Here is a 114,591-nt window from a genome sequence, read left to right as displayed (position 1 = left end):
GAGCCCGGCCGGCGCCGGCTCCCACGGAAGGAGCGCCACCGCTTCCTCGACGTCTGGGAACGCTTCCTGCTCTCGCTGCTCGACCCGTCGGCCGGATGCGACATCGGCACCACGCTCACCGAACTCGCCGGCCACGCCCGCGACGGCCGACTCACCGCGGCGCTGCGCTCGGAGTCCGTGGTGCGTTCCCTGATGTGGATCTGGACCATGCCGCATCTGGAGATATCCGCGGCCCGGCCCACCGTGCACGACGCACTGACCGCCACCGACCTGCTGGAGCACGCGCTGCGGCCGCTCGCGGTGCGGATCCCCGACGACTCGATCGCGCACGCCGTCAGTTCCGGACTCGCCACCCTTCCGGCGCTCGCCGCCCAGCACTTCGAGGGTGTGCCGTTCCTGCTCACCGAGCACGGCATCTATCTGCGCGAGCGCTACCTCGGCTACCGCGCCCAGGCGCAGCGCGCACCGGTGAAGACCCTGATGCTGAGCTTCTACCGGGAACTGAACTCGCTCGGCTACCGGCGGGCGGACCTCATCACCCCGTGCAACCAGTACAACCGGCGGTGGGAGGAACGGGGCGGCGCGCCCGCGGAGCGTATCCGCACCGTCTACAACGGTGTCGACCCGCACGCCTTCCCCGACACCGGACCGGAACCGGATGTGCCCACCATCTCCTGGGCCGGCCGCATCGACCCGATCAAGGACCTCGAGACCCTGATCCGCGCCTATGCCATGGTCCGCGCCGAACTGCCCGCCGTGCGGCTGCGGTTGTTCGGGGGTGTGCCGGAAGGCGGCGAGGCGTACCGCACCCGGCTGGAGAAACTGGCCGCCGAGCTCGGCGTCGTGGACGGCATCAGCTGGGAGGGCAGGATCAGCGAGGTGGCGCGCGCGTACGCCGCGGGCAGCGTGGTGCTGCTCTCCTCGATCAGCGAAGGGTTCCCCTTCTCCCTGATCGAGGCGATGTCGTGCGGCCGGGCGACCGTGTCCACGAACGTCGGCGGGGTGCGGGAGGCCGTCGGTGACACCGGGCTCGTCGTACCGCCGCGGGAACCGGCGCTGATGGCCGAGGCCACCGTCGCACTGCTGCGGGACGACGGGCGCCGGGCGGAGCTGGGCCGGCAGGCACGGCAGCGGGTCGTCGACCGGTTCACACTGACGCGTTCGGTGGACGGCTTCCGGCGTATCTACCGGGAACTCGCCGGGTTCCCGGAGCCCGTGGCCGAGCCCCGGCTCGCCGAGGCGGTGGCGGGGTGAGCGGACCGCTGTGGCAGGGGCCGGGGGAACGCGTCGACACTCTGCCCGGGCTGCCCCGGCAGCGCGGCGGCGCGGCCGCCGACCCGATGGACGCCCTGGCCGACCGACTGCACGAGGTGATCTCCGCGGCCGTCCACCCCGACGAGGTCGCGGCGATCCTCGAGTCGGACGGCATGACGGACGACCACATCCGTCTCACCTACGGCCGTGCGGACTCCTTCGCCCTGGCGGAGGAGCTCTACGCCAAGGTCCCGCGCACCCACCCCGAACCTCCCGGCCCGCCGGCCGATCCCTGGCAGGTGGGCCTGCTCGGCTGTCTGCTGCGCGGACTGGTCTTCGCCCTGCCGGGCCTGGCGTACGTCGTCGGCGCCCCGCTGCTCGCGGGAGCGGCCCTGCCGCCGCTGCTTGCGGGTGCGCTGACCGGCTGGATGTGGAACCAGGCGTTGTCCCACCGGGCGTACTCCTGGCTGGGTCTGGGCGACCGGGCGGCGGCGGCCCGCTGTCTGATGCGGGGCGCCCCGGCGGGCGCCCTGCTCGGCACGGCGGCGGCGATCGCGGCCACGGGCCCGGGTCAGTGGCCGTCGACGGTCTTCGCTGCCACCCAGTCGGTCTATCTCGCCGCGGCGACGGCACTGCTGGTCCTGGACCGCGAACGGGCCCTGCTGTGCTGCCTGGTGCCGCTGCCGGCGGGTGCGCTGCTGGTGCTGCTCACGGAGGGCGTCCCGCAGTGGGCGCGGACCGTCCTGCTGCTGGCGTCCCTGACGGCGACGGTGCTCACCGCGACGGTGACGTTGCGGTCGACGGCACCGGACGCGCCGCGCGCCGGACGTGCGGAGGGAATCGGTTCGGCGGCCCGGTGGTACGGACGACGGCACCTTGACCCGATGGCGTCCCGGCGTGCAGGCGCGCCGCGCAGCGAGTCCGACACCGCCCGGCCGGGAGCGGGCGGCCGCCCCGACCGGGGCGGGGCGGCGGACGGGGCCGCCGGGCAACGCCCCGCGCTCTTCGTGGCCCCGGAGCCGCCCGTCCGCCGGCGCACGGCCGCGCCCTCCGCGTCGCCCGCCTCGCCACGGCTCGCCGCGTGCGTGCCGCACGGGCTGTTCGGGCTCGGCGTCGGGGTGCTCGTCCTCTACACCGCCCTCGGCGACGTGCTCGCCGGGCCTGCAGGGGCCGTGGTCGCCGCGCCGTCCGCCGTGGCGCTCACGCTGAGCATGGGCCCCGCCGAATGGCTGCTGCACCGCTTCCGCGGCGAGAGCCTGGCCGGTCTGCGGGCCAGCACCACGGCCCGCGCCTTCTGGCGCACCGCCGCCGCCGTGCTCGCCGAGTGCCTCGCCGGATATCTCGTGGTCCTGTTCACGCTGGCGCTCGCCGGGACCCTCCTCTGGCCGGGTGCACCTCCGCTCGGCGGCGTACGTCTGGCCACGCTGCTCCTGATCGGGACCGCACTGTGGACAGGGCTGCTGCTGCAGTCCTTCGGGGCCGTCAACGCCGCAGCCGGTGTGTGCTGCGCCGCGGCGCTCGTGCACACCGCCGCGCTCGTCACCGGCACCGGCACGCCCCGCATCACGGGCCTCGCCGTTGCCGCCGGGGCGGCCGCCGTGCTCGCCGGGATCGTCTGCTCCCTGCTGGGCCGAGCGACGGCGCACCGGGTATGAGGCGCCTGCTGGTGCCGTACTACGAGCACCCCGCCGACCGGCCCGCCGACTGGGACGTCCTGGTCGCGGCCGCCCCGCGGCTGTACGGGGTGGTCCTCAACCCCGCCAGCGGGCCGGGCGCCGCGTCGGACCCCGGTTTCGTGGCGGTCGCCGATCGGCTGCGCGGCGCCGGGGTGCGGACCATCGGCTACGTGGACACGGACTACGGCCACCGCCCGCACGCCGATGTCGTGGGCGAGATGATCCGCCACCGCGACTGGTACGGGGTGGACGGCGTCTTTCTCGACCAGGTCTCCTCGGGCCGGGACTCCCTGCCCCATTACGGGCGGCTGACGTTGGCCGCCCGGGCCGCGGGCGCGACGACCGTCGTACTCAACCACGGCGTTCATCCCGATCCCGGTTACGCCGAACTCGCTGATCTGCTGGTCACGTTCGAGGGGACTTGGGACGCGTACCGGACGGCGGGCGTCCCGTCGTGGACGGCGGCGCACCCACCGGAGCGCTTCTGTCACCTCGTCTACGCGGCGCCGCCCCACGCCCACGCGGGCGCCGCGGTCCACTGCGTCGTCCCGGGCGCCGGTGCCCACCCCTGGGGCACCCTGCCGCACGAGCTGGCGGACGACGTGGCCACCCCGTAGGTCCTGTCCGGCCGCCGGACAGGACCCCGGCGGCCGGCTGTCAGCCGAGGACCAGCACCACCAGCGCCGTCGTTCCCGCCGTCTCCGCCAGCGCGCCGAACACGTCGCCCGTCACCCCGCCGAACCGGCGCACGCAGTGCCCCAGCAGCAGCTGCGCCGCAACCAGGCCCGCGAGGACCGCGAGTGCCGCGCGGGCCGCCCCGTAGGGGCCGGACAACGCGCCCGCACCCGCCGCGCACAGCGTCACCGCAACGGCGGCCGCCAGGGCGAGGCGTACGGGGACGACCTCCGCGACCGCAGCGCCGAGGCCCTCCGGGCGTGCCGCGGGGATGCCCGTGCGGGAGGCGAGGGTCAGGGCTAGGCGCGCGGTGACAGCCGAGACGGCCGCGCCGACCGCGCCCGGCGCCCACCCCTGCGCGTACAGCTCGGTCAGCGCGGCGACCTGCGCCAGAAGCACGAACAGCAGCGTGATGACACCGAACGGCCCGATGTCCGACTGCTTCATGATGCGCAGCGCGTCCTGAGCGGGCTTTCCGCTGCCGAGGCCGTCGGCGGTGTCGGCCAGCCCGTCCAGGTGGAGTCCGCGGGTGAGCGCCGCGGGCACCGCGGCCGTGGCGACCGCGGCGAGCAGCGGCCCCGCGCCCAGCAGCACCAGGGCGCCGCCGAGCGCCGCGGCGAACAGGCCGACGACCAGACCGGCGAGCGGCGCGCACAGCATCCCGGCACGCGCTGCCTCGCGGTCCCAGCGGGTCACCCGCACGGGGAGGACGGTCAGGGTGCCGAACGCGAAACGAACGCCATGCAGAGCAGTCACCGCGCGAGGGTAGCCCGCCGCCCCGGACGGTAAATTGCGCATAACGCGCGAATCGGGAGCATCTGGCATGGGTGACTGGTGGTATCGCAACATCATGGAGCCGGGCAAGCTCCCCATGCTCCTGGCGCTGGCCTCGTTCGTCCTCACGTTCCTGCTCACCCGCACCATCACCAGGATGATCAGGGCGGGCCGCGGGCCGTTCGGGAACATCACGCCCGGCGGGGTCCACGTCCACCATGTGGTGCCCGGCGTCATCCTCACCGTGATCGGCGGGTTCGGGGCGGTCGGCAGCGGCCGGCACGGTGTCACCGCCGCGGTCTGCGCCGTCGTCTTCGGTGTCGGCGCGGGCCTGGTGCTCGACGAGTTCGCCCTGATCCTGCACCTCGACGACGTCTACTGGACCGAGCAGGGCCGCAAGAGCGTCGAGATCGTCGTGCTCGCCGCCGCCCTCGCGCTGCTGGTGCTCAGTGGCTCGGCCCCGCTCGGCGTCAACGAACTCACCGCCGACGAACGGCAGAACCGCCTCACGGTGATCCTCACGATCCTCGGCAATTTCCTCTTCGTGCTGGTCGCCCTCTTCAAGGGCAAGTTCCGCATGGGGCTCATCGGGACCCTCGTTCCCCTCGTCGCGCTGTTCGGCGCCGCGCGGCTCGCCCGGCCCGGTTCTCCGTGGGACCGCCGCTTCTACCGCAACCGGCCCAAGGCCCGGGGGAGGGCCGAGCAGCGCCGCATCCGCCACGACCGGCGCTGGGGCCGGCCCCGCCGCGCGTTTCAGAACCTGATCGGCGGCGCCCCCGACCTGCCGGACGGCAAGGAATGACGCCGGCGCAGCAGGGCATCGGCGGCACACAGCACCAGCACCGCCCCGATCGCTGCCAGATGCTCCTTGCCCGCCAGGTTCGGCTTCACGACGACCTCGACGATCATCGCGGCGAGCACCAGCCCTGCCGTGACCCACGCCCGGTAGCGGTAGCAGACGTACACCGCGAGTCCGACGACCGCCGCCGACGGGCCGGTGTCCACGATCCGCGCGTCCGACGCGGGCAGCCCGAACGGCCCCTCCGGACCCACCGCGACACCGATCCGCGCGTACGTCGTCCCGGCGAGCGTCGACAGATACGCGACGACCAGCGTGCGCTTCCACCCGAGCGCGAGCTCCGCGATGCCGAAAACCAGCAGGATCTGCACCAGCGCACCCCACACCGGCAGATCGAGCGCCGGGACGAACAAGGACATCGGCGTGCGCAGCAGCGCGAGCCACAGCTCGTCCTGCGCCCGCACGAAGCCGATGTCGTGAACGAACCGCAGACCCCAGGAGGCGTGCTGCAGTGCGTAGAAGAGGGCGGTGAGGGCGACGGAGACGAAGGTGAGAGGCACCGCGCGCCATCGCTTCGCCACGAGTGGCGCATGGACAGCGGCGTACAGGGGCCCCCACTCGCGCCGCGCGAACGCGGACGCCGTGTTCACCGACTGCGCTCCAGATGCCGGCGATGCATCCACTTGGGCAGGCCGGGGGCCTCCAAGAACCCCTCGGCGCGGCCCGCGGCCACGCCGATGCGCAACAGGTCGGCACTCTTCTCGAAGAGCATGAATCGCGGCTCCCAGATCGGTCGGTACTTGGCGTTGGCCCGGTAGAGGGACTCGATCTGCCACCAGCGCGAGAAGAAGCTGAGCAGTGAACGCCACAGACGCAGCACGGGCCCCGCGCCGAGTTTCGAGCCCCGTTCGAAGACCGACCTGAACATCGCGAAGTTGAGTGAGACCTGAGTGATCCCGATCTCCTGGGCGCGCTGGAGGAGTTCGATGACCATGAACTCCATCAGTCCGTTCTCGGCATCCCGGTCGCGCCGCATCAGATCCAGCGACAGGCCCTCGGGCCCCCACGGCACAAAGCTGAGCACCGCCTTCCGGTCGCCGTCGCCGTCGGTGCACTCCAGCATCACGCAGCGCCCGTCCGCCGGATCGCCGAGGCGTCCCAGCGCCATGGAGAAGCCGCGCTCCGTGGTGCCGTCGCGCCAGTCGTCGGCACGCTGCAGCAGGGCGTCCATCTCCTTCGCCGGGATGTCCTCGTGGCGTCGGATACGCACCTCGTACCCGGCACGCTTCACCCGGTTGTACGCCTGGCGCACCGTCCGCATCGCGCGCCCCTCCAGCGTGAACTCGCCCGTGTCGACGATCGCTTCGTCGCCGAGCTCCAGCGCGTCCAGGCCGTGCCGGGCGTAAACGGTGCCCGCCTCCTCGCCCGCACCCATCACCGCCGGGATCCAGCCGTGCTCGCGGGCCTGGGCGATCCAGGGCTCGATCGCGCCGGGCCATGCCTCCGGGTCGCCGATCGGATCGCCGGAGGCGAGCGAGACCCCGCCGACCACGCGGTACGCCACGGCGGCCTTGCCGGACGACGACCACACCACGCTCTTCTCGCGGCGCAGCGCGAAGTAGCCGAGCGAGTCCCGGTCGCCGTGGCGCTCCAGCAGGGCGCGCAGTTTCGTCTCGTCCTCCTCGGTGAGCGGGTCGACGGCACGGCGGGAGCGGAACGCCGCGTACAGCACGGCGAGCAGCAGCAGGGTCGACATGACGTTGATGACGATGTCCACCCAGTCCGGGGTGGTGATCTCGGGGAAGCGGGAGTCGTCGACGGCGATGGACACCAGCCGCATGGCGCCGTAGCGCCAGCGCTCCAGGAAGGTCGAGCTGTCCGGGGAGGTGTTGGTGACGGTGACGAGGCCGGTGGCGAGCAGCGAGGTGACGAGAACCCCGCCGACGGCGACGGCGGCGGCCAGTTTGGGGTTGGAGCGGTCGCCCTTGGCGTAGAACTCGCGGCGGCCGAGCAGCAGAGCGGCGACGAAGGCCGCGGTCAGCACGAACGAGATCCAGTTCTGGGCGTGCTGCCGGATCTCCGGGAAGACCATCGCGAAGGCGAAGAGCAGCAGGAACAGGCCGCTGAGCACCATGTTGAGGATCCATGCCGCGCGCTTGCGGCGGCGCATGGTGATCGCGAGGAAGAGGGTGAACACACCGGACGCGAAGCCCGCGGTCAGCAGGTAGGGGGTGAAGTAGTTGTCGGTGTTGTGCCGACGCAGATCCTGACCGAACGAGACCCAGATCGCGCTCAGGAAATTGAGGAACGTCACGACGCGGAGGTACCAGACGGCGAACGCCGCGCTGCGACGCGAGCGGTCGGTGCTCCGGCCCGCCTCTTCACTGGACAAACGGACTTCTCCCATGAAACGCGATCATATGGGGCATCGCGTGTCAATGACGGAGCTCCGCTGCGGCCGCCGCCCGGTCGGCGGGCGGCTACAGCGTGACGGTCGCGTCAGTCCGTACCGCTCTCGTCGGCGTCGTCCTCGGCGTCCTCGGCCACGTCCTTGCCGACGCCCTCGGTCCGCTCGGGCAGCTCCGCCGCGAGTGCGGCCGCCGCCCGGACGAGGGGGAGCGCGAGCAGCGCCCCCGTTCCTTCGCCCACAGTGACGCCATGGTCGAGCAGCGGGTTGAGCGCCATGCGGTCCAGCGCCTTCGCCTGCGCCGGCTCACCGCTCAGATGGCCCGCAAGCCACCAGTCCGGCGACCGGAACGCCGCGCGCTGCCCCACCAGCCCGCACGCCGCGGCCACCACTCCGTCGAGGATCACCGGCGTCCGGCGTACCGCGCACTGCAACAGGAACCCGGTCATCGCGGCCAGATCGGCGCCGCCCACCGTCGCCAGCAGCTCCAACTGGTCGCCCAGCACCGGCCGGGCGCGGCGCAGCGCGTCCCGGATCGCCGCACACTTGCGCATCCAGGCCAGGTCGTCGATCCCGGCGCCGCCGCGGCCGGTGACCACCGACGCGTCCGTGCCGCACAGGGCGGCGATCAGCGTCGCGGCGGCGGTGGTGCCGCCGACGCTGAGGTCGCCGAGGACCACGAGGTCCGTGCCGGCGTCCGCCTCCTCGTCGGCGATCGCCATACCGAGCCGTACGGCCTGTTCGGCCTCCTCGACGCTCAGCGCGTCCTCGATGTCGATACGCCCGCTGCCGCGCCGCACCCGGTGCCGTACGACGTCCTCTGGCAACAGGCCGGGGTCGCAGTCCAGGCCCGCGTCGACGATCCGCACCGGCACGCCCGAGCGCCGGGCCAGCACGGAGACCGGACTCGCCCCTTCCAGCACGGCCCGCACCAGCTCGTGCGCCGTCCCGGACTCCCGCCCGGACACACCCAGTTCGGCGACCCCGTGGTCACCGGCGAACAACACGACGCGCGGCCGGTCGATCGCCCTGGCGGGCACGGCGGCCTGAGCGGCCGACAGCCACTCGCCCAGCTCGTCGAGACGGCCCAGCGCACCGGCCGGCACGATCAGCCGCTCCCGCCGGTCCTCGGCGTCGCGCCGGATGCCGCTGTCGGGGCGCTCGATCAGATCGGAGAAGTCGTCGAGATTCAGCCTGCTCATTCGCCGAACAGTACCGGCCCCCGCCACGAGCCCCTACGGCGCCGCCGCTTCCCGTCCACGGGAGCCTCCGGGCTCCCCTGCCGCCCTTCGCGCGGCTCTTCCAGGCCCTGGCGGCATGGGGCGGGGGCGCTCCCACCGCTCAGCCGCGCAGCGTCAGCGCCTGGCCCGCCACCACCAGCAGGACGTGCTCGCACTCCGCCGCGAACGCCGCGTTCAGACGCCCCAGTTCGTCCCGGAAGCGGCGCCCCGACGCCGTGGCGGGGACCACGCCCGAGCCGACCTCGTTCGTCACCGCCACCACCGTGCGGCCCGTCTCCCGCACCGCCGCGACCAGTTCGGCCACCTGCGCGCGCAGCTCACGTTCGCCCCCGGCCGGCCAGCGCTCGTCGTCCCAGGCCCCGGCCCTGTCCATCGCATCCGTCAGCCACAGCGACAGGCAGTCGATCAGTATCGGCGGGCCCTCCTCGGCGAGCAGCGGCGCCAGGTCGCAGGTCTCCGCCGTGCGCCACGCGCCGGGCCGCCGCTCACGGTGCGCCGCCACCCGCGCCGCCCATTCCGCGTCCCCGTTGCGCGTCCCGCCGGTCGCCACGTACAGCACGTCGGGGAACGCCTCCAGCCGCCGCTCGGCCTCCAGCGACTTGCCCGAACGCGCCCCGCCCGTCACCAGGGTGCGCCGCGGCACGTCCGGCACCGCGTGGTACTCGCCGACGATCAGTGTCGTCCCGTCCGGGACGGCTCGGGCCCCGGCGGCGGCCAGCCGCCGGTCCAGCTCCGGGCCGCCGGGCACGTCGTGGCCGAGGTGCACCGCGATCACATCGGTCGTGGCGCCGATCGCCCCGGCCGCCCGCATCCGCGCGATGGCGTCCGGCCGTCCGACCACATCGGCGAGGACCATCTCGTACGCCGCGAGTCCCTCCGCGAGACCGGCCGGTGATGCGCCCGGCGGCAGATAGAGCAGCCGCTCGCCCTCGGGCGACGTCACCTCGTATGCCGTGCCGGGATGGTCCACCGGCACGGCTCGCACCCGGTGCCCGCTGATCAGCGTCAACTCCCGCCCGTCGGGCACCCGGCCGGCCGTCGGCAGTCCCGCGGGCAGATCGACGGCGGGACCGTCGTGCGGATGGGTCAGCAGCACCTGCCGCACGCCGACCAGCGAATGCCCTGCCCGCGCGGCCGCCAGCGCGGCGCCGGGCGTGAGGTCGAGCAGCAGCGCCCCGTCCACCAGCAGTGCGGTCGCGGCCCGCGCTTCGGCGCCGCGTGCGGTCGCGCACACGGCGCAGGGGCAGTCGGGTCGGGGGAGTCCGGAGGGCGCGCCGGTGCCGAGCAGAGTCAGTTCCACGCCCCTGATCCTCCCGCGTCGCCGCAGCGGGTGCGCGCCCGGCTACGCTGCGGGCAGCAAACTGATCAGCGGCCGGGCACCCGGGAGGCGCATATGGCGTGGACGTGGCGGTTCGAGAAGTCCGACGGGACGGAGGTCCAGCCGGCGGTGGAGCCGGAGGAGTTCACCACCCAGGGCGACGCCGAGTCCTGGATCGGTGAGTACTGGAAGCAGCTCCAGGAGGGCGGCGCGGACCAGGTGGTGCTGTCGGAGGACGGGGCGAAGATCTACGGCCCGATGAGCCTCCACGCGGAAGCGGAGGCCTGACGGCCCCGGGAACCGCAGTCCCCGTGCCGGGCCCGGCACGGTCGGCACCGCGCCTCGTGCGCGGGGCCACCGGAACCGGCCCGGCACAGGGGCACCCCGCGCCGCCGATCAGGGGGCGAGTGACGACCGTGCATGCAAGCGCCGTCAGGCGCGCCGCACACCGCACAGATGCAGCAGGGCAGCCACCCGGCGGTACGGGTCGGTGCGGCCGGCCCGGTCCTCCGCGGCCAGCAGCTGCTGCAGTTCCTCGGCCGCGGGCAGCTCCACCTCGTTGCCGACGTTGTCCGTGAACACCCGCACCCCGTACCAGGCGTGCAGCGGTGCGTTGATCCCCTCCAGCGTCGCCGTCAGGGCGTGCAGCCGGTCCGCCCGCACGGTGAGCCCGAGCCGGTTGGTGTAGGTCCGGGCGTCGAACGCCTCCTGCGCCGCGGCCCAGTCGCCTTCCAGCGCGGGCCGCATGGCCAGAGCGTCCGCATTGCGCACGAGCAGCGACAGCAGACCGCCGGGAGCCAGCATCCTCGCGAGGCCCGCGAGCATCGCGTCGGCCTCGGCGACATACATCAGGACGCCGTGGCAGAGCACCACGTCGAAGCTGCCGGGCAGGAAGTGCACACCGGTGTCGCGGCCGTCGCCCTCGATCAGGCGGACCCGCTCGCGGATCCCGGCCGGCTCACCGGCCAGCGCCTCGCGGGCCGCCTTCAGCATGATCGGGTCGGACTCCAGCCCGGTGACGGTGTGCCCGCCCCGAGCCAGTCGCAGCGCCTGCGTGCCCTGCCCCATGCCGACGTCGAGCACCCTCAGCCGCTGCCCCACGGGGTAGCGCGCCGTGATCTGCTCCTCCAGCTGGCGGGCGACGAGCTCCTGGCGGACGGTGTTGCGCAGCCCGCCGGCCCCGGCCAGCCACTCGGCGGACGCTCCGGCGAAACCGGAGGGTTCGGGGGAGTGGGCGCTCAGGGCCGCTCTCCGCGCTTGACCCGCGGCTTGGGCAGGCGCAGGCGGCGCATCTGCAGCGTGCGCATCAGGCCGTAGGCGACCGCTCCGCGCTTCGACTCGTTCGGGAAGCGCTCCTTGAGCTGCTTCTTCATGCGGAGTGTCAGACCGATGGAGTCGACGATGATCAGCACGATCACGCCGAGCCACAGCAGCAGGGCGATGTTCTGCAGGTTGCCGACCCGCACCATGCTCAGCACGAGGATCACCACCGCGAGCGGCAGGAAGAACTCGGCGATGCAGAAGCGGGAGTCGACGAAGTCACGCACGAACCGCCGTACCGGACCCTTGTCACGGGCCGGCAGATAACGCTCGTCACCACTGGCGAGCGCTTCGCGCTGCTTGGCCAGGTCCGCACGGCGGGCCTCGCGCTGGCGCTTCATGGCCTCCTTGCGGTCCGTCGGCGCACCGGAGGAGGCACGACGGCGCTGGCCCTGAGCCTCACTGCGCTTCGGCGTCGGGCGGCCCTTGGGGGCCTCGGGGTCGCGGGGCTGCTTGGAGAGGTCCGCCGTCACCTTGTCGGTGGGGGCCTTCTCGTCCTTGGAACGGCTACGGAACACAAAACCCAAGGGTACGGGGTGGAATCCCCAGACCCCACCCCGGTGGGGAACGATCCCGCAACGGCAGGCGTCCGTATAGGACACAAGCACCACAGAGCGGACGCCTCGTGGACGGGTCCCTGACGTTCACCTACTCCCTGGGCCGGATCGGAGCAGTTCGCAGTCGTCCTTGGGGAGGAGCGCATCCGCTCCCGAACAGTGCGGTAATGGATGCAGGGCCCGTACTGTGGGTTCTGTTGGAGTGCTGGAAGCTGAGTCCGTCAGAAGGGGGCGCGCGAAGCCCATGAGCGGTGTCATGAAGCGTATGGGGATGATCTTCCGCGCGAAGGCAAACAAGGCCCTTGACCGGGCCGAGGATCCGCGCGAGACCCTCGATTACTCGTATCAGAAGCAGCTGGAGCTGCTGCAGAAGGTGCGCCGCGGAGTCGCCGACGTGGCGACCTCCCGCAAGCGCCTCGAGCTTCAGCTCAACCAGCTGCAGGGACAGTCCTCCAAGCTGGAGGACCAGGGCCGCAAGGCGCTCGCCCTCGGCCGCGAGGACCTGGCGCGCGAGGCGCTCTCCCGCCGCGCCGCGCTCCAGCAGCAGGTCACGGACCTCGAGACGCAGCACCAGACCCTGCAGGGCGAGGAGGAGAAGCTCACGCTCGCCGCGCAGCGCCTGCAGGCCAAGGTCGACGCCTTCCGTACGAAGAAGGAGACGATCAAGGCGACGTACACCGCTGCCCAGGCGCAGACCCGAATCGCGGAGTCGTTCTCCGGCATCTCGGAGGAGATGAGCGACGTCGGCGTCGCCATCCAGCGCGCCGAGGACAAGACCGCTCAGCTCCAGGCACGGGCCGGCGCGATCGACGAGCTCCTCGCCTCCGGCGCGCTCGACGACCAGTCGGGCCTCGCGAAGGACGACATCCAGGCCGAGCTGGACCGGCTGTCCGGCGGCACGGACGTCGAGCTGGAGCTCCAGCGCATGAAGGCGGAGCTGGCCGGCGGCCCGGCGCCGCAGCAGGCGATCGAGGGCAGCGAGGGCCGGCAGGACGCGGCGCCGCAGCAGCAGAGCACCCCGAAGTTCGACAAGCAGTAGCCGTAAACGGCAGTGGTCAGACAGGCTCCGACACGCAGTGAGGACTCGTCATGATCGTACGGATCATGGGGGAGGGTCAGGTGGAGGTGGCGGTGAGCCACCTCCCCGAGCTCAACAAGCTCGACGACGAACTGCTGGGCGAGATGGAGAGAGGCGACGGCGAGGGCTTCCGCCGGACCTTGCAGGCGCTGTTGGCAAAGGTCCGCGAACTGGGTGAACCGCTTCCCGACGACTCCCTGGAGCCGTCCGAGCTGATCCTCCCGGCGTCCGAGGCGACGCTGGAGGAGGTCCGCGACCTGCTCGGCGAGGACGGCCTGATCCCTGACGCGCCGAGCTTCTCGGACATCGCCGGCGTCCCCGACACCTCGGGCAGCCCGGAGCCCCCGGACTGAGCGCCCGTCCGCTCCGACGGTGGTGTGCGGGGCCGCCCGCAGATCCGCACAGCACACCACCGTCGGCGCCGTAACGTTGCCTGACGTGACCTCTCTCGCCGACCGCCGCGCCCGGGCCCACGGCTGGCTCCGCGCACACCCGCTGGCGTTCGACGCGGCGCTCGCCCTCGCCGTGCTCGCCTGCATGGTCATCGGCTCGTTCGCCGAGCCGAACGGCCCGCACGGGCCCACCTTCGGCACCCGCACGCCCGAGATCCGCAGCGCCCTGCTGATGGTCGTCGCCGCGGGCGCGCTCGTCTTCCGGCGGCGCAATCCGATGCCCGTCCTCGCCGTCACCGGACTGGTCTCCGTCGTCGAACTCGTCGTCGGAGATCCCGCAGCGCCCGTCGCCATGAGCGCCGTGATCGCCCTCTACACCGTCGCGTCGCGCACCGACCGGCCCACCACCCGGCGGGTCGGCCTGCTCACGATGGCGGTGCTGACGGGCGCGGCGATGTCGTTCGGATCGACACCCTGGTACACCCAGGAGAACCTCGGCATCTTCGCCTGGACCGGAATGGCGGCCGCCGCCGGTGACGCGGTCCGCAGTCGCCGCGCGTTCGTCGACGCCATCCGGGAACGGGCCGAGCGCGCCGAGCGGACCCGCGAGGAGGAGGCCGGTCGCCGCGTCGCCGAGGAGCGGCTGCGGATCGCCCGCGATCTGCACGATGTGGTCGCCCACCACATCGCCCTCGTCAATGTGCAGGCCGGAGTCGCCGCCCACGTCATGGACAAGCGCCCCGACCAGGCCAAGGAAGCCCTCGCCCATGTCCGCGAGGCCAGCCGGTCCGCGTTGAACGAACTGCGCGCCACCGTCGGTCTGTTGCGTCAGTCCGGCGACCCGGAGGCTCCCACGGAACCGGCGCCCGGCCTCGCCGTCCTCGGAGAGCTCGTCACCACGTTCCGCCAGGCCGGCCTCCCCGTCGACGTCGCCCGTGCCGACGACGGCGTCACGGCACCCGCCGCCGTCGATCTCGCCGCGTACCGGATCGTCCAGGAGTCGCTGACCAATGTGCGCAAGCACGCGGGCGCGGGCGCGAAGGCGGAGGTCAGCGTGGTGCGGGTCGGTTCCACGCTGGAGGTCACCGTCCTCGACAACGGCGCTGTACCCGACGCCCCCGCGGACGGCGGCGGCCACGGTCTGATCGGCATGCGCGAACGGGTCACCGCACTCGGCGGCACCCTCACCGCGGGCCCCCGCTACGGCGGCGGGTTCCGCGTGCAGGCGATACTGCCGCTGACCAACCGCACACAGTCCGGGCCGCGGTCCCGCACGGGGGAGAACGCATGACGATCAGGGTGCTGCTCGCCGACGACCAGACGCTGCTGCGCAGCGCGTTCAAGGTGCTGGTGGACTCCGAACCGGACATGGAGGTCGTGGCCGAGGCCGCCGACGGTGCCGAGGCCGTCGCCCTGACCCGTTCCGCCCGCGCCGATGTCGTCCTCATGGACATCCGGATGCCCGGCACGGACGGTCTGACAGCCACCCGCATGATCAGTGCGGACCCCGAGCTGTCCCACGTACGGGTGGTCATGCTGACGACCTTCGAGGTGGACGAGTACGTCGTGCAGTCGCTGCGCGCCGGGGCGTCCGGCTTCCTCGGCAAGGGCGCCGAGCCCGAGGAGCTCCTCAACGCCATCCGTATCGCCGCCGCGGGCGAGGCGCTGCTGTCGCCGGTCGCCACCAAAGGACTGATCGCCAAGTTCCTCGCGCAGGGCGGCACTTCGGGGGACGGCGAGGAGACCCCGGCGTACGCGGAGCGGCTGTCGGCGCTGACCGTCCGCGAGCGGGAGGTCCTCGTGCTCGTCGCCGGCGGGCACTCCAACGACGAGATCGCCGACCGCCTCGAGGTCAGCCCGCTGACCGTCAAGACCCATGTGAACCGGGCCATGGGCAAGCTCGGCGCCCGCGACCGGGCCCAGCTGGTGGTCACCGCGTACGAATCGGGTCTGGTACGTCCAAGGGTGGACTGAGCCCTTCGCGGCGTACTCCAGCTGCGGTATGCGCGAGATAAGGAACGGGACCTGGGGTCTACGGATCCCTGGCTCCGCGTGGCCGAAGGTATAGGCGGGCACCTCACTCTGCCCGTCCCCGCCGAGCACGCCACGCGCGCCCGCCATGCGCGCAGCCACAGAAGAGAGACCCCATGTCCTGGCTGTCGAGATTCAGCCTGTCGCAACGGGCCCTGATAGGGCTGATGTCCATCGTGGCGATCGTCTTCGGGGCGATCGCCATCCCGCAGCTGAAGCAGCAGCTGCTGCCTTCGATCGAGCTCCCGATGGTGTCGGTGCTCGCCCCCTACCAGGGTGCTTCGCCCGACGTGGTCGAGAAGCAGGTCGTCGAACCGCTCGAGTCCACGATCAAGGCCGTCGACGGCATCAAGGGCATCACCTCCACGGCGAGCGAGGGCAACGCCGTGATCATGGCCAGCTTCGACTACGGGGACGGGTCCAAGCAGCTCGTCGCCGATGTCCAGCAGGCCGTCAACCGGGCCCGCACCCAGCTGCCCGACGAGGTCGACCCGCAGGTCGTCGCCGGTTCGACGGACGACATCCCGACCGTCGTGCTCGCGGTCACCTCCGACAAGGACCAGCAGGCGCTGGCCGACCAGCTGGAGCGGACCGTCGTCCCGGCGCTCGAGGACATCGACGGCGTGGGCCAGGTCTCCATCGACGGCGTCCAGGACCTCCAGGTCTCCGTCACCCCCGACGCCAAGAAGCTGGCGGGTGCGGGCCTGAACACCGCGGCGCTCGCCGAGGCGCTCACGTCGGGCGGTGCCACGGTGCCGGCCGGTTCCTTCTCCGAGGACGGCAAGAGCCGTACCGTGCAGGTCGGCGGCGGGTTCACCACCCTGCAGCAGATCGAGGACCTGCGGATCGTGCCGCAGCAGGGCGCCGGCAAGGGCCGGACCAAGCCCGTGCGCCTCGGTGACATCGCCGAGGTCGAGCAGACCGAGTCCACCCGGGTCTCCCTGACCCGCACGAACGGCAAGCCCAGCCTCGCCGTCTTCGCCACCATGGACAACGACGGCAGCGCCGTCGCGATCTCCGAGGCCGTCCAGGACAAGCTCCCCGAGCTGCGCACCGACCTCGGCGCGGGCGCCGAGCTCACCGTCGTCTCCGACCAGGGCCCGGCGGTCTCCAAGTCGATCTCCGGCCTGACCACCGAGGGCGCGCTCGGCCTGCTCTTCGCGGTCATCGTGATCCTGGTCTTCCTCGCCTCGCTGCGCTCCACCCTGGTCACCGCGGTCTCCATCCCGCTGTCCGTGGTCCTCGCACTGATCGTGCTGTGGACCCGTGACCTGTCGCTGAACATGCTCACGCTGGGCGCGCTCACCATTGCCATCGGCCGGGTCGTCGACGACTCGATCGTTGTGCTGGAGAACATCAAGCGGCACCTCGGCTACGGCGAGGAGCGTCAGAGCGCGATCATCACCGCGGTCAAGGAAGTGGCGGGCGCCGTCACGTCCTCCACCCTCACGACCGTGGCCGTGTTCCTGCCGATCGGTCTGGTCGGCGGCATGGTCGGCGAGCTCTTCGGCTCGTTCAGCCTGACCGTCACGGCGGCGCTGCTCGCCTCCCTGCTGGTGTCGCTGACCGTGGTCCCGGTCCTGTCGTACTGGTTCCTGCGCGCACCGAAGGCCGTGCGCGGCATGGACCCGGAGGACGCCCGGCGCAAGGCGGAGGAGAAGGAGGCGAAGAGCCCGCTGCAGCGGATGTACGTCCCCGTGCTGCGCTTCGCGACCCGCCGCCGTGTCACGAGCATCGTCCTCGCGCTCGTCGTCCTCTTCGGCACCTTCGGCATGGCCGGCCTGCTCAAGACCAACTTCTTCGACCAGGGCGAGCAGGAGGTCATGTCCATCAAGCAGGAGCTGGCCCCCGGCACCAGCCTGTCGGCGGCCGACGCCTCGGCGAAGAAGGTCGAGAAGGTCCTCGACGGCCTCGACGAGGTCAAGGACTACCAGGTCACCGTGGGCTCGTCCGGTTTCATGGCGGCCTTCGGCGGCGGCACCGGCGCGAACCAGGCGTCGTACCAGCTCACGCTGAAGGACGCGGCCTCCTACGAGACGGTCCGCGACCGCATCGACGAGGAGCTCGGTAAGCTCGACGGCATCGGCGACACGACGATCGCGGCGGGCGACGGCTTCGGCAGCCAGGACCTGAGCGTGGTGGTGAAGGCGTCCGACGCGGACACGCTGAAGAAGGCGTCCGAGGCGGTTCGCGCGGAGGTCGCGAAGCTCGACGACGTCACCGACGTCCAGAGCGACCTGGCCCAGTCCGTCCCGCGGATCTCGGTCAAGGCCACGGCGAAGGCGGCCGACGCCGGCTTCACCGACACCACACTGGGCATGGCCGTCGGCCAGGCCGTGCGCGGCACCCCGTCGGGCAAGGCGATCCTGGACGACACCGAGCGGGACATCGTCATCACGTCGGCGAAGCCCGCGCGGACGATGGACGAGCTGCGTGACCTGCCGCTCGGACCGGTGAAGCTCGGTGACATCGCCGAGGTCGAGCTGGTCCCCGGCCCGGTCTCCATGACCCGCATCGACGGCTCGCGGGCCGCGACTATCACGGCGAAGCCGACCGGTGACAACACCGGCGCGGTGAGTGCCTCGCTGTCGTCGAAGCTCGCCGCACTCGACCTCCCCGAGGGCGCCACCGCGTCCATCGGCGGTGTGTCCGAGGACCAGGAGGAGGCGTTCCTGAACCTCGGTCTGGCGATGCTGGCGGCGATCGCGATCGTCTTCATGCTCCTGGTCGCGACGTTCCGCTCGCTGATCCAGCCGCTGATCCTGCTGGTCTCCATCCCGTTCGCGGCGACCGGCGCCATCGGCCTGCTGGTCGCGACGGGTACGCCGATGGGTGTGCCGGCGATGATCGGCATGCTGATGCTCATCGGCATCGTGGTCACCAACGCGATCGTGCTGATCGACCTGATCAACCAGCACCGGGCGCAGGGCCTGGGCGTGGTCGAAGCGGTGATCGAGGGCGGCCGCCACCGGCTGCGCCCGATCCTGATGACGGCTCTGGCGACCATCTTCGCCCTGCTCCCGATGGCGCTGGGCGTCACGGGTGAGGGCGGCTTCATCGCCAAGCCGCTGGCGGTGGTGGTGATCGGCGGTCTGATCACGTCGACGCTGCTGACGCTGCTGCTGGTGCCGACGCTCTACGCGGTGGTGGAGCTCCGCAAGGAGCGCCGCCGCGCGAAGCGCGAGGCGAAGCGCGCGCCGGAGTCGCCGGCGGAGCCGACGGAGTCGGCCGCGGAACCGGCGAACGCGTAGGCGGTGTCCGTCGGACCGTGGCCCGGCCACGGTCCGACGGGCCCCGACCCGGCCGGTCCGCCGCCGGGACGCAGGATGCAACGAGGGGCGCCCCGCCTTCGGGCGGGGCGCCCCTCGTTCGCGTACGGGACGGCTACGGCAGCGCCAGCATCCGCTCCAGCGCCAGCTTCGCGAAGCTCTCCGTCTCCTTGTCGACCTCGATGCGGTTGACCAGGTTCCCCTCGGCCAGCGATTCCAGCGTCCACACCAGGTGCGGCAGGTCGATGCGGTTCATCGTCGAGCAGAAGCAGACCGTCTTGTCGAGGAAGACGATCTCCTTGCCCTCGTCCGCGAAACGGTTCGCCAGGCGCCGGACCAGATTCAGCTCCGTGCCGATCGCCCACTTCGAGCCGGCCGGGGCAGCCTCGAGCATCTTGATGATGTACTCCGTCGAGCCGACGTAGTCCGCGGCCGCCACGACCTCGTGCTTGCACTCCGGGTGCACCAGGACGTTCACGCCCGGGATCCGCTCCCGCACATCGGCCACCGAGTCCAGTGAGAACCGGCCGTGCACCGAACAGTGGCCACGCCACAGGATCATCTTGGCCGCACGCAGCTCCTCGGCGGTCAGTCCGCCGTTCGGCTTGTGCGGGTTGTAGAGCACGCAGTCGTCCAGGGACATCCCCATGTCGCGGACGGCGGTGTTGCGGCCGAGGTGCTGGTCCGGCAGGAAGAGCACCTTCTCGCCCTGCTCGAAGGCCCAGTCCAGCGCCCGCTTCGCGTTCGAGGACGTGCAGATCGTGCCGCCGTGCTTGCCGGTGAAGGCCTTGATGTCGGCGGAGGAGTTCATGTACGACACGGGCACGACCTGCTCGGCGATGCCCGCCTCCGTCAGCACGTCCCAGCACTCCGCCACCTGCTCGGCGGTGGCCATGTCGGCCATGGAACAGCCGGCCGCCAGGTCGGGCAGGACGACCTTCTGGTCGTCGGAGGTCAGGATGTCCGCGGACTCGGCCATGAAGTGCACGCCGCAGAAGACGATGTACTCGGCCTCCGGCCGCGCCGCCGCGTCCTTCGCCAGCTTGAACGAGTCGCCGGTGACGTCCGCGAACTGGATGACCTCGTCACGTTGGTAGTGATGGCCCAGGACGAAGACCTTGCTGCCGAGCTTCTCCTTGGCGGCGCGGGCGCGCTCCACCAGGTCCGGGTCGGACGGGGAGGGCAGATCGCCGGGGCACTCGACACCGCGCTCACTCCTGGGGTCGGCCTCACGGCCGAGGAGCAGCAGGGCGAGCGGCGTCGGCTGGACGTCGAGCTCGGGGCGGACTTGGGCGGTGGTCACGACACACACCCTTTCTTCGTCTGGCAGAAGACCTTCTCGTCTATTTGACGCTATCTATCATAACCGCTTCACGTCACTTTGACGATGTCCATAGCGTCGATGTGACGCACCCCCCGTCCGCAGGTCGGTACCTTGCGCCGGACCAGTGTGCGAGCATGAAAGGGAAAGACGAGCCCGGCCCTGGAATGAATCCGCGGCCACGCCGGTTGGAACCGGTCGGCAAGCAGTCTCCGTACTACCCGGGAGAGAAGCAGATGTCCGTATCGGACGAGACCACCACCGTGAGCGACGGCATCCTCCTGTCCGACGCCGCCGCGGCCAAGGTCAAGGCCCTGCTGGACCAGGAAGGCCGCGACGACCTGGCCCTGCGCGTCGCCGTTCAGCCCGGTGGCTGCTCCGGCCTGCGTTACCAGCTGTTCTTCGACGAGCGCTCGCTCGACGGCGACGTCGTGAAGGACTTCGGCGGCGTCAAGGTCGTCACCGACCGGATGAGCGCTCCGTACCTGGGTGGTGCGTCGATCGACTTCGTCGACACCATCGAGAAGCAGGGCTTCACCATCGACAACCCGAACGCGACGGGTTCCTGCGCCTGCGGCGACTCCTTCAGCTGACCGCGGCCCCGCGCCTCGCACGTCGAAAGGCGGCGGTCCCTCACGGGACCGCCGCCTTCGGCATGAGCGGATGCGCCGCATCACGACGGCGGCCGGCCCGCTCCGGTCAGAGCGGGGCGCCGCCGTAGCCGATCTCGTTCCCGTCGGGGTCCCGGTAGACGGCCTTGCGTACGCCGTTCGCGTACGTCTCCCGCTGCACGGGTTCGAGACCCCGGTCGGCGATCCGGGCGACGACGGCATCGAAGTCGTCGACGAAGACGGTGTGCATGGCGTGACCGGCATGCTCGGGCCGGTGCTCGACGGCCACCGAACGGTGTTCCGCGATCTCCCACACGGCTTCGGTGGCGCTCGCCACGAACGTCGGCGGTGAGCCGAAGAGCCGTTCGTACCATGCGAGCGCCACCGCGTAGTCGCCGACGGGGATTCCTGCGTACAGGTCCACAGCCATGCCGTCATGCCAGGGCGGCGCGTCCTAGCCCTTGCGCGGCAGCGCCTTGTCCGTACCCGCATCAACGACCTTCCGGCCGTCCAGCGGCTTGTCCAGCGTCACCGACACCGACATTTCCTTGGCCATGGCGATGCACACCCGCTTCGGGTCCGGGTCCGAATCGACCACCCTGACCTCCACACGGTCGGCGCTCTCGGTCGCCTTCGCCTCGTACTTGCTGCACACCCCGCCCCAGAACGTGATGGTCAGCGTCTTGCCGTCGGCGCTGTACGACGTCGCGGGCAGGGACGGCACCTCCGGCGGCTCGGTCGGGGTGATGTCCTTCTGCGGCGGTTCCGCGGCCTTGAGGAACGCGGGTTCCACCGCCGGATGCGTGACGGTGAACGGCTGGGCCTGGCCCTTCGCCTTCACCTGGAACAGCCACGACGGCATCAGCGACTGCTGTCCGTCCACATACTGTGCGGCCAATCCGAAGGCGGCCTTGTCGATCGTCACCCGCTCCCGTGCCGGGCTGCTACTGGCCGGCTCGCAGGGCTTCTGCTCGCCCTCCACGTCGCCCTCGTTCTTGTGGGGCATCGTGGTCGCGCAGCCGCCGATACCGATCGTGCCGCTCCCGGCGCCGTCGTTCAGCGCCTTCACCGCCTCGTCGGCGGAGATCACCGGATAGCTGTGGATCTTCACCGGCTCCTTCAACTGGCCGCTGCCGCCGACCACTTGACCGTCCGATCCGACCTGGATCCCGGTCGTCCAGCCGTACGTCGGCAGGCCGCCGACCAGCGGGTCGGCATTGACCACCCGCACCGCGCCCATCAGCTGACGTGCGCTGAGCTTCGCGTCGCCCTGGCCGACCGCCTCCAGGACCGGCTTCGCCGCCTTCTTGGCCGCCGCCTCGCTCACCGTGGGGCCGGGCTCGTCCTTGGCGCCCGAGCTGCCCGAGGGGCACTCCTTGGCCTTCAGGCAGTTGTCGCCGCCCGGTGCCGCGCCGAACCGGGCGAACGTCCACGTCCCCGGCGCGTCCTTGTTCACCTGGAGCATCGGGCCCGAACTGTCCTTGTCGGCGCCGATCTTCCAGGCGGCCCCCACGAGCCGCGGCGATCCGTCGATCCCGAGCGCCTTCGCCAGCCGCGTGACCTCCGCCTGTGTCACGGAGCCCTTCGCCCGGTACAGACCGGCCCGCTCCGGGCCCTCGGGCAGATCGCCCGCGGCCTTGTAGACGACGCCGCCGCCGTTCGGGTCCGGCTCGCCCGGCGCGATGGAGCCCTTCCCGTCGCCATCCTTCGACACGTCCAGGGAGAGCAGCGGAGCAGGGTCGTCCCCGCGGCTGCCGCTCTTCGCGTCCGAGCCGCCGTCGAAGCCGGCCGTCGCGAAATACGCCCCTCCGCCACCGGCGACCAGCACCGCCGCCGCCACCGAGGCGACGGCGAGCGGGGAACGCCGGCGACGGGGGCTTTCGTGCGTGTTCTCCGTGCTGCTCACCGCATCGCTCCTTGTCTCGTGTCCTCCTGCTTCGGACGACACGGATGGGACGGAGCCGGGGAGCGCGCGGTTCCCTTGCGCCCTGCCGAGTCGCCGGTTCTCAGTCGCCGTAGTCGGACATCGCGTCCACGAGCCGGGCGGACGCGGGCGGCACCACGACACCGTGGATGAGAGAAGGATGCACCGGCGCGGGCGTCACGGCCGCCGGAACCACCCAATGCGGTGCCATACGCACACAGTCACCGCGCAGCTGGGCCAGACTCATCTCGGACTCGCGCGGCTCGCGCGCGGCGATCTGCTTAGTCATAGCCGCACCGTACGCACCTGGGACTCCACGAAAAAAGACCTACTATCGGGTAGTTTCCCTGCTCGGCGGGGTGGCGGAACCCGGTAGCGTGGACTGTCACTGCCAACCCGCCCCAGGAGCGCCTCACCGTGCGTATCGCAGTCACCGGCTCCATCGCCACCGACCACCTCATGACCTTCCCCGGCCGCTTCGCCGACCAGTTGGTCGCGGACCAGTTGCACACGGTCTCCCTGTCCTTCCTCGTCGACAACCTCGATGTGCGCAGGGGTGGTGTCGGGGCGAACATCTGCTTCGGCATGGGCCAGCTGGGCACCGGACCGATCCTGGTCGGCGCGGCCGGCTCCGACTTCGACGAGTACCGCGCCTGGCTCGACCGCCACGGCGTGGACACCGGGTCCGTCCGTATCTCCGAGGTCCTGCACACGGCCCGCTTCGTGTGCACGACGGACGCCGACCACAATCAGATCGGCTCCTTCTACACCGGAGCGATGAGCGAGGCCCGCCAGATCGAGCTCAAGTCCGTCGCCGACCGGGTCGGCGGCCTGGACCTCGTACTCATCGGAGCCGACGACCCCGAGGCGATGCTGCGCCACACCGAGGAGTGCCGCACGCGGGGCATTCCGTTCGCCGCGGACTTCTCGCAGCAGATCGCGCGCATGAACGGCGACGAGATCCGGATACTGCTGGACGGCGCCGCGTACCTGTTCTCCAACGAGTACGAGAAGGGCCTCATCGAGTCCAAGACCGGCTGGAGCGACGAGGAGATCCTCGGCAAGGTCGGCCGCCGGGTCACCACCCTCGGCTCCCGCGGGGTGCGCATCGAGGCCGCCGGCGAGGAGCCGATCGAGGTCGGCTGCCCGGAGGAGGACGCCAAGGTCGACCCGACGGGCGTCGGCGACGCGTTCCGCGCGGGCTTCCTGTCCGGCCTGTCGTGGGGCGTGGGCCACGAGCGTGCGGCGCAGGTGGGCTGCATGCTGGCGACGCTGGTGATCGAGACGCTGGGTACGCAGGAGTACACACTGCGGCGGGCGCACTTCATGGACCGCTTCACGAAGGCGTACGGCCACGAGGCGGCGTCGGAAGTCCGCGTCCACCTGTCCTGACCCGGGACACGAACGGCGGACGGATCGACGGAGTCGATCCGTCCGCCGTTCGTTGACACCGAGGGGACGGGCGTCACCGCACCCGCCGCACCACGTACACACCCTTCTCCCTCTCCCCCGCGTACTCCTGCCCCGTCATGTCGCACCACGCCGGGATGTCCAGCCGCGCCGCCTCGTCGTCCGACAGCACCGTCACCGTCCCGCCCACAGGGACATCACCGATCACCTTCGCCAGCTCGATCACCGGGATCGGACACCGTTTCCCCAGCGCGTCCACGACGAGCGATGTGCCCGAGCCGGGCGCCGACGTCCCGCCGGCCGGCGCACCCAGGCGCTCGCGCACCTGCGCCACCACCCCCGGCAGCACCTCCAGGAACCGGTCCACATCGGACGCCTGCGTGCCCAGGGGGAGCGACACCCGGACGTTCCCCTCGGACAGCACCCCCATCGCCCGCAGCACATGGCTCGGCGTCAGCGTGCTGCTCGTGCACGAGGAGCCGGACGACACCGAGAAGCCTGCCCGGTCCAGTTCGTGCAGCAGTGTCTCTCCGTCGACATAGAGACAGGAGAAGGTCACCAGATGGGGGAGGCGCCGTTCCGGGTCACCCACCACCTCCACATCGGGGACCAGCTCGGGCACCCGCGTACGGATCCTGTCCACGAGGCCCCGCAGCGCCGCGGCCCCCTCGGCGGCCTCCGCCCGCACCGCCCGCAGGGACGCCGCCGCCGCCACCACCGCCGGGAGGTTCTGGAAGCCCGGTGACCGCCCCGACTCCCGCTCGTCCGCCGGACCTTGCGGGGCGAACCGCACCCCCTTGCGCACGGCCAGCAGCCCGACGCCCGCCGGCCCACCCCACTTGTGCGCACTCGCGGCCAGCAGCGACCAGCCACCCTCCACCGGACCCCACGCCAGCGACTGCGCCGCGTCGACGAGCAGCGGCACCCCCGCGTCCCGGCACGCCTCCCCGACCGCGCCCACCGGCTGCTCGGTGCCCACCTCGTGGTTCGCGGACTGGAGGCACGCCAGCGCGGTGTCCGGACCGAGCGCGCCGGCGAACTCCGCGGCGGACACCGCCCCGAGCCGGTCCACCCCCACCTCTGTCACCGTCCCGCCGGCCGCTTCCCATGCGGCCGCCGAATGCAGTACGGCGGAGTGTTCGACGGCCGAGACCACCAGACCGCGGCCGACACGCCGACGTCCCGCGAGTGCGCCGGAGATCCCGGAGTGCAGTGCGTGCGTCCCCGAAGGAGTGAAGACGAGTTCGTCGGGGCGGCAGCCGACGGCCTCCGCGGCGGCCTCCCTGGCGGCGTCCAGCAGCAGCCGGGCGCGCCGCCCCTCGCGGTAGAGGCGGGCCGGGTCGGCCCAGCCCTCGTCGAGCGCGGCCTGCAGGGCCTGACGTGCGACCGGGTGCAGGGGAGCGGAGGATGCGGTGTCGAAGTAGGGCACGCCTCCACGCTAGCGCCGGGCAGGAGAGGGTGCGTCAGATGGCCCCGGAGCGGGGTATTCCGGACCTCCCGGAGGTGTCCTCCGAAGGGCACGGCACTCCTTCAGGGGGTCGGACGGCGCGTTGGGCACCCTCCCCGCGCGACCCCAAATAGCGTCCAGTAGGGTTTGGTCCGCATAAACATCCAAACCCCTGCCCGCGTCAGGGCCGGCGACCGACCAGCGAGACGGCCGCAGCCGGCCGCGCGGGCCGAGACTCTCGGGAAGGCGCTACGTGAGTCCCAACGGCTCCGACCGCTCGTCGCGGCGCCCGATGCGGCGGAAGCTGCCGCAGGTGCTGACTGCGGGCCTGATCCTGGCTACCGCCTCCGGTTGCTCATACAACTGGGAGGATTTCCCCCGCCTCGGAATGCCCACCCCGGTCACGGAGGAGGCGCCACGGATCCTCTCCCTCTGGCAGGGCTCGTGGGCGGCAGCGCTCGTCACGGGCGTGCTGGTGTGGGGCCTGATCCTGTGGAGCATCATCTTCCACCGGCGTACCCGCACCAAGGTGGAGGTCCCTCCGCAGACCCGGTACAACATGCCCATCGAGGCCCTGTACACCGTGGTCCCGATCATCATCGTTTCGGTGTTCTTCTACTTCACCGCGCGTGATGAGTCGAAGCTCCTCGCGCTCTCCGAAAAGCCCGCACACACCATCAATGTGGTCGGCTACCAGTGGAGCTGGGGCTTCAACTACCTCGAGGACGTGGACGGCAACCCCGCCACCGGTGACGCTCAGGTCCAGAAGGAACTGAACGCGATTCCGGACAAGTACAACAATGACTTCCCCAAGGGTGCCGAGGGCGTCTACGAGGCAGGCATCCCCGGAGACCGGAACCCCCAGACGGGCAACCCGGGTCCGACTCTGGTGCTGCCGAAGGGCGAGAAGGTCCGGTTCATCCTGACCTCCCGTGACGTCATCCACTCCTTCTGGGTGGTCCCCTTCCTGTTCAAGCAGGACGTCATCCCCGGTCACACCAATGTCTTCGAGGTGACGCCGAACCGGGAGGGCACCTTCTTCGGGAAGTGCGCCGAGCTCTGCGGTGTCGACCACTCCCGGATGCTCTTCAACGTCAAGGTGGTCTCCCCGGAGCGCTACCAGCAGTACCTGAAGGAGCTTGCCGAGAAGGGGCAGACCGGCTTCATCCCGTCGGGCATTGAGCAGACGGACCCGGCCAGGAATGCGGAGAAGAACCAACTGTGAGCATCCTCAACGAACCCCAGGGTGCCGCCGCAGCAGCTGACGACTCGTACGAGAACGAGCTGCCGGTACGGCGCAAGCAGCCCGGCACTGTCGTGGTGAAGTGGCTTACCACCACCGACCACAAGACCATCGGTACGCTCTACCTGGTCACGTCGTTCTTCTTCTTCTGCATCGGCGGACTGATGGCGCTCTTCATGCGCGCCGAACTGGCCCGTCCCGGCACGCAGATCATGTCGAACGAGCAGTTCAACCAGGCGTTCACGATGCACGGCACGATCATGCTGCTGATGTTCGCGACGCCGCTGTTCGCCGGTTTCGCGAACTGGATCATGCCGCTGCAGATCGGCGCGCCCGACGTGGCGTTCCCGCGGCTGAACATGTTCGCGTACTGGCTGTACCTCTTCGGCTCGCTGATCGCGGTGGCCGGCTTCCTCACCCCGAACGGTGCGGCCGACTTCGGCTGGTTCGCCTACTCCCCGCTGTCGGACGCGGTCCGCTCGCCGGGCGTCGGCGCCGACATGTGGATCATGGGTCTGGCCTTCTCCGGCTTCGGCACGATCCTCGGCTCGGTCAACTTCATCACCACGATCATCTGCATGCGCGCTCCCGGCATGACGATGTTCCGGATGCCGATCTTCGTCTGGAACGTGCTGCTGACCGGTGTGCTGGTCCTGCTGGCCTTCCCGGTCCTGGCCGCCGCGCTCTTCGCGCTGGAGGCCGACCGCAAGTTCGGGGCGCACATCTTCGACGCCTCCAACGGCGGCGCGTTGCTGTGGCAACACCTCTTCTGGTTCTTCGGCCATCCAGAGGTGTACATCATCGCCCTGCCGTTCTTCGGCATCGTCTCGGAGATCATTCCGGTCTTCTCCCGCAAGCCGATGTTCGGTTACATCGGTCTGGTGGGCGCGACCATCGCGATCGCCGGCCTGTCCGTGACGGTGTGGGCCCACCACATGTACGTCACAGGCGGCGTGCTGTTGCCGTTCTTCTCGTTCATGACCTTCCTGATCGCGGTACCGACCGGTGTGAAGTTCTTCAACTGGATCGGCACCATGTGGAAGGGATCACTGTCCTTCGAGACACCGATGCTCTGGACGATCGGCTTCCTGGTCACCTTCACCTTCGGTGGTCTGACGGGCGTCATCCTGGCCTCGCCGCCGCTGGACTTCCACGTCTCCGACTCGTACTTCGTCGTCGCGCACTTCCACTACGTCGTCTTCGGCACCGTGGTCTTCGCGATGTTCGCCGGATTCCACTTCTGGTGGCCGAAGTTCACGGGCAAGATGCTGGACGAGCGGCTCGGCAAGATCACGTTCTGGACGCTGTTCATCGGCTTCCACGGCACATTCCTGGTGCAGCACTGGCTGGGTGCCGAGGGCATGCCGCGCCGGTACGCGGACTACCTCGCGGCCGACGGCTTCACCGCGCTGAACACGATCTCGACGATCAGCTCGTTCCTGCTCGGTATGTCGGTCCTGCCGTTCATGTACAACGTCTGGAAGACGGCGAAGTACGGCAAGAAGATCGAGGTCGACGACCCGTGGGGCTACGGCCGTTCGCTCGAATGGGCTACGTCCTGCCCGCCGCCCCGGCACAACTTCCTCACCCTGCCCCGGATCCGCAGTGAATCTCCCGCGTTCGATCTGCACCACCCGGAGATCGCGGCTCTCGACCAGCTCGAGCACGGCGGCATTCCTGCCGGTGTGACGGCCGGTGGCAAGGAGGAGAGCAAGTGAAGATCCAGGGCAAGATGTTCCTCTGGCTGAGCGTCTTCATCCTGGCCATGGCCGTCCTGTACGGCGTGTGGTCGAAGGAGCCGGCCGGTACCACCGCGCTCTTCCTGGCCTTCGGCCTGAGCATCATGATCGGCTACTACCTGGCCTTCACGGCCAGGCGGGTGGACGCCATGGCCCAGGACGACAAGCAGGCCGACGTGGCCGACGAGGCCGGCGAGGTGGGCTTCTTCTCCCCGCACAGCTGGCAGCCGCTGTCCCTGGCGATCGGTGGCGGACTCGCCTTCCTCGGTATCGCGATCGGTTGGTGGCTGCTGTACTTCTCGATCCCGGTGATCCTGATCGGCCTCTTCGGCTGGGTGTTCGAGTACTACCGCGGTGAGGGTCAGAACCAATAACACCACTGCACAGCAGAGCGGGCCGGGCCCGGATCCCCTTCACTCCAAGAAGGTGGATCCGGGCCCCTCGTTTGGAGTCTTTCAGCGCGCCGCGGCTGACAAGCCTTCATAGCGTGTGCTTATGAACCACACGCCGCACTTCCGTACCGTCTTCAGCTGCATTCTGCTGGTCGTGACCCTCGGCGCGGTCGCGACGGCGTGCGGCGAACCCGACGCCCACCCCCTGTCCGCGCAGCCCTACGACGCCGCGCGGCAGATCAGTTTCAACACCGAGGCCGGCAGCAGCAAGGTCGACCCGGACAAGCCGCTCGAGGTCACGACCAAGCGTGACAGCGGCCGCATCACGGACGTCACCGTCACCGACGACGCCGGGCACTACCTCGCCGGTGAACTCGCCGCGGACGGCGTCCGGTGGCGCTCCACCGCCCCCCTCGCGGCCGGTGCCCGCTACACCCTGCGGGTCTCCACGGAGGACGAGGACGGCGCCCCCGGTATCCGTGTCCTCAACTTCGACACGACACCGGCCAAACGGTTCCTGACCGCCGAGTTCGGCCCGGAGGCGGGCACGTACGGCGTCGGGCAGCCGGTCACGGCGAAGCTCAGCATGGCCGTCAAGGACAAGAAGGCCCGGCGCGTCGTCGAACGCGCGCTGAAGGTCAACTCCAAGCCCTCGGTGGAGGGCTCCTGGTACTGGGTGGACGACAAGACGCTCCACTACCGCCCGATGGAGTACTGGCCCGCCGGGGCGAGAGTCAGCGCCAGCAGCAACCTGCAGGGCGTCAAGGTCGCCGGAAAGCTCTACGGCGGCCGCTCCAAGCCGCTGAAGCTGTCCATCGGCGACCGCATCGAGGCGATCACCGACGCCGGCGCGCACTCCATGGTCGTCATGCGCAACGGAGAAGTGATCAACACCATTCCGGTGACCACCGGCAAGCCCGGCTTCGACACTCGCAACGGCATCAAGGTCGTACTCGCCAAGGAGTCGTTCGTGCGCATGCGAGGCACGAGCATCGGCATCGCCGAGGGCAGCTCCGAGTCCTACGACCTGCCGGTCTACTGGGCCACGCGCGTCACCTGGAGTGGCGAATACGTGCACGCGGCCCCTTGGTCCGTGGGCTCGCAGGGAGCGGCGAACGTCAGCCACGGCTGCACCGGGATGTCCACGGACAACGCCGCGTGGTTCTTCAAGACCGTCCAGCAGGGCGACATCGTCAAGGTCGTCAACAGCTACGGCGACATGATGACGCCGTTCGGCAACGGCTTCGGCGACTGGAACCTGTCCTGGGACAAGTGGCGCAAGGGCAGCGCGCTCGCCGACGGCCCGGCCGAGGACAGCGGCGCCATCGCCGTGGCCGCCCGGCTCCGGCCGCAGGTCTGAGGCCCGGTCCTCCCCCCGGGGGCGTGCCTCCGGGGGAGGAGGCCTCCGCGGCGCGCCCGGGACGCCCGGCGACTTCCCCGGGGGCCGTTACGCGTCGATGGAGAGCCTGCCGCGCAGGAGGGCGGCCAGGGCCTCGGCGAACTCCACCGGCTCCACCGGCAGCGTCACCGCCGACTCGGCGCGGCTCCAGGTGGCGAGCCAGGCGTCCTGCGGGCGGCCCATGAGCAGCAGGACGGGCGGGCAGTCGAAGATCTCGTCCTTGATCTGCCGGCACACGCCCATACCGCCCGCCGGCACGGTCTCCCCGTCCAGCACGCAGACGTCGATCCCGCCCTCGTCAAGGGCCTTGAGTACGGCGGGCAGCGTCGCGCACTCCAGGAACCGCACCGGCGGGACGTCCGCGGCCGGCCTGCGACCCGTTGCCAACCTGACCTGCTCGCGGGTATTGGCATCGTCGCTGTAGACCAGGACCGTGGCGCTCGACTGCATGGTTCCTCCGCCTCGTACGAACAGAGCTTGTGGCGCGGATGCTACTCCTCCCGACTGGCTGTCAACACCGGTTCGGACAGGCCTTCGATGGGCCGTTCGGGCTGGACAGGAGCTGCTGACACACCGAACGGCACCCCCCGGAGTGAGGGCGGGATAAGCGACCGACATAATGTCGGTCGTGGCGACAGCAACGACAGTAGAAACCGGGCACGCGCACCCGTCGGTCAATCGGCCGAACCTCACCAGCGTCGGAACCATCATCTGGTTGAGTTCCGAGCTGATGTTCTTCGCGGCCCTCTTCGCGATGTACTTCACCCTGCGATCGGTGACGGGTCCCGATTTCTGGCAGGAGCAAGCCGATACGCTGAACTTCCCGTTCTCGGCGACGAACACCACGATCCTGGTGCTCTCCTCCCTCACCTGCCAGCTCGGCGTCTTCGCCGCCGAGCGGGGCGATGTGAAGAAGCTCCGCTCGTGGTTCATCATCACGTTCGTGATGGGTGCGATCTTCATCGGTGGCCAGGTCTTCGAGTACACCGAGCTGGTCAAGCACGAGGGGCTCTCCCTCTCGTCGAACCCGTACGGCTCGGTGTTCTACCTGACCACCGGCTTCCACGGTCTGCACGTGACGGGCGGTCTCATCGCCTTCCTGCTGGTTCTCGGCAGGACGTACGCGGCCAAGAGATTCACCCACGAGCAGGCAACCGCCGCCATCGTCGTGTCCTACTACTGGCACTTCGTCGATGTCGTCTGGATCGGCCTCTTCGCCACGATCTACATGATCAAGTAACCGGCGCGGGCGGCCCGCAGCGAGCGGGAGCCGCCTGAAGCAGACATAGTCCAGAAGCACCGACGCAGAAGATCCTGACACCGGGGTAATCCGTGAAAAAGCTCTCCGCACGACGACGCCATCCGCTGGCGGCGGTCGTCGTCCTACTCCTCGCGCTGGCGGCCACTGGGGGGCTGTACGCCGCGTTCGCACCCGCGGACAAGGCGCAGGCCGATGAAACCGCCCAGTCCCTCGCCATCAAGGAGGGGCAGAAGCTCTACACCGTGGGCTGCGCAAGCTGCCACGGAACCGGCGGTCAGGGCACCTCCGACGGCCCCTCCCTGGTCGGCGTCGGCTCCGCCGCGGTCGACTTCCAGGTCGGCACCGGACGTATGCCGGCCCAGCAGCCCGGCGCCCAGGTGCCGAAGAAGAAGGTCATCTACTCCCAGAAGGAGATCGACCAGCTCGCGGCGTACGTCGCCTCCCTCGGTGCCGGTCCGATCGTTCCGACCGAGGAGCAGTTCGACCCGGCCGAGGCGGACATCGCCAAGGGTGGCGACCTGTTCCGCACCAACTGCGCCCAGTGCCACAACTTCACCGGTGAGGGCGGCGCCCTGACCGACGGCAAGTACGCACCGAGCCTGGACGGCGTGAGCGCGAAGCATCTCTACGAGGCCATGCAGACCGGCCCGCAGAACATGCCGTCGTTCCCCGACTCCACGCTGCCCGAGCAGCAGAAGCGGGACATCATCGCGTACGTCAAGTCCGTGAACAGCGACGAGACGCCCACTCCCGGCGGGTTCGCCCTCGGCGGCCTCGGCCCCGTGAGTGAGGGTCTGTTCGGCTGGATCTTCGGTCTGGGCTCGCTGATCGCTGTTGCCGTCTGGGTTGCGGCCCACACCGCTAAGGCCAAGAAGTCATGAGTAGCCAAGAGAATTCAGAAGAGAACCTGCCGGTAGAGCAGGGCACCGCGCATGACGCGGCTCACGGCGGCGGCACTGCTGTCGCACAGCGTGACGAGGACCCGCTCGCCGATCCGGGACTGCCGGCCCACAAGCCGCGCGTCCAGGACATCGACGAGCGTGCGGCCAGGCGCTCCGAGCGCACCGTCGCCTTCCTGTTCACGCTGTCGATGCTGGCCACGGTCGGCTTCATCGCCTCGTTCGTGATCTTCGATGTCAGCAAGATCATCTACGTCTGGCCGCTCGGTCACATCAGCGCGCTCAACTTCTCGCTGGGTCTGACCCTGGGTATCGCGCTCTTCTGCATCGGCGCGGGCGCCGTCCACTGGGCGCGCACCCTGATGTCCGATGTCGAGGTCGCCGACGACCGGCACCCGATCCAGGCGGAGCCCGAGGTCAAGGCCAAGGTCATGGCCGACTTCGCGGACGGTGCGCGGGAGTCCGCCATCGGCCGGCGCAAGCTCATCCGCAACACGATGTTCGGCGCGCTGGCCATGGTGCCGCTCTCCGGCGTCGTGCTGCTGCGCGAGCTGGGCCCGCTGCCCGAGGACAAGCTCCGCCACACCCTGTGGTCCAAGGGCAAGCAGCTCATCAACATGAACACGAATGAGCCGCTGCGTCCCGAGGACATCGCGGTCGGGTCGCTGACCTTCGCCATGCCCGAGGGCCTGGAGGAGAGCAACCACGAGTTCAACAACGAGATCGCCAAGGCCGCCCTGATGATCGTCCGCATCCAGCCGGAGGACATCAAGGACAAGCGCGAGCTCGAGTGGTCGGTCGACGGAATCGTCGCCTACTCGAAGATCTGCACCCACGTCGGCTGCCCGATCAGCCTGTACGAGCAGCAGACGCACCACGTCCTCTGCCCGTGCCACCAGTCCACCTTCGACCTCTCCGACGGCGCCCGCGTCATCTTCGGCCCGGCCGGTCACCCGCTTCCGCAGCTGCAGATCGGTGTGAACGCCGAGGGCAATCTCGAAGCGCTCGGCGACTTCCAAGAGCCTGTCGGTCCTGCCTTCTGGGAGCGCGGATGAGTACCACGGCAACAGACGCCAAGAAGAAGGCACCCGCCGGCGAGAAAGTCGCCGACTGGGCCGACGGCCGGCTCGGGATCTACTCCCTGGCCAAGGCCAACATGCGGAAGATCTTCCCGGACCACTGGTCCTTCATGCTGGGCGAGATCTGCCTCTACAGCTTCATCATCATCATCCTCACGGGTGTGTATCTGACGCTGTTCTTCCAGCCCAGCATGGCCGAGATCGAGTACCACGGCTCGTACGTGCCGATGCAGGGCATCCGTATGACCCAGGCGTACGCCTCGACCCTGGACATCAGCTTCGACGTCCGCGGTGGTCTGCTCATCCGGCAGATCCACCACTGGGCCGCGCTGATCTTCCTCGCGGGCATGTTCGTGCACATGATGCGCGTGTTCTTCACGGGCGCGTTCCGCAAGCCGCGTGAGATCAACTGGCTGTTCGGCTTCCTGCTGTTCGTCCTCGGCATGTTCACCGGGTTCACCGGTTACTCGCTCCCGGACGACCTGCTCTCCGGCACCGGTGTCCGCTTCACGCAGGGCGCGATCCTGTCCACGCCGATCGTCGGCACGTACATCTCGATGTTCCTGTTCGGCGGGGAGTTCCCCGGCCACGACATGGTGGCCCGGTTCTACTCGATCCACATCCTGCTGCTGCCGGGCATCATGCTCGGTCTCGTGGTGGCCCACCTGATCCTGGTCTTCTACCACAAGCACACGCAGTTCGCGGGCCCCGGCAAGACGAACAAGAACGTCGTCGGCATGCCGCTGCTGCCGGTGTACATGGCCAAGGCCGGAGGCTTCTTCTTCCTGGTCTTCGGTGTCATCGCGATCATCGCCGGCCTGTTCACGATCAACCCGGTGTGGGCGCTCGGTCCCTACCGACCGGACCAGGTGTCCACCGGCGCCCAGCCCGACTGGTACATGGGCTTCGCCGAGGGTCTGATCCGTGTGATGCCGGGCTGGGAGATCAACCTGTGGGGTCACACGCTCGTCCTGGGTGTGTTCATCCCGCTGGTCATCTTCGGTGTGGTCCTCGCGGCGATCGCCGTCTACCCGTTCATCGAGTCCTGGATCACCGGCGACAAGCGCGAGCACCACATCCTGGACCGCCCGCGCAACGCGCCGACGCGTACCGCGCTGGGTGTCGCCTGGGTCGTTGGCTACGTGATCATGCTGCTCGGTGGCGGAAACGACATCTTCGCGACGCACTTCCACCTGTCGATCAATGCGATCACCTGGTTCGTCCGCATCACGTACTTCGTCGGACCGGTCCTCGCGTTCATCATCACCAAGCGGATCTGCCTGGGTCTGCAGCGTCGCGACAAGGAGAAGGTGCTGCACGGGCGGGAGTCCGGCATCATCAAGCGCCTGCCGCACGGTGAGTTCGTCGAGATCCACGAGCCGCTCTCGCAGGCCGACCGGTACAAGCTCACCGCACACGAGCAGTACACGCCGGCCGAGATCGGCCCGGCGGTCGACGAGAACGGTGTCCGCCGCAAGATCGGCCGCATGGAGAAGCTGCGCGTCAAGCTCAACAAGGGCTACTACGGCGAGGACAACCAGATCGCCAAGCCCACCACCGAGGAGTACAAGGAGATCACCAGCGGCCACGGCCACCACTGATCGCCTGACCTGAAGGTCGCCACAGCCGAGGGCCCCGTCCATTCGTTGGACGGGGCCCTTCGCCGTAACCGGGGCTGGATAGGGTGGAGACATCTCTGTCGGCACGTGGACCCAGGAGTGGACCATGAACGTTGTGACCCCTGAAGGCGGCGACAGCGTGGCGGCCTACTCCTGGCCGAGCGTGCTGAATTCCCTCCTCGACAACCGTGACCAGAGCGCGGACGCCACCGCGTGGGCCATGGACCGCATCCTCAGCGGCGAAGCGACCCACGCGCAGATCGCCGGCTTCGTGGTCGCGCTGCGTGCCAAGGGCGAGACGGTCGAGGAGATCTCCGGTCTGGTCCGGACGATGTACGCGCACGCCAAGCTGATCGAGGTACCCGGCCCCAGCGTCGACATCGTCGGCACGGGCGGAGACGGGGCCAAGACGGTGAACATCTCCACCATGTCCGCCATCGTCGTGGCGGGTACGGGCGCGAAGGTGGTCAAGCACGGCAACCGCGCCGCGTCCTCCGCGAGCGGTGCGTCCGACGTTCTGGAGAAGCTCGGCGTCAATCTGGAGCTGACCCCGCAGCAGGTGGTACAGGTCGCCGAGCAGGCGGGCATCACCTTCTGCTTCGCGGTCAAGTTCCATCCCGCGCTGCGGCACGTCGCCGTTGCCCGCAAGGAGCTGGGCATCCGCACCGTGTTCAACTTCCTCGGCCCGCTGACCAATCCGGCCAAGGTCAAGGCGCAGGCGACCGGTGTCGCCGACGCGCGGATGGCGCCGATCGTGGCCGGGGTGCTCGCCGAGCGAGGCTCCTCCGCCCTCGTCTTCCGCGGCGACGACGGACTGGACGAACTGACGACCACCGCGACCTCCCGGGTGTGGCGCGTCCGGGACGGGGAGGTGCGCGAGGAGGCGTTCGACCCGCGGGACATCGGCATCGACCTGGTGCCCGTCGAGGCGCTGCGCGGCGCGGACGCCTCGTACAACGCGGACGTCGCGCGCCGGCTGCTGGCCGGCGAGACCGGGCCCGTACGGGACGCGGTTCTCCTCAACTCCGCCGCCGCGCTGGTGGCGCTGGAGCCGACGGACGGCACGCTGAACGAGCAGCTTGCAGCCGGTGTGGCGCGAGCTGCGCAGTCCATCGACTCGGGCGCGGCCCGGGCCGCGCTGGAACGCTGGGTGGCCGCGAGCAACTCGTAGCCGCGGGGCGGGGCGCGGTCCGGATACTGGACCGCGCCCTTGCGCAGTGCGAGACGTATGGCAAGATGCTTCCCAAGGTCATGAGTGACAGCGATTACGGCCCCGGCCCGCTGTCCGGCAACCCTCCGTCCGTGGCGGGGTGCCCCGGGTGAAGACCAGGCCGCAGGCAGCGAGGTCTGTGGCAAGCGCGGACCCCCGCGGCATCGTCGAATGCCGCGTCCCTGGGGTCCTGGTCCTCAAGGGAGCAGTCTCGTGAGCAAGCGAATGCGATAGGGCGTTTCCGCCCCTTCTTCCGTACACCTCCGCGCGGTCACTCCCGTGCGTCGAGGCCTTCCCCGTACCTCCGTTACGGGTTCGTCGAAGCCAACTCGCCTTTTCCTGCCGGGAGATACCGCCATGTCCGTGTGCCCTGACACCACCACTGCCTCCGCCGTCGCCAGCCCGTCCCCCACCGCGGCAGCCACCGCCGCTGTGACTGCCGCCGGCACCGTCGCTGTCGATGGCGAGCCCTGCTGCGCCGCCCCGCTGCCCGTTCTCGGCCGGGACGTCACCGTCCCGCTCGTCACCGGCGGCGAGGTCACCTACGCCGCCCTCGACTACGCGGCCAGCGCCCCGGCCCTGCAGCGCGTCTGGGACGACGTCGCCGCCTACGCGCCGTACTACGGCAGCGTGCACCGCGGTGCCGGCTACCTCTCCCAGCTGTCCACCGACCTGTTCGAGAACAGCCGCGTGGCGGTCCACGAGTTCCTGGACTGCAGGGACGACGACCAGGTCGTCTTCACCCGCTCCACCACCGACTCGCTGAACCTGCTCGCCGCCGCGCTGCCCGCCGAATGCCAGGTCTTCGTCTTCGAGACCGAGCACCACGCCTCGCTGCTGCCGTGGGGCGGCACCCGCGTGACCTACCTCAACGCACCCCGCACCCCCGACGACGCCGTACGGACGCTGGAGCACGCGCTCGCCGGCCGCGAGCCGTACGGACCGGCCCTGGTCTGCGTGACCGGCGCGTCGAACGTCACCGGTGAGCTGTGGCCGGTCAAGGAGTTGGCCGCGGCAGCGCACGCCCACGGTGCCCGCATCGTCCTCGACGCCGCCCAGCTGGCGCCCCACCACCCCGTGTCCGTGAAGGAGTTGGACGTCGACTGGGTCGCCTTCTCGGGGCACAAGCTGTACGCGCCGTTCGGCTCCGGTGTGCTCGCCGGCCGTGCGGACTGGCTGACGGACGCCGAGCCGTACCTCGCGGGCGGCGGCGCCTCGCGCAAGGTCGCACGGCGCGCCGACGGAGGCGTGGACGTCGAATGGCACACCACGGCCGCCCGCCACGAGGCCGGTTCGCCGAACGTCATCGGCGTCTACTCGATCGCGTCGGCGTGCAAGGCGCTGACCGACGCCGGTTTCGACGCGCTGGTCGCCCGCGAGCAGCACCTGATCGCGAAGGTCCGAGAGGGCCTGGCGGCGGTGCCCGAGGTCCGCGTGCTGTCCCTCTTCGGCGACGACGCACCGCGGGTGGGCGTCATCTCCTTCGTGGTGGAGGGCTGGAACAGCTCGCACTTCGCGGCGGCGCTCTCGGCCGAGTACGGGATCGGCGTACGGGACGGTCTGTTCTGCGCGCACCCGCTGGTGCGCACGCTGCTGGGCAGCGACCCGCAGGACGCGGGCGAGTGCGGGGCGCCGGAAGCGGAGCCGGGGGAGCGCTCGCTGAACGCGATCCGCGTCAGCTTCGGGGCGGGTACGCCGGACGAGCACGTGGAGCGCTTCGTGGCGGCGGTGGGGGAGCTGGTGCGGGAGGGCGCGAAGTGGGCGTACCGCACGGAGGACGGCCGCTGCGTCCCTGCGGTGTGACGGGGCTTCGCCCCGTGGGCCCTAGCAGGCTGGCGGCCCCGTGCCCGTGCCCCCCTGCCCAGGGGGTGGTTTGTGCGGGTGCCGGGGCCTCCGGGAGGGGGGTGCCCGGACTGCTTTCCCGTACTTGCCGGTCCCCTGCTCACGACGCCTTACGTCCGGGCACCCCCCTCCTGCGACCCCGTCCCCCTCACGCCGGATTCGACCGTTGCGGCCGGTGGTCGCCCCACGGGCAGGAGTGGCTCCCCGTAGGTGGGTGCGGTGCTCTCCGGGCGGGAGGGAGACGGCCGGGGCCGGGAAGGGGGACGCGCAGGGGCGTGTTCGGGACGTAAGGCGTCGTGAGTCTGGAGTGGCGCAAGTAAGGGAAAGCAGTCCCGGACATGCCCCCGGAGCGGCACCCGGACGCCGAACCACACGAACCCGGCCACGCCCGAGGACCGACGCCGAACGCCCACGGCCCGGGCCACGCTCGGCAGCGTGAACCCGGTCCGCCGCCCGCCCGAGGGCTACGCGTCGAGGCCGATCGCGAACGCCGCCTCCAGGTCGTGCTGCGAGTACGTACGGAACGCGACATGCGTGTCCGTCCCCTCCACGCCCTGGATCTTGCTGATCCGGCCGGGGATCACGTCCGCCAGGTCGTCGTGCTTGGCCACGCGGACCATCGCGATCAGGTCGTAGGTGCCGGTCACGGAGAAGACCTCGCTGACGCTGTCCAGCGCCGCGATCGACTCGGCGATCTCGGGGATGCGGTCCACGCTGGTCTTGATGAGCACGATCGCGGTGATCACGGTTGGCGTTCTCCCTCGGTGGCCGCTGCAGATGCCTTCACTCTAGTCCCACGTCCGAAGCGGCCCCACGCGTAGAGGAAGCCCACCGAGAACCCCGAGAGGTGCGCCAGATAGGCCACGCCCGGACCGCTGTCCGCGTTCCGGGCCGCCAGCCACTGCAGGACGAACCAGAAGATCAGCACCATCCAGGCCGGGAAGCGCAGCGGCAGGAAGAAGAGGAACGGGAACAGGCTGGTGACCCGTGCTCTGGGGAACAGGTACAGGAACGCGCCCAGCACCGCGGAGATCGCCCCCGAGGCGCCGACCAGCGTCTGCCCCGAGGCAGCGTTGGCCACCGCGTATGCGAGAAGGGCCAGGTATCCGGCGCCCAGGTAGAACAGGGCGAACTCCACGCGCCCCATACGCTCTTCGGCCATCGTGCCGAAGACGTAGAGGAAGAGCATGTTCCCCAGCAGATGCAGCCAACTGCCGTGGACGAACAGGGCGGTGAGCGGGGTCAGCAGGGCGCGCGCCGACTTGCCCATGAGTTCGTCGGGGATGACGCCCCAGCGTTCGAAGTAGGCCGTCTGCGCTGCCAGCAGGTCGGGGGCGGGGTTGAGTCCGGAGACGGGGCTGACCACGAAGACCGCACAGCAGAGCGCGATCAGGGTGTAGGTGACCCGCGGTCCCTTCGACGCGCTGTGGACCCTTTTCCTGGCCGTGCTCCACCGACTGATCATGGACAGAGCATGGCGTAGTGGGACCGACCGGTGCAGAGTGCCTCGCCGCGGCCACGCGTACCCGTGAGGCCGTAGGGTTACAGGCAGTACATCCGCAGTTCGACGGCGCACCGCGGCACCCGCATCCCGCACGACGAAAGAGGACGGCACGATGACGACGGTTCCCTCGCCGACCGCCGAGACCAGGTGGCGCTGCACGCTCTGCGGCAACCTCACACGCTTCGACGTCACCCGCTCTTCCAAGGTCGTCGAGTACGTGCATCTGGACCTCGCCGGTGAGCCGAACGTGGAGGAGCGCGAGGTGGTCAGTGAGACCATCGAGTCGGTCCGCTGTCGCTGGTGCAACGCGGTGGACCAGATCGAGCTGGTGGACAGGCCGGGCGCCGGTTCCTGAAGAGAGCGGCCCGCATGGATGGTAGGGGTGACGGATCGTGGAGCAGCCCGCGAGTGGCGCAGAGCCGGCCGGTACGGCCGGTGACGCTGCCGAGGCGCTCGACCGCCCGCTGCCCGAAGGCGTGCGGCGCCGGGTCGTCGCCCTGGTCTCGGATGCGTTCGGCGGCCTGACCGTCGCCGAACTTCCGCCCCAGTTGCGGCAGTACGCCCGTTTCACCCCCAGTCGGCGGGCCAAGTTCGCCGGTAATGCCATGGCCGCGGCGCTGGAAGGCGACCCGGTCTTCCGCCAGCGCATCGGCGAGCGGATCGGCACTGCGCAGCCGGACCTCGCCCGTGCGCTGGAGTCGGGGTCGCCGCCCGCCGCCGCCGACCCGGTGGACGTGGCGGCCGCCGCCTATGTGCTGCGTCCCGCCGGATGGGTGAAACTTGTCGCCGCCGCGGGTGAGGAGGCCCTCCGTGTGGACGCCGAGCGCGCCGACGAGGCGGGCCGGCGCGAGCTGGAGCGGCTGCGCGAGGAGCTTGCCGAGGCGCGTGGTCAGATCAAGGCCGAGACCGAGCGGCTGAGGGTCGAGCTGGACGGTGCCCGCAAGGAGAGCGAGTCGCTCGGCCGCAAGCTGCGCAGCGCCCAGGCCGATGTGAAGCGCGGTGAGGCCGCCCTGCGCCGCACGACGACCGAGATCGACGCGATCAGGGCCCAGGCGGCCGCTCAGGTGTCCGCGGCCGAGAGCGAGAGCCGCCGCCTCAAGGCGCGGCTCGGCGAGGCCGAGGCGGCGGTGGAGGCCGGACGGCGCGCCGCCCGCGAGGGGCGGTCGATCGAGGACATGCGGCTGCGGCTCCTGCTGGACACCGTGCTGGACGCGGCCCAGGGCTTGCGCCGCGAGCTGGCCCTGCCGCCCGCGGGGATCCACCCTGCTGACACGGTCGACGCGGTCGAGCCGGGGCGGATGTCGCCGAAGGACATCGCGGCCCGTGCTCTGTCGGAGACCGACCCGGCGCTGTTGGACCAGCTGCTGGCGCTGCCGCAGGCGCATCTCGTCGTCGACGGCTACAACGTCACCAAGACCGGCTATCCGACGATGCCGCTGGAGAAGCAGCGCCTGCGCCTTCTCGGCGGGCTGTCGATGCTGGCCGCGCAGACCGGTGCCGAGGTCACCTGTGTCTTCGACGGTGCCGAACTGGCCGCGCCCGTGCTGCTGGCGCCGCCGCGCGGGGTGCGGGTGCTGTTCTCCAAGCCCGGTGTGACCGCCGACGAGCTGATCCGTCAGCTGGTGCGTGCGGAGCCCGTGGGCCGCCCGGTGGTGGTCGTCTCGACCGACCGGGAAGTGGCCGACGGGGTGGCGAAGGCGGGTGCCCGCCCGGTCGCGTCCGCCTTGTTGCTGAAGCGGCTTTCGCGCGTCTCGTAACTCCCGCCACAAATGCCCGATTTCGTATCGTCCCGGCTGGGACGGTGCGTCAAGTGGCCATTACTACGTGTGTGATGTGAGTAAAGAATGCGCTCCGCGGGAGAAATTTTTCCGATGAGGATTTGAACTGATCACAAGAAGGTCACTAGGGTCGGGCCTCGAACCTTCGCGCGGTTGATCGCCCATCCGGGGCGACAGCGAAGGAACCGCCGAGTTCGTACAGTTCGACCCTTTTTTCCCCGGGGGACCCGACGTACGGACGCCGGGGATTCAACCCCCCACAGCCCGGTAGGCGGCTCGAGGAAGAAGGAGCTCGCCTTCGTGGCGTCCCACCGTCGTCCCAAGCAGCCGAGCCGCACCCGCGTGACCGTGCTCACCGCGACCGCCGCCGCGGCCGTCGCCCTGACCGCCCAGACCGCTCAGGCCGACCCGAAGCCGAGCAAGAGCGAGGTCAAGGAGAAGGTCGACAAGCTCTACGAAGAGGCGGAACAGGCCACCGAGAAGTACAACGGGGCCAAGGAGAAGCAGGAGAAGCTCGACGACCAGATCGATGCGCTGCAGGACAAGGTGGCGCGCGGTCAGGAAGAGCTCAACACCCTGCGGGACAGCCTCGGTTCGGTCGCCAGCGCCCAGTACCGCTCGGGCGGCATCGACCCCTCGCTGCAGCTCTTCCTCTCGGGCGACCCGGACACCTACCTCGACAAGGCCTCCGCGCTGGACCAGCTCGGTGCCAAGCAGACCGAGGCGATCCAGGACATCCAGGCCAAGCAGCGCACCCTCGCGCAGCAGCGCCAGGAGGCCCAGGGCAAGCTCACCGACCTCGCCGACACGCGCAAGGAGCTGGGCGAGAAGAAGAAGGAAGTCCAGGGCAAGCTCGCCTCCGCGCAGAAGCTGCTGAACTCCCTCACCGCTGCCGAGCGTGCCACGCTCGCCGCCGACGACTCCCGCGCCAACCGCGCCAGTTCGCGCGCGGACCTGGGCAACGCCGTCCCCGCCTCGCAGCGCGCCGCCGCCGCGTTCGCCGCCGCCCAGTCGAAGATCGGCTCGCCGTACGTCTACGGCGCCTCCGGCCCGAGCTCGTTCGACTGCTCCGGCCTCACCTCCTGGGCGTACGCGCAGGCCGGTGTCTCCATCCCGCGCACCTCGCAGTCGCAGGCCAGCGCGGGCACCCGTATCTCCTCGCAGAGCGCGCTCCAGCAGGGCGACCTGGTCATCTTCTACGGCGACATGCACCATGTCGGCTTCTACGCCGGCAACGGTCAGGTGCTGCACGCCCCGAAGCCGGGTGCGAGCGTGCGCTACGAGTCGATCAACAACATGCCGTTCATGTTCGGCGTACGTATCTGACGAATCGTTCGGCGGGCTTTCACACCCGCCCGAACGGGGGAATTCCGTCATATCCCGCTGATGCTGCGCCCCGCCGGTGACCTGTGGTCTCCGGCGGGGCGTCACTTTGTGTGCCCGCAACGGTCGTTGGCCGCTGTGCGGTCGCACGGTTACTCTCTGCCGCGCAACGTCACCAGATCCTCGAATTCTGCGAAGTGTGCGGAAGGGAGCGCGGCACGTGGTGTCCCACCGCCGACCCTCACAACCCGGTCTCACTCAGAGCGCCCGTGTCACCGTCCTCACCGCCGCGGCCGCCACAGCGGCCGCCGCACTGGGCGCGGCACCGGCGAGCGCGGACCCCCGGGACCCCGCGGACTCCACCCGAGCCAAGGTCGACCGTCTCTACGAGGAGGCCGAGCGGGCCACCGAGCGTTTCCACAAGGCGGGTGAGAACGTCGAGCTGCTGCGCGAGCGGGTGGCGAACGCGCAGGACAGCGTCGCCCGCGGGCAGGAACGCATCAACCGGATGCGGGCGGCGCTCGGCACGGTCGCGGGCGCGCAGTACCGCTCCGGTGGCGTGGACCCGGAGCTTGAGTTGTTCCTCTCCGCCGATCCCGACACGTATCTCGAACGGGCCGCCGTCCTCGACCGCATCGGCGAACGCCAGTCGTCGGCGTTGGAGGAGCTGCAGCGCGAGCAGCGCGACATCGGCCAGGAGCGCGCCGAGGCCACCCGTGACCTCACCGAACTGGAGCGCAACCGCTCGGCCGTGGCCCGGCACAAGCGCAGCGTGGAGCGCAAGCTGTCCGAGGCGCGTCGGCTGCTGAACGCCCTGCCGGACGACGAGCGTGCCGCGTACGACCGGGCCTCTCGCTCCGGCCGCGACGGCGCCGTGCCCGACCTGGCCGGCATGGCACAGGGCTCCGCCCACGCGGCAGCGGCAGCCATGGCGGCCCGCGGCGTGGTCGGCCGCCCCTACGTCTGGGGCGCCAACGGGCCGTCCGGCTTCGACTGTTCGGGCCTGGTGCAGTGGTCCTACGCGCAGGCCGGGGTTGGCCTGCCGCGCACCTCGCAGGCCCAGGCGAACGCGGGCCGCCGTATCGCGCTGTCCGAGGCGCGGCCGGGTGACATCGTCACGTACCGGGGCGATGCGAGCCACGTCGGCATGTACATGGGCAACGGCCAGGTGGTCCACGCGCCGTATCCGGGGGCGGCGGTGCGCTACGACCCGGTGGGCATGATGCCGATCCACGCGGTGACGAGGGTCTAGCGTCCGGACAGGAGCTGGTCGCGGGGCGTTCCCGTCCCCGCCCCGGCCCCGTGCGAGGCGCAGTACCGAGCCGCTTCCCGCCACTGTTTCGTACCATCGCGGAGTGGCAGGTCACAGGCGCGCGCAGCGCACGGCGGGGCTCGGGGTCGCCGTGCTGATCGCGGCATCCGGGTGCACGGTCCCCGACAGGGCGGTCGACCCCACCGTGGTGGAGATCCAGCGCATGCTGGACGACCGGGCCGCCGCCGTCGTCGACCACGACCGCGCCGGCTACCTCGCCGCGCTGGAGCCCGGCGCGGCCGGGCTGCGCACACGGCAGGGCAAGGAGTTCGACAACCTCGCCGACGTGCCGTTCGAATCGTGGGAGTACCGCATCAAGGGCGTGCGCCACCGGGGCGCCGAAGCCGTCGCGGACACCGAGCTGCGCTACCGCATCGACGGCTACGACAGTGCCCCGGTGACCGCCTCGCGCACCCTGGAACTCGCCGAGCGGGACGGCCGCTGGTACGTGACCGCCGACCGCGCCGGCACCGGCGCACCTCAGCTGCTGTGGCAGCAGGGCGACGTGACGGCGGTACGGGGCAGCCACAGCCTGGTCCTCGGTGTCGGCCAGGACGGGAAACGGTTGCGCGAGCTCGCGGCCGCCACCGACCGGGCCGTGCCCGCCGTCCTGGACGCCTGGCCGTCGAAGTGGGCCGGCCGCGTGGTCGTCCTGGTGCCGCCGTCCGTGGAGTCCATGGGCCGGCTGCTGGGCGCCCCGGCGGCCGGCTACCGCTCAGTCGCGGCCGTCACGACGGGCGAGACCGGCGGCAAGGGGGACGCGCCCGCGGACCGGGTGATCGTCAACCCCGAGGCGTACGGACTGCTCGGCGCCTTCGGGCAGGAGATCGTGCTGGCGCACGAGACCACTCATGTGGCGACCCGCGCCCACACCTCCGCCGCCACCCCGATGTGGCTCTCCGAGGGGTTCGCCGACTGGGTCGCGTACCGCGGCACGGGCCGCACCGCCGAGGAGACCGCGCCCGAGCTGCGGGACGCCGTCCGCGCCGGTGACGTGCCCGGTGCGCTGCCCGACGACGAGGGCTTCGCCTTCGGAGGGGACGCGGCGGGGCTGGCACGGGCCTACGAGGGCGGCCGGCTGGCGTGCGAGCTGATCGCCGAACGCTGGGGGGAGGACAGTCTCACCGCGTTCTACCGGTCCGTCGGCGAGGGCGAGCACCGCGACGGCGCCGTGGAGCGGGCGCTGGGTGAGGTGCTGGGCATCACTCCGGACGAGTTCACCGCACTGTGGCGGGACCATCTGCACGAACGTCTGGGCTGACGGCCGCGCCCGGGCGGGCCGTCACCGTGCCTCGCCACAGCCGTCGGCAGGCGACGAGGGTCGCGGCGACGAGCAGTCCGTTGCGCAGGACGAGCAGAGCGACACCGAGGCCGTCGCTCGCCACCACATGCGCGAACCACACGGGAAACTCCAGCACGGTGACCGCGGCGGCGCCCAGCGTCAGCAGGGCCGGGCGCACCATCCGGCTGTCCGCGCGCACCAGGCACACCGCGGCTAGTCCCACCAGCCACACCAGGTACTGCGGGCTGATCACCCGGCTCGTGGTGGTGAACAGCAGCACCGCGGCGAACGCCGCGTCCGCGGGGGTACCGGGCCTCGCCGTGCGCGCCCGCAGCCGCCACACCACCAGCCAGCACAGGGCGGCGGCGCTGAGGCCCAGCGACAGCAGGCTGACGAGCCGGACGTACGGGCCGACGAACTCGACCGAGCCGTAGTTCAGCAGCACCTCCCCCCGCCAACCGGCGTGTCGGGCCAGATGGAAGACGAGTGCTCCCAGCGACTCGACCTCCGTGCCGCGGTCGCGCTGGGCGGTGAGGAAGGCCAGGGCGCCCGGCATGGCGGCGGTGAACGCCAGGGTCAGCGCCCCGCACGTGAGCAGGGCCGCGGTCCACGAGCGCCGGGTGGCCCTGCCGCGCGGGACCCCCACGAGCAGCAGCGCCGGCCACACCTTGAGCAGTGCTCCGAACCCCGCGAGCGCGCCCAGGGTGCGCGGGCGGCGGACCCCGGCCAGGAGCGCGGCGACGGCGACAGCGGTCACCATCAGGTCGTAGCGGGCGTAGACCGTGGGGCCGAGCAGCGGCACACCCACGACCCACACCCAGGTGCCGCGCCGTGTGCCGCCGCCCCTCTCCGCGTACCGCAGCAGCCCGAGGACGAGCAGGTCGCAGAGGAGGACGAGGACGAAGAAGGCGGGGGAGTACGCGAGGCCCGGGACCAGGCCGGGGGCGAGGATCGCGAGGGCGGCGGCGGGCGGGTACTGCCAGGTGACGTCGGCCGCCGGATACGTACCGGTGCGGAGCACCTCGTACCAGCCCTGGTAGATCACCGAGACGTCGTTGGTGACATCGGGCCCGGGGAACGTGACGGCCTTGAGGACGCACAGCAGCAGTGCCGCACGGGTCAGGACCCACACGGCGAGGGGCACGGCCGTGCCCCTCGTCACCGCCTGCGGCATCCTGTCCCTTTCGCCGGGGAACCGGGCTGCCCATCATGCCGGGCGGGGCTGTGCGGGACGGGGAAGCGCCGTTCGGTACTGTCGGCGGCGATGCACAAGACGCTGATCGTGACGAACGACTTCCCGCCCAGGCCGGGCGGCATCCAGGCCTTCCTGCACAACATGGCGCTGCGGCTGGACCCGGGGCAGCTCGTCGTCTACGCCTCCACCTGGAAGCGCAGCCGCGAGGGCGTGGAGGCGACCGCGGCGTTCGACGCGGAACAGCCGTTCACCGTCGTGCGCGACCGTACGACGATGCTGCTGCCGACCCCGCGGGTCACCCGGCGCGCCACCGAGCTGCTGCGCGAGCACGGCTGCGAGTCGGTGTGGTTCGGTGCGGCGGCGCCGCTCGGCCTCATGGCCCCCGCTCTGCGCAGGGCGGGCGCGCGGCGGCTGGTGGCCACGACGCACGGTCACGAGGCGGGCTGGGCACAGCTGCCCGCGTCCCGGCAGCTGCTGCGCCGGATCGGCGAGGGCACGGACACGATCACCTATCTGGGCGAATACACGCGATCGCGGATAGCGCAGGCACTCACCCCCGAGGCGGCCGACCGCATGGTCCAGCTGCCACCCGGTGTCGACGAGAAGACGTTCCACCCCGGCTCGGGCGGGGACGCGGTCCGCGAGCGGCTCGGCCTCAGCGACCGGCCCGTGGTCGTCTGCGTCTCGCGGCTGGTGCCCCGCAAGGGCCAGGACACGCTGATCCTCGCGATGCCCGCGATCCTGGCGCAGGTGCCGGACGCGGTACTGCTGATCGTGGGTGGTGGCCCGTACGAGAAGGACCTGCGCAAGCTGGCGGCGGAGACCGGGGTGGCGGACGCGGTGCGGTTCACGGGAGCCGTGCCCTGGTCGGAGCTGCCCGCGCACTACGGGGCGGGCGACGTGTTCGCCATGCCCTGCCGGACGCGGCGGGGCGGCCTGGACGTCGAGGGCCTCGGCATCGTCTATCTGGAGGCGTCGGCGACGGGTCTGCCGGTGGTGGCCGGGGACTCGGGCGGCGCACCGGACGCGGTGCTCGACGGGGAGACCGGCTGGGTGGTCCGCGGCGGGGTGCCGGAGGAGTCGGCCGAGCGGATCGTGGCGCTGCTGGGGGATGCCGAACTGCGGCGGCGGATGGGGGAGCGGGGCCGGGCCTGGGTCGAGGAGAAGTGGCGCTGGGACCTGCTCGCGGAGAAGCTGCGGACGCTGCTGTGACGGTCCGCCGGGTGCTCCGCTGAACACTTCCCCGACCTGCGTCAACACTTTTTGACGGTTCATCAGTTCCGGGCATGTGGAACCACTGTGCGGAATCCGGAATTCCGCACATGCTCCGGACATGACACCACATCTGACGCGTCGTCACCTGTTGGGCATAGGTGCCCTGCAGATGGCCTCCGCGCTCGGCTTCACCCGCATCGGTCTCTCCTCGGCATCCGCCGTGGAGCCCCCCGCCGCCGACCGTGCGCCCGCCGTGGTCGTCGGCTCCGGATACGGCGCCGCCGTCGCCGCGCTCCGCCTCGGCGAGGCCGGCATCGACACCCTCGTCCTGGAGATGGGCCGGCTCTGGAACACCCCGGGCCCCGACGGCAAGGTCTTCTGCAGCACGGCCGCCCCCGACCGGCGTTCCATGTGGTTCCGCACCCGCACCGAGGCGCCGCTCGCGACGTTCCTGTGGCTCGACGTCGTCAACAAGGCCATCAGCCCCTACCCCGGTGTGCTCGACCGGGTGCGGTACGACGGCATGTCGGTGTTCGTCGGGCGGGGCGTCGGTGGCGGTTCCCTGGTCAACGGCGGTATGGCCGTGACGCCTTCACGGGAGTACTTCTCCGAGGTGCTGCCCCGGGTGGACGCCGACGCCATGTACGGGACGTGGTTCCCGATGGCCCGCCGGATGCTCGGCGTCAACAGCGTCGACCCCGCGTGGTTCGAGTCGACCGAGTGGTACCGCTTCGCCCGGATCTCCCGCGCCCATGCCGCGAGGGCAGGGCTGCGGACCGTGTTCGTCCCCAACGTCTACGACTTCGGGTACATGCAGCGCGAGGCGAGTGGCCAGGCCGTGAAGTCCGCACTCGCGGGAGAGGTCATCTACGGCAACAACCACGGCAAGCGGAGCGTCGACAAGACATATCTGGCGGCCGCGATCGGCACCGGAAAGGTCACCGTACGCACCCTCAGCCGGGTGCGTGCCGTGCGCCGCGAACCGGACGGCACGTACGTCCTGACCGTCGACACGCTCGACACCGCCGGGCGGGTCACCGGGACCTCGGAGATCGGCTGCGAACGGCTCTTCCTCGGCGCCGGCAGCCTTGGCACGACGGAGATCCTGCTGCGGGCCCGCGACACCGGCACACTGCCCGACCTCGACCCCGAAGTCGGCGCGGGCTGGGGCCACAACGGCAATGTGATGGTCGCCCGCGCCAACCACATCTGGGACACGGTCGGCGCGAACCAGGCGACGATGCCAGCGCTGGGCATCGACGACTGGTCGAACCCGGTGCACCCCGTCTTCGCGGAGATCGCGCCGCTGCCGATGGGCTTCGAGCACTGGATCAGCCTGTATCTGGCGATCACGAAGAACCCGGAGCGGGGCCGCTTCCGCTACGACGCGGCGACGGACTCGGCCCGGCTGGAGTGGGCCCGTTCCCAGAACGAGCCGTCGGTCGCGGCGGTGAAGGCGCTCTTCGACCGCGTCAACCGCGCCAACGGGACGATCTACCGCTACGACCTGTTCGGCGGGAACAGGGTGTTCGCCGACGACTTCACGTACCACCCGCTGGGCGGCTGCGTGCTGGGCCGGGCGACGGACGACTGGGGGCGGGTGAAGGGGTGCACACGGCTGTACGTGGTCGACGGGGCGCTGGTACCGGGATCGCTGGGGGTGAACCCGTTCGTGACGATCACGGCGCTGGCGGAGCGTTGCGTGTCGCGGGTGCTGGCGGAGGACGGGGGGTAGCGCACAACGCCGATGGGGCTGAAGTCGCCTGCAACTTCAGCCCCGTCGACGACACCTCGTCAGCCGCGGTAGATCGATTCGATCTCGTCCGCGAAGTCCTTCGCCACCACGTTCCGCTTCAGCTTCAGGGACGGGGTGATGTGCCCCGCCTCCTCCGTGAACTGGGACGCGAGGATGCGGAACTTGCGCACCGACTCCGCCTTGGACACCGCCGCGTTGCCGTCGTCCACCGCGCTCTGGATCTCGGCCAGCAGCTCCGGGTCGTCCCGCAGCGCCGCCGCCGTCACGTCCGACGGCTTGCCGTGCTCCTCGGCCCAACGGCCGAGGAACTCCTCGTCGATGGTGACCAGCGCGCCCACGAACGGGCGTCCGTCGCCCACCACCATGCACTCGGCGACCAGCGCGTGCGCGCGGATACGGTCCTCGATCACCGCGGGGGCGACGTTCTTGCCGCCTGCGGTGACCAGGATCTCCTTCTTGCGGCCGGTGATCGCGAGGTAGCCGTCCTCGTCGAGGGTGCCGATGTCACCGGTGTGGAACCAGCCGTCGGCCAGCGCCTCGGCGGTGGCCGCCTCGTTGTTCCAGTAGCCCGCGAAGATGTGCTCACCGTGCAGCAGGACCTCGCCGTCGTCGGCGATCCGCACCACCGAGCCGGGCAGGGGCTGACCCACCGTGCCGATCTTCTGCCGGTCCCACGGGTTGAACGCGGTCGCCGCGCACGACTCGGTCAGGCCGTAGCCCTCCAGCACCGTGAAGCCGATGCCGCGGAAGAAGTGGCCGAGCCGCTCGCCCAGCGGCGCGCCGCCGGAGACCGCGTACTCGCCGCGGCCGCCCAGCACCGCACGGAGCTTGCTGTAGACGAGCCGGTCGAAGACCTTGTGCTTGAGCTTCAGGCCGATCGGTGCGCCCTGCGGGGTGCCGATCGCGCGGCTGTAGGCGATCGCCGTGTTCGCGGCCTTGTCGAAGATCTTGCCCTTGCCGTCCGCCTGGGCCTTCGCCCGCGCCGAGTTGTAGACCTTCTCGAAGACGCGCGGCACACCGAGGATCAGCGTCGGCCGGAAGGAGGCCAGTTCGTCGGTGAGGTTCTTGATGTCCGGCACGCAGCCGAGCTTGATGGGTGCCATCACGGCCGCGATCTCGACCATGCGGCCGAAGACATGCGCGGCGGGGAGGAAGAGCAGCACCGAGCTCTCGCCCGTACGGAACAGCGGCTTGAGGCGCTCGACCAGGTTGCCGCACTCCGCGAAGAAGGCGCGGTGGGTGAGCACACAGCCCTTGGGGCGCCCCGTGGTGCCGGAGGTGTAGACGATGGTCGCGGGGTCGTCGGCCTTCGCCGTCGCACCGCGCTCGTCGACCGTCGCGTCGGAGATCTCCGCGCCGGCGGCGGTCAGTTCCTCGATCGTGCCCTGCTCGATCCGCCACACGTGCTTGACGGCGGGCAGCGTCTCGCGCACCGACTCGACGGCGGCCGCGTGTGCGTCGCCCTCCACGATGACCGCGACCGCGCCCGAGTCGCCGAGGATCCACTGGACCTGTTCGGCCGAGCTGGTCTCGTACACGGGGACGGTGACCGCGCCCGCGCTCCAGATCGCGAAATCGAGCTGCACCCACTCGTAGCGGGTGCGGGACATCAGGCCGACCCGGTCGCCGGGCCGGATACCGGCGGCGATCAGGCCTTTGGCGGCGGCCCGTACCTCGGCCAGGAACTGGGTGGCGGTGACGTCGGCCCACGCACCGGCCACCTTGCGGCCCATGACGGCCACATCCGGATGCTGCGCGGCATTGCGGCGGATGAGATCCGTCAGGTTGCCGTCCGTGGGGACCTCGTACAGGGCCGGAAGGCTGAACTCGCGCAAGACTGCTGCTCCTCATCGGGCGCCGGCGCCACGGCTCTGTGTGATGCACCGGCTGCGGTCCAAGATCGGGCAGGTGCTCAGTGGGGTGAGCACGACTGGACTGCCCGGACGTTACCCACCAGTACTCAGTTCCCGATAGGGGTTACCGGCCAATGTTCCCTGCGTCACACGTCAATGACCGGCCTTGGCGCAGAGTATTCCACCCCGTCCCCGACCCGAAAATAACCGCAGGTCCGCCCCCTCCTACCAGCGCCCCCCACGGCCGTTCTAGGGTGATCGTCATGCGAGGCATGCGAGTCAACGTGGTCAGTGACGTGCACGGCAATGCGAAGGATCTCGCCACCGCGGGCAACGGTGCCGACGCCCTGATCTGCCTCGGCGACCTGGTCCTGTTCCTCGACTACGCCGACCACTCGCGCGGCATCTTCCCCGACCTCTTCGGCGTCGAGAACGCCCATCGCCTCGTCGAACTGCGCACCGCGCGCCGCTTCGACGAGGCCCGCGATCTGGGGCGCAGTCTCTGGGCGGAGATCGGCGTCGACCGCGAGACCGCCATCGAGTCCGCGGTACGCCGCCAGTACGCCGAGATGTTCGCGGCCTTCCCCACCCCGACGTACGCCACCTACGGCAATGTCGACATCCCCACACTGTGGCCCGAGTTCGCCCGGCCCGGTACCACCGTCCTCGACGGCGAGCGGGTCGAGATCGGCGGCCGCGTCTTCGGGTTCGTCGGCGGCGGACTGCGCACACCGATGCGCACCCCCTACGAGATCTCCGACGAGGAGTACGCCGCCAAGGTCGAGTCCCTCGGCGAGGTCGACGTGCTCTGCACGCACATCCCGCCCGAGGTCCCCGAACTGACCTACGACACCGTCGCCCGCCGCTTCGAACGCGGCAGCCGCGCCCTGCTCGCGGCCATCCGGCGCACCCGCCCCCGTTACGCGCTGTTCGGCCATGTCCACCAGCCGCTCGTCCGCCGGATGCGCGTCGGGGCCACCGAGTGCGTGAACGTGGGTCACTTCGCGTCGAGCGGGCGCCCCTGGTCGCTCACCTGGTGAGCGGCGGGTGAACCGAAGGCGCAGGGATCACGCCGCCGTGACCCGGGCCCGCCGCTTTCGTGCCCTGCGCTCGCGGTAGCCTGCACACCACCACACCACCCCGGTGATCACCGCACTGTTGAGGAGCCGCGCGATGGCGGAACACACCAGCTCGAGCATCACGATCGATGCGGCGCCGGCCGATGTCATGGGCGTGATCTCCGACTTCGCGCGCTACCCGGAGTGGACGGGCGAGGTGAAGGAGGCCGAGGTGCTCGCCACCGACTCCCTGGGCCGCGCCGAGCAGGTCCGGCTGGTCCTCGACGCCGGTGCGATCAAGGACGACCACACCCTCGCGTACACGTGGACCGGTGACAACGAGGTCAGCTGGACGCTCGTGAAGTCCCAGATGCTGCGCGCCATCGACGGCTCGTACACGCTCGCCCCCGTCGGCGGCGGGGACCGGACCGAGGTCACCTACCAGCTCACCGTCGACGTCAAGATCCCCATGCTCGGCATGATCAAGCGCAAGGCCGAGAAGGTCATCATCGACCGTGCCCTGGCCGGTCTGAAGAAGCGCGTCGAAAGCACCCCCGCGCTCTGATGCGCAGGGTCCTCGTCACCGGCCTCGGCGGCGCGGGCCGCACCACCGTCGCCGCGGCCACGGCGCTCGCCGCAGCCCGGCGCGGCAGGCGCACGCTGCTGCTCTCCGCCGAAGCGGAGTCCGTCCTCGACACACCGGTCACGTGCCCGCCCGACGCTCCCGGACAGGTCGCGGACGGGCTGTGGGCCGCACGCATCGACTCCGGTGCGGACTTCCGTGCCGAGTTCCTGTCGCTGCAGGAGCGGATCTCGGCGGGCCTCGACCTCCTCGGAGCGGTGCGGTTCGAGGACGAGGAGCTCACCGAACTGCCCGGCAGCGGCCAGTTCGCGCTGCTGCACGCGCTGACCGTCGCCTCCCGCGGCGAGTGGGACGTCCTCGTCGTCGACATGCCCCCGCTGCCGGACACCATCGCGCTGCTCGCCCTCCCCGAGCAGCTGCGCCGCTATCTGCGCAGGCTGCTGCCGCGCGAGCGGCAGGCCGCGCGTGCGCTGCGCCCCATGCTGGCCCAGCTGGCCGGCGTACCGATGCCCGCGCAGTGGCTCTACGAGACCGCTGAGCGCTGGGACACCGAGCTGGCCGCGGTCCAGTGTCTGATCGACTCCACGAACACGACCGTGCGGGTGGTCGCGGAGCCCGGCCCACGTGCCGCGGACGCGCTACGGGCCGCCCGGCCCGGCCTCGCCCTGCACGGCATACACGTCGACACCCTCGTACCGAACCGGATCCTGCCGCCCGAAACGGCCGACCCGTGGCTCGCGGGCCTCCGCGCCCAGCAGGAGAAGTGCCTGCACGAGTGGTACGGCGCCCGGACCCCGCAGTCCACGGTGTGCGAGCTGCCCCATCTCGGCCGCGACCCGCAGGGCATCGGCGATCTCGCCCGGCTCGACGCGGAGGCGTCCTGCACGATCTTCGAGGCCGCCGGCGCAGACGCGGGCCTCTTCGAGGGCGACGGCCCGGCCGCCGAACTCGACCGCGAAGGCCCCCGCGGGGAACCGGGACACGTCGTCCACCCCGGGGCCGACACCGGCAGCGGCACCTACATCTGGCGGCTCGACCTGCCGGACGCCGTCAAGGAGGAGCTCAGCCTTGTACGCCGCGGGGATGAACTCCTGATCACCGTCGGGCCGTTCCGAAGGATCATTGCGCTGCCGTCGGCGCTCCGGCGCTGCACGGTGGCAGGCGCCGGACTCAAGGGCGGCACCCTCTCCGTGCGCTTCACTCCGGACCCCGGCCTGTGGCCGACCCGCTGAACGCCGTACCCCCGTTCGGGTAACGTCGGGAGCACACCCTGCGAAACAGCCCCAGGAGCACGTCATGAGCGAAGCGACAGAGCGCCCCGACGACGACGCCTGGGCGACCGCCTGCGAGGAGGACCTCCAGGAGGAGCGGGCCCGCCGCCGTGCCCAGTACGGGCAGGCGCCCGGCTCCGCAGCCGATGAGCTGCGCAAGCTCTTCGACGTCGTGGCCGAGAAGGTCACGTCCTTCCAGTCCTCTCTGCCGGGCATGGCCGCGCAGAGCGCCGTGCAGCAGTTCGTCAACCAGGCCAAGGCCGCGGTCGAGCCGGTCATCGAGCGGAATCCGCAGGTCTTCGACCATCTCGCGGCCGCCGGAGGCGAACTGCTCGCCGCCTACCGTTCCGCGGTCGAGAACCAGGAAAGCCGCTGGACCCGGCGGACGCACACCGCCGAGGAGCCCGACGACCCGCGCGACGAGGGCCCCGGCCCCAGCGAGCACATCGACCTGGACTGACCAGGCCAGGCCCGCCCTCGGGTACGGTTGGCCGTAGCGGGGCTCGACCGAATACTGAGGGACACATGGGACTCACCATCGGCGTCGACATCGGCGGCACCAAGATCGCGGCGGGCGTGGTCGACGAAGAGGGCACCATTCTCGAGACGCACACGGTGCCCACCCCGTCGACCCCCGAGTCGATCGTCGACGCGATCTGTGCAGCCGTCGCGGGCGCGGGCCAGGGGCACGACATCGAGGCCGTCGGCATCGGCGCCGCCGGATACGTCGACGACAAGCGCGCGACCGTCCTGTTCGCGCCGAACATCGACTGGCGGCACGAGCCGCTCAAGGACAAGGTCGAGCAGCGCGTCGGCCTCCCCGTCGTGGTCGAGAACGACGCCAACGCCGCCGCCTGGGGCGAGTACCGCTTCGGCGCCGGACAGGGCCACGAGGACGTCATCTGCATCACGCTCGGCACCGGCCTCGGTGGCGGCATCATCATCGGCAACAAGCTCCGCCGCGGGCGCTTCGGTGTGGCCGCCGAGTTCGGCCACATCCGGGTCGTCCCCGACGGCCTGCTGTGCGGCTGCGGCAGCCAGGGCTGCTGGGAGCAGTACGCCTCCGGCCGCGCCTTGGTGCGCTACGCCAAGCAGCGCGCCAACGCCACCCCGGAGAACGCGACGATCCTCCTCGGCCTCGGCGACGGCACCATCGGGGGCATCCAGGGCAAGCACATCAGCCAGGCCGCCCGGCTGGGCTGTCCGGTCGCCGTCGACTCTTTCCGCGAGCTGGCGCGCTGGGCGGGAGCGGGCCTGGCGGACCTCGCATCGCTCTTCGACCCGTCGGCGTTCATCGTCGGCGGCGGAGTCTCGGACGAGGGCGACCTGGTCCTCGACCCGATCCGCAAGTCCTTCCGTCGCTGGCTCATCGGCGGCCAGTGGCGTCCGCACGCCCAGGTGCTCGCCGCCCAACTGGGCGGCAAGGCGGGCCTGGTGGGCGCGGCCGACCTGGCTCGCCAGGGCTGAGCCCCGACGCCCCACTGTGCCCGTCGCGTCCTCATGGGATTGCGGCGGGCACCGTCGTATCTTGATCGGCATGGCCATCAGCACGATGCGTACGCTGCCCAACTCCCGCACCGAACCGGACGGTTCGGCCGTGATCCGGGTGCTGACCTACAACATCCGCTCGATGCGTGACGACGAGGACGCACTGGTCCGGGTGATCCGTGCCTGTGAACCGGACCTGGTGTTCGTCCAGGAGGCCCCGCGCTTCTTCCGCTGGCGCAAGCACGCGGCACGCCTCGCAGCCAGGACCGATCTGGTGATGCTCTCCGGCGGCGCGACCGCGGCCGGCCCGCTGCTGCTGTGCTCGCTGCGGGCGACCGTGGAGCGCACGGACGACGTGCTGCTGCCGCTCGCCCCGGGACTGCACCGGCGGGGCTTCGCCACAGCGGTCGTACGGTTCGCGGGCGCGCGGCTCGGCGTGATCAGCTGCCATCTGAGCCTGCAGACGGACGAGCGTCACGCCCAGGCGGGGATGCTGCTGGACCGGCTCGCGGCGATGGGGACCCCGCACGCGGTCGCCGCGGGCGACATCAACGAGCGCCCGGGCGGACGCAGCTTCCGGCGTCTGTCGAGCGCGCTGCAGGACTGCTGGGCGGTGAACGCGTGGGGCGAGGAGTACACGTCGACACCGGCGGACCCGCACCAGCGGATCGACGCGATCTTCGCGACCCCGCGGGTGGAGGTGCTGGGCTGCGGGGTGCCGCGTGGTCTGCCGGGGGTGACGGACGAGGACCTCCGCGCGGCGACGGACCACCTGCCGGTGCTGGCGGCGCTGCGGCTGCCGGCCGGATAGGAGGGAGCGGCGCGGACCTGTCGCGCTGCCCGCCCTTCCTCCACGGCGGCTACCGGACGGGCCGGCACTGCCGGCCCGTCCGTGTCACACCACCGCGCCGCGACCCGGGTTGTCCAGGTCGTCGTCATCGTCGTCCGTCGACATCCGCGCCACCAGCGTCGCGAACCCGCCCAGGAACCCGCCGATGCACACCGTCGTCAGCCACCACGTCATGTCCCACTGCAGCAGCACCGCGACCAGCATCAGCACCGGGCCGCCGATCACCGCGAGCCAGGCGAACTTGGCTGTCACGTCCGCCTCCGGCAGGGGCGGCGGCTCCGGCGGGACGAAGTGACCCTCGTCGGTCTCGTCCAGGTCGTCGTCGCTCGCCTCCGGGACCTGGTAGTCGCGCGGGCCGCCGACACCCGGCGCGAACGTGATGGAGCTGCCCAGCGCGGGCTTGTCCGTGTCGGAGGCGTCGGGCGCGGGCTCGCGCTCCGAGGTCTCGTTCAGCCCGTTCTCGAGCACTGCAAGATCCTCCACCGACTTGAACGGCTTGGCGCCCGGCGGGTCCGCCGGCTCCTCGCCGTACCCCGCGACGATGGCGGCCCAGGCTGCCTCCTCGTCGATCGGCTGCGGCTCACGGTCCGCATCGTGCTGCTCAGCCACCGGTTCTGCTCCCTCCCAAGGACTCCGTCGTGGGGGACCCGCCGGTCCCGGTTTCCGGAGCGAGCCGGCCGATGAACGCGTAACTCTCCTCGAAAATCCGCTCCGCATCGTGGTCCAACGTCGCGACGTGGTAGCTCTGTTCCAGCAGGATCTCCGTGACGTCCGTGGACGAGACCCGGCTCAGGATGCGCGCCGAATCGGCGGGCGGCACCACATGGTCCTCGGGGCTGTGCAGGAGCAGCATCGGCTGGGTCACCTGCGGCAGCTCGCCGTCGACCAGGCGGAAGAACTGCCGCACCGAGTGCGCGGCGTGCAGCGGCACCCGGTCGTACCCCAGCTCCTCGACGCCTTCCTTCGCTATGTCGCTGGTCAGACCCTTGGTGGAGGGGACCAGATGGCGCACGACGGGCAGCAGCGACGCCATGGCGCCGTGCACCTTGTTCGCCGGGTTGACCACGACGATGCCGCGCACCGCGTCCCCGTGCTTGGCCGCCAGGCGCAGCGTGAGCGCGCCGCCCATCGAGAGCCCGAAGACGAAGACCCGGCTGCACCTCTCCCGCAGCGAGCGCAGTTCGCGGTCCACCTCCGCGTACCAGTCCTGCCAGCCGGTCACCTGCATGTCCTGCCAGCGCGTACCGTGACCCGGCAGCAGCGGCAGGGACACCGTGAGCCCGCGCTCCGCCAGGTACTCCGCCCACGGGCGCAGCGACTGCGGGGAACCGGTGAATCCGTGACAGAGAAGGACGCCGACCTCTCCGCCGTCATGGCGGTAGGGCTCGGCTCCAGGAAGGACCGGCACCGGGGTCTCCTGTTCGTGAGATGTACGTGAGGGTCGAGGGTGCCCTTCACGGTACGCGACCGGACCGACACCGACCAGGGCCGCCACCGCAAGGGCCCGGACCCGCGGCGGGGGGAGCGGGCCCACCACGGGTTAAGGTCTGTTCGAGAACACACAGGAGGATTTCGAGTTGATCTACGGTGCCATGAAGTTCTCCCTCGGGGGATCGCTGAAGCTTGCCTTCAGGCCCTGGGTGGAGGGTCTGGAGAACATTCCGGCCGACGGCCCGGCGATCCTCGCGAGCAACCACCTGTCGTTCTCGGACTCCTTCTTCCTGCCGGCCGTGCTCGACCGCAAGGTCACCTTCATCGCCAAGGCGGAGTACTTCACGTCGCCGGGCGTGAAGGGAAAGCTCACCGCCGCGTTCTTCAAGGGTGTCGGTCAGCTCCCGGTGGACCGTTCGGGTGCGCGCGGGGCGGGTGAGGCGGCGATCAAGGCCGGTATCGATGTCATCGAGTCCGGCAGCCTGTTCGGCATCTACCCGGAGGGCACCCGGTCCCCGGACGGCCGCCTCTACCGCGGCAAGCCCGGCGGGCTCGCCCGCGTGGCGCTCGCCACCGGCGCACCCGTGATCCCCGTGGCGATGATCGACACCGAGAAGATCCAGCCGCCCGGGAAGATCGTCCCCAAGCTGATGCGCCCGGGCATCCGGATCGGCAAGCCGCTCGACTTCAGCCGCTACCACGGCATGGGGGGCGACCGTTTCATCCTGCGCTCGGTGACCGACGAGGTCATGTACGAGATCATGAAGCTGTCCGGCCAGGAGTACGTCGACATCTACGCGACGGCTGCCAAGCGCCAGATCGCCGATGCCGAGAAGGCCGAGAAGGCCGCCAGGGCGGAGGCGGAGAAGGCCGCGAAGGCGAAGAAGTCGCAGCGGCCGGCCGCATAGCCGCACACGGCAGACGGTTCGGGGGGGTAGGGAAGTGGCCAGGCGCGAGCGCGTCGTACGGATGTCGGTCGAGCAGCCGCTGTGGCGTGCGCTCACCGGCTACCGCCTGCTGACCATGGTCTACGCGGTGCTGCTGTTCGCCTTCACCCGGGACCAGTTCGAGCGCCCGGGGATCGCGGCCGGCTTCCTCGCGGTGATGGTCGTCTGGACGCTGGCGACGCTCCCCAGGGTCGTCGGCGCCGCACGGTGCACCAAGGGCTTCCTGATCGCCGATCTGACGGTCGCGCTGACGGGCATCCTGCTCACCCCGCTCGCCGACGCCCAGGCGCAGACGCAGGACGGCCCCACGCTCCCGACGATCTGGACCGCGGGCTCCGTGCTCGCCTTCGCCATCAAGGGCGGCTGGCGCTGGGCCGGGTTCGCCTCGTCGCTGGTCGCCGTCGCCAACATCGTCGAGCGCGGCGAGCCGAGCCGGGACACCTTCCACAACGTCCTGCTCGTGTGGGTCGCGTCCATCGCCATCGGCTATGTCGTCGAGGTCGCCCGGGCCTCCGAGCGCACCCTCGCGCGCGCCCTGGAGATCGAGGCGGCGACCCGCGAACGCGAGCGGCTGGCCCGCGACATCCACGACAGCGTGCTGCAGGTGCTCGCGATGGTGCAGCGGCGCGGTACGGCACTGGGCGGCGAGGCCGCCGAACTGGGCCGGATGGCGGGGGAGCAGGAGGTCGCCCTGCGCAGCCTGGTGGCCGGCGGAATCGTGCCCGCCTCCCGTGTCTCCGAGGACGAGTCGCAGGGCGCCGTCGTACGGATCGTCGACGAGCCGGACGACGGCGGCACGCAAGGACCGTGCGATCTGCGTACCCTCCTCACCGCCCACGCCGGTGCACGCGTGACCCTGTCCGAACCGGGCGCCCCCGTGCTGCTGGAGGCGGCCGCCGCGAAGGAGCTTGCCGCCGCCGTCGGCGCCGCTCTGGACAATGTCCGCAGGCACGCCGGCGCGGACGCGCGGGCATGGATCCTGGTGGAGGACTGGCCGGACGAGGTGATCGTCACCGTCAGGGACGACGGGCCCGGCATCCCGGAGGGCCGGCTGGCGCAGGCGCAGGGAGAGGGGCGGATGGGCGTGGCCCTGTCCATCCGCGGCAGGCTGCGGGACCTCGGCGGCACGGCCGAGCTGATCTCGGTCCCCGGCCAGGGCACGGAAGTCGAGTTGAAGGTTCCCCGGGGGAAGGCGGAGAAGAAGAAGTGAGCGAACAGCAGCAGATCAAGGTGATGGTGGTCGACGACCACCCGATGTGGCGGGACGCGGTCGCCCGCGATCTACAAGCCGCCGGCTTCGACGTCGTGGCCACCGCGGGCGACGGCGCGCAGGCCGTGCGCCGAGCCAAGGCCGTCGTCCCGGACGTCCTGGTGCTCGACCTCAATCTGCCCGCGATGCCGGGCGTGCAGGTGTGCAAGGAGCTCGTCGGCACGCTGACCGGGCTGCGCGTCCTGGTCCTGTCCGCGAGCGGCGAGCACGCAGACGTGCTGGAGGCCGTGAAGTCCGGGGCGACCGGCTATCTGCTGAAGTCGGCCAGCACCGAGGAACTGACGGACGCCGTGCGGCGCACCGCCGTCGGCGACCCCGTCTTCACCCCGGGGCTCGCCGGACTGGTCCTCGGCGAGTACCGCCGGCTGGCGTCCGAGCCCGCTCCGGCGGCCGGTGCGGACGACCCCAAGGTGCCGCAGCTCACCGACCGGGAGACCGAGGTGCTGCGGCTGGTTGCCAAGGGGCTGTCGTACAAGCAGATCGCCGAGAGGCTGGTCATCTCCCACCGCACCGTGCAGAACCACGTCCAGAACACTCTCGGCAAGCTTCAGCTGCACAACCGCGTGGAGCTCGTGCGCTACGCCATCGAGGCCGGTCTGGACGACGCCTGACGGGCCGTCGACCCCAGGGTGATCCGGCGTTCTCGTTCGAGTGAATTCCGTACGCTCAACGACCCCGAGAAGCACAGGAATTGACCGTTCGCCCCATCCCTGAGTGACCTGCATCACCATTAGCGTGACGGTCTTAGGGCTCACCAGGCGAAGGGAAGTTTCCATGCGCGTCGGAGTACTGACCGGGGGCGGCGACTGCCCCGGCCTCAACGCGGTCATCCGCGGCCTCGTCCGCAAGGGCGTCCAGGAGTACGCGTACGAGTTCGTCGGCTACCGCGACGGCTGGCGCGGACCGCTCGAAGGCGACCTGATCCCGCTCGACATCCCGGCCGTCCGCGGCATCCTGCCCCGCGGAGGCACCATCCTCGGCTCCTCGCGCACCAATCCGCTCAAGGAGGACTCCGGCATCCGCCGGATCAAGGAGAACCTCGCCAAGCACGAGGTGGACGCGCTCGTGGCGATCGGCGGCGAGGACACCCTCGGAGTCGCGGCGCGGCTCTCGGACGAGTACGGCATCAAGTGCGTCGGCGTGCCGAAGACCATCGACAACGACCTGTCCGCCACGGACTACACCTTCGGGTTCGACACGGCGGTCGGCATCGCCACCGAGGCCATCGACCGGCTGCACACCACCGCCGAATCCCACATGCGGGTCCTGGTCGTCGAGGTGATGGGACGTCACGCCGGGTGGATCGCCCTGCACTCCGGGCTCGCGGGCGGGGCGAACGTCATCCTCATCCCCGAGCAGCGCTTCGACGTCGACCAGGTCTGCGCCTGGGTGACCTCGCGTTTCAAGGCGAGTTACGCACCGATCGTCGTGGTCGCGGAGGGCGCGATGCCCAAGGACGGGGAGGCGGTCCTCAAGGACGGGACGCTGGACTCGTTCGGCCATGTCAGGCTCTCCGGCGTCGGCGAGTGGCTCGCCAAGGAGATCGAGCGCCGTACGGGCAAGGAGGCCCGCACGACCGTTCTCGGTCACGTCCAGCGCGGTGGCACTCCGAGCGCCTTCGACCGCTGGCTCGCCACCCGGTTCGGGCTGCACGCGATCGACGCCGTACGGGACGGGGACTACGGCAAGATGGTCGCGCTGCGCGGCACCGACATCGTGCGGGTGCCGATCGCCGAGGCCACCGCCCGGCTCAAGACGGTCGACCCGGCGCTCTACGAGGAGGTCGGCGTCTTCTTCGGCTGAGCCGGCCGGACGCTTCCGCCTGCGGCGAGCCGTATGTCCGCGACATACGGCTCGCCGCTCGCGTTCCCGGAGGGAAGCGTGGAAGCCCTCGACACCTCTCAGCCGACGAGCACGCCCGCCAGCAACTCGGCCGTCAGCCCCACCCCGTTCATCGTGAGCACCGACTCCGGATGGAACTGCACCCCCGCGAAGCCGGCCCCGCGCAACGCGTGCACGTCCCCGGTCACCGCGTCCCGGCTCAGCTCGACCCGGTGCAGGGCGAGTTCGGCCGCGGCCGCCTCGTCGCAGCGCGCGGTGAAGCTGTTGTAGAAGCCGACCGTCTCCGCGCGCCCGAAGAAGTCGATCCGCTCCTGCGCGCCCTGGTACGGCTCGTCCTTGCGGACGATGTCCAGGCCCAGTTCGGCGGCGATCAGCTCGTGGCCCAGGCAGACACCCAGCAAGGAGGTGCGGCCCGAGGGTTCCCGATGAGGGGTGGTGGCCGGTCGGCGGGCGGGCCCGTGCCGGTGCTCCCGCAACAGGTCGCGCGCCAGCGCCCGCAGCGAGCGCATCCTCGGATCGCTCGTGTCCGCCGGGTCGCCGGGGCCGGGACCGAGCACCACCGGGCCGCGATGGGCGAGCACCCGCTCCCGCAGACCGGCCTCGTCGTAGCGGTGGACCGCGACGTCCAGGCCCGACGAACGCAGCAGATGCGCCAGCATCGCCGTGAAGGTGTCCTCGCCGTCGACGACCAGCGCCTGCCCGGACAGGCGCTGCGCCCCACCCCGAGCTCTTCGAGCAGGGGATACCCCATCCTGCATCCGCAGCCAGAACGGTGCGAGGTCGGCGCGGCGCGCGTCCAGGGCGGCCCGCACCCGCGGGTCGTCGGCGAGATGCGGGACGGGGCCGGCCGACGGGGCACGCCCCGGGCGTACCCCCAGCGCCGTCAGCACCCCTGCGGCCTTCGCGTGCGTCTCCGCCACCTCGGCCATCGGGTCCGAGTGCCGCACCAGCGTGGCACCGACGCCAACCCGCAGCGCACCGGCCGGGTCGATGTCGGCCGTGCGGATCAGGATCGGCGAGTCCAGCGTCTGCGCGCCCGTCGCATCACGGCCGATCAGCGCGAGCGCCCCCGCGTAGTAGCCGCGGCCCCCCACTTCGTGGCGCCGGATGACGCGGCAGGCGTTCTGCACCGGCGAGCCCGTCACCGTCGCCGCGAACATCGTCTCCTTCAGCACATCGCGCACATCGAGCGACGAACGCCCCCGCAACTCGTACTCGGTGTGCGCGAGATGAGCCATCTCCTTCAGCCGGGGCCCGACGACGACACCGCCCATGTCGCCGACGGTGCACATCATCTTCAGCTCCTCGTCGACGACCATCGACAGCTCGTCGCGCTCCTTGCGGTCACCGAGGAAGCCCAGCAGCGCCTCTGCGGTCGGGCCCCCGGCCGGATACCGGAAGGTGCCGCTGATCGGATTCATGACGACCGTGCCTCCGCGCATGCGGACGTGCACCTCGGGGCTCGCGCCGACGAGTGTGCGCTCGCCGGTGTGCACCACGAACGTCCAGTACGCTCCCCGCTCCCCGGCCAGGAGCCGCCGGAACAGGGCCAGCGCGTCGGCGCGGCCGAAACCGGGGATCTGCCCGGTGAAGGTGCGGCGGATGACGAAGTTCGCGCCCTCGCCCTGCCCGATCTCGTCGTCGACGACCCGCCGCACGATCTGCGCGTACTCGTCGTCGGCGACGTCGAACGCGCCGCCCTCGACCTGTACCGCGTGCCGGGGGAGGGCGTCGAGCACCTCGCCGAGGGGGAGTTCATGGCACTCGTCGGCGAGCAGCACCGACAGCGGGGTCCCGTCGTCGGCCACGTCGAAGCCGCGCTCCGCGATCTGGCGGAAGGGGACGAGGGCGAGCGAAGGGCGCTCGCCCACGGGGATGTCGGCCAGTCTCTCGGCCTCGACGACGGGCCCGACCAGCACCTCGACGGTGTCGTGGTCGCGGCCGGGCGTACGCCGGTGCAGCAGGGCGAACGGAGGGCAGTCGTCGTCCAGCAGTCTGCCGATCAGCATGGGTGTTCCTTCCGGGTGGGAGGAACGGCCGCTGGTCCGGGAAACAGTGAAGGCCGCCCCTCGGGCGGCCTTCGCGATCCGGTGCTGCGCGCGATCAGGAGGTGGGCCGCCGAAGTGCGGTCCACCACCAGTTCTTCATCTGCTGCGCGAACATGGCGCCGACCCTAACGCATCCGCCCGCGGTGCCGCGGCACGTCCCACGATGAGGACGGCCGCAGCGCCGCGGGCGGAGTGCCTGCGCGTGGAGCGTCAGATCAGCTGGTTGTAGATCTGCCAGCCGTTGCCCACCTTGGTGCGGGCGGCGAAGGGCGTGGCGGCGTTGCCCGTGCCCTTGTAGAACCACAGGGCACCCGAGGGCTCACGGGCGATCATGTCCGGGATGCCGTCCTGGTTCAGATCGCGGGTGCCGACCAGCGTGTTGAAGATGCCCCAGCCCGGTCCCACCTTGGTGCGGGCGGCGAAGGGCGCGGTGGCGTTGCCGGTGCCCTTGTAGAGCCACAGGACGCCCGAAGTGTCGCGGGCGATCATGTCGGCCTTGCCGTCCTTGGTCAGGTCCCCGGTGCCGACCAGGGTGTTGAAGATGCCCCAGCCCGTACCGATCTTGGTGCGGGCCGCGAACGGGGCGGCCGGGTCACCGGTGCCCTTGTACAGCCACAGGCTGCCGTCGGACTTCACCCGGGCGATCATGTCCGGCTTGCCGTCGCCGGTCAGGTCCCCGGTGCCGAGGAGGACGTTGAACTGTCCCCAGCCCGAGCCCACCTGCAGACGGCCCTTGAACGGCGAGTTCTTGTTGCCGCTCGCCCGGTAGTACCAGAGCACCCCGGAGGTGTCGCGGGCCACCATGTCGCCGGTCCCGTCGGCGCGCAGCGCGCCCAGGTCGGTCAGGGTGTTGTACATCTGCCAGCCGCCGCCGACCCGGTAGCGGGAGTAGAACGGCACCGAGGCGCTGCCCGTGCCCTGGTACTGGTAGAGCGATCCCGAGGAGTCCCGGCCGAGGGCGTTGAAGCGCGTCGTGCCCGGGTCGGACGCGGGGGTCGTCACCGGCACGACGTCCTCGGCCTTCACCCAGCCGATGCGGTGGTTGAACCGGATCGGGATGAACTGGTTGACCGTGCCCTTCACCAGGGTGCGCGAGCCGGGGCCCGTACCGTCGAGCGTGCCGCCGTAGTAGTAGTCACCGGCGACCACACCGCCGGCCTGCACGTACTTCTGGCCGGCCGGGACGCTGTACTTCGTCAGCGACGCCGAGTTCTCGGCCTGCACCTCGACGTCCGTGCCCGCGTAGGCCGCGTCCTCGGGGTAGGCACGCCCGTACACCTTGATCGAGGACACGCCCGCCTTGGGCGTGAGCACGGTCTTGGTGCCCGCGCCGACGGGCACGGTCCACTGGCCGCCCGGATTGCGGAACCATGCCTTCTGGCCGCCGTACCAGATCGCGGTCCAGTCGTTCGTGGACTCCGCGACCACGTACTCGCCGCCCGCGACGAGCTTGTTGGCCCAGTTCGAGCCCTCGGTCGACGTCTGGGTGCCCAGGTACGGGTCGCTCAGCGTCGCCGCGGACGTGGACGGCGAGGTGTAGAGGTAGTTGAAGTTCGCCGGCTTCGGGGAGACCGACAGGCTGCCGTACGTCAGCTTCGGCTGGTTCGCCGAGGTGAACGGCGGCACGTAGCGCACCTGCTGGCCCGCTTTCAGCGGCCCGCCCGCGCCACCTGCGCCGGTCGGAGCGCCGAGCAGCTCCATGTAGTGGTTCCAGTCCCAGAACGGGCCCGGGTCCCAGTGCTGGGCGCGCACCTTGGCATCCAGCACACCGGGGATCTCGTCGTGACCGATGATGTGCTGGCGGTCGAGCGGGATGGCGTACTTGGCCGCCAGGAACTTCACCAGCGCGGCGGACGACTCGTACTGCGGCTCGGTGTACCAGCCCTTGCCGTCCTTCAGCGCGTAGCCCTCGTGCTCCACGCCGATCGCGTGCATGTTGACGGTCTTGTTCGCCGCGTGCCACGCCTCGTTCTTGTTCTCCACCATCTGGGTGACCAGACCGTCGGAGGCGCGGACCATGTAGTGCGCGCTGGCGTACGACTGCGAGTTCTGGAAGACGGCCAGTGAGCCGTCGTAGCTGCCCTCGGTGTCGTGGATGGCGATGTAGCGGATGTCGTAGCCGCCCTCGGGGCGGCTGGCGACGTTGTAGTTGCCGTAGTCGTCCGGGGCGGTGTTCGCCTTGTACGCGGCCGGGATGAAGTTGCAGTTGAGGCCGGAGGGGCACTCGGGCGTCGGCGCCGCGGACGTGCTCGCGTTCGTCGCCAGGGGCACCTTCGACGGCTTCACGGGGCTGACCGAGGGGTCCGCCTGCAACGTGACCTGCTGGCCGTCCGCGGTCAGCCGGCTCTCACCGGTCCTGATCGACTCGAAGACGCGCTTCGCGAAGAGCTCGGCGCCCTTGCTGTCCGGCGACTGGCTGTAGCGCGCCACCGCTGCGTACCACGCGTCGGCCTCGTCGGGCAGGGAGCCCGTGGCCTCCTCCTGGTACTCGGCGAGCAGCGCGGCGCCGGCGCGGATGCTCTCCTCGGCGTCGGTCTTGACGGACTCCTCGGACGAGTCGATCAGCTGGGCCGCCTCGTCCAGGGTGTGCAGCCGGGGATCGTCCGTGTCGACGGTGTCCTTCGGCGTGGTGCGCAGCGCTTCCTCGGCATCGAAGTGCTTCTCGATGTTCGGGTCGCCGCTGCGGTTCATGTGCTCGAGCCGGTGCTCGTCGTCCTGCTCGACGTCGTCCGCGTCGACCTGCGTCAGACCCATCACGTTGTACGCGCCGGTAGTGCTCGGCGTGCCCTCGTGGGTCTCCCAGCGCGTCTGGCGGTACGAGACCGCCATCAGCACGCTCTGCGGGACGGAAAACTCCTCCGCGGCCTCCTGGAACGCGGTCTGCAGCCGGGCTCCCGGTGCCACCGCCTTCGCGTCGTCGCCCGACCCGCCCAGCAGCTCCGGTGACGCCACGGCGACCGTGCCTGCGACGGCGGTCGCCACGACAGCGGCCGCCACCCCGTACAGGATCGATCTCTTCCTACGATTTCTCCGATGCCTCGGATTCACGCCCCACCCCTGTTCAACGCCCACCCCTGCAGGCTCTGGAAGTGACAGCGACCGGGCTCCCCGCCCGGTCGCAAACTGCCTGAGGCTAGCACCGGGACATGACAACGTTCGCTGGGGCCCCGTCTCATCTGCTGAGCGCAGTCATGGACAGGCTCCGCGACCCCGTAATGTTGACGGCGTGACCGTGAACGCTAAGACCACCGCTACCGGTGGCAACACCTGGCGAAACCTGCCCGCGGCGCAGCAGCCCGAGTACCCCGATGCCGAGGCTCTGCGCGATGTGATCGCGGACCTCGAGTCGTATCCGCCGCTCGTCTTCGCGGGCGAGTGCGACCAGCTGCGCGCCCGGATGGGAGCCGTCGCCAAGGGCGAGGCGTTCCTTCTGCAGGGCGGCGACTGCGCCGAGGCCTTCGACGCCGTGTCCGCCGACCACATCCGGAACAAGCTCAAGACCCTGCTCCAGATGGGCGCCGTGCTGACGTACGCCGCGTCCGTGCCGGTCGTCAAGGTCGGCCGGATCGCCGGTCAGTACTCCAAGCCGCGCTCCAAGCCGACCGAGACCCGCGACGGCGTGACGCTCCCGACCTACCGGGGCGACTCCGTCAACGGCTTCGAGTTCACCGAGGCGGACCGCGTCCCGGACCCCGAGCGCCTCAAGCGGATGTACAACGCCTCCGCGTCGACGCTCAACCTGGTGCGCGCCTTCACCACCGGCGGCTACGCCGACCTGCGCCAGGTGCACGCCTGGAACCAGGACTTCGTGAAGTCGTCCCCGTCCGGCCAGCGCTACGAGCAGCTCGCGCGCGAGATCGACAACGCGCTCAACTTCATGAAGGCCTGTGGCACCGACCCGGCGGAATTCCGCACGGTCGAGTTCTACGCCTCCCACGAGGCGCTGCTGCTGGACTACGAGTCGGCGCTGACCCGTACCGACTCCCGCACCGGTCAGCTGTACAACACCTCGGGCCACATGGTCTGGATCGGTGAGCGCACCCGGCAGCTGGACGGGGCGCACATCGAGTTCGCCTCCAAGATCCGCAACCCGATCGGCATCAAGCTCGGTCCGACCACCACGGTCGACGAGGCGCTCACCTACATCGACCGCCTCGACCCCGACCGTGAGCCGGGCAGGCTGACCTTCGTCGTCCGCATGGGCGCCGACAAGGTCCGCGACAAGCTGCCCGAGCTGGTCGAGAAGGTGACCGCGTCCGGTGCCACCGTCGCCTGGGTGACCGACCCGATGCACGGCAACACCTTCGAGGCGGCCTCCGGTCACAAGACCCGCCGCTTCGACGACGTGCTCGACGAGGTCAAGGGCTTCTTCGAGGTCCACAAGGCGCTGGGCACCCACCCGGGCGGCATCCACGTGGAGCTCACCGGCGACGACGTCACGGAGTGCGTGGGCGGCGGCGACGAGATCTTCGTCGACGATCTGCACCAGCGCTACGAGACGGCGTGCGACCCGCGGCTGAACCGCAGCCAGTCGCTGGACCTGGCGTTCCTGGTGGCCGAGATGTACCGCGACCAGTAGTGACGGCGTGATGACGGTGGGGCGCGGATCCATGTGATCCGCGCCCCACGGTCGTATCCGGGGCTTTTGCGAGCTGGAGGTGGCGGGTAAGGTTAGGTTAGCCTCACCGACCAATCGGGACGGCGCCCAATCGATCCCGCCCCATCTTCCGGGAGGTGAACCGCGTGTACGTCTGCTCGTGCTTCGGCATCACGGAGAAGCAGGTCAAGGAGCACGCGGAGGCCGGTGCCTGCACCCCCCGCCAGATCGCGTCGGTGTCCAAGGCCGGCACGGACTGCGGCTCGTGCGTACGCCGCATTCAGGGTCTGCTCGGCCGCGGGGCATGCCCCCGCCGCGAGCTGCTGGAGGCCGGCGAGAACGCCGCCGTCCTGGCGTCCGACCCGACCGCCACGGGCGGCGCGGGGCTGAGCGAAGCCGCCTGAGCGCCCCGCGGGGCCCTCAGCCCTCCGGCTGCTCGATCAGCTGCGCGATGTAGAGCGGCTCACCGAGCTTCTCGATCAGCTCCAGCTGGGTGTCGAGGTAGTCGATGTGGTGCTCCTCGTCCTCGAGGATCGACTCGAAGATGTTCGCCGAGGTGATGTCGCCCTTCGCGCGCATGACCTCGATACCGCGCTTGAGGCGGTCGATCGCCTCCACCTCGACCTGACGGTCGGCCTGGAACATCTCCGTGACCGTCTGCCCGACCCGCACATGGAACAGGCGCTGGTAGTTCGGCAGACCGTCCAGGAACAGGATCCGGTCGGTGAGGACCTCCGCGTGCTTCATCTCGTCGAAGGACTCGGCCCGGGTGTACTTGGCGAGCTTCGTCCAGCCGAAGTTCTCCTGCATCTTGGCATGCAGGAAGTACTGGTTGATCGCGGTCAATTCGGCAGTCAGCTGCTCATTGAGAAACTCGATGACCTCGGGGTCGCCCTGCATCGCAGAGGCTCCTTCCGCGCGTGTGACTGGGCAGGTTCGCGCATCCTCGCACCGTGGCAGGGGGGCGTCCAGTAAGTGCCTCCTTAGTAGGAGTTGCCCGAATCGGCCCAGACCTGGTCATGACCACCCCTCCCGGTCTGTCACCATTGAAGGCATGGGTCAGCCGGAGAGCCGGGATTACCGCGCACCAGAGGAGTCCGAGCTTCCGCCGGGGCAGCGACTGCAGCGTGGCTGGCCGGTCACCCATTACGGGCCCGTTCCCAAGTTCAAGCCGGACCGCTGGGAGTTCAGGGTCTTCGGCGCCACCGCGGACGGCGACAAGCACTGCTGGAACCACGAGGAGTTCTCGGCGCTGCCCTTCTCGACGATCGTCGGCGATCTGCACTGCGTGACGAAGTTCAGCATGCCGGGGGCCGAATGGGGTGGTGTGCCCGCCGGTACGATCCTCGAACTCGCGCCGCCGGCGCCGTCCGTCACGCATGTCATGGTCTGGGCCGAGTACGGCTTCAGCGCCAATCTGCGACTGTCCGACTTCGCCGCGGAGCGCACGATCTTCGCCACCCACAAGGACGGTGAACTGCTCACCGCGGAGCACGGCTTCCCGCTGCGGCTCGTGGTGCCGCATCTTTACGCCTGGAAGGGGCCCAAATGGGTCCGGGGCGTGGAGTACATGACCGCCGACCGCCGCGGCTTCTGGGAGGAGCGCGGCTATCACAACGTCGGCGACCCCTGGAAGGAGCAGCGCTACTCCTACCAGGAGGAACCGGGAGACGGTCCCGAGCTCTAGGGCGTCAGTGGTGGTACCGGTGGACCACCGCGTGGCCCTTGCCGCGGCCGATCATCCACTTGTTCACGGGTGTCGTGACCAGGAAGGCGATGAGGAACGCGAAGGCCAGCGCACCCCAGAACAGTGCGTCGGTCAGATGCGCGTCCATCGCACCCGGGACGAGCAGGAGCACTCCGTTGTCGACGATCTCCATCACCGTGATGGACAGGGTGTCGGCGGCGAGGGCGACGCCGATCGCGGCCCGCAGGCTCAGCCCGGCACGGACGACCGCCCAGAGGGTGAGCGAGTAGCCGAAGACGAACGCCAGGGCGATGGCGAGCGCCATGGTCGGGGCGTTCCCCCAGCCCAGGGCCGTGCCGATGATCATGCCGAGGATCTCGCCGATGGCGCAGCCGGTGAGGCAGTGCAGGGTGGCCTTGGCGGCCATGGACCAGCTGACGGGGCCCGCGCCGTGCCGGGCGTGGTCGTGCGTCTCGTGGTCGTGCCCGGTGTGGTGCGTGTGTGTCCCGTGCGCCTCGTGCTGCATGGTCATGCCCCCAACGTCAGGTAGCGGTTCCTGCCGACAGTAGGAACCATATACCCCCCAGGGGTATTCCTCGACGGGTCGACATCAGCGCAGTTTCTTCAGCAGCGCCACATCCGCCGCGTGCCCTTCCTTGCCGCCCGGCGTCTCGATCACGAGCGGAACACCCTCGGTGGCGGGATGGGCCATCAGTGCACGGAACGCCTCCTCGCCGATGTGTCCCGCGCCAATGTTCGCGTGACGGTCCTTGTGTGCCCCGACCACATCTTTCGAATCATTGGCATGGATCAGCTTCAGCCGCCCCTCGCCGACCGTCTCCACCAGCTCGTCCAGCGTCCGCGCCATGCCGCCGGGAGCGGCGAGATCGTGGCCCGCCGCGAAGATGTGGCAGGTGTCCAGGCAGATGCCGAGCCTGGGATGCGCGTCGAGTGCCTCGAAGTACGGCCCGAAGTCCCAGGTCCGGTAGCAGAGCGAGGAACCCTGCCCCGCGGTCGACTCGAGCAGCAGATACGGGTCGTCCTCGTGCGTCAGCTCGTCCAGCAGCGGCAGCATCCGCTCCCGCACCTGCGCCAGTGCCACCTCGCGGCTGCGCCCGCCGGTCGCCGAACCGGTGTGCACGACCACGCCCGGCGCACCGATCTGCCGGGCCCGGCGCAGCGAATGGCGCAGCGAGAGCACAGACTGATCGACGGTCGCCTCAGTGTGGGAGCCGAAGTTGATCAGATACGGCGCGTGCACCCACGCCGACATACCGTCCGCCTCGCACTCGGCGCGGAACTTCTCGTCCTGCGCCGGATTGCCGGTGGGCGTGGCCCAGCCGCGCGGGTTGGCCACGAAGACCTGCACGGCCTCGGCCTCGAGCTCCCGCGCGTAGGCCAGACCGGTCGTGGCGAGGCCGCCGGCCACGGGAACATGGCCGCCGACAGGGTTGCGCATCAGAACTACAGTCCCTTGACCTTGATGGTGATCGTGCTGCCCTCGGGGGCGTCGTCGCCGCCCTCGACGGACTGGCTCTCGATCTTGTCGCCGAGGAACGGGAAGTTCTTCTCGACCTTCACGAGGAATCCCGCCGCCTCCAGCTCAGCGGTGGCGTCGTCCACGCTGTCGCCGACCACATCCGGGACCTCGATCATCCGCGGTCCCTTGGAGGCCGTGAGCGTGACCGTCTCGCCGGCCGCCAGCTGCCGGCCCTCGGGCACCGACTGCCGGGCGACGGAGCCCGCCTCCTCGGGCGAATGGATTCGCTCCGCGGCGACCTTCACCTCGAGACCGGCCTCTTCCAGTTCGGTGGTGGCATCCGCCACCGACTCACCGGTGACGTCCGGGACGTCGATCGGCGCGCCCTTGCTGACCACGAGGGACACGGCGGTGTCGGGGCTGCGGCTGCTGTCGGCCTCGGGGTCCGTGCTGATCACCGAACCCTGGGCGACGGTTTCGTCGAACTCCCTGGTCACCGCGCCCGGCCGCAGCCCCACCTTGCGCAGCTCGCGCTGCGCATCGGCGAGCGGCCGTTCCACGACGTCCGGGACCTTAACGATCTTCGGGCCGCGCGAGACGATCAGTATGACCGAGCCGTTGCCGCGGATCCGCTCGTTGACACCCGGATCGGTGTTGATCACCGAGCCGCGCGGGACGGTCTCGCTGAAGCTGCGCCGGACCTTGTTCACGTCGAGCCCGGCCTTGTCGAGCCGGCCGCGTGCGTCCGCCTCGGTCTTGCCGATCAGGGCGGGGACCCGGGTGAACTGCCCGGAATTGATGTACCAGACGCCCGCGCCGATCCCGAGCACCGCGACGAGGGCGAGCACCAGCGCCAGCACCCCGCGCCGCGGCAGCGGCCCGCGGGCCGCTCTCCCGCGCCGCTCCGGCGGCCGGGCGGCGGGCGGCATCGAGAGGCGTGCCGTGTGGTGGACCTCGGGCTCCGCAGGCGGAAGGAGCCGCGGGATCACGTCCGTACGGTCGTCGTCGGCTGCGCCCGCAGCGGCTGTGGAGCCGTTCTCGGTGTGCGCCTGCGGCGGGACTGCGTCGAGCTGCTCGTCGCGGAGCGCGGCCCGCGCCTCGCGCGCCTGCGCCAGCAGCGTCACGGCGTCGTGCGGGCGGACCTCCGGATTACGGGCCGTCGCGCTCGCCACCAGCTCGTCGAGCTCGAAGGCGAGGCCGGGCACGAGTGCGGAGGGGGCGGGAACGTCCTCGTTCAGATGCTGGTAGAGCACCTGGGCAGGGGTGTCGCCGGAGTGGGGCTTGCCGCCGGTGAGCATCTCGTACAGCACGACACCGCAGGCGTAGACGTCCGCGCGGGTGTCGGCCGTGCCGTACTCGATCTGTTCGGGGGCGAGGTACGAGACCGTGCCCAGCACGGTGCCGGAGGTGTTGGTGACCGAGCCGACGGTCCTTACGAGACCGAAGTCGGCGACCTTGACCCGGCCGTCGTCCCCTATCAGCACGTTCTCCGGCTTCATATCCCGGTGGACGAACCCGGCCCGGTGCGCGGCGCCGAGCGCGGCGAGCACGGGCTCGAGGATGTCCAGCGCGGCCCGCGGCTGGAGCGCACCGCGCTCGCGCAGAACGTCACGCAGGGTGCATCCGGCGACGTACTCCATCGCCAGATAGACGTACGCGCCCTCGGCGCCCTGGTCGAAGACCCCGACCACATTGGGGTGCGCCAGCCGGGCCACGGACTTGGCCTCCCGGATGAACCGCTCGACGAAGGTCGCGTCCGTGGCGAGCTCGGGATGCATCACCTTGAGGGCGAGGACCCGGTCGAGTCGGGTGTCGACGGCCCGGTAGACCGTGGCCATGCCGCCGACGGCGATGCGCGCGTCGACGCGATAGCGGCCGTCGAGCAGCTGCCCGACGAGGGGGTCCTTGAGGGTCGTGTCCACGGGGAGGAGTCTACGAGGCGGGCGGGTGGTGTTTCACGAGCGTGGGGGGCCTGCAGCCGAGCTGTGACGGGGAGGGGGTCAGGTGGCGCCTCCCCACCCTGTCCGTTCCCAAACCGGGCTCCGCGCGGACCCCTACCGCGCTGCACGCGGTGTTGCGGGGCTCCGCCCAGCGGCTCCGCCCCTACGCCCCGCGGTCGTGGTCGGTGCCTCCAGTGGGTGCCGGCGTGGTGAGCGGGGTTGCGTTGCCGCAGCGGCGATTCCGGCCCGTCCGGTGTTCGAGGACACCGCGCGGAGCGCGGTACGGGTGTGGGGTCCCGCGGCCGCCAGGCCGTAGGGCGAGGGCGGGTAGCGGAACAGGCCGCGCAGCAGCCCCCGGCGGCCCCGACCCGCCCCCTCAGAACGCCGGATGTTCCGGGTCCAGCGCCGCGCGGCCCTCCTGCGGCGACGACGCCTCCGCGAAGTGCCGGCGCGGAATCCGGCCCGCCCGGTACGCGAGCCGCCCCGCCTCCACCGCGTGCCGCATCGCCTCCGCCATCAGCACCGGCTCCTGCGCCCGCGTCACCGCCGACGCCAGCATCACCGCCGCGCACCCCAGCTCCATCGCCAGGGCCGCGTCCGACGCCGTGCCCGCGCCCGCGTCGAGCACCACCGGGACGCCCGCCTGCTCGACGATCAGCTGGAAGTTGTGCGGGTTGCGGATGCCGAGCCCGGATCCGATCGGGGAACCGAGCGGCATGATCGCCGCGCAGCCCACGTCCTCCAGCCTGCGCGCCAGCACCGGGTCGTCGTTCGTGTACGGCAGCACGGTGAAGCCGTCGTCGACCAGGGTCTCCGCCGCCTCCAGCAGCTCCACCCCGTCCGGCAGCAGCGTCCGCTCGTCCGCGACGACCTCGAGCTTGATCCAGTCCGTGCCGAGCGCCTCGCGCGCGAGCCGCGCGGTCAGCACGGCTTCGCCCGCGGTGTAGCAGCCCGCCGTGTTCGGCAGCACCTGGATGCCGAGCCGGGTCAGGACCGAGAGCACCGACCCGTGCACGGTCGGATCGAGGCGGCGCATCGCGACCGTGGTGAGCTCTGTGCCGCTCGCGACCAGTGAGCGTTCCAGGATGTCGAGGCTCGGTGCCCCGCCCGTACCCATGATCAGGCGCGAGGTGAAGGTGGTCCCGCCGAGGGTGAGAAGGTCGTCGGCCATGACTGCTCAGCCTCCCTGCACAGCGGTGAGGATCTCGACACGGTCACCGTCGCCCAGCCGCGTGCCCGCCCACTGGCTGCGCGGGACGACGCTCTCGTTGACGGCGGCGGCAACACCCGACGGTGCGGCGGTGAGCGCAGCGACGACCGTGTCCAGCGTGGTGCTGTCGGCGAGCTCCCTTGCTTCGCCGTTGACGGAGACGTTCATGCGGGCTGCTCCTGACGTGCGAGGGGGAACGCGGGGGAGGGCGCGAAACGCCCGGGGCGGAACGGCCGTGCCACATCCGGCAGTTCGCCGCCGGTCAGTGCCGCCGCCATCACGTCGCCGGTGACGGGCGTGAGCAGTACCCCGTTGCGGTAGTGGCCGGTGGCGAGCAACAGCCCCGGCAGCGCCGTGAATCCCAGGATCGGCGCGTTGTCGGGGGAGCCGGGCCGCAGCCCCGCACGCGTCTCGGTGAGCGGCAGCTCGGTGATGCCCGGCACCAGCTCGTGCGCGTCGCGCAGCAGCTCGTACACGCCGCCCGCGGTGACCGTCGTGTCCCAGCCCAGCTCCTCGCTGGTCGCCCCCACCACCAGTTCGCCGTTCTCGCGCGGCACCAGATACACATGGCTGCCGCGCACCACGGCCCGCACGGTGCGGGACAGGAACGGTGCGTACGGGCGCGGCACGGTCAGCCGCAGCACCTGGCCCTTCACCGGCCGCACCGGCGGAAGCACGTCGTCCGGCACCCCGGCAAGCCGGCCGCTGAGGCTGCCGCCCGCCAGGACCACCTGCCCGGCGGAGAGTTCGGTGCCGTCGGCCAGCACCGCCCCCGCCGCGCGGTCCCCTGCGACCGTGAGCCGCTCCGCCCAGGTGCGACGGAACTCCACCCCTGCCCGTTCGCAGGCGACGACCAGCGCGGCCGCGAGCCGTCGCGGATCGACCTGATGGTCGCCGTCGACACGCAGCCCGCCGCGTACCCCGGGCGCGAGCATCGGCTCGAGCCGGCGGCACTCGCGGCCGGTCAGCCACTCGGACTCCAGGCCCGAACGGCGTTGCAGCGCGTGCAGTTCGCGCAGATGTGCCCGGTCGTCGGCGTCGAGGGCGACCGCGAGCGTGCCGCATGCGCGGTAGCCGACGGACAGCCCGCTCGCCTCCTCCAGTTCGGACACGAAGGCCGGGTAGCGCCGGGCGGATTCGAGGTTGAGGCCGAGCAGTGTCTGCTCGCCGTAGTGGAGTTCGGTGACGGCGGCCAGCATGCCGGCCGCGACCCGTGCGGCTCCGCCGCCGGGCTCCGGGTCGGCGACGGCCACGCGCAGCCCGCGCCGCGCCGCACGCCAGGCCGTGACCAGGCCGATGATGCCGCCCCCGATGACGAGGACGTCGGGTGAACCCGGTGGATTCGGTGTACGAGACATGGGCGTCCAGCCCCTCCCTTCGCCGGCATGACCCGGATCAGGTTCGTACGGTCGGAGGCCGGCCAGCCTCCCTCTCAGCCCGGTGCGTCCGGGCTCCCGCGAGTGCCTTACGGTGGCCACCCTAACCCCAGGGCGCGAGGCGCAGTAAGGGAGCCGCAGCGTGGTGAGATCGCTCGACGGGCTGGTGTTCGCGCCGGTCGCGGACCAGGACCCGGGCCAGGTCGGTACCCGTACCCGGTTCGTCTACCGCGAGGAGAACGGGAGGATCTGGGCCTCGTACGAAGGTGGTGACGTGGTCCACGGCCATCTCGTGGGAACGCGCGACGGGGACCGCCTGGACTTCCGCTATGTGCAGTTGACGACGGACGGCACCACGTCCTCGGGGCACTGCGTCTCCGGCGTCGTCGAGCTGCCGGACCACCGGGTGCGGCTGGAGGAGACCTGGGAGTGGGAGTCCCGGGCGGGCAGCGGGACCAGCGTCGTGGAGCAGCTGCCCGCATCCGATCTCCCTGATGGGGCGTCAGATAGTTAAGGTGGCCGGGTGACCGAGCAGACGCAGGAACAGGACCGGCGCTCAGTCGTCGTGGTCGGCGCCGGAATGGCCGGGGTGCAGACGGCCGTCGCCCTGCGCGAAGGCGGCTTCACCGGGCCGGTCACCCTCATCGGCGCCGAACCGCACCAGCCGTACGACCGGCCCCCGCTCTCCAAGGCGATCCTGCTCGGCAAGGCCGAGGACTCCGCCTTCGACATCGACTTCGAAGCGCTCGACGTCGAACTGCGGCTGGGCTGCGAGGTGACCGGGGTGCGGCCCGCGGACCATCAGGTGGACACCGCCGCCGGAGCCGTCCCGTACGACGTCCTGGTCCTCGCCACCGGGGCCGAGCCCGTCACACTGCCCGGGGCCGTCGGCGTCCCCGGGGTCCATCTGCTGCGCACGCTCGACGACGCGGACCGGCTGCGGCCCGTGCTGGCGAGGCAGCACGACATCGTGGTCGTGGGCGCGGGCTGGATCGGTGCGGAGTTCGCGACCGCAGCCCGTGAGGCGGGCTGCGCCGTGACCGTCGTCGAGGCCGCGGACCGCCCGCTGGCCGGATCGATGCCCGCCGAGATCGCGGCTCCCATGGCCGACTGGTACGCACAGGCGGGCGTCGAACTGCTCACGGGCGAACGCGTCGCAGCCGTCGAGGAGGGCTCCGTCCTGCTCGCCTCGGGACGCCGGCTCGCGGCCGGGGCCGTCGTCGTCGGCATCGGGGCCCGTCCCGCGACCGCCGTGCTCGCGGGCACCGGCATCGCACTGGGCCCGGACGGCGCGATCGTCGCGGACCGCCACCTGCGCACATCCGCACCGGATGTGTACGCGGTCGGCGACTGCGCCTCCTACCCGTCGGGCCGCTACGGCGGGCGCCTTCTGGTGCACCACTGGGACAACGCCCTGCAGGGCCCTCGCACGGTCGCCGCCAACATCATCGGCGGCGCGGGGCTTCAGGCGTACGACCCGGTGCCGTACTTCTGGTCCGAGCAGTTCGGCCGGTTCGTCCAGTACGCGGGACACCATCCGGTGGCGGACACGCTCGTGCGGCGCGGCGACCCGCAGACGGACGCGGACTGGTCGGTGCTCTGGCTGCGAGAGGGGGCGCTCGTCGCGCTGCTCGCCGTCGACAGGCCGCGTGACCTGGCGCAGGGCCGCAAGCTCGTCGCGGCCGGCGCGAGGCTGGATCCGGTCCGTGCCGCCGACCCGTCCGTCCCGCTGAAGGCGGCCACGGAATAGGGCGTACCGCTCGGCGCCTCCGGTCCTGAACCACCCGGCAGCGCCTGCGTTGGCTACCGGCTGTCGGTCCCAGATGGCAGGCTTGTTCCCGTGACCGAGATTGACGCAAAAATTGATGCTCTCGTCCCCGCCTGGCTCTACCTGCCGGACATCGCGGAAATGCTCGATGTCGAGGTGACGCGCGTGCGGCAGCTGGTCAAGGATGGCCAGCTGATCGCCGTTCGCCGTGGTGAGAACCGGGCCCTGCAGGTGCCCGCCGCCTTCATCGACGGCACGAAGGTGGTCAAGGGTCTCTCCGGGACCCTGACGCTCCTGCGGGACGACGGCTTCACCGACGAAGAAATGCTGGAGTGGCTCTTCACTCCGGACCCGACCCTGCCGGGCACACCGGCGCAGGCGCTCAGCGAGAACCGCGGCACGGAGGTGAAGCGCCGGGCGCAGGCGCTCGCCGTCTGACGACCTGCGAGGATCCGTGGGCGTCCGCCTTCCGTGGGCGCCCGCACGTCCCGTGCGAAACCGACAGCGCACGGGTGCGGCGGCGGGGCCTCTCGGCCTCTGCCGCCGTGCCCGGTGCACCAGTACAACCAGCGGGGGGAAGCACCCATGTCCACGGCTCGCGCACGGCTCGATGACGCCAGGCTCTATCTCTGCACCGACGCCCGGAAGCGCCAGGGCGACCTGGCCGAGTTCCTGGACGCCGTGCTCGCCGGCGGTGTCGACATCGTCCAGCTGCGCGACAAGGGGATGGAGGCGGGCGAGGAGCTGGAGCACCTCCAGGTCTTCGCCGATGCCTGCCGCCGTCACGGAAAGCTCCTGGCGGTGAACGACCGCGCGGATGTGGCGCACGCCATCGGATCCGACGTTCTGCACCTGGGCCAGGGCGATCTGCCGGTCCCGGCCGCCCGGGCGATCCTCGGCGAGCAGGTGCTGATCGGCCGTTCCACGCACGCCGAGGCGGAGGTGGACGCGGCAGCCGTGCAGCCCGGCGTCGACTACTTCTGCACCGGCCCCTGCTGGCCCACGCCCACCAAGCCGGGACGCTTCGCCCCGGGCCTCGGCCTCGTGCGCCACGCGGCTTCGCTCGGCACCGACCGCCCCTGGTTCGCGATCGGCGGCATCGACGCGGGCAATCTGGACGAGGTGCTGGACGCAGGCGCGCGCAGGGTCGTCGTCGTACGGGCGATCACCGAAGCCGACGATCCGGGCGCGGCGAGCGCGGATCTGGCCAAGCGGGTCCGGGCGCACGCCGTCTGACCCGGTCCGTCCCGGGCGGTCCGTCACGGGCGGCGCGGCGGCGCTGGATCGACTCCGGGTGTCTCACGGGTGTCCAAGGGGTGGACAGCAGTCGGGCAAAAACCCACAAATTCCCCGGATGCGGTTGGGAGACCCGCGAGGCCTGGCTAACCTGCCGGTATGGCCCTCGGCACTGCTTCCACACGGACGGATCACGCACGCACTGTGCGTGACATGCTCGCGACCGGCGAGACGACGTACTCCTTCGAGTTCTACTCGCCCAAGAGCGACAAGGGCGAGCGCAACCTCTGGAACGCGCTGCGCAGGGTCGAGGCGGTCGCGCCCGACTTCGTCTCCGTGACCTACGGCGCCGGAGGATCCACCCGCGCGGGCACCGTCAAGGCGACCCAGAAGATCGCCGCCGACTCCACCCTCACCCCGGTCGCCCACCTCACCGCGGTCGGCCACTCGGTCGCCGAACTGCGCAACATGATCGGCCAGTATGCGGACGCCGGTATCAGGAACATCCTCGCCCTGCGTGGCGACCCGCCCGGCGACCCGATGGCCGACTGGGTCAAGCACCCCAAGGGTGTGACCTTCGCCGCGGAGCTGGTCCGGCTCATCAAGGAGTCCGGCGACTTCTGTGTCGGCGTCGCGGCCTTCCCCGAGATGCACCCGCGCTCCGCCGACTGGGACACGGACACCCAGCACTTCGTGGACAAATGCCGGGCAGGCGCCGACTACGCGATCACACAGATGTTCTTCAGCCCGGACAGTTATCTGAGGCTGCGCGACCGGGTCGTCGCCGCCGGCTGCGACACCCCGATCATCCCGGAGATCATGCCGCTCACCAGCGTCAGGCAGCTCGAACGGTTCCCTGAGCTGAGCAACGCCGCGATCCCCGGGGAACTGAAAGAGCGCATCCTCTCGGTCAAGGACGACCCGGCCGCTGTACGCTCCATTGGCATCGAGTTCGCGACGGAGTTCTGCGCGAGGTTGCTTGCCGAGGATGTCCCGGGGCTGCACTTCATCACGCTCAACAATTCCACCGCGACGCTCGAAATCTACGAGAATCTCGGACTGCACGAGCAGTCGTGACCGGCCGCACCCGCCCCGCACCGGGGCTGCGGCCGCTGGAGAGGGGCGGGCATGGGCTGGACGGTCCTCTACATCGCGTTCGGCATCGTCGCGCTGTGGCTGCTGGGCGAGGTGCTTCTGCAGTACAAGGCGCGGCTGCGCTGGCGGCTGCTCGCCTTCGGGGGATTCCTGGGTGTCGTCATAGGCGTGCTGCTGCCCTCCGTCGTGGTGATCGCGCTCGGCGCGGCCGCCTTCGCCGTCGGCCAGACGTACGTCACCCTCTCCTTCCGGCGCGGCTTCTCCACGGGCTGGGCGCTCGGCGGCAGCCCGGGCGTCAGCAGGCGCCGCCGGTCCGGCGCCGCAGACGCGGAACGGGAACCGACTCTGGAGGTCACCGACCTCTCCTACGAGTCCTACGAGTCCTACGAGCCGCTCGACAACGAGCGGGGCGAAGCGGCGGACGCCCCCGACCGGCCCGCGGTCTACGAGCCGCAGCCGCTGCCTGACGACACCGGCCAGTACGGCATCTACACCGACGAGACGTACGCGGCGCAGGCGCCCCAGCAGGGGCAGTATCAGGACCAGCAGCAGGAATACGCGGCAGCCCAGTACGGCACGAGCTACGGCGCCTACGACGCATACGCCGACTACGGCCGGCAGCAGCCCGACTACGCGTCCCAGTACGACTACGACGGCGGCCAGCAGCAGTACGCCGCCTACTCGGACCCGTACGTCGGGGGACAGCAGTACGCGACGTACGGAAACTACGACAGCTACGGCGGCCAGCAGCAGTACGCCGACCCCTACGCGCAGCCGTACGGCGAGACGCCTCCCGGTGGCGTCTGGGTCCCCCAGCAGCGCGACGGCGACCAGAACGTCCCGCCGATGCCGCAGGAGCAGCCGTCACCGTACGGCTATGACGCGGAGTACAACGAGCAGCAGTACCGCTTCTGAGTCGCCCCCGGGGCCGCCCGTCGCCCCGCGCGGCGCAGCGGGCTCCGGTGTCGGCCGGTCACCCGTTCACTGCGAGCCCCGGAAATCCGCGCCTTCCACGATCAGCCCCGCCACCAGCGCGCCCGACATGCCCGCATGCGCCAGCCCGCCGCCGGGGTGGGCCCAGCCTCCGGCGAAGTACAGACCGGGCAGCGCCCCGCTGTTGGCCGCGGGGAGGAACGCTCCGTCGGCTCCAGCGAGCGCCGGTGCCGGGACCTCCGCCGAGCCCGTCTCGCGACGGGTGTCGTCCGGGGTGCGCACCTCGCGCCACAGGATCCGCTCGCGCAGTCCGGGCACGGCCGCCTCCGCCGCCGCCACCATGCGGTCCGCCAGAGGGCCGCCGGCATCCGCCCACGTCTCCCCGCCGTCCAGCGCGCCCGCAACGGTGGCGGTCAGCATGATGCCCTCGTGGTCGTCGTCCGGCCGCAGCTGCGGGTCGTCGGGGCGCAGCACGGTCACGGTGGGGCTCGGGCAGGTACGCCCGACGTCGATCGCGTCCCACTCTGCCGCAGGGTCCGCCCCATGCACCACGGTGCGGTGCACCGCGTCCGCCGGGCGCGCGCCGCGCAGCGCCAGCAGCACGCTCACCCGCCCGGTCCGCATCCGCGACGGCCGGTGCGGCGGCTCGTCCCGGCCGTCCCACTCCACGACATGGTCGCGGAAGAGTGCCGGCACCGGAGCCCCGGAGACCACCACGTCCGCCTCGACCGCGCCGCCGTGCTCCAGTTCCAGTCCCGCCGCGCGGCCCTCCTTCTCCAGAACCCGCGTCACGGCGTCGCCGAACACGAACTCCACCTTGCGGGCCAGACACCGCTCGTACAGGGCGTCCGCGAGGGCCCGCAGGCCGCCGACCACGTACCAGGAGCCGAAGGTCTGCTCCATGTACGGCAGGACGGCAGCCGACGGGGGTGCGGTGCGCGGGTCCAGTCCGTACGCCGCGGCATGACTGTCGAGCAGGGCCGCGAGGCGCGGGTCGCGCAGCTCGCGGCTGCCCACCTCGCCGAGCGTGCGGGCCGTGCGCCGCAACAGCCCCTGCCGCAGCGCCGGATACGGGTCCTGGCCGAGGCGGGACCGGTCGGCGGGCAGCGGCTCCTCCAGCAGCGGACGCCGCGAACGCTCCCACGCGTCCCGGGCACGGCCGAGGAACTCGCCCCAGCGCTCACCCGATCCGCGCCCGAGGGCGGCGTCCAGCGCGGAGACGACGCCCGCGCGCGAGGCATTCGGCAAGGACACGGCCGTGCCGTCGGCGAAGATGTGCCGGCTCGCCGGATCCACCTGCGTCATGGTGACGCAACGCTCCAGCGGCTCCTTGCCCGTCTTGACGAACAAGTCACGCCAGACCGCGGGCAGATGGAGCAGACCGGGACCGGTGTCGAAGGCGAAACCGTCGCGCTCGAAGCGGCCCACCGAACCGCCGTGGGTCGCCGAACGCTCGTACACCGTCACCCGGTGGCCCGCCGTGGCCAGCCGGGCAGCAGCCGCCATCGCGCCCATCCCGGCGCCGATCACCGCAATCCGTGCCATGGTGGCGACCTTATCGGCCGCCGCCGACACTCACTCCGGTGGCCTGCGGACAACCCCGGCCGCCGCCAGGCGTTTCTCCTCGCGGCGCAGTGCCCTGCGCCGTCGGAAGCGGCGGATCCGCGTGGCCAGGAAGGCCACTATGACGATCCCGAGCACGAGCAGCGTGCCCGCGATGATCGCCGCGGCGACAGGGTTGAAGATCGCGAAGGTGATGATCCCGGCGACCCCCAGATCCTCCGCGAGGCTCACGGCGACGTTGCTGAACGGCTCCGGCGAGGTGTTGATCGCCATCCGCGTCCCGGCCTTGACCAGATGGCTCATCAGTGCCGTCGAACCGCCGACGGCGGCCGCGGTGAGCTCCGGCAGTGATCCGCTTTCCCCGGCCAGCAGCGCGGCCACCACAGCGCCGGCGACCGGACGGATCACCGTGTGGACGGAGTCCCATATCGAGTCGACGTACGGGACCTTGTCCGCCACCGCCTCGCACAGGAACAGCACGCCCGCGGCGATCAAGACGTCGGTTCGTTGCAGCGACTGCGGCACCTCGTCGGTGAGACCGGTCGCGCCGAAGATGCCGAGCAGCAGGACCACCGCATAGGCGTTGATCCCGCTGGCCCAGCCGCTGGTGAAGACGAGGGGGAGTACGGACACGGACGCGATCGTAACCAGCCGGCGGCAGGGCCCGCTGGGGTTGAGCACGGACAGCTGAGTATCCGTACCTAGTGGCCGAGATGAGTACGCGGGCGGATGGGGTGCCACCTGCGTGAAAGGAAGAGTGGAGACCACGGAAGGGGCGCGGCGCCGGCACCGACGACACGGGGCGGCGGAACGGCGTGGCACCCCTGCCGGAACGGGGAGAACGCCGAAGGGCCCATGACCACGGGGGAACAACGGGGGAAGGGGCTCTTCGGACCACGGGGGAAACGGGGACGGGGGAACGGGGGAAACGGGGACGGGGGAACGGGGGAAACGGGGACGGGGGACACGCGAAGGCCCGGGCCGGAACATCCGGCCCGGGCCCTCGCGTTCGGGGCTCTGCGCTCCGCGCAGGATCAGTCCCGGCGCCCGCTCACCCGGCCGTGCAGCAGCAGCGACAGCGCCCCGTGCACGTCGTCCAGGGACCGTTCGCGCTGGAACGCCTGCCAGTCCAGCGCAGCCACCAGCACCATTCCCACCAGCGCCGCGGCCGTGAGCGGGATGTCGATGTCCTCGCTCAGTTCGCCTGCCTCGACACCCTCGCGCAGCACCGTCTCCACGACCGCCACCGCCTGCTGCCGCACCACGAGCAGCGTCGACTGCCAGGCGCGGTTGGTACGCCACAACTCGGCGACGTACAGCTGGGTGAAGGCCGGATAGCGGTCGATGAACACCAGGCCGGCCCTGATCATGGCGTCCAGCGCCTCGACCCTGGAGCCGCCGCGTCCGGTCGTCTCGTCCGCCGCCTCCTGCAGCGACGCGGTCAGCAGCCCGACGCCGAAGCGGAGCAGCTCCTCGAAGAGCTCGGTCTTGCTCTTGAAGTTGTAGTAGACCGTGCCCTTGGCGACCCCTGCCCGCTCGGCGATCTCGTCCACCGTGGTGGCCGAGAACCCCTGCTCGGCGATGAGGGTCACCGCGGCCTCGTAGAGCTTGGCGCGGGTCGCCCGCCGTCTGGTGCTGCTGCTGTCCATGACATCGATTCTCACAGGTCGCCTCCCGTCACAGCGTCAGCTCGGGGTGCAGCCGGTCCAGTGTCCACACCTGCTTGCGCCGGGCGGACACCGCGGTGAGCGCGAGAGCGCCCGCGGTGAAGGCGAGCAGAACGACGCTCGCTTGCCACACCGGGCCGAGCCCGCCGCCGGTGATCAGCCTGCGCAGCGCCTCCACCACGTAACTCATCGGCAGGAAGGGATGGATGGCGTTGAAGAACGCCGGGCTCGTCTGCACCGGGTACGTACCGCCCGCGGAGGTCAGCTGCAGCATCAGCACCGCGAGTACCAGGATCCGGCCGGCCGCGCCGAAACGGGCGTTCAGCCACTGGATGATCGCCGCGAAGCAGCAGGTCACCAGGGCGAGGAAACCGACCGTGCCCGCGGCCTGCGCCATCTTCAGCCCGAGTCCCCAGTGCAGCACGGACATCAGCGCGGCGACCTGGAGCAGACCGATGGCGGCGACGGGCAGCCAGCCTGCCAGCGCGATGCGCCAGGCGGAAGCGCCCGCGGCGAGAGCACGGCGGTTGAGCGGCTGGATGATCATGTACGCGACCATCGAGCCGACCCAGAGGGACAGCGGGATGAAGTACGGGGCGAAACCGGTGCCGTAGTTGGGCGCCTTGTGCAGGGACTGGGCCGCCAGTTGGACCGGGTCGGCCATCACCTCGGTACGCCGGTCGCGGTCCTTCTTGCCGTAGTCCGGGATCTTGTCGACGCCCTCGTTCAGCCCGCCCGCGAGCTCCTTGGAGCCGCCGGACAGCCTGAACAGCCCGCCGTCCAGATCGCCCGCGCCCTTCTTGAGCCTGCCGACGCCGGAATCCAGGTCGGTGGAGCCGGTCTTCGCGGTGGACAGGCCGGTGTGCAGGGTGTCCGCGCCGCGTGCGACCTTGTGCGCGCCCGTGTTGAGCTCGTTGATCTTTCCGACGGCGTACTCCAGGTCCTCGTCCAGCCGCGGGGAGCGCTCGGCGAGGGCGTCGGCCTGCTTCTCCAGCTTCTTCAGCTGGGTGTTGAGCGTCTTCAGATCGCCGTTGTTGTCCGTGACGAGGGCGTTGACGTCGTCGGCGATCGCGGCGACGTCGGCCGCGGTGACCTTGGCGCGCTGCAGCGCCGGGCAGAACTCCGGATCGGGGAGCAGATTCTCCTCGCAACGGGTGCGGTACAGCTCGCTCAGCTCGTCGGCAGACTTGTGGGCGAGACGGGCCGTGCCCGGGGCGGTCTTCACCAGGATGTCCAGGTTGTGGCGCACGGCCCGCGAGGAGTCGGCCACCAGGCGCGCGGTGTCGCCGATCGTCTTCCCGTTGTCCTTGAGGTACGGACGCACATCTGCGGCGATGCCGTTCACCTTGTCGGCGAGCACCTGCGTTCCGTCGGCGACCTGCCGGGACCCCGTCTCGAGTTCGCCCGCCCCCTTGTTGAGCCTGGTGATGCCTCCGGCCAGCTTCCCGCTGCCGTCCTTCGCGTCCTTGAGCCCGTCGGCGAGGTCCTTCGAGCCCTTCTTCGCCCTGCCGACCCCGTCCTTGAGCTGGTCGGCACCCTTGGCCGCCTTCTCGGTCGCGTCATGGATGTCGGAGAACGAGATGAAGATGCGGTCGAGGAACGAGCGCGAGGCGTTGGTCGACGCCGCGGTGCGCACCTCGGAGAACACCGTCCGGGAGATCTGCCCGACGATGTAGTTGTTGGCGTCGTTCGTACGGACCTGGAGCGCGCCGGTCTCGGGGGAGTCGCCCGAACTGGAGGCGATGCGCTCGCTGAACTCCTCGGGCATGGTCAGCGAGAGGTAGTACGCCCCGTCCTCGACGCCTTTGCGTGCCTCGGCTTCGCTCACCTCGTGCCAGTCGAAGACCTTGCTGTCGCGCAGGCCCTTGGTGATCTCGTCACCCGCGGTGATCTTCTTGCCCGCGGCGGTGGCGCCCTTGTCGTCGTTGACGAGGGCGACGGGGATCTTGTCGAGCTTGCTGTACGGGTCCCAGAAGGAGCACAGGTACAGGGCTCCGTAGAGCAGCGGCAGCAGCAGGACCGCGACCAGCGCGGCGATCGGCAGTTTCCCCCTGCCGAAGCGCTTCAGCTCAAGCGCGGCCAGTTTCGGCGAGCGCATCGGCTGCCCCCTCCTCGGTCGTGTCGGTCTCGTCGTTCGCGGTGTCGGTGTCGGTGTCGGTGTCGGTGTCGGTGTCGGCGGGCGTGGGCTCGTCGGCGTCCGTGTCGGCGTCGGCGGGCGTGGGCTCGTCGGTGACCGTCGCGTCGGCTGCATCGGTGTCCGTGGCCCCGGTGTCCGGGGCCACGGGGGATTCGGCGGTGCCGGCAGGCTCCGTGACGGGCTCGGACGGCCTGTCGGCGTCCGCGCCCTGGGGCGTGTCCGTCGTGCGGACCACCGTCGCGTCCTGCGGAGCCTGGCTGCAGACCGCGATCACGGTCGTGCCGCCCGCTGCCACCGACCTCAGCAGCGCCCATGCCTCGGCGCGTCCGGCGTCGGAGAGCTTGAGATCCATGTCGTCGACCGCGAGCAACCGGGGGCCGCTGATCAGCGCGAGCGCCACGGACAGCCGCAGTTCCTCCAGCCGTTCCAGGTCGCGTACCGCCGTCCGCTCCTGCTTGGGCAGCGAGGCCAGGTCGAGTCCGGCGGTCTCCAGCGCGCCGTCGATACGGCGGCGGGCCTCCGCGGCCCGCTCGGCGCGCGGGCGCAGCAGCGTGCGCAGCGAGCCGTCGAAGTGCCGCTGCAGCAGCGCGCGTTCGCGCAGGTGCTCGGCCACGGTCAGCGCCGGGTCGAGGTCGCTCACGCCCGGGACCGGCCCGAGCCCGCTGATCCGCCGCACCGCGGCCATCTTCCGCGGCAACGGCAGGCCGGCGACCTCGGCCCGGCCCTCGGAGGGGCGCATCCGCCCGGCGAGGGCGAGCAGCAGACAGGTGCGTCCGGACCCCGAAGGCCCTTCGATCGCCACGAGCGAGCCCGGCCCCGCGTCGATGTCCACCGAGCGGAAGACCCAGCCACGCGGGCCCTTCAACCCGAAGCCATCGGCGACGACGGCCGCCCCGTGCGGGCTCTCCATGGACCCCACCCCCTGTTTCCCCACTGCCACCCACCCTTTGAACTGACTGGTCAGTACAGAAAGTACCCCCGAAGGCGTGCGGGAAGCAAAACCGGCTCGGTCGCGCTCAGTTGTGGCGGGGGAGTGCCCAGGTCATCAGGGCCGGCGATCCGGTGATTCCCCGTTCTGCCCGGGGTCGTCGTACGGCCCCACCCGCGGTTCGATCTGCGACACCATCTCCGTGAGCCGGGCACAGAGCCGTTTGATCTGCTCGTGGGTCTCGTTCCGCTCGGTGATGACGGCGGCGAGGAGGAGAGCCGTCAGCGCCGTCGTCCCGTTGAACGCCTGCAGGATGACCATGCTGGAGAACAGCTCCTGACCGGCGAACGGGCCGCTCTCCGCGGCCGCGGCCAGGATTGCCAGAGTCGACACCCCGAGCGCGCACGGTGCGGCGCCTGCCAGGCGGAAGCGGAATGCCGCCCAGATCAGGAACGGGAAGACGAGGAACAGCAGGGAGGTGTTGCCCGTCCGTGTCGCCAGGAGCGTCGCGGACAGCGTCCCGAGCGTCAACGCCACCGCCTCCGCCCAGCGGCCCGGCCCGGCAGCGGCCGGCCATCGAGCCCTGCGCAGAACCAGCAGGAACGGCGTGACCGCGAGAACGCCCATCGCATCACCGGTCCACCACACCGACCACGTCGGCCAGAAATCGGCTGCCGTCAGCGCCCCGGCGAGCACCAGCACGCCGCTGCCCGTCGTCGAACTGATCAGCATCCCGGCGAGCGCGCCGAGGAAGACCAGTGCCAGAACGTCCCGCAGCCGGTCCAGTTCGACACGGAACCCCACCCGTCGCAGCAGGAGGTACGCGCACACCGGGGCCAGGGTGTTCCCGGCGGTGATGGCCAGAACGGCGGGGAACGAAGGCCCCAGCGACACGTTGACGAGGAAGGCGCCCAGCGCGACGCCCGGCCAGACCGGCAGCCCCAGGACGAGCAGACCGGCGAGCGCGACGCCGGTGGGCGGCCACAGGGGGGTGACCTGCCCCCGCACCAGCTGCTGCAGGAGCCCGAGCCGGGCGGCCCCGTAGTAGAGTGCGGCCACGGCGACGATGCGCAGTAGGGCAGGCCCGTAGCGGTGGATCTCTGCAGGGCGCACGTCAGCAGTCTCCGCCCGGAGGGCCACGGGGGCACGTCGGCGGCCGGACCGGCTACTCCTGGTCGACCGGCTCCCGCGGGCCGTCGTAGCGGACGACGAGAACGGCGGCGTCGTCGCTGTGTCCCGTCAGATCGGCGACCTTGACGACGGCGGACGCGAGCACGTCGGGATCGGCGTCCCAGCCCGCGCGCACCAGGCGGGCGACTTCCGTCAGACCGGTCTCCATCGGGTAGTCGGGCCCCTCCACCACCCCGTCCGTGAGCAGCACAAGAACCCCGGCCTCCGTGAGTCGCCGATGGGTCACCGGGTAGATCTCTCCCGGGACGATGCCCAGGGGCGGGCCGCCGTTGTCGAGAGCGATGCCCCCGCGCCCGCTCGAGCTGGCCCAGACCATGGGCACATGTCCTGCCCGGGACACCGTGAGATCGCGGCTGACGGGATCGAAGCGCAGGAAGCAGCATGTGGCGAAGCGGCCGCAGCCCATCGCGATGAGCAGGTCGTTGGCGCGGCCCAACACCTCCCGGGTGTCGGTCGTCGCCTCGGCGATGGCCCGCAGACTCGTGCGGACCTGCCCCATGAAGGCGATGGCCTCCACGTCGTGGCCCTGCACATCACCGATCGCGAGCGCCAGCGACCCGTCCTTCATGGCGAAGGCGTCGTACCAGTCACCGCCGACGTCCAGCCCGTCCTGGGACGGCGTGTACCTGGCCGCGATGTGCAGTCCCGGCAGCTCGGGAAGCCCGGGCGGGAGCATGTGGCGCTGCAGCGCCATGGCCAGCTCGACCCGCGCTCGCTGGAACTTGATCCGCTCCAGGGCCTGGTCGACGAGCTGCCCGAGGGTGACAAGGAGTTTCTGCGCACTGTCGGGCGGGTCCGTCCGATGTCCGCGCATGACGGCTCCGATGTCCCGCACTCCTGACTCCACCCTAGTCGCCGCGAACGCCCTGCTCCACAGGGAAATGTGCAGGTCAGGCTCGATTGTCAGTGGTGGCCTCCACGATGGACACATACGGCCACAGTGCCGTCACACGACGACAGGAGGCTCGTCATGGCCAGCCACTCCGCAGCCGCCGCATCCCGGCGCCGCGCCACAGGCCCTGCCCCCTCATCGACCGGACCGGCGCACGATGTCCACCCCGTCCTGCGGCGCGCCTCGGCACCGCCCGCCGCCCTCGACCTGCTCGCCCAGGCCCGCACAGGTCTCGACGAGGCGGCCGCCCTCGAGATGCCCAACGAGCGCTATGCCACGGCCCACCTCGCGGCTCTGCGCACCGCCGCGGCCGTGCTCGCCGCCCGTGGCCGCCCCGAGACCAGCCCGCGGCGCAGGCAGCGCATCCGCAGCGCCTGGGAGGTCCTGCCGGAGATAGCGCCCGAGCTCGCCGAGTGGAGCATGCTGTTCGCGTCGGGCGCGGAGCGTCGGGCGCGGGCCGAGGCCGGCATACAGGGCGCGGCGAGCACCCGTGACGCCGACGACCTGCTGCGTGACGCCGCGATGTTCCTGCGACTGGTCGAGCGGATGCTCGTCCTGCAGCCCGTGCTGCCCCAGCCGCGGGCCGAACAGCCCCTGCGGACCGGGCGGGAGGGCGTCACGGGGTGAGACGGAGCGCTGCCGCGCCCGGTCGAGGCAATAGGGTGGGCTGAGTTCACCAGCACAACGTCCGAGGAGCCAACTGCCGTGCCGGAGCCTGTCCCTGCCTCCGGTGGGGAGACCCCACCGCGACCCTCCCGTGCCTCTCTGCGTACCGCCGTGGTCTGGGAGGTCCTGAAGGAGGCCCTCGACCGCCGGGTCAAGGCGGCCGGTACCGACCAGCTCGACATCCTGGACACCGGCGGCGGCAGCGGCAACTTCGCCGTGCCCGTCGCCCGCCTCGGCCACCGAGTGACGGTCGTCGACCCCAGCCCCAACGCGCTGTTCGCCCTGGAGCGCCGCGCCGCGGAAGCGGGCGTCGCCGACCGGGTCCGTGGCGTCCAAGGCGATGTCCACGGGCTGTTCGACGTCGTCGACCGCGGCGGCTTCGACGCGGTCCTGTGCCATGGCGTACTGGAGTACGTGGACGACCCCGCCGAGGGCGTGCGGAACGCGGTGGCCGCGCTTCGCCCCGGCGGAGCGATCAGCCTGCTCGCCGCCGGGCTCGGCGGTGCGGTCCTGGCCCGAGCGCTCGCCGGGCACTTCACCGAGGCCCGCCAGGCCCTGACCGACCCGGCCGGCCGCTGGGGCGAGGGCGACCCGGTGCCCCGCCGCTTCACCGCCGACCAGCTCACCGAGATCGTGGCCGACGCGGGCGCCGAGGTGTCCGCGGTCCACGGAGTGCGTGTCTTCGCCGACCTGGTGCCCGGCGTCCTGGTGGACACCGAGCCCGGCGCCCTCGACGCCCTGCTGAAGCTGGAAGCGGCTGCTGCCGAGTTGGCCGCCTTCCATGCGGTCGCCACCCAACTGCACGTACTGGGCGAGAAGCGCGGCTGATCAGCAGCGCAGCCGCACATGGAGTACGCCACAGACCCCCCGATCGTGGCGTCCGCCCCGTATGATCGGGGGACACCGTCCGGCATGACGGATCGGAGGATGGGGAATCAACGCCTCAGCACTTCGATCGGGCATGGCGGCCCGGACTGGCGATCGGCGAGAGGGCGGGTTTCACGGGGGCGAATCCCTGCCTATCCTGAAAGGGCCGCTTACCGGTCGCCCCCGCGACCGACGACGAGGAGGACTCCGTGCCGCTCTCGGAGCACGAGCAGCGAATGCTCGAGCAGATGGAGCGAGCGCTGTACGCCGAAGATCCCAAGTTCGCTACAGCGCTTGAGGGAAGCGGGCTGCGTACGTACACCCGGCGACGGGTCTACCAGGCAGTCGCAGGCTTCCTGGTGGGTATCGCGCTCCTCATGGCCGGAATGGTCGCGCAGCAGATCTGGATCAGCGTGGTGGGCTTCCTCGTGATGCTCGGCTGTGCGGTCCTTGCGGTCACCGGCTGGCGCAAAGCGCCGAAACCGGGCGAGCAGCAGACCCCAGGGGGTCCGGCCGGGCGCCGGCAGCCCCATCAGCGTAGGTCGATGATGGACCGAATCGAACAGCGGTGGCAGCGCCGCCGCGACGAGCAACAGGGTCAGTGACCCGCGACCGCGCCTCGCGCGGAGACGCGGACCGGACGGTTGCAGGAAGGGTGAGGGGCGACGCGGTTGAGCGTCGCCCCTCACCTTTTTTGGGCGCCTTTGCGCGTCGCTCCTCACCCGCTTTTGCAGTGCCGCGCGCCCCCTGGGTCCCCCAGTCGTCCTGACGCCCCTGCTCCCGGACCGTCGTCCGGGAGCAGGGGCGTCAGACAGTGGCCGGGTCCCTGCCCTCAGCCCCGTTGTTTCGACGGCCGACGGGCAGCCGTCCAGCGGTCCAGGCGCAGCCGGCGTACGTTCCAGCGGGCCGTGAGGGCCGTCCAGCGGTCCGACAGCGCCCACACCACCCGGACGGACGAGCGGGGCAGCAACAGCGCCCGTACACGGGTCCCCAGGCCGACGCCCTCGCGCAGGCCCGCCCGGATGTGGACGGCGTCGTCCGCCAGGCCCGGGGCGGGACGGGGGACAGGGGCGTACAGCACTTGCTCCACTGCTCGGGCCGTGCGGTGCATCGCCGCCGCGGGCTCGTCCGTCAGCTTGCCGAGCCTGACGATGCGTGCCGCAGCCTTCCGCGGGGTCTGGGACTCGTCGGGGGCGATGCCGAGGTCCCAGGCGGTGTCCGTGATCTCCCGCCAGACCGCCAGGGTCCCCGCCCGGTCGTCCACGGCCACCGCGCCGCGGGTCGCCGAGGCGGTGACGGCGTCGTACTCGTCGGCGGGCTCCGGGCCCGGTGCCGTCCCGGCGCCCGGTGGCTTCGGCGGGACCGGCCCCAGGGCGTTCAACCGCCGCGTGCGGACACGCAGCCGCCACAGGAACGGCAGCAGGATCACCAGCAGCACGACCACGACACCCAGGGACACGAACAGGAACCAGAGCCAGTCGAAGCCTTCGTCCGTCTGCTGCGCGACATCGCGCGGCGCCTCGGCGCCGCACTCGCCGAGCCGGCGCTCGGACTCCGGGCAGGCGTCCGGGGCGACCGGCGCGGTCGACGGGCGGGCGGCGTCCTCCGCGGGCTGCCTGGGGTCGGCCGCGTCGCTCGACGGGGTCTCCGCCTGCGCGTACTCCGGCACCGAGCCGCGGCTCGGGGTCGGCTCGAAGCGGGTCCAGCCCACGCCCTCGAAGTACAGCTCGGGCCAGGCGTGCGCGTCGCGCAGACCGACCGACATCGTGCCGTCGGACTGCGCGGTGCCCGGGGTGAACCCCACCGCGACCCGGGCCGGAATACCCAGGGTCCGAGCCATCGCCGCCATCGAGAACGAGAAGTGGACGCAGAAGCCCTCCTTCTGCTCCAGGAAGCGGCTGATCGCCGTGACACCCGTGCCCGAGCGGACCTGGGTGTTGTAGGTGAAGCCGCCGTCCTCGGCGAACCACTCCTGCAGCTTCGTCGCCTTCTCGAAGTCGTTCGCCGCACCCTTGGTGATCTGAAGGGCGGTGTCCCGGACCGTCTCCGGGAGGAGGTCGGGCACGCGGGTGTACTCGCGCAGCAGATCGGCCGGCGGACGCGACGCCGCGGCCAGTTGCTCCCGCGTCGGCCGGACGACGAGGCTGTTCACCGAGTACTGCACGCCGCCCGTGGTCTGGCCGCGATCGCCGACGAGCGTCCGCCCGGCAGGCTCGAAGCGCCAGCGCCCGTCGATGGCCACCTTCGTCGCCGGATACGGCATCGGCAGCCAGCTCTGCTTGTACGCGCCCGCCGCGGAAAGGTTCGTCCTGACCTCGGTGACGCCGACCGCGGGGCTCAGGCCCTGAGGCTCGGGCAGCCGGTCGGGCACGCCCTGGACCTTGCGCTCCGACGACCGCCACGCGGTGCCGTCGAAGCGGTCCAGGGCCACGATCCGCAGATACATCCCCTGGGTGTCCGGGGAGTTGGTGCGGTACCGCAGGACCTCACGGTCCTGCGGCTGGTTGAGACTGTCCTGCAGGGAGACCAGGGGGTTCACCGCCGAGATCGTCCCGCCGCCGCCCACCCCGGAACCGGCCCCGCCGCCCGTGCCGTCGAGCAGTCCGCCGTCGAGAGCCGGCAGTGCGGCCGGGATCACCAGCGCCACGCCCAGCGCGACCGCGCCGATGCGCCGCCCCGTACGGACGGGGGCCTGCGCGGGCCCGCTCGGCTCGAACGCGCCGCCCCAACGCGGCCTGCCTCCCGAGCCGCCGAACACGCGCCCCCACTGGGACAACCGGTCGCTGCCCTCGGCCAGCAGGAGCAGCAGATAGCCGGTGGCGGCCAGCAGGAACCACAGCCAGCCCGCACCGCCGTCCGAGAGACCGGCGGCGACCGTGTAGAGCGCGAGCAGCGGCAGACCCGCAGGCGCCGCGCTGCGGTACGTCACGGCCAGTGCGTCCACGGCGAGACCGATCACCAGCACACCGCCGATGAGCATCAGCCGGATGCCGTCGGTCGCGGGGGCCGGGATCGCGAACCGGCTGACGTCGTCGTAGCCCGAGCCGAACAGTTCGCCGAACCGCGCGAAGGCGTCGGGCCCCGGCAGCAGCCAGGCGATCGCCTCCTCCCGCGCGAACACCAAGGTGAGTGCCAGCAAGGTGCCCAGCGCCTGCACCGCGATCGTCAGCGGTCTGGCCAGCGGCACCCGCCGGGCAAGCGCGCCGACACCGCTCTGCAGCGCCAGCAGGATGATCGCCTGCACCATCCAGCCGACCTGATCGACCAGCGGCAGCATTGCTCCCCCCGCCAACAACGTGGCGGCGAAGGCGCACAGCGCGAGCCGTGCCCGACCGCTCATGACCACCCCCCGGAGAACCCGTCCGTACCGTGCGGTGCCGCGACCCGCTCCCGGCCCGCCTGCTGCCACAGATCGGCCAGCGGGGTGCCGGGCCGCACCGGCAGCGCGGTCCAGCCCGCCTCGCGCAGCTGCCGCAGCCGCTTTTCGACCGGGCCCGTCTGCGCGCCGCCGGTCACCCACTCCTCACTGTCCAGCAGGAAGGCGACCGCGGAGCCGGTGCGCCGCCGCATACGGGCGGCCAGCGCGGCCTGTTCCTCGTCCAGATCGCCGAAGAAGGCGACCAGCAGTCCTTCGCCGCCGCCGCGCAGGATGTCGTGGGCGGCGGACAGCCCGGTGGCGTCGGAGTGGTCGACGACCGCGAGGGTGTCCATCATCAGCCCCGCCGAGTCGGCGGACTCCTGGGTGGACCCGGCGAATCCCTCGGCGCCCTCGCCGGGCACCGACGTTCCCGTGTCGGTCAGCAGCCGGACCGCGAAGCCGCGCTCCAGCAGATGCACCAGGGCGGACGCGGCAGCCGACACCGCCCATTCGAAGGCCGAGTCGGGGCCCGCTCCCTGGTATGCCCCGCCGCGGGTGTCCAGGAAGACCGTGCAGCCGGACCGTTGCGGCTGTTCCTCGCGCCGGACCATCAACTCGCCGTAGCGCGCGGTCGAGCGCCAGTGCACCCGGCGCAGGTCGTCGCCGTAGCGGTAGGCGCGCGGGATGATGTCGTCGTCGCCGGCCAGGGCCAGCGTGCGCTGGCGGCCGTCGCCGTAACCCGACGCCTCGCCCGCCAGGCTCACCGGGGGCAGTGCCTCGGTGCGCGGCACGACAGTGAGGGTGTCGAACGCGCTGAACGAGCGGGTCAGTTCGCACATGCCGAACGGGTCGCTCAGCCGCAGCTGCAGCGGGCCCAGCGGATACCGCCCCCGCAGATCGGACCGCACCCGGTAGGACACCTCGCGCCGGCCGCCCGTCTCCACCCGGTCCAGCACGAACCGTGGCCGTGGCCCCAGCACGTAGGGCACATGGTCCTGGAGCATGAGCAGCCCGGTGGGCATGCGCGAGACGTTGTCCATACGCAGATGTACGCGCGCCTCCGCTCCGGCGGGCACACGGGCCGGGGTCAGCCGGCGGCTGGCCGCGACGCGGTAGCGGGTGCGGTAGAGGACGGCGACGCAGAGCAGCGGCAGTACGGAGAGCAGCAGTCCCACGCGCAGCAGGTCGCTCTGGCCCAGCGCGTAGGCGCAGGCGGCCGCGGCCACTCCGGCGGCGAGGAAGGAGCGGCCGCGGGTGGTGAGCCCGCCGAGCGCCGCCCGGACCCCGCTGGGGTCCTCGGCTGCCGGGCCCGGAGGCGCGGCGGCCCGTCCGGCGGACATCACAGCCGCCGGGCGCCGGGCTGCTGGCCGTAGAGCGGCGGCTGACCCTGGCGGCCCGTGACGTAGGCGCCGTCGGGGCTGCCGGTCGTGGGCACCGGGGTCCGCTGCACGATGTCCAGGACGACCTGCTCGGCGGTGCGCCTGTTGAGCTGGGCCTGGGCGGTGGGCAGCAGCCGGTGGGCGAGCACCTGCACGGCGAGCGCCTGGACGTCGTCCGGCAGGGCGTACTCACGGCCGCTGAGGGCTGCGGAGGCCTTGGCGGCACGCAGCAGATGCAGGGTGGCGCGCGGGGACGCACCGAGCCGGAGGTCGGAGTGGCTGCGAGTGGCCGCGACGAGGTCCACCGCGTATCTGCGGACGGACTCGGCGACGTGGACCTCGCGCACCGCCTCGATCAGTTTCACTATGTCGTGCGCGTGCGCGACGGGCTGCAGATCGTCGAGCGGCGACACCCCGCCGTGCACGTCGAGCATCTGCAGCTCGGCGGCCGGGCTCGGGTACCCGATGGAGACGCGCGCCATGAAGCGGTCGCGCTGGGCCTCCGGCAGGGGGTACGTGCCCTCCATCTCGACCGGGTTCTGCGTGGCCACCACCATGAAGGGGTTCGGCAGCTCGTAGCTGTGGCCGTCGATGGTGACCTGGCGCTCCTCCATCGACTCCAGCAGCGCGGACTGCGTCTTCGGCGAGGCGCGGTTGATCTCGTCGCCGATCACGATCTGCGCGAAGATCGCACCCGGTTTGAACTCGAACTCGCGCTGCTGCTGATCAAAGATCGACACACCGGTGATGTCCGAAGGCAGCAGGTCCGGCGTGAACTGGATTCGCCGAACCGAGCAGTCGATGGACTTCGCCAGCGTCTTGGCCAGCATCGTCTTGCCGACGCCTGGGACATCCTCAATGAGCAGATGTCCCTCGGCGAGCAGCACTGTCAGCGAAAGCCGTACGACCTCAGGCTTGCCCTCGATCACACTCTCCACCGACCTGCGGACACGCTCCGCAGTCGTGGTCAGATCTGTGAGGCTCGCTCGATCGTCATAGGTCGTCACCCGGCCCTCCTCGGCCCGTTCTAGGGCCTGTGCACTTCAGACGGCACGGCCCACCCCGAAACACGGACACCTTCCCCGGATCGTTCCGGAAGGGCGTCCCCACCCGCATTCTTGTTGGCGTTACCGCTTCGTGTCACTCGCCTGTGGATAACTGAGAGGGATATGTCGGGGTTGAGTCATTTATCGGGTGGCCGGGCGTTCACGCTGCGGGGTCGATCTCCTTCAGCAGGCCCGTGGTGACGTCGAAGACGAAGCCCCGCACGTCGTCCGCGTGCAGCAGGAACGGCGAGGTGCGCACCCGCTGCATCGACTGGCGCACATCCTGCTCGACGTCGCGGAACGCCTCGACCGCCCATGCCGGGCGCTGGCCGACCTCCTCCTCCAGCTCGATCCGGAAGTCCTCCGTGATGCTCTCCAGGCCGCAGCCCGTGTGGTGGACCAGTATCACGCTGCGTGTGCCCAGCGCCCGCTGGCTGATCGTGAGCGAACGGATCACGTCGTCGGTGACGACGCCGCCGGCGTTGCGGATGGTGTGGCAGTCGCCCAGTTCGAGGCCGAGGGCATCGTGCAGGTCGAGCCGGGCGTCCATGCAGGCCACGACGGCGACCTGGAGGACGGGACGTGCGTCCATCCCCGGGTTCCGGAAGTCGGCGGCGTAGCGCTGGTTTGCCTCGACGAGACGGTCGGTGACCGTGCCGCCGGTGCGGGCGGCTTCGGCTGCAGAGTGGTACGCGGAAGTCGACATGGCTCGAAGGTAACGGTCACACGGGGTGCGGGCCCGCTGTGAGAGCGGACAAAGAACGTCAACGCGGCTTGTTGTGAGGTAACCCACAGGCATCACATGGCGGCCCGCGCGACGCGCTGGCCGGTTGATTGACCGGCCGGACCAGTGGACTAAAGTGACGCGCAGTTCACAGAGGTCACCAGCGCATTCGGCGACTTCCCGCACATTTCCCCACATTCCCCGCGTGCGCGGCGTACGCACGGCCCGGCCATGACTCGCCCGCGCCGGACCTGAGAGGGCGCATGAGCCAGACCCGACACGTCCCGGTGATGCTCCAGCGGTGCCTGGACCTGTTGGCCCCGGCGCTGCAACGGCCCGGTGCGGTCGTTGTGGACTGCACGCTCGGCCTCGGCGGACACAGCGAGGCCCTGCTCACCCAGTTCCCCGAGGCCCGCCTCGTCGCTCTCGACCGGGACAGGGAAGCGCTGCGGTTGTCCGGCGAACGGCTCGCGCCCTTCGGCGACCGCGCCACGCTGGTGCACGCCGTCTACGACGAACTTCCCGACGTCCTCGACCGCCTCGGCATCCCGCGCGCCGACGGCATCCTGTTCGACCTCGGCGTCTCCTCCATGCAGCTGGACGAGGCCGACCGCGGCTTCGCCTACGCGCAGGACGCCCCGCTCGACATGCGCATGGACCAGACGACCGGGGTCAGCGCCGCAGAGGTGCTCAACACCTACCCGCCCGGCGAACTGGTCCGCATCCTGCGCGCGTACGGCGAGGAGAAGCAGGCCAAGCGGATCGTCTCCGCGATCGTGCGCGAGCGCGGGAAGGAGCCGTTCAGCAACAGCGCCCGGCTCGTCGAGCTGATCCGGGACGCGCTGCCGCAGGCCGCCAAGCGCACCGGCGGCAATCCGGCCAAGCGCACCTTCCAGGCCCTGCGCATCGAGGTCAACGGCGAGCTCACCGTTCTCGAGCGTGCCGTTCCCGCCGCGGTCGCCTCCCTCGCCGTCGGCGGACGGATCGCCGTCCTGTCGTACCACTCGCTCGAGGACCGGCTGGTCAAGCAGGTGTTCGCGGCGGGCGCCGCGAACACCGCGCCCCCCGGGCTGCCGGTCGTCCCCGAGGAGTACCAGCCGAGGCTGAAGCTGCTGACCCGCGGCGCCGAGCTGCCCACCGAGGACGAGGTCGCGGAGAACCGCCGCGCGGCCCCGGCACGTCTCAGGGGAGCAGAGCGCATCCGGGAGGACGTGGCGTGAGACGGGCGCGCGGAGCCAGGTGAAAAGCGGGCGCAGCCGAACGGCGGGCACGGAAGCGATGCGGAGGACACCTTGAGCACAGCGGCCAAGCAGTTGAAGGGGAGGGCCGCGCGGCTCGCGCGGCTGATGCCGTCCGGGCCGAGTACGGCCGCCCGCACCCCCTTCGCCCTGCTGGTGGTGCTTCTGCTCTCCGGCGGTCTGATCACCCTGCTGCTGCTCAACTCCTCGCTCAGCCAGGGCTCCTTCGAACTGAGCGAACTGAAGAAGGAGACCACCGAACTCACCGACCAGCAGCAGGCGCTCCAGCAGGACGTCGACAGCTACTCGGCTCCCGACGCGCTGGAGCGCCGCGCCCGCGAGCTGGGCATGGTCCCCGGTGGCAATCCCGCCTTCCTCGGCCCGGACGGCAAGATCCGCGGCGTCCCCGGCGAGGCCACCGCAGAGCCCCTGCCCGACCCGACGCCCCAGCAGGTCCCCGAGCAGACTCGCCCCGCCGCACCCCCGCAGTCCGCCGTGCCGGCCCCCTCCGCGTCCGCCACCCCCTCGGTGCAGGCTCCGGCGGTGGTTCCGCAGCAGGCCGGTCCGCCCACGGCCTCCGCGTCCGGCGTCCAGCCGTCCCGTACGTCCCCGAAGCCGCCCCCGACGAATCCCGGCAGGTGACGCAGTGCCTTCAAAGGAACCCCCGCGCCGCCGAGTGCCGGGCCCCGCCCAGCGGTCCGGCGGCCGCCCTTCGCAGCGCACGGCGGCCCGCAGACCGCGCCCGGCTCCCCGCACCATCAGGCTCGGCAGCCCACGCCCCCGGCTGCGTCTCGTCAGCCTCGGCCTGACGCTCGTCATGCTGGCCTTCGTCGTGCGTCTGCTGCAGGTGCAGGCCGTCGACGCCAGTGCCTACGCGGCCAAGGCGGACAAGAACCGCTACTTCAGCTACACCCTCGCCGCCGAGCGCGGCCGGATCACCGACCGCGCCGGGGTCGCTCTCGCCACCTCCGTCGACGCGCACGACATCACCGCCGACCCGAAGATGTTCACGCCCGAGGAGAGCAAGGCGCCCGACGCACCGCAGCAGGCGGCCGCGCTGCTCGCCCCCATCCTCGGGGCGGACGCCGCGGAGCTCGTGAAGAAGCTCAGGAAACCGGGGTCCCGCTACACCGTGCTGGCCCGCCGCCAGACCCCGCAGGTGTGGAACCAGATCAAGGACCTCAGGAGCGTCTACGCCGAGAAGGCCGCCGCCGACAAGCGCAAGGGCGGCCCCGGAGCGAACGTTCTCGCGGGCGTCTTCCAGGAGCCCAGCAGCAAACGCGTCTACCCGAACGGCGACCTCGCCGCCGGGATACTGGGCTACGTCAATGCCGAGGGCCGCGGTGGCGGCGGTATCGAGTCGATGCTCGACCAGACCCTCGCCGGCCAGGACGGCACCGTCACCTACGCCCAGTCCGGTGGTCGGCGCGTGCCCACCGTCGGCTCCCGCGAGGTGCCTGCCGTGCCCGGCTCGGACATCGAGCTGACCATCGACCGCGACATCCAGTGGGCCGCCCAGCGGGCCATCGAGGACCAGGTCAGCGAGTCGGCGGCCGACCGCGGCTACGTCATCGTGCAGAACACCCGCACCGGCGAGATCCTCGCCATGGCCAACGCCCCCGGATTCGACCCGAACGACCTCGGCCAGGCGGACGCCACCGCCATGGGCAACGCCGCCCTCCAGGACGCGTACGAGCCCGGCTCCACCGCCAAGGTCATGTCCATGGCCGCCGTGCTGGAGGAGAAGAAGGCGACCCCCGGCACCCATGTCGTCGTCCCCAACCGGCTGCACCGCGGCGACCGGCTCTTCAAGGACGACATCGACCACCCCACCTGGTACCTCACGCTCAACGGCGTCCTCGCGAAGTCCAGCAACATCGGCACCATCCTGGCGACCGGACAGCTCGGCAAGACCCAGCGCGAGGCCAACCAGGTGCTCCACTCCTACCTGCGCAAGTTCGGTCTCGGGAGCAAGAGCGGACTCGGCTACCCCGGTGAGACCCCCGGAATCCTCGCGAAGCCGCAGGACTGGTCCGTCTCCCAGCAGTACACGATCCCGTTCGGGCAGGGGCTGTCCCTCAACGCGGTCCAGGCGGCCTCGGTGTACTCGACCATCGCCAACGGCGGGGTACGCATCGAGCCCACCCTCGTACGGGGCACCAAGGGGCCGGACGGACAGTTCACCGCCGCCCCCGCGCCCAAGAAGAACCGTGTCGTCAGCGGCCGGACGGCCAAGACGCTCGCCACCATGCTCGAATCCGTCGTCGACGACCGGGAGGGCACCGGCACCAAGGCGCGCATCCCCGGCTACCGCGTCGGGGGCAAGACCGGCACGGCCAACCGGGTCGATCCCGAACTCGGCCGATACAAGGGCTACACCGCGTCCTTCGCCGGTTTCGCCCCCGCCGACAACCCGGAGATCACTGTCTACTGCGCCATCCAGAACCCCACCCGGGGCAGCTACTTCGGCGGCCAGATCTGCGGCCCCGTCTACCAAAAGGTCATGCAGTTCGCGCTCAAGACCCTGCAGGTCGCACCGACCGGCAAGGCCCCCGCCGGGCTGCCCGTGACCTTCGACCCCGGCGAGTGACCGGAGGAGCCACCAGTGACCACGATCACCCCCGAACCCGGGAACCGCCCCGGAGACGGCCCCTCTTTTTCCCCCGGAACGGGTGCGCCCGGTACGCTCACCGCCGTGCCACACGCTGATCAGAACCGAACCACCCAGCAGGACGCCCCCGCGAAACAGGCGGGAGCGCCCCGCCCGGACCGGCCCCGCCCGACGAACCTCGGGGAACTCGCCGCCCGGCTGGGTGTGCAGACGCCCGCCCCGGCAGAGATCACCGGCATCACCCACGACTCACGGGCCGTACGGCCCGGTGACGTGTACGCGGCCCTGCCCGGCGCCCGGTTCCACGGAGCCGACTTCGCGCCGCAGGCCGCCGACCTCGGGGCCGCGGCGATCCTCACCGACCAGGCCGGCGCCGAACGCGCCGCGGCCACCGGGCTGCCGGTGCTGGTCACCGAAGACCCACGCGGCCGGATGGGCGAGCTCGCCGCCGAGATCTACGGGCACCCCGGCAAGGACCTGCTCCAGATCGGCATCACCGGTACCTCCGGCAAGACCACCACGGCGTACCTCGTCGAGGGCGGACTGCAGGCGGCCGGCCGTGCCACCGGCCTGATCGGCACGGTCGAGATGCGGATCGGCGACGAGCGCATCAAGTCCGAGCGCACCACCCCCGAAGCGACCGACCTGCAGGCCCTGTTCGCCGTCATGCGCGAACGGGAGACCGACGCGGTCGTCATGGAGGTCTCCAGCCACGCCCTGGTGCTGGGCCGGGTCGACGGCTGCGTCTTCGACGTCGCCGTCTTCAACAACCTCAGCCCCGAGCACATGGAGTTCCACTCCGACATGGAGGACTACTTCCAGGCGAAGGCGCAGCTGTTCACGCCGCTGCGCAGCCGGGAAGCGGTCGTCAACCTCGACGACGAGTACGGCCGCAGACTGGTCACCGAGGCGACTGTCCCGGTCACCACCTTCTCCGCCGAGGGCCACCCGGACGCCGACTGGCGCGCCGAGGACGTCGACGTCACCGCGATCGGCTCCACCTTCACCGTCGTCGGCCCGAAGGGCGAGCGGCTGCGCGCCAAGGCCCCGCTGCCGGGCCCGTTCAACGTCGCCAACACGCTGGCTGCCGTCGTCACCCTTGCCGTGGCCGGCATCGACCCGCAGACCGCCGCCGACGGCGTCGCGGCCGTCCCCGGCGTACCGGGCCGGCTGGAGCGCGTCGAGGCCGGCCAGCCGTACCTCGCCGTCGTCGACTACGCGCACAAGACGGACGCCGTCGAATCGGTCCTGCGGTCCCTGCGCAAGGTCACCGAGGGCAAGCTGCACATCGTGCTGGGCTGCGGCGGCGACCGCGACACGACCAAGCGCGGGCCCATGGGCGCCGCCGCGGCGAGGCTCGCCGACACCGCGGTGCTGACCTCCGACAACCCCCGCTCCGAGGATCCCCTCGCCATCCTCGCCGCGATGCTCGCCGGCGCCGCCGAGGTGCCGATCCACGAGCGCGCCGACGTGATGGTCTACGAGGACCGGGCCGCGGCCATCGCCGCGGCCGTGGCCCGCGCGAACCCCGGCGACACGGTGCTCGTCGCGGGCAAGGGCCACGAGCAGGGCCAGGACATCGCAGGAGTCATCCGCCCGTTCGACGACCGCCAGGTACTCCGCGCCGCCATTGAAAACGAGAACAGTCAGGGATGACCCAGTGATCGCCCTCTCCCTCGCCGAGATCGCCGAAATCGTCGGCGGGTCGCAGCACGACATACCGGATCCGGCCGTCCAGGTCACCGGCGCCGTCGTCAAGGACTCCCGCGACGTCGAACCCGGCGGACTCTTCGTCGCCTTCGCCGGAGAGAACGTCGACGGCCACGACTACGCCGAGCGCGCCATGGCCGCAGGGGCGGCCGCCGTGCTGGCCGCGCGGCCGGTCGGTGTGCCCGCGATCGTCGTCGACGACGTCCAGGCAGCGCTCGGCCGCCTTGCCCGCTCGGTCATCGAACGTCTCGGCACCCATGTCGTCGCCCTGACCGGATCGGCCGGGAAGACCAGCACCAAGGACCTGATCGCCCAGGTGCTGCAGCGCAAGGCGCCCACCGTCTTCACCCCGGGCTCCCTCAACAACGAGATCGGCCTGCCCCTCACCGCGCTGAGCGCCACCGCGGAGACCGAACACCTGGTGCTGGAGATGGGGGCCCGCGGAATCGGCCACATCCGGTACCTCACCGAGCTCACCCCGCCCCGTGTCGGCCTCGTGCTCAACGTCGGCACCGCGCACATCGGAGAGTTCGGCGGCCGCGAGCAGATCGCCCAGGCGAAGGGCGAACTCGTCGAGTCCCTGCCCAAGGACGGCGTCGCCGTACTCAACGCCGACGACCCGCTCGTCCGCGCCATGTCATCCCGCACCGAAGCGCGTGTGCTGCTGTACGGAGAGGCCGCCGACGCCGCCGTACGCGCCGAGAATGTCCGGCTCACCGACCTCGGACAGCCGTCCTTCACGCTCCACACACCCACCGGGTGCAGCAACGTGACCATGCGGCTGTACGGTGAGCACCACGTGTCGAACGCGCTCGCCGCGGCCGCCGTCGCCCATGAGTTGGGCATGCCAGTGGACGAGATCGCCACCGCGCTCTCCGAGGCGGGCACCCTCTCCCGCTGGCGGATGGAGGTCACCGAGCGTCCGGACGGCGTGACGGTCGTCAACGACGCCTACAACGCGAATCCCGAGTCCATGCGCGCCGCGCTGCGTGCGCTGGCCGCCATGGGCCAAGCCGCACGGGCAAAGGGAGGACGTACGTGGGCGGTGCTCGGTCAGATGGCCGAACTCGGGGACGAGGCACTCGCCGAGCACGACGCGGTCGGACGGCTCGCCGTCCGGCTCAATGTCGGCAAGCTCGTCGCGGTCGGGGGCAGGGAAGCGTCCTGGTTGCAACTGGGCGCATACAACGAGGGTTCGTGGGGTGAGGAGTCGGTGCACGTGTCCGACGCGCAGGCGGCGGTCGACCTGTTGCGCAGAGAGTTGCGCCCGGGAGACGTCGTGCTGGTGAAGGCTTCCAGGTCGGTCGGTCTGGAGCGGATCGCACAGGCTCTGCTCGAGGGTGAGGGTGCCGTCCGATGAGGCAGATCCTCTTCGCGGGAGCCATCGGTCTCTTCCTGACCCTGGTCGGTACCCCGCTGCTGATCAAGCTGCTGGCCCGCAAGGGATACGGGCAGTTCATCCGCGACGACGGCCCGCGTACCCACGGCAGCAAGAAGGGCACGCCCACCATGGGCGGCATCGCCTTCATCCTGGCCACGCTCGTCGCGTACGCGCTCGCCAAGGTGATCACCGGTGAGGACCCGACGTTCTCGGGTGTGCTGGTGCTCTTCCTGATGGCAGGCATGGGGCTCGTCGGCTTCCTCGACGACTACATCAAGATCGTCAAGCAGCGTTCGCTCGGTCTGCGGGCCAAGGCCAAGATGGCCGGCCAGCTGATCGTCGGTATCGCCTTCGCCGTGCTGTCACTGCAGTTCGCGGACCAGCGCGGCAACACGCCCGCCTCCACCAAGCTGTCGTTCGTCACCGACTTCGGCTGGTCCATCGGGCCGGTGCTGTTCGTCGTGTGGGCGCTGTTCATGATTCTCGCGATGTCGAACGGCGTGAACCTGACGGACGGTCTGGACGGCCTCGCCACCGGCGCCTCGGTGATGGTCTTCGGCGCGTACACCTTCATCGGCCTGTGGCAGTTCCAGGAGTCCTGCGCCAACGCGGTGACCCTGACCAACCCCAACGCCTGCTTCGAGGTACGCGATCCGCTCGACCTCGCGGTCGTCGCCTCCGCGCTGATGGGCGCCTGCTTCGGCTTCCTGTGGTGGAACACCTCGCCCGCCAAGATCTTCATGGGCGACACCGGTTCGCTGGCACTCGGCGGCGCGCTCGCGGGTCTCGCGATCTGCTCCCGCACGGAGTTCCTGCTCGCCCTCCTCGGCGGCCTCTTCGTCCTCATCACCATGTCCGTGGTGATCCAGGTCGGTTCGTTCCGGATGACCGGCAGGCGCGTGTTCCGCATGGCGCCGCTGCAGCACCACTTCGAACTCAAGGGGTGGTCCGAAGTCCTTGTCGTGGTCCGCTTCTGGATCATCCAGGGCATGTGCGTGATCGTGGGTCTGGGCCTCTTCTACGCGGGATGGGCAGCCGACAAGTGAGCGACTGGCAGGGCAGGAAGATCACGGTCGCCGGGCTCGGCGTGAGCGGCATCAGCGCCGCGCGCGCCCTGGCCGGCCTCGGCTCCGAGGTCACCGTCGTCGACGGCGGCGACAGCGAGGCCCACCGCGCGCGGGCGGCCGAACTGGCCGAACTGGGCATCGCGGTACGCCTCGGCGACGCCGAGACCCTGCCCGAGGGCACGGAGCTCGTGGTCACCTCGCCCGGCTGGAAGCCGACCAGCCCGCTCTTCGCCGCCGCCGCCGAGGCCGGTGTGGACGTCGTCGGCGACGTCGAGATCGCCTGGCGGCTGCGCGGACCGGACGCGGCGCCGTGGCTCGCGATCACCGGCACCAACGGCAAGACGACCACGACGCGGATGCTTGCCTCGATCCTGTCCGCCGCCGGCCTGCGCACCGCGGCCATCGGCAACATCGGTACGCCGATCATCGACGTCGTCCTCGGCGACGAGCCGTACGACGTGCTCGCCGTCGAACTCTCCAGCTACCAGCTGCACTGGGCGCCCTCGCTGCGCGCCCACTCCGCGACCGTGCTCAACCTGGCGCCGGACCACCTCGACTGGCACGGCTCCATGGAGGCGTACGCCGCCGACAAGGGCCGCATCTACGAGGGCAACACCGTCGCCTGCGTCTACAACGCCGCCGACAAGGCGACCGAGGACCTGGTGCGCGAGGCCGATGTCGAGGAGGGCTGCCGGGCGATCGGCTTCACCCTCGGCACCCCGGGCCCCTCCCAACTCGGTGTCGTGGACGGCATCCTGGTCGACCGCGCCTTCGTCGAGAACCGGCAGAAGCAGGCGCAGGAGCTGGCCGAGGTCGCGGACGTCAATCCGCCCGCGCCGCACAACATCGCCAACGCACTGGCGGCTGCGGCGCTCGCCCGAGCCTTCGGCGTCGCGCCGGCGGCCGTACGCGACGGCCTGCGCGCCTTCCGCCCCGACGCGCACCGCATCGAGCACGTCGCGGACGTGGCGGACGTCGCCTACATCGACGACTCCAAGGCCACCAACACCCATGCCGCCGAGGCATCTCTCGCCGCGTACGACCCGATCGTGTGGATCGCAGGGGGACTTGCCAAGGGCGCGACCTTCGACGAGCTGGTCACCCGGTCGGCACGGCGCCTGCGGGGCGTGGTGCTCATGGGCGCGGACCGCGCGCTGATCGCCGAAGCCCTCGCACGACACGCGCCCGAAGTCCCGGTCGTCGACCTCGACCGGACCGACACTGGGGCGATGTCCGAGGCGGTGCGGGAGGCGGCCTCGCTCGCCCGGCCCGGCGACACGGTTCTGCTGGCCCCCGCCTGCGCCTCGATGGACATGTTCACCAACTACAACAAGCGAGGCGAGGCATTCGCGGAAGCGGTCCGCGCACTCGCCGCCGAGCGCGGCTGACAGCCACCGGGTCCGGCTGCGGCCGGACACGACTGGAGGGTACAGCGACGATGCCGCCCACCACCGGGAGCGCAACTCCCATTCCCCCACCCCCCGCCCACGCCCCGGCGACGGGGAGCATTGCGCCCGGTACTCCGCCGGGTCCTGGCGCCACGAGCCGGAGCGCCTCGGCGCTCGCCGCTCGGGCGGGCCGGCGGATCGGGGAGTTGCGTGAGTGGGGCCGTGCGAGCCGGGCCCTGCCCGTGCCCGCATTCGCCGGCGCAGCCGGCCGCCTCGTCATGCGCAGCCGTGCCGGCGGCCTCGGGGATGCCGTGCGGCGGCCGTCCCCGCCGGGCGGCGCAGGGACGCACCTGCCGCCGGATCCGAGCTGCAGAGGGCCGCGGCGGCTGTACGAGCAGGCACGCAGGGCCTGGGACCGGCCGCTCACCGCGTACTACCTCATCCTCGGCAGCAGCCTCCTGATCACCGTGCTGGGCCTCGTCATGGTCTACTCCGCCTCGCTCATCACGGCGCTGGAGTACTCCCTGCCCGCCTCGTACTTCTTCCGCAAGCAGTTCTTCGCCGCCGCCATCGGGGCGGGGCTGCTGTTCCTCGCCTCCCGTATGCCGGTGAAGCTGCACCGCGCACTGTCCTATCCGCTCCTCATGGTCGCCGTCTTCCTCATGGTGCTCGTGCAGGTCCCCGGGATAGGGCATGCGGTCAACGGCAACCAGAACTGGATCTACCTCGGCGGTCCGTTCCAGCTGCAGCCCAGTGAGTTCGGCAAGCTCGCGCTCATCCTCTGGGGCGCCGATCTGCTGGCCCGCAAGCAGGACAAGCGGCTGCTGACCCAGTGGAAGCATCTGCTCGTCCCGCTCGTGCCCGTCGCCTTCCTGCTGCTCGGCCTGATCATGCTCGGCGGCGACATGGGGACGGCGATCATCCTCACCGCCGTCCTCTTCGGCCTGCTGTGGCTCGCGGGAGCGCCCACCCGCCTCTTCGCGGGTGTGCTCGGCATCGCTGCGTTCGTCGGTCTGATGCTCATCAGGACGAACGAGAACCGCATGTCACGGCTCGCGTGCGTGGGTGCCACCGATCTCGGACCCAAAGGCGAGTGCTGGCAGGCCGTGCACGGCATCTATGCTCTTGCCTCCGGCGGATGGTTCGGTTCCGGTCTCGGCGCAAGTGTGGAAAAATGGGGCCAACTTCCCGAACCGCACACCGATTTCATCTTCGCCGTCGCCGGGGAGGAACTGGGCCTGGCGGGGACGCTGTCGGTGCTCGCGTTGTTCGCGGCTCTAGGCTATGCGGGTATCCGCGTTGCCGGACGCACGGAGGACCCCTTCGTGAGGTACGCAGCGGGAGGTGTGACCACGTGGATCACGGCTCAGGCCGTGGTCAACATCGGTGCGGTGCTCGGCCTGCTGCCGATCGCCGGTGTCCCGCTTCCGCTGTTCTCCTACGGCGGGTCGGCCCTGCTGCCGACGATGTTCGCCGTCGGGCTGCTGATCGCGTTCGCGCGACAGGATCCCGCCGCGAAAGCCGCCCTGGCCACGCGGAGGCCCGGGGTGAGATGGAAGTCGATGAGACGGCGCGTCAAGAAGCGTCCGTCCGGAGAGCGGTGAATTTCGGTGCATGTCGTACTCGCCGGTGGGGGGACCGCCGGCCACATCGAGCCCGCGCTCGCCCTCGCGGACGCCCTGCGCAGGCAGGACCCGAGCGTGGGAATCACGGCCCTGGGCACGGAGCGCGGACTGGAGACGAGGCTCGTCCCCGAGCGGGGCTACGAGTTGGCGCTCATCCCCGCCGTGCCGCTGCCGCGCAAGCCCACTCCCGAGCTGATCACCGTCCCCGGGCGGCTGCGGGGCACCATCAAGGCCGCCGAGCAGATCCTGGAGCGCACCAAGGCCGACTGCGTCGTGGGCTTCGGCGGCTATGTCGCCCTGCCCGGGTACCTCGCGGCCAAGCGCCTCGGCGTGCCGATCGTCGTCCATGAGGCCAACGCCCGCCCGGGCCTCGCCAACAAGATCGGCTCGCGGTACGCGGCGGGCGTGGCGGTCGCCACCCCGGACAGCAAGCTGCGTGGCGCCCGCTACATCGGCATCCCGCTGCGCCACTCCATCGCGACGCTCGACCGCGGACGCGTGCGCCCCGAGGCCCGTGCCGCCTTCGGTCTCGACCCCAACCTGCCCACGCTGCTGGTCTCCGGCGGCTCCCAGGGCGCGCGCCGCCTCAACGAGGTGATCCAGCAGATCGCTCCGGTGCTCCAGCGTTCCGGCATCCAGATCCTGCACGCGGTCGGCCCGAAGAACGAACTGCCGCGCGTGGACAACATGCCCGGGATGCCGCCCTATGTGCCGGTACCGTACGTGGACCGGATGGATCTCGCGTACGCCGCGGCCGACATGATGCTCTGCCGTGCGGGCGCGATGACCGTCGCCGAACTCTCCGCCGTGGGCCTGCCCGCCGCCTACGTCCCGCTGCCGATCGGCAACGGCGAACAGCGGCTCAACGCCCAGCCGGTGGTGAAGGCCGGCGGCGGCGTGCTGGTGGACGACGCCGATCTGACCCCCGAGTGGGTCCAGGGCAACGTCCTTCCGGTACTCGCCGATCCGCACCGGCTGTACGAGATGTCGCGTGCGGCCGCCGAGTTCGGCCGCAGGGACGCCGACGACCTCCTCGTCGGCATGGTGTACGAGGCGATTGCTGCACGCCGTCAGGCGTGAGAAGGCAGGGAGCGTGGCCGGACCGACCACCGCCGAACGCGGTGCACGCAAGTCCCCGGACGGATCCGGGGGCGCGGTCCGCCCGCCCCGCCCCAGCGGGGGGGCCGGCCGCCCGCGACTGCCCGGCCGACGCTCCTTGGTCGTCGCCATCGTCGCCGTCCTGCTGCTCGGTGGTGCGATCTGGGTGCTCTACGGCTCGCAATGGGTACGGGCCGAGCAGGTGCGCGCCACCGGCACCGAGGTGCTCACGCCCCGGCAGGTGGAAACAGCGGCACAGGTGCCGATCGGTGCCCCGTTGATTTCCGTGGACACGGGCGCCATTGAGGCCAGGCTGCGGAGCAGTCTGCCGCGTATCCACTCGGTCGAGGTCGTACGGTCATGGCCGCACGGAATCGATCTGAAGGTGACGGAACGAAAGCCCGCCCTCGTACTCGAAAAGGGCACAAAGTTCGTCGAAGTGGACGCCGAGGGAGTGCGGTTCGCCACCGTCGACAAGGCGCCGAAAGGCGTTCCGGAAGTGGAGATGGACGCCGCCGCCTCACCGAGTCTGAAGCGCTTCGGCACCGACCGGCTGATTGCCGAGGCCGTACAGGTCCGGGCCGACCTTCCCGCCTCGGTCACCCGTCAACTGCGGACCCTCGAAGTCCGCTCATACGACTACATGTTCCTGGAGTTGACGGGTGGGCGCACCGTCATCTGGGGCAGTTCGGAGGACGGGGAGGCGAAGGCTCGCACACTCGCATCGCTGATGAAAGCCGAGCCGTCCGCCCGGCACTTCGATGTGAGTGCTCCCACCGCCCCTGCCGTATCAGGGAGTTGACGCACATCTGCCCAGGCCAGCACCCTGGTTGGTCATGACAGTGCGTGATCACATAGGGTGAAAAGAAAAACGGGAGGTTCGGCGTGTTCGTTGAACGTGCGCCACTTGTCGACTTAGTGTCCTGTTCAGAAGAGTCCAGGGAACAGAGACGCTGGTAACCCTAAACTTCAGCGTTAGGGTTCGGGTCGGCAGCCAGGCTGCTCGGGCCGTCCCAATTCGACATCAGTCGTCGCAACGCAGCCTCGCGAGGCGGCGACACGTAACTCGAGGCGAGAGGCCTTCGACGTGGCAGCACCGCAGAACTACCTCGCAGTCATCAAGGTCATCGGTGTCGGCGGCGGTGGTGTCAATGCCATCAACCGAATGATCGAGGTCGGTCTCAAGGGCGTCGAGTTCATCGCCATCAATACGGACGCGCAAGCGCTGTTGATGAGCGACGCCGACGTCAAGCTCGACGTCGGCCGGGAACTCACCCGGGGCCTCGGCGCCGGAGCCAACCCGGCAGTCGGTCGCAAGGCGGCAGAGGACCACCGCGAAGAGATCGAGGAGGTCCTCAAGGGGGCCGACATGGTCTTCGTCACCGCCGGCGAAGGTGGTGGCACCGGGACCGGTGGCGCACCCGTCGTCGCCAACATCGCCCGCTCGCTCGGCGCCCTGACCATCGGCGTCGTCACCCGACCGTTCACGTTCGAGGGCCGCAGGCGCGCGAACCAGGCGGAGGACGGCATCGCCGAGCTCCGCGAAGAGGTCGACACCCTCATCGTCATCCCCAACGACCGCCTGCTGTCCATCTCCGACCGCCAGGTCAGCGTCCTCGACGCGTTCAAGTCCGCGGACCAGGTGCTTCTCTCGGGTGTGCAGGGCATCACCGACCTCATCACCACTCCCGGTCTGATCAACCTCGACTTCGCCGACGTCAAGTCCGTGATGTCCGAGGCCGGATCCGCCCTCATGGGTATCGGCTCGGCCCGCGGCGACGACCGCGCGGTGGCCGCCGCCGAGATGGCCATCTCCTCGCCGCTGCTGGAGGCGTCCATCGACGGCGCCCGCGGCGTCCTGCTCTCCATCTCGGGTGGCAGCGACCTCGGCCTGTTCGAGATCAACGAGGCCGCACAGCTGGTGAGCGAGGCCGCCCACCCCGAGGCGAACATCATCTTCGGCGCCGTCATCGACGACGCGCTCGGCGACGAGGTCCGGGTCACCGTCATCGCGGCCGGGTTCGACGGCGGACAGCCGCCCACCCGCCGGGAGAACGTGATCGGCTCGACGTCGGCCAAGCGCGAGGAGCAGCCCCCGGCCCCGTCGCGGAACGACAACACGCGCCCGGCGGGCGGACTGGGCACGGTGCCCACACGCGAGGAGTCCTCGGCTCCCGCCGAGCCGGCCCCGGTCGCGAGCGACCTCAACCCGCCGTCCGCCTCGCCGCAGGTGCCGTCGGCCCGTCCGTACGACACCCAGGCCGAAGAGCTGGATGTTCCGGACTTCCTGAAGTGACCGTGCAGCACGACGCGATAGACGAGAGCGGCGCGCACTTCGCCTTCACCGACAGGTGGGGCGGGGTGAGCGCCGTTCCGTACGAGGAGCTCAACCTGGCCGGCGCGGTCGGCGACGACGCGCAGGCCGTACGGTCCAACCGCGCGATCGCCGCCGAGGCGCTGGGACTCGACCCGGCCGGGGTCGTCTGGATGAACCAGGTTCACGGCAAGGACGTCGCCGTGGTCGACGGCCCGTGGGGGGACTCGCTTGTTCCGCCCGTCGACGGCGTGGTCACCGCCCGGCGCGGACTGGCACTCGCGGTGCTCACCGCGGACTGCACGCCGGTCCTCCTCGCCGACCCCGTGGCGGGAGTGGCGGGTGCGGCGCACGCCGGGCGCCCCGGACTGGTCGCCGGAATCGTGCCGGCGACGATCGCGGCGATGCGTTCGCTCGGAGCCGATCCGGAACGGATCATCGCCCGCACCGGACCCGCCGTTTGCGGTCGCTGCTACGAAGTGCCCGAGCAGATGCGGGCGGAAGTGGCCGAAGCGGAACCTGCCGCCTGGTCCGAGACCAGCTGGGGGACACCGGCCGTCGACGTCACCGCCGGAGTGCACGCCCAGCTGGCGGCGCTCGGAGTGAACGACCTGCGGAAGTCGCCGGTCTGCACGCTCGAGTCGCGCGACCACTACTCGTACCGCCGTGACCGGAACACCGGACGGCTCGCCGGATACGTCTGGCTCGAAGGCCGGGAAGAGGCATGACCGACCGCAGAACCGAACTCGCCGCGAATCTGGCGAAGGTGGAGGAACGGATCGCCGCCGCCTGCGTGGCCGCGGGCCGCAGGCGGGAGGAGGTGACCCTCATCGTGGTCACCAAGACCTACCCGGCCAGTGATGTGCGCATCCTCCATGAGCTGGGTGTGCGGCATGTAGCGGAGAACCGTGATCAGGATGCGGCCCCCAAGGCCGCCGCCTGCGCGGACCTGTCCCTCCACTGGCACTTCGTCGGCCAGTTGCAGACCAACAAAGTCCGTTCTGTGGCGAGTTATGCCGATGTCGTGCAGTCCGTCGACCGGCTCAAGCTCGTCTCCGCACTGTCCGCGGCCGCCGTGCGCGCGGAGCGTGAGCTCGGGGTTCTCGTCCAGGTCGCGCTCGACGCGGAAAGCGGACAGCAGGGGGACCGGGGTGGTGTCGCGCCGGACCGCATCGAGGAGTTGGCCGCGGCGATCGCGGACTCACCAGGACTGCGGCTCGGCGGGCTGATGACCGTCGCGCCGCTCGCCGGACCGTACGCGGGTCGGCAACAGGCCGCGTTCGAGCGGCTGATGGAATTGTCATCCGGCCTGCGCGTGGCTCATCCGGCTGCGAACATGGTGTCAGCAGGGATGAGCGCGGACCTCGAACAGGCCGTGGCGGCCGGAGCGACACATGTGCGCGTCGGTACCGCGGTACTCGGAGTCCGACCCAGGCTCGGGTAACGTCGCGAAGCAAGTCGGACCACAGTAGAAAATATGGTCATTCCCGCCCAAAGCGGGCAGGCCGAGTGGATCGCGGGCACTGGGTGACGGATGCCGATCCACCACAGAGCGGAGGACTCAGAGAATGGCCGGCGCGATGCGCAAGATGGCGGTCTACCTCGGCCTCGTGGAGGACGATGGGTACGACGGCCGGGGTTTCGACCCCGATGACGACTTCGAACCCGAGCCGGAGCCGGAGCGCGAGCACCGGCGGCATCAGCCCCCGCACCAGGTCGAGCGGGAGGAGCCGGTCCGGGTGGCGGCACCGCCGGTGCAGCGCGAGCCGGCCCCCCTCCCCGTCGAGAGCGGACGCCCGGCGCGCATCGCGCCCGTGGCATCCATCACACCTGAACGCCCGAGCCTGGAGAAGAACGCACCCGTGATCATGCCCAAGGTCGTGTCCGAGCGGGAGCCGTACCGCATCACCACGCTGCACCCGCGGACCTACAACGAGGCCCGTACCATCGGGGAACACTTCCGCGAGGGCACACCCGTGATCATGAACCTCACGGAGATGGACGACACCGATGCGAAGCGACTTGTCGACTTTGCCGCGGGACTCGTCTTCGGTCTGCATGGCAGCATTGAACGAGTGACGCAGAAGGTGTTCCTGTTGTCGCCTGCTAACGTCGATGTCACGGCGGAAGACAAGGCCCGCATCGCAGAGGGCGGGTTCTTCAACCAGAGCTGAGAACGACACCGGGAACGACCCGGCCGCACGGCCGGAAACACGAGAGCCAGGG

Annotated in this window: 103 protein-coding genes, 1 pseudogene and 2 riboswitches (1 of these 106 cut by a window edge); of the genes and pseudogenes, 65 read left to right on the top strand and 39 right to left on the bottom strand. The window is 70.8% G+C overall.

Annotated features, from left to right (window positions below; all coding sequences use genetic code 11):
- The 3 genes in view from pelF to AC067Z_RS01970 are tightly spaced (each overlapping or abutting the next) and all read left to right on the top strand, a layout consistent with a single transcriptional unit that may run on beyond the window.
- Positions 1–1,254, top strand: partial view of a GT4 family glycosyltransferase PelF gene (gene pelF, locus AC067Z_RS01980; RefSeq protein WP_478787448.1) — the 3' portion only. It extends 213 nt beyond the left edge of the window; 1,254 of the gene's 1,467 nt are visible here — the last part of the coding sequence; its start codon lies beyond the left edge, outside the window; its stop codon occupies positions 1,252–1,254.
- The gene (locus AC067Z_RS01975; protein ID WP_478787447.1) at positions 1,251–2,909 is read left to right on the top strand and encodes a hypothetical protein; all 1,659 of its coding nucleotides are present in this window, start codon (positions 1,251–1,253) and stop codon (positions 2,907–2,909) included. The genes pelF and AC067Z_RS01975 overlap by 4 nt, the downstream gene beginning before the upstream one ends.
- The gene (locus tag AC067Z_RS01970) at positions 2,906–3,547 is read left to right on the top strand and encodes a spherulation-specific family 4 protein (RefSeq protein ID WP_478787446.1); all 642 of its coding nucleotides are present in this window, start codon (positions 2,906–2,908) and stop codon (positions 3,545–3,547) included. The genes AC067Z_RS01975 and AC067Z_RS01970 overlap by 4 nt, the downstream gene beginning before the upstream one ends.
- Before the next feature lie 40 nt (positions 3,548–3,587).
- Here the strand turns inward: AC067Z_RS01970 and AC067Z_RS01965 are convergent, their stop codons facing one another.
- Positions 3,588–4,361, bottom strand: a complete 774-nt coding sequence (locus tag AC067Z_RS01965; RefSeq protein ID WP_478787445.1) for an adenosylcobinamide-GDP ribazoletransferase — start codon at positions 4,359–4,361, stop codon at positions 3,588–3,590.
- Between the two features lie 67 nt (positions 4,362–4,428).
- Between AC067Z_RS01965 and AC067Z_RS01960 the strand changes: the two genes are divergently transcribed.
- The gene (locus tag AC067Z_RS01960; RefSeq protein WP_478787444.1) at positions 4,429–5,181 is read left to right on the top strand and encodes a hypothetical protein; all 753 of its coding nucleotides are present in this window, start codon (positions 4,429–4,431) and stop codon (positions 5,179–5,181) included.
- On the opposite strand, the gene AC067Z_RS01955 is transcribed toward AC067Z_RS01960, so the two are convergent.
- The 4 genes from AC067Z_RS01955 to AC067Z_RS01940 form a co-directional block, all read right to left on the bottom strand.
- The gene (locus tag AC067Z_RS01955) at positions 5,133–5,828 is read right to left on the bottom strand and encodes a hypothetical protein (protein ID WP_478787443.1); all 696 of its coding nucleotides are present in this window, start codon (positions 5,826–5,828) and stop codon (positions 5,133–5,135) included. The genes AC067Z_RS01960 and AC067Z_RS01955 overlap by 49 nt on opposite strands.
- Entirely contained in the window at positions 5,825–7,585 is a 1,761-nt protein-coding gene (locus AC067Z_RS01950) for a phosphatidylglycerol lysyltransferase domain-containing protein (protein WP_478787442.1), read from the bottom strand. The genes AC067Z_RS01955 and AC067Z_RS01950 overlap by 4 nt, the downstream gene beginning before the upstream one ends.
- Positions 7,586–7,677: 92 nt before the next feature.
- The gene (gene cobT / locus AC067Z_RS01945) at positions 7,678–8,778 is read right to left on the bottom strand and encodes a nicotinate-nucleotide--dimethylbenzimidazole phosphoribosyltransferase (protein WP_478787592.1); all 1,101 of its coding nucleotides are present in this window, start codon (positions 8,776–8,778) and stop codon (positions 7,678–7,680) included.
- 148 nt (positions 8,779–8,926) lie between these two features.
- Positions 8,927–10,126: a bifunctional adenosylcobinamide kinase/adenosylcobinamide-phosphate guanylyltransferase gene (locus AC067Z_RS01940; protein ID WP_478787441.1), complete on the bottom strand. Its 1,200-nt coding sequence runs from the start codon at positions 10,124–10,126 to the stop codon at positions 8,927–8,929.
- Between the two features lie 93 nt (positions 10,127–10,219).
- Here AC067Z_RS01940 and AC067Z_RS01935 point away from each other — a divergent pair, with 93 nt between their 5' ends.
- Positions 10,220–10,432, top strand: a complete 213-nt coding sequence (locus AC067Z_RS01935; RefSeq protein WP_478787440.1) for a hypothetical protein — start codon at positions 10,220–10,222, stop codon at positions 10,430–10,432.
- Positions 10,433–10,576: 144 nt separating this feature from the next.
- On the opposite strand, the gene AC067Z_RS01930 is transcribed toward AC067Z_RS01935, so the two are convergent.
- Both AC067Z_RS01930 and AC067Z_RS01925 read right to left on the bottom strand, forming a co-directional pair.
- Complete coding sequence (locus AC067Z_RS01930; protein ID WP_478787591.1) at positions 10,577–11,332, bottom strand: class I SAM-dependent methyltransferase; 756 nt, start codon at positions 11,330–11,332, stop codon at positions 10,577–10,579.
- Positions 11,333–11,382: 50 nt separating this feature from the next.
- A complete protein-coding gene (locus tag AC067Z_RS01925; protein ID WP_478787439.1) occupies positions 11,383–11,982 on the bottom strand; it encodes a DUF3043 domain-containing protein in 600 nt (199 codons plus the stop codon).
- Positions 11,983–12,265: 283 nt separating this feature from the next.
- Between AC067Z_RS01925 and AC067Z_RS01920 the strand changes: the two genes are divergently transcribed.
- The 5 genes and pseudogenes from AC067Z_RS01920 to AC067Z_RS01900 all read left to right on the top strand — a co-directional run bounded on the left by AC067Z_RS01920 (position 12,266) and on the right by AC067Z_RS01900 (position 18,773).
- Positions 12,266–13,060, top strand: coding sequence for a PspA/IM30 family protein (locus tag AC067Z_RS01920; RefSeq protein WP_478787438.1), 795 nt, complete (start codon positions 12,266–12,268; stop codon positions 13,058–13,060).
- A gap of 50 nt (positions 13,061–13,110) precedes the next feature.
- Positions 13,111–13,383, top strand: a pseudogene (gene pspAA / locus AC067Z_RS01915) (PspA-associated protein PspAA); the annotation flags it as partial.
- A 145-nt stretch (positions 13,384–13,528) separates the two neighbouring features.
- Positions 13,529–14,782 (top strand): sensor histidine kinase, encoded by a 1,254-nt coding sequence (locus AC067Z_RS01910; RefSeq protein WP_478787437.1) that lies wholly within the window; start codon positions 13,529–13,531, stop codon positions 14,780–14,782.
- A complete protein-coding gene (locus AC067Z_RS01905; protein ID WP_478787436.1) occupies positions 14,779–15,465 on the top strand; it encodes a response regulator in 687 nt (228 codons plus the stop codon). Before AC067Z_RS01910 ends, AC067Z_RS01905 begins: the two co-directional genes overlap by 4 nt.
- Before the next feature lie 173 nt (positions 15,466–15,638).
- Positions 15,639–18,773: an efflux RND transporter permease subunit gene (locus tag AC067Z_RS01900; RefSeq protein WP_478787435.1), complete on the top strand. Its 3,135-nt coding sequence runs from the start codon at positions 15,639–15,641 to the stop codon at positions 18,771–18,773.
- A 133-nt stretch (positions 18,774–18,906) separates the two neighbouring features.
- Here the strand turns inward: AC067Z_RS01900 and nadA are convergent, their stop codons facing one another.
- Positions 18,907–20,094: a quinolinate synthase NadA gene (gene nadA, locus AC067Z_RS01895; RefSeq protein ID WP_478787434.1), complete on the bottom strand. Its 1,188-nt coding sequence runs from the start codon at positions 20,092–20,094 to the stop codon at positions 18,907–18,909.
- Positions 20,095–20,348: 254 nt separating this feature from the next.
- On the opposite strand from nadA, the gene AC067Z_RS01890 reads away from it, so the two are divergent.
- On the top strand, positions 20,349–20,705 hold the full coding sequence (locus AC067Z_RS01890; RefSeq protein WP_030745999.1) for an iron-sulfur cluster assembly accessory protein: 357 nt from the start codon (positions 20,349–20,351) through the stop codon (positions 20,703–20,705).
- 106 nt (positions 20,706–20,811) lie between these two features.
- Here AC067Z_RS01890 and AC067Z_RS01885 read toward each other — a convergent pair whose 3' ends face one another.
- The 3 genes from AC067Z_RS01885 to AC067Z_RS01875 all read right to left on the bottom strand — a co-directional run bounded on the left by AC067Z_RS01885 (position 20,812) and on the right by AC067Z_RS01875 (position 22,936).
- Entirely contained in the window at positions 20,812–21,153 is a 342-nt protein-coding gene (locus tag AC067Z_RS01885) for a VOC family protein (RefSeq protein ID WP_478787433.1), read from the bottom strand.
- 24 nt (positions 21,154–21,177) lie between these two features.
- Positions 21,178–22,629, bottom strand: a complete 1,452-nt coding sequence (locus AC067Z_RS01880; RefSeq protein WP_478787432.1) for a hypothetical protein — start codon at positions 22,627–22,629, stop codon at positions 21,178–21,180.
- Positions 22,630–22,729: 100 nt separating this feature from the next.
- A complete protein-coding gene (locus AC067Z_RS01875) occupies positions 22,730–22,936 on the bottom strand; it encodes a hypothetical protein (protein ID WP_478787431.1) in 207 nt (68 codons plus the stop codon).
- Positions 22,937–23,064: 128 nt separating this feature from the next.
- On the opposite strand from AC067Z_RS01875, the gene AC067Z_RS01870 reads away from it, so the two are divergent.
- Entirely contained in the window at positions 23,065–24,039 is a 975-nt protein-coding gene (locus AC067Z_RS01870; RefSeq protein ID WP_478787430.1) for a carbohydrate kinase family protein, read from the top strand.
- Between the two features lie 73 nt (positions 24,040–24,112).
- On the opposite strand, the gene AC067Z_RS01865 is transcribed toward AC067Z_RS01870, so the two are convergent.
- Positions 24,113–25,486, bottom strand: a complete 1,374-nt coding sequence (locus tag AC067Z_RS01865; protein ID WP_478787429.1) for an aminotransferase class V-fold PLP-dependent enzyme — start codon at positions 25,484–25,486, stop codon at positions 24,113–24,115.
- A gap of 271 nt (positions 25,487–25,757) precedes the next feature.
- Here AC067Z_RS01865 and ctaC point away from each other — a divergent pair, with 271 nt between their 5' ends.
- From ctaC to AC067Z_RS01845, 4 genes are all read left to right on the top strand, one after another.
- Positions 25,758–26,729, top strand: coding sequence for an aa3-type cytochrome oxidase subunit II (gene ctaC, locus AC067Z_RS01860; RefSeq protein ID WP_478787428.1), 972 nt, complete (start codon positions 25,758–25,760; stop codon positions 26,727–26,729).
- Positions 26,726–28,465, top strand: coding sequence for an aa3-type cytochrome oxidase subunit I (ctaD, locus tag AC067Z_RS01855; RefSeq protein WP_478787427.1), 1,740 nt, complete (start codon positions 26,726–26,728; stop codon positions 28,463–28,465). Before ctaC ends, ctaD begins: the two co-directional genes overlap by 4 nt.
- On the top strand, positions 28,462–28,860 hold the full coding sequence (locus AC067Z_RS01850; protein WP_478787426.1) for a cytochrome c oxidase subunit 4: 399 nt from the start codon (positions 28,462–28,464) through the stop codon (positions 28,858–28,860). The genes ctaD and AC067Z_RS01850 overlap by 4 nt, the downstream gene beginning before the upstream one ends.
- Positions 28,861–28,981: 121 nt before the next feature.
- Positions 28,982–30,238, top strand: coding sequence for a L,D-transpeptidase (locus AC067Z_RS01845; RefSeq protein WP_478787425.1), 1,257 nt, complete (start codon positions 28,982–28,984; stop codon positions 30,236–30,238).
- 87 nt (positions 30,239–30,325) lie between these two features.
- Here AC067Z_RS01845 and AC067Z_RS01840 read toward each other — a convergent pair whose 3' ends face one another.
- Positions 30,326–30,727 (bottom strand): hypothetical protein, encoded by a 402-nt coding sequence (locus AC067Z_RS01840; RefSeq protein ID WP_478787424.1) that lies wholly within the window; start codon positions 30,725–30,727, stop codon positions 30,326–30,328.
- Between the two features lie 169 nt (positions 30,728–30,896).
- Between AC067Z_RS01840 and ctaE the strand changes: the two genes are divergently transcribed.
- The 6 genes from ctaE to AC067Z_RS01810 all read left to right on the top strand — a co-directional run bounded on the left by ctaE (position 30,897) and on the right by AC067Z_RS01810 (position 38,148).
- Positions 30,897–31,517, top strand: a complete 621-nt coding sequence (gene ctaE, locus AC067Z_RS01835) for an aa3-type cytochrome oxidase subunit III (protein WP_478787423.1) — start codon at positions 30,897–30,899, stop codon at positions 31,515–31,517.
- Positions 31,518–31,609: 92 nt separating this feature from the next.
- Positions 31,610–32,419 (top strand): cytochrome bc1 complex diheme cytochrome c subunit, encoded by an 810-nt coding sequence (gene qcrC, locus AC067Z_RS01830; RefSeq protein WP_478787422.1) that lies wholly within the window; start codon positions 31,610–31,612, stop codon positions 32,417–32,419.
- A complete protein-coding gene (qcrA, locus tag AC067Z_RS01825; RefSeq protein ID WP_478787421.1) occupies positions 32,416–33,492 on the top strand; it encodes a cytochrome bc1 complex Rieske iron-sulfur subunit in 1,077 nt (358 codons plus the stop codon). Before qcrC ends, qcrA begins: the two co-directional genes overlap by 4 nt.
- Complete coding sequence (qcrB, locus tag AC067Z_RS01820) at positions 33,489–35,117, top strand: cytochrome bc1 complex cytochrome b subunit (protein ID WP_478787420.1); 1,629 nt, start codon at positions 33,489–33,491, stop codon at positions 35,115–35,117. Before qcrA ends, qcrB begins: the two co-directional genes overlap by 4 nt.
- Before the next feature lie 124 nt (positions 35,118–35,241).
- Positions 35,242–36,306: an anthranilate phosphoribosyltransferase gene (gene trpD / locus AC067Z_RS01815; RefSeq protein WP_478787419.1), complete on the top strand. Its 1,065-nt coding sequence runs from the start codon at positions 35,242–35,244 to the stop codon at positions 36,304–36,306.
- A 76-nt stretch (positions 36,307–36,382) separates the two neighbouring features.
- Positions 36,383–36,500, top strand: a riboswitch (SAM riboswitch).
- Positions 36,501–36,702: 202 nt separating this feature from the next.
- Positions 36,703–38,148 (top strand): aminotransferase class V-fold PLP-dependent enzyme, encoded by a 1,446-nt coding sequence (locus AC067Z_RS01810; RefSeq protein WP_478787418.1) that lies wholly within the window; start codon positions 36,703–36,705, stop codon positions 38,146–38,148.
- 503 nt (positions 38,149–38,651) lie between these two features.
- Here AC067Z_RS01810 and AC067Z_RS01805 read toward each other — a convergent pair.
- Both AC067Z_RS01805 and AC067Z_RS01800 read right to left on the bottom strand, forming a co-directional pair.
- The gene (locus AC067Z_RS01805) at positions 38,652–38,933 is read right to left on the bottom strand and encodes an Lrp/AsnC family transcriptional regulator (RefSeq protein WP_266543481.1); all 282 of its coding nucleotides are present in this window, start codon (positions 38,931–38,933) and stop codon (positions 38,652–38,654) included.
- A complete protein-coding gene (locus AC067Z_RS01800) occupies positions 38,930–39,652 on the bottom strand; it encodes a rhomboid family intramembrane serine protease (RefSeq protein ID WP_478787417.1) in 723 nt (240 codons plus the stop codon). Before AC067Z_RS01800 ends, AC067Z_RS01805 begins: the two co-directional genes overlap by 4 nt.
- Before the next feature lie 151 nt (positions 39,653–39,803).
- Between AC067Z_RS01800 and AC067Z_RS01795 the strand changes: the two genes are divergently transcribed.
- From AC067Z_RS01795 to AC067Z_RS01775, 5 genes are all read left to right on the top strand, one after another.
- Positions 39,804–40,046 carry a hypothetical protein gene (locus tag AC067Z_RS01795; RefSeq protein ID WP_478787416.1) on the top strand — a complete coding sequence of 81 codons (243 nt, stop codon included), beginning with the start codon at positions 39,804–39,806 and terminating at the stop codon, positions 40,044–40,046.
- Positions 40,047–40,083: 37 nt separating this feature from the next.
- Positions 40,084–41,448, top strand: a complete 1,365-nt coding sequence (locus AC067Z_RS01790; RefSeq protein ID WP_478787415.1) for an NYN domain-containing protein — start codon at positions 40,084–40,086, stop codon at positions 41,446–41,448.
- Between the two features lie 321 nt (positions 41,449–41,769).
- Positions 41,770–42,795: a C40 family peptidase gene (locus AC067Z_RS01785; protein ID WP_478787414.1), complete on the top strand. Its 1,026-nt coding sequence runs from the start codon at positions 41,770–41,772 to the stop codon at positions 42,793–42,795.
- Between the two features lie 217 nt (positions 42,796–43,012).
- On the top strand, positions 43,013–44,044 hold the full coding sequence (locus tag AC067Z_RS01780) for a C40 family peptidase (RefSeq protein ID WP_478787413.1): 1,032 nt from the start codon (positions 43,013–43,015) through the stop codon (positions 44,042–44,044).
- Between the two features lie 103 nt (positions 44,045–44,147).
- On the top strand, positions 44,148–45,365 hold the full coding sequence (locus tag AC067Z_RS01775; protein WP_478787412.1) for a hypothetical protein: 1,218 nt from the start codon (positions 44,148–44,150) through the stop codon (positions 45,363–45,365).
- Here the strand turns inward: AC067Z_RS01775 and AC067Z_RS01770 are convergent.
- Positions 45,322–46,560 carry a glycosyltransferase 87 family protein gene (locus AC067Z_RS01770; RefSeq protein WP_478787411.1) on the bottom strand — a complete coding sequence of 413 codons (1,239 nt, stop codon included), beginning with the start codon at positions 46,558–46,560 and terminating at the stop codon, positions 45,322–45,324. The two genes, AC067Z_RS01775 and AC067Z_RS01770, sit on opposite strands and share 44 nt — an antisense overlap.
- Before the next feature lie 90 nt (positions 46,561–46,650).
- On the opposite strand from AC067Z_RS01770, the gene AC067Z_RS01765 reads away from it, so the two are divergent.
- On the top strand, positions 46,651–47,793 hold the full coding sequence (locus AC067Z_RS01765) for a glycosyltransferase family 4 protein (protein WP_478787410.1): 1,143 nt from the start codon (positions 46,651–46,653) through the stop codon (positions 47,791–47,793).
- 121 nt (positions 47,794–47,914) lie between these two features.
- Positions 47,915–49,531 carry a GMC oxidoreductase gene (locus AC067Z_RS01760; protein ID WP_478787409.1) on the top strand — a complete coding sequence of 539 codons (1,617 nt, stop codon included), beginning with the start codon at positions 47,915–47,917 and terminating at the stop codon, positions 49,529–49,531.
- Positions 49,532–49,590: 59 nt separating this feature from the next.
- Here the strand turns inward: AC067Z_RS01760 and AC067Z_RS01755 are convergent, their stop codons facing one another.
- A complete protein-coding gene (locus AC067Z_RS01755; protein ID WP_478787408.1) occupies positions 49,591–51,387 on the bottom strand; it encodes an AMP-dependent synthetase/ligase in 1,797 nt (598 codons plus the stop codon).
- A 290-nt stretch (positions 51,388–51,677) separates the two neighbouring features.
- Here AC067Z_RS01755 and AC067Z_RS01750 point away from each other — a divergent pair, with 290 nt between their 5' ends.
- The 6 genes from AC067Z_RS01750 (at position 51,678) to AC067Z_RS01725 (ending at position 56,616) form a co-directional block, all read left to right on the top strand.
- Positions 51,678–52,445: a metallophosphoesterase family protein gene (locus AC067Z_RS01750; RefSeq protein WP_478787590.1), complete on the top strand. Its 768-nt coding sequence runs from the start codon at positions 51,678–51,680 to the stop codon at positions 52,443–52,445.
- 133 nt (positions 52,446–52,578) lie between these two features.
- A complete protein-coding gene (locus AC067Z_RS01745) occupies positions 52,579–53,028 on the top strand; it encodes an SRPBCC family protein (protein WP_478787407.1) in 450 nt (149 codons plus the stop codon).
- Complete coding sequence (locus AC067Z_RS01740; RefSeq protein ID WP_478787406.1) at positions 53,028–54,278, top strand: ArsA family ATPase; 1,251 nt, start codon at positions 53,028–53,030, stop codon at positions 54,276–54,278. Before AC067Z_RS01745 ends, AC067Z_RS01740 begins: the two co-directional genes overlap by 1 nt.
- A 64-nt stretch (positions 54,279–54,342) precedes the next feature.
- Positions 54,343–54,777 (top strand): DUF5304 domain-containing protein, encoded by a 435-nt coding sequence (locus AC067Z_RS01735; RefSeq protein WP_478787405.1) that lies wholly within the window; start codon positions 54,343–54,345, stop codon positions 54,775–54,777.
- A gap of 65 nt (positions 54,778–54,842) precedes the next feature.
- Positions 54,843–55,784 (top strand): ROK family glucokinase, encoded by a 942-nt coding sequence (locus AC067Z_RS01730; RefSeq protein WP_478787404.1) that lies wholly within the window; start codon positions 54,843–54,845, stop codon positions 55,782–55,784.
- A 70-nt stretch (positions 55,785–55,854) separates the two neighbouring features.
- Positions 55,855–56,616, top strand: a complete 762-nt coding sequence (locus AC067Z_RS01725; protein ID WP_478787403.1) for an endonuclease/exonuclease/phosphatase family protein — start codon at positions 55,855–55,857, stop codon at positions 56,614–56,616.
- Positions 56,617–56,700: 84 nt separating this feature from the next.
- Here AC067Z_RS01725 and AC067Z_RS01720 read toward each other — a convergent pair whose 3' ends face one another.
- On the bottom strand, positions 56,701–57,264 hold the full coding sequence (locus tag AC067Z_RS01720; RefSeq protein WP_478787402.1) for a hypothetical protein: 564 nt from the start codon (positions 57,262–57,264) through the stop codon (positions 56,701–56,703).
- The gene (locus AC067Z_RS01715) at positions 57,257–58,063 is read right to left on the bottom strand and encodes an alpha/beta hydrolase (protein ID WP_478787401.1); all 807 of its coding nucleotides are present in this window, start codon (positions 58,061–58,063) and stop codon (positions 57,257–57,259) included. The genes AC067Z_RS01720 and AC067Z_RS01715 overlap by 8 nt, the downstream gene beginning before the upstream one ends.
- A gap of 184 nt (positions 58,064–58,247) precedes the next feature.
- Here AC067Z_RS01715 and AC067Z_RS01710 point away from each other — a divergent pair, with 184 nt between their 5' ends.
- From AC067Z_RS01710 to AC067Z_RS01695, 4 genes are all read left to right on the top strand, one after another.
- On the top strand, positions 58,248–58,994 hold the full coding sequence (locus AC067Z_RS01710) for a lysophospholipid acyltransferase family protein (RefSeq protein ID WP_478787589.1): 747 nt from the start codon (positions 58,248–58,250) through the stop codon (positions 58,992–58,994).
- 34 nt (positions 58,995–59,028) lie between these two features.
- A complete protein-coding gene (gene macS / locus AC067Z_RS01705; RefSeq protein WP_478787400.1) occupies positions 59,029–60,243 on the top strand; it encodes a MacS family sensor histidine kinase in 1,215 nt (404 codons plus the stop codon).
- Positions 60,244–60,266: 23 nt separating this feature from the next.
- A complete protein-coding gene (locus AC067Z_RS01700; RefSeq protein WP_478787588.1) occupies positions 60,267–60,914 on the top strand; it encodes a response regulator in 648 nt (215 codons plus the stop codon).
- A gap of 163 nt (positions 60,915–61,077) precedes the next feature.
- Positions 61,078–62,106 (top strand): 6-phosphofructokinase, encoded by a 1,029-nt coding sequence (locus AC067Z_RS01695; protein ID WP_478787399.1) that lies wholly within the window; start codon positions 61,078–61,080, stop codon positions 62,104–62,106.
- 98 nt (positions 62,107–62,204) lie between these two features.
- Here the strand turns inward: AC067Z_RS01695 and AC067Z_RS01690 are convergent, their stop codons facing one another.
- Together AC067Z_RS01690 and AC067Z_RS01685 are read right to left on the bottom strand one after the other, a co-directional pair.
- On the bottom strand, positions 62,205–64,154 hold the full coding sequence (locus tag AC067Z_RS01690; RefSeq protein ID WP_478787398.1) for an anthranilate synthase family protein: 1,950 nt from the start codon (positions 64,152–64,154) through the stop codon (positions 62,205–62,207).
- 249 nt (positions 64,155–64,403) lie between these two features.
- Complete coding sequence (locus AC067Z_RS01685; protein WP_478787397.1) at positions 64,404–67,190, bottom strand: N-acetylmuramoyl-L-alanine amidase; 2,787 nt, start codon at positions 67,188–67,190, stop codon at positions 64,404–64,406.
- Positions 67,191–67,419: 229 nt separating this feature from the next.
- On the opposite strand from AC067Z_RS01685, the gene AC067Z_RS01680 reads away from it, so the two are divergent.
- Together AC067Z_RS01680 and AC067Z_RS01675 are read left to right on the top strand one after the other, a co-directional pair.
- The gene (locus AC067Z_RS01680) at positions 67,420–68,772 is read left to right on the top strand and encodes a class II 3-deoxy-7-phosphoheptulonate synthase (protein ID WP_478787396.1); all 1,353 of its coding nucleotides are present in this window, start codon (positions 67,420–67,422) and stop codon (positions 68,770–68,772) included.
- 155 nt (positions 68,773–68,927) lie between these two features.
- Entirely contained in the window at positions 68,928–69,194 is a 267-nt protein-coding gene (locus AC067Z_RS01675) for a (2Fe-2S)-binding protein (RefSeq protein ID WP_478787395.1), read from the top strand.
- 16 nt (positions 69,195–69,210) lie between these two features.
- Here the strand turns inward: AC067Z_RS01675 and bfr are convergent, their stop codons facing one another.
- Positions 69,211–69,690, bottom strand: a complete 480-nt coding sequence (gene bfr, locus AC067Z_RS01670; RefSeq protein WP_478787394.1) for a bacterioferritin — start codon at positions 69,688–69,690, stop codon at positions 69,211–69,213.
- A 154-nt stretch (positions 69,691–69,844) separates the two neighbouring features.
- Between bfr and AC067Z_RS01665 the strand changes: the two genes are divergently transcribed.
- Positions 69,845–70,477, top strand: coding sequence for a sulfite oxidase-like oxidoreductase (locus tag AC067Z_RS01665; RefSeq protein ID WP_478787393.1), 633 nt, complete (start codon positions 69,845–69,847; stop codon positions 70,475–70,477).
- A 4-nt stretch (positions 70,478–70,481) separates the two neighbouring features.
- On the opposite strand, the gene AC067Z_RS01660 is transcribed toward AC067Z_RS01665, so the two are convergent.
- From AC067Z_RS01660 to thiO, 6 genes are all read right to left on the bottom strand, one after another.
- On the bottom strand, positions 70,482–71,003 hold the full coding sequence (locus AC067Z_RS01660; protein ID WP_478787587.1) for a DUF4396 domain-containing protein: 522 nt from the start codon (positions 71,001–71,003) through the stop codon (positions 70,482–70,484).
- 84 nt (positions 71,004–71,087) lie between these two features.
- The gene (locus tag AC067Z_RS01655) at positions 71,088–71,936 is read right to left on the bottom strand and encodes a deoxyribonuclease IV (RefSeq protein ID WP_478787392.1); all 849 of its coding nucleotides are present in this window, start codon (positions 71,934–71,936) and stop codon (positions 71,088–71,090) included.
- 5 nt (positions 71,937–71,941) lie between these two features.
- The gene (pknB, locus tag AC067Z_RS01650; protein ID WP_478787391.1) at positions 71,942–73,879 is read right to left on the bottom strand and encodes a Stk1 family PASTA domain-containing Ser/Thr kinase; all 1,938 of its coding nucleotides are present in this window, start codon (positions 73,877–73,879) and stop codon (positions 71,942–71,944) included.
- A 394-nt stretch (positions 73,880–74,273) separates the two neighbouring features.
- Complete coding sequence (locus AC067Z_RS01645; protein WP_478787390.1) at positions 74,274–75,068, bottom strand: thiazole synthase; 795 nt, start codon at positions 75,066–75,068, stop codon at positions 74,274–74,276.
- 6 nt (positions 75,069–75,074) lie between these two features.
- Positions 75,075–75,275, bottom strand: coding sequence for a sulfur carrier protein ThiS (gene thiS, locus AC067Z_RS01640; RefSeq protein ID WP_478787389.1), 201 nt, complete (start codon positions 75,273–75,275; stop codon positions 75,075–75,077).
- Entirely contained in the window at positions 75,272–76,465 is a 1,194-nt protein-coding gene (gene thiO / locus AC067Z_RS01635) for a glycine oxidase ThiO (RefSeq protein ID WP_478787388.1), read from the bottom strand. The genes thiS and thiO overlap by 4 nt, the downstream gene beginning before the upstream one ends.
- A riboswitch (TPP riboswitch) is annotated at positions 76,463–76,575 on the bottom strand. Its footprint overlaps the gene before it by 3 nt.
- 50 nt (positions 76,576–76,625) lie before the next feature.
- Between thiO and AC067Z_RS01630 the strand changes: the two genes are divergently transcribed.
- From AC067Z_RS01630 to AC067Z_RS01605, 6 genes are all read left to right on the top strand, one after another.
- A complete protein-coding gene (locus AC067Z_RS01630) occupies positions 76,626–76,997 on the top strand; it encodes an avidin-fold protein (RefSeq protein ID WP_478787387.1) in 372 nt (123 codons plus the stop codon).
- A gap of 66 nt (positions 76,998–77,063) precedes the next feature.
- Entirely contained in the window at positions 77,064–78,233 is a 1,170-nt protein-coding gene (locus tag AC067Z_RS01625) for an NAD(P)/FAD-dependent oxidoreductase (RefSeq protein ID WP_478787586.1), read from the top strand.
- Between the two features lie 90 nt (positions 78,234–78,323).
- Complete coding sequence (locus AC067Z_RS01620; protein ID WP_478787386.1) at positions 78,324–78,689, top strand: Rv2175c family DNA-binding protein; 366 nt, start codon at positions 78,324–78,326, stop codon at positions 78,687–78,689.
- A 147-nt stretch (positions 78,690–78,836) separates the two neighbouring features.
- Complete coding sequence (gene thiE / locus AC067Z_RS01615; RefSeq protein ID WP_478787385.1) at positions 78,837–79,487, top strand: thiamine phosphate synthase; 651 nt, start codon at positions 78,837–78,839, stop codon at positions 79,485–79,487.
- Positions 79,488–79,646: 159 nt separating this feature from the next.
- A complete protein-coding gene (gene metF / locus AC067Z_RS01610; protein ID WP_478787384.1) occupies positions 79,647–80,564 on the top strand; it encodes a methylenetetrahydrofolate reductase [NAD(P)H] in 918 nt (305 codons plus the stop codon).
- Between the two features lie 51 nt (positions 80,565–80,615).
- Complete coding sequence (locus AC067Z_RS01605; RefSeq protein WP_478787383.1) at positions 80,616–81,497, top strand: hypothetical protein; 882 nt, start codon at positions 80,616–80,618, stop codon at positions 81,495–81,497.
- 66 nt (positions 81,498–81,563) lie between these two features.
- Here the strand turns inward: AC067Z_RS01605 and AC067Z_RS01600 are convergent, their stop codons facing one another.
- From AC067Z_RS01600 to AC067Z_RS01570, 7 genes are all read right to left on the bottom strand, one after another.
- Positions 81,564–83,060, bottom strand: a complete 1,497-nt coding sequence (locus AC067Z_RS01600; protein ID WP_478787382.1) for a phytoene desaturase family protein — start codon at positions 83,058–83,060, stop codon at positions 81,564–81,566.
- Between the two features lie 30 nt (positions 83,061–83,090).
- Positions 83,091–83,711, bottom strand: coding sequence for a DUF4126 domain-containing protein (locus AC067Z_RS01595; protein WP_478787381.1), 621 nt, complete (start codon positions 83,709–83,711; stop codon positions 83,091–83,093).
- Positions 83,712–84,112: 401 nt separating this feature from the next.
- The gene (locus AC067Z_RS01590) at positions 84,113–84,727 is read right to left on the bottom strand and encodes a TetR/AcrR family transcriptional regulator (protein ID WP_478787380.1); all 615 of its coding nucleotides are present in this window, start codon (positions 84,725–84,727) and stop codon (positions 84,113–84,115) included.
- 28 nt (positions 84,728–84,755) lie between these two features.
- Complete coding sequence (locus AC067Z_RS01585; protein ID WP_478787379.1) at positions 84,756–86,843, bottom strand: YhgE/Pip family protein; 2,088 nt, start codon at positions 86,841–86,843, stop codon at positions 84,756–84,758.
- Positions 86,815–87,792, bottom strand: a complete 978-nt coding sequence (locus AC067Z_RS01580) for an ABC transporter ATP-binding protein (RefSeq protein WP_478787378.1) — start codon at positions 87,790–87,792, stop codon at positions 86,815–86,817. Before AC067Z_RS01580 ends, AC067Z_RS01585 begins: the two co-directional genes overlap by 29 nt.
- A 135-nt stretch (positions 87,793–87,927) precedes the next feature.
- Positions 87,928–88,923 (bottom strand): MASE1 domain-containing protein, encoded by a 996-nt coding sequence (locus AC067Z_RS01575; protein WP_478787377.1) that lies wholly within the window; start codon positions 88,921–88,923, stop codon positions 87,928–87,930.
- 52 nt (positions 88,924–88,975) lie between these two features.
- Positions 88,976–89,815, bottom strand: a complete 840-nt coding sequence (locus tag AC067Z_RS01570; RefSeq protein ID WP_478787376.1) for a PP2C family protein-serine/threonine phosphatase — start codon at positions 89,813–89,815, stop codon at positions 88,976–88,978.
- Positions 89,816–89,971: 156 nt separating this feature from the next.
- Between AC067Z_RS01570 and AC067Z_RS01565 the strand changes: the two genes are divergently transcribed.
- The 3 genes from AC067Z_RS01565 (at position 89,972) to AC067Z_RS01555 (ending at position 92,031) form a co-directional block, all read left to right on the top strand.
- On the top strand, positions 89,972–90,520 hold the full coding sequence (locus AC067Z_RS01565; protein ID WP_478787375.1) for an SAV_6107 family HEPN domain-containing protein: 549 nt from the start codon (positions 89,972–89,974) through the stop codon (positions 90,518–90,520).
- 78 nt (positions 90,521–90,598) lie between these two features.
- On the top strand, positions 90,599–91,387 hold the full coding sequence (locus tag AC067Z_RS01560; RefSeq protein ID WP_478787374.1) for a methyltransferase: 789 nt from the start codon (positions 90,599–90,601) through the stop codon (positions 91,385–91,387).
- Positions 91,388–91,635: 248 nt separating this feature from the next.
- Complete coding sequence (locus AC067Z_RS01555) at positions 91,636–92,031, top strand: DUF3040 domain-containing protein (RefSeq protein ID WP_478787373.1); 396 nt, start codon at positions 91,636–91,638, stop codon at positions 92,029–92,031.
- A 227-nt stretch (positions 92,032–92,258) separates the two neighbouring features.
- Here the strand turns inward: AC067Z_RS01555 and AC067Z_RS01550 are convergent, their stop codons facing one another.
- The 4 genes from AC067Z_RS01550 to AC067Z_RS01535 all read right to left on the bottom strand — a co-directional run bounded on the left by AC067Z_RS01550 (position 92,259) and on the right by AC067Z_RS01535 (position 97,915).
- On the bottom strand, positions 92,259–94,766 hold the full coding sequence (locus AC067Z_RS01550) for a transglutaminase TgpA family protein (RefSeq protein ID WP_478787372.1): 2,508 nt from the start codon (positions 94,764–94,766) through the stop codon (positions 92,259–92,261).
- Entirely contained in the window at positions 94,763–96,124 is a 1,362-nt protein-coding gene (locus AC067Z_RS01545) for a DUF58 domain-containing protein (protein WP_478787371.1), read from the bottom strand. The genes AC067Z_RS01550 and AC067Z_RS01545 overlap by 4 nt, the downstream gene beginning before the upstream one ends.
- Entirely contained in the window at positions 96,124–97,170 is a 1,047-nt protein-coding gene (locus tag AC067Z_RS01540; RefSeq protein ID WP_478787370.1) for an AAA family ATPase, read from the bottom strand. The genes AC067Z_RS01545 and AC067Z_RS01540 overlap by 1 nt, the downstream gene beginning before the upstream one ends.
- Before the next feature lie 199 nt (positions 97,171–97,369).
- A complete protein-coding gene (locus AC067Z_RS01535) occupies positions 97,370–97,915 on the bottom strand; it encodes a beta-class carbonic anhydrase (RefSeq protein WP_478787369.1) in 546 nt (181 codons plus the stop codon).
- Between the two features lie 281 nt (positions 97,916–98,196).
- Here AC067Z_RS01535 and rsmH point away from each other — a divergent pair, with 281 nt between their 5' ends.
- From rsmH to AC067Z_RS01465, 14 genes are all read left to right on the top strand, one after another.
- Positions 98,197–99,153: a 16S rRNA (cytosine(1402)-N(4))-methyltransferase RsmH gene (rsmH, locus tag AC067Z_RS01530; RefSeq protein WP_478787368.1), complete on the top strand. Its 957-nt coding sequence runs from the start codon at positions 98,197–98,199 to the stop codon at positions 99,151–99,153.
- A 72-nt stretch (positions 99,154–99,225) separates the two neighbouring features.
- Positions 99,226–99,813, top strand: coding sequence for a cell division protein FtsL (gene ftsL, locus AC067Z_RS01525; RefSeq protein WP_478787367.1), 588 nt, complete (start codon positions 99,226–99,228; stop codon positions 99,811–99,813).
- Between the two features lie 4 nt (positions 99,814–99,817).
- On the top strand, positions 99,818–101,761 hold the full coding sequence (locus tag AC067Z_RS01520; protein ID WP_478787366.1) for a peptidoglycan D,D-transpeptidase FtsI family protein: 1,944 nt from the start codon (positions 99,818–99,820) through the stop codon (positions 101,759–101,761).
- A gap of 15 nt (positions 101,762–101,776) precedes the next feature.
- Positions 101,777–103,438 (top strand): UDP-N-acetylmuramoyl-L-alanyl-D-glutamate--2,6-diaminopimelate ligase, encoded by a 1,662-nt coding sequence (locus AC067Z_RS01515; RefSeq protein ID WP_478787365.1) that lies wholly within the window; start codon positions 101,777–101,779, stop codon positions 103,436–103,438.
- 4 nt (positions 103,439–103,442) lie between these two features.
- Positions 103,443–104,852 (top strand): UDP-N-acetylmuramoyl-tripeptide--D-alanyl-D-alanine ligase, encoded by a 1,410-nt coding sequence (locus AC067Z_RS01510; RefSeq protein WP_478787364.1) that lies wholly within the window; start codon positions 103,443–103,445, stop codon positions 104,850–104,852.
- The gene (gene mraY, locus AC067Z_RS01505) at positions 104,849–105,919 is read left to right on the top strand and encodes a phospho-N-acetylmuramoyl-pentapeptide-transferase (protein ID WP_478787363.1); all 1,071 of its coding nucleotides are present in this window, start codon (positions 104,849–104,851) and stop codon (positions 105,917–105,919) included. The genes AC067Z_RS01510 and mraY overlap by 4 nt, the downstream gene beginning before the upstream one ends.
- Positions 105,901–107,328 (top strand): UDP-N-acetylmuramoyl-L-alanine--D-glutamate ligase, encoded by a 1,428-nt coding sequence (gene murD / locus AC067Z_RS01500; protein ID WP_478787362.1) that lies wholly within the window; start codon positions 105,901–105,903, stop codon positions 107,326–107,328. The genes mraY and murD overlap by 19 nt, the downstream gene beginning before the upstream one ends.
- A 278-nt stretch (positions 107,329–107,606) precedes the next feature.
- A complete protein-coding gene (ftsW, locus tag AC067Z_RS01495; RefSeq protein WP_478787585.1) occupies positions 107,607–108,932 on the top strand; it encodes a putative lipid II flippase FtsW in 1,326 nt (441 codons plus the stop codon).
- 6 nt (positions 108,933–108,938) lie between these two features.
- Positions 108,939–110,033 carry an undecaprenyldiphospho-muramoylpentapeptide beta-N-acetylglucosaminyltransferase gene (gene murG / locus AC067Z_RS01490; protein WP_478787361.1) on the top strand — a complete coding sequence of 365 codons (1,095 nt, stop codon included), beginning with the start codon at positions 108,939–108,941 and terminating at the stop codon, positions 110,031–110,033.
- Between the two features lie 13 nt (positions 110,034–110,046).
- Positions 110,047–110,853 (top strand): cell division protein FtsQ/DivIB, encoded by an 807-nt coding sequence (locus AC067Z_RS01485; RefSeq protein ID WP_478787360.1) that lies wholly within the window; start codon positions 110,047–110,049, stop codon positions 110,851–110,853.
- Positions 110,854–111,138: 285 nt separating this feature from the next.
- Positions 111,139–112,347 (top strand): cell division protein FtsZ, encoded by a 1,209-nt coding sequence (gene ftsZ / locus AC067Z_RS01480; protein ID WP_478787359.1) that lies wholly within the window; start codon positions 111,139–111,141, stop codon positions 112,345–112,347.
- Complete coding sequence (gene pgeF, locus AC067Z_RS01475) at positions 112,344–113,093, top strand: peptidoglycan editing factor PgeF (RefSeq protein WP_478787358.1); 750 nt, start codon at positions 112,344–112,346, stop codon at positions 113,091–113,093. Before ftsZ ends, pgeF begins: the two co-directional genes overlap by 4 nt.
- Complete coding sequence (locus tag AC067Z_RS01470; RefSeq protein WP_478787357.1) at positions 113,090–113,809, top strand: YggS family pyridoxal phosphate-dependent enzyme; 720 nt, start codon at positions 113,090–113,092, stop codon at positions 113,807–113,809. The genes pgeF and AC067Z_RS01470 overlap by 4 nt, the downstream gene beginning before the upstream one ends.
- A gap of 124 nt (positions 113,810–113,933) precedes the next feature.
- Positions 113,934–114,539: a cell division protein SepF gene (locus tag AC067Z_RS01465; protein WP_478787356.1), complete on the top strand. Its 606-nt coding sequence runs from the start codon at positions 113,934–113,936 to the stop codon at positions 114,537–114,539.
- Positions 114,540–114,591: the final 52 nt, after the last annotated feature.

This window comes from Streptomyces sp. NPDC043812 (genome assembly GCF_056436245.1).
This window is presented reverse-complemented; position numbering and strand designations above follow the sequence as displayed.

Bases quoted from the DNA above. Each gene is read 5' to 3' on its own strand.
- mraY (WP_478787363.1), top strand. From the start codon at position 104,849: ATGAGGCAGATCCTCTTCGCGGGAGCCATCGGTCTCTTCCTGACCCTG.
- AC067Z_RS01765 (WP_478787410.1), top strand. From the start codon at position 46,651: ATGCACAAGACGCTGATCGTGACGAACGACTTCCCGCCCAGGCCGGGC.
- AC067Z_RS01535 (WP_478787369.1), bottom strand. From the start codon at position 97,915: ATGTCGACTTCCGCGTACCACTCTGCAGCCGAAGCCGCCCGCACCGGC.
- AC067Z_RS01950 (WP_478787442.1), bottom strand. From the start codon at position 7,585: ATGGGAGAAGTCCGTTTGTCCAGTGAAGAGGCGGGCCGGAGCACCGAC.
- AC067Z_RS01550 (WP_478787372.1), bottom strand. From the start codon at position 94,766: ATGAGCGGTCGGGCACGGCTCGCGCTGTGCGCCTTCGCCGCCACGTTG.
- AC067Z_RS01470 (WP_478787357.1), top strand. From the start codon at position 113,090: ATGACCGACCGCAGAACCGAACTCGCCGCGAATCTGGCGAAGGTGGAG.
- ftsW (WP_478787585.1), top strand. From the start codon at position 107,607: ATGCGCAGCCGTGCCGGCGGCCTCGGGGATGCCGTGCGGCGGCCGTCC.
- AC067Z_RS01845 (WP_478787425.1), top strand. From the start codon at position 28,982: ATGAACCACACGCCGCACTTCCGTACCGTCTTCAGCTGCATTCTGCTG.
- murD (WP_478787362.1), top strand. From the start codon at position 105,901: ATGGGCAGCCGACAAGTGAGCGACTGGCAGGGCAGGAAGATCACGGTC.
- AC067Z_RS01710 (WP_478787589.1), top strand. From the start codon at position 58,248: ATGAAGTTCTCCCTCGGGGGATCGCTGAAGCTTGCCTTCAGGCCCTGG.
- AC067Z_RS01700 (WP_478787588.1), top strand. From the start codon at position 60,267: ATGGTGGTCGACGACCACCCGATGTGGCGGGACGCGGTCGCCCGCGAT.
- AC067Z_RS01905 (WP_478787436.1), top strand. From the start codon at position 14,779: ATGACGATCAGGGTGCTGCTCGCCGACGACCAGACGCTGCTGCGCAGC.
- trpD (WP_478787419.1), top strand. From the start codon at position 35,242: ATGAACGTTGTGACCCCTGAAGGCGGCGACAGCGTGGCGGCCTACTCC.
- AC067Z_RS01900 (WP_478787435.1), top strand. From the start codon at position 15,639: ATGTCCTGGCTGTCGAGATTCAGCCTGTCGCAACGGGCCCTGATAGGG.
- AC067Z_RS01970 (WP_478787446.1), top strand. From the start codon at position 2,906: ATGAGGCGCCTGCTGGTGCCGTACTACGAGCACCCCGCCGACCGGCCC.
- AC067Z_RS01890 (WP_030745999.1), top strand. From the start codon at position 20,349: ATGTCCGTATCGGACGAGACCACCACCGTGAGCGACGGCATCCTCCTG.
- AC067Z_RS01920 (WP_478787438.1), top strand. From the start codon at position 12,266: ATGAGCGGTGTCATGAAGCGTATGGGGATGATCTTCCGCGCGAAGGCA.
- bfr (WP_478787394.1), bottom strand. From the start codon at position 69,690: ATGCAGGGCGACCCCGAGGTCATCGAGTTTCTCAATGAGCAGCTGACT.
- AC067Z_RS01565 (WP_478787375.1), top strand. From the start codon at position 89,972: ATGGCCAGCCACTCCGCAGCCGCCGCATCCCGGCGCCGCGCCACAGGC.
- AC067Z_RS01885 (WP_478787433.1), bottom strand. From the start codon at position 21,153: ATGGCTGTGGACCTGTACGCAGGAATCCCCGTCGGCGACTACGCGGTG.
- thiO (WP_478787388.1), bottom strand. From the start codon at position 76,465: ATGTCTCGTACACCGAATCCACCGGGTTCACCCGACGTCCTCGTCATC.
- AC067Z_RS01745 (WP_478787407.1), top strand. From the start codon at position 52,579: ATGGCGGAACACACCAGCTCGAGCATCACGATCGATGCGGCGCCGGCC.
- AC067Z_RS01735 (WP_478787405.1), top strand. From the start codon at position 54,343: ATGAGCGAAGCGACAGAGCGCCCCGACGACGACGCCTGGGCGACCGCC.
- AC067Z_RS01605 (WP_478787383.1), top strand. From the start codon at position 80,616: ATGGGCTGGACGGTCCTCTACATCGCGTTCGGCATCGTCGCGCTGTGG.
- thiS (WP_478787389.1), bottom strand. From the start codon at position 75,275: ATGAACGTCTCCGTCAACGGCGAAGCAAGGGAGCTCGCCGACAGCACC.
- AC067Z_RS01810 (WP_478787418.1), top strand. From the start codon at position 36,703: ATGTCCGTGTGCCCTGACACCACCACTGCCTCCGCCGTCGCCAGCCCG.
- ctaE (WP_478787423.1), top strand. From the start codon at position 30,897: ATGTCGGTCGTGGCGACAGCAACGACAGTAGAAACCGGGCACGCGCAC.
- AC067Z_RS01625 (WP_478787586.1), top strand. From the start codon at position 77,064: ATGGCCGGGGTGCAGACGGCCGTCGCCCTGCGCGAAGGCGGCTTCACC.
- thiE (WP_478787385.1), top strand. From the start codon at position 78,837: ATGTCCACGGCTCGCGCACGGCTCGATGACGCCAGGCTCTATCTCTGC.
- AC067Z_RS01660 (WP_478787587.1), bottom strand. From the start codon at position 71,003: ATGCAGCACGAGGCGCACGGGACACACACGCACCACACCGGGCACGAC.
- AC067Z_RS01645 (WP_478787390.1), bottom strand. From the start codon at position 75,068: ATGGCCGACGACCTTCTCACCCTCGGCGGGACCACCTTCACCTCGCGC.
- AC067Z_RS01580 (WP_478787378.1), bottom strand. From the start codon at position 87,792: ATGGAGAGCCCGCACGGGGCGGCCGTCGTCGCCGATGGCTTCGGGTTG.
- AC067Z_RS01590 (WP_478787380.1), bottom strand. From the start codon at position 84,727: ATGGACAGCAGCAGCACCAGACGGCGGGCGACCCGCGCCAAGCTCTAC.
- AC067Z_RS01730 (WP_478787404.1), top strand. From the start codon at position 54,843: ATGGGACTCACCATCGGCGTCGACATCGGCGGCACCAAGATCGCGGCG.
- rsmH (WP_478787368.1), top strand. From the start codon at position 98,197: ATGAGCCAGACCCGACACGTCCCGGTGATGCTCCAGCGGTGCCTGGAC.
- metF (WP_478787384.1), top strand. From the start codon at position 79,647: ATGGCCCTCGGCACTGCTTCCACACGGACGGATCACGCACGCACTGTG.
- AC067Z_RS01585 (WP_478787379.1), bottom strand. From the start codon at position 86,843: ATGCGCTCGCCGAAACTGGCCGCGCTTGAGCTGAAGCGCTTCGGCAGG.
- AC067Z_RS01655 (WP_478787392.1), bottom strand. From the start codon at position 71,936: ATGCGCAACCCTGTCGGCGGCCATGTTCCCGTGGCCGGCGGCCTCGCC.
- AC067Z_RS01545 (WP_478787371.1), bottom strand. From the start codon at position 96,124: ATGTCCGCCGGACGGGCCGCCGCGCCTCCGGGCCCGGCAGCCGAGGAC.
- AC067Z_RS01750 (WP_478787590.1), top strand. From the start codon at position 51,678: ATGCGAGTCAACGTGGTCAGTGACGTGCACGGCAATGCGAAGGATCTC.
- AC067Z_RS01875 (WP_478787431.1), bottom strand. From the start codon at position 22,936: ATGACTAAGCAGATCGCCGCGCGCGAGCCGCGCGAGTCCGAGATGAGT.
- AC067Z_RS01795 (WP_478787416.1), top strand. From the start codon at position 39,804: ATGACGACGGTTCCCTCGCCGACCGCCGAGACCAGGTGGCGCTGCACG.
- AC067Z_RS01665 (WP_478787393.1), top strand. From the start codon at position 69,845: ATGGGTCAGCCGGAGAGCCGGGATTACCGCGCACCAGAGGAGTCCGAG.
- qcrA (WP_478787421.1), top strand. From the start codon at position 32,416: ATGAGTAGCCAAGAGAATTCAGAAGAGAACCTGCCGGTAGAGCAGGGC.
- AC067Z_RS01935 (WP_478787440.1), top strand. From the start codon at position 10,220: ATGGCGTGGACGTGGCGGTTCGAGAAGTCCGACGGGACGGAGGTCCAG.
- AC067Z_RS01800 (WP_478787417.1), bottom strand. From the start codon at position 39,652: ATGATCAGTCGGTGGAGCACGGCCAGGAAAAGGGTCCACAGCGCGTCG.
- AC067Z_RS01600 (WP_478787382.1), bottom strand. From the start codon at position 83,060: ATGGCACGGATTGCGGTGATCGGCGCCGGGATGGGCGCGATGGCGGCT.
- AC067Z_RS01695 (WP_478787399.1), top strand. From the start codon at position 61,078: ATGCGCGTCGGAGTACTGACCGGGGGCGGCGACTGCCCCGGCCTCAAC.
- AC067Z_RS01740 (WP_478787406.1), top strand. From the start codon at position 53,028: ATGCGCAGGGTCCTCGTCACCGGCCTCGGCGGCGCGGGCCGCACCACC.
- AC067Z_RS01960 (WP_478787444.1), top strand. From the start codon at position 4,429: ATGGGTGACTGGTGGTATCGCAACATCATGGAGCCGGGCAAGCTCCCC.
- qcrB (WP_478787420.1), top strand. From the start codon at position 33,489: ATGAGTACCACGGCAACAGACGCCAAGAAGAAGGCACCCGCCGGCGAG.
- AC067Z_RS01465 (WP_478787356.1), top strand. From the start codon at position 113,934: ATGGCCGGCGCGATGCGCAAGATGGCGGTCTACCTCGGCCTCGTGGAG.
- AC067Z_RS01770 (WP_478787411.1), bottom strand. From the start codon at position 46,560: ATGCCGCAGGCGGTGACGAGGGGCACGGCCGTGCCCCTCGCCGTGTGG.
- AC067Z_RS01690 (WP_478787398.1), bottom strand. From the start codon at position 64,154: ATGCTGATCGGCAGACTGCTGGACGACGACTGCCCTCCGTTCGCCCTG.
- AC067Z_RS01840 (WP_478787424.1), bottom strand. From the start codon at position 30,727: ATGCAGTCGAGCGCCACGGTCCTGGTCTACAGCGACGATGCCAATACC.
- AC067Z_RS01725 (WP_478787403.1), top strand. From the start codon at position 55,855: ATGGCCATCAGCACGATGCGTACGCTGCCCAACTCCCGCACCGAACCG.
- AC067Z_RS01570 (WP_478787376.1), bottom strand. From the start codon at position 89,815: ATGCGCGGACATCGGACGGACCCGCCCGACAGTGCGCAGAAACTCCTT.
- AC067Z_RS01760 (WP_478787409.1), top strand. From the start codon at position 47,915: ATGACACCACATCTGACGCGTCGTCACCTGTTGGGCATAGGTGCCCTG.